We start from the raw sequence: 115,343 nt of genomic DNA on the forward strand, positions 1-115,343 counted from the left end.
AGTTATTGTGGTGTAATACCTACTTGTCACACAACCGGGGACAAAGAGGTCATCGGTGGGCTGACAAAACGTGGAAATGCTGTGATCAAAAACATTCTGATAGAAGCAGCATGGATTGCAGTCAAGAGAGATCCCGCACTGCTACTTTATTACAAAGAACAAATCGTTAGAATAAAAGGCCAGAAAGTAATTATTAAAGTAGCTAGAAAGCTCCTAAGCCGGATTCGATATGTATTACAAAATCAAGTAAAATATGAAATGGGCGTAATTAAATAACCTGATCTTACTAAAACATGTAAAACAAAACATTGGTATATAGCGCAACGAGGTCCTTGTAGCTGTCTCAGACTACTCATTTCAGTTTGCGCTATACCTTAATGAAAAATAATAGAAAATTGCGGCAAGGCGTCCGCTTAGAGAAGATTGTTTTATTGTTTGAAGAAGATCATTACAAATAAGATATGGAAATCAATGATGTTGTTAGGAGAGAAAAATCTCCTAACAACATCATTGATTGATAAAATATGGATAAATAAATTTGGATTTCAACATAGAAGGACCTCGCAATAGCAAGGCTTTCTTTCTCTTGAGGGATGCTGAAATAAATTCAGCATAGCGAAGGGACGCTGTCATTGGTAATTTATTTTGCTTCGCAGTTTCTTCGAGGTCAGCATCCCTCAAGAGAAAGAAAGCCTTGCTCTCACCTGCAAATATTGTAACAAAATAATATACAATCCGCGTAAAACTATTTTTTTAGTTTTATATTGTATTGAATATTAACGCCCTCATGAGATTTAAAATTGTAACACTTATAATTTGTTGCTGCTGTACTTTTACTGCCTTAGCGCAGACTAACTATGCTGTAAAAGGCATCGTTTCTGATACCACAACCAATGTGAAAATGGATCAGGCAACCATCAGCGTACTCGATGCCCGAGACTCCATACTTCAAAAGTTTACTTATGCAGATAAAGGAGCATTCAACATCAGCAACCTTAAGCCGGGCAAGTTCCTAATTATGGTTAACTATCCTGACTACGCCGATTTTGTAGAGAGTTTTACGCTCGATGCCTCCAAGCCAGTGTACAACTTTGGTAATATCAAAATGATCCTGCAATCTAAACTACTCAACGAAGTGATCATTAAAGCTAAAGTAGTGGCTATAAAAATAAAAGGAGATACTACAGAATTTAATGCTGCGGCCTATGCCACACAAAAGAACGCAAAGGTAGAAGACCTCCTAAAACAATTACAAGGAATGAAGATCAACCAAAGTGGAGTGATCATTTTTCAGGGAGAACCGGTAACCAAAATCCTCGTCGACGGAGAAGAGTTTTTTAGTGATGATCCAGGATTGGTATCCAAAACCGTCCGCGCAGATATGGTAAGCAAGGTGCAAGTTTACGACCAAAAAAGTGATCAAGCTAAGTTAACAGGTATAGAGGACGGAGTAAAAGTAAAAACCATCAATATTGTACTCAGAGAAGATAAAAGGAAAGGAGTGTTTGGGAAAGTTGATGGTGGGTACGGCACCGACGATTATTACACGGGGCAGATGATGTTCAATAAATTCGACCCAAAGAAAAAGATAGCAGCCTACGGTAATATTGGTAATACGGGCAATGTAGGCCTTAGTGGTGATAATAATTCCAAGTACGGGGCTGGCTACAGTAGGGGGAATTATGGTGGCAATGGCCTGCCATTCGCACGTGACGGTGGGGCTCATTATGATAACAAATGGAACAATGACAAACAATCTATCAATGCAAACTATAAGATCGGCGCATTAACTACTGAAGGCTCCAGTAATACTATGACTCAGAATAATCTACCCGATAATTTTAATAAAACAACATCGAACAAGTCATTCCGTCGTTATAGTTTTAACCAAAATTTAGATGCGGATTTTACATCTAAGCTAGACTCAACATCCGATCTTAGTGCTTCAGTTTATGGAAGTATTGATCCAGGAACATCTGACAATAAGACCCAGTCTTTTACGCTAAGGGGTAATGGTGTATTACTAAACGACAATGATGTAAGTTCTATTGGTAGTAACAATTATAAATATATGATTGCATCTGCTAATTATACCAAACGATTTAAAAAGAAAGGACGAAGCATTTCATTAAATACCAGAGGATCATCTTCACAATTTAGGTCGGATAATTACATGAAATCTGACTTAAAGTATTACAACGGTATGGGAGAATTGGATAGTGTTAATAGTATTGATCAATATAAACCTACTGCTTCGAACAGTAACTCGGTGTCTGCCGGATTTTCCTATAATGAAACATTATTCAAATCAATTTCATTATCAGCTAGCTATAACTTTTCTCAAAGCATTGGCACCAACAGCCAGCTATCTTTTGATAAATCAACGGACCGCTACGATAAGCTTGATTCCGTCTTTAGCAATAATTTTAAAGTTAAAACAATAACAAATTTTTACAATCTACGTATAGGCTATACTACAACTAAAGTCAATCTTAACATTGGTACAGGTATATCTGATGCCGATTCGGAACAAAAGGATCAACTAGCATCTGCCGATCTTAATCGTAGATTTACAAACTGGCGGCCTAATGCAAGGTTTACCTATCAGTTAAGTAAAGCAGCAGCCATAACTCTTAACTACAATGGCAATACTACCCAGCCAAACGATTATCAGTTGCAGCCATTAAGGCAAAATACCGACCCTTTAAACATTACTTTAGGCAACCCAATGCTTAAACCATCGTTTAATAATAGTTTTAGCTTTAATTACAGGCTTTATCAGCCAACCCTAGATAGAGGAATTAACTTTAATGCAAACTATGGCAGGAATATAAACACAATAGTATATAATCGGGTAACAGATTCAAGCGGTGTAAGTACCAGCCAATGGTCGAACCTTACGAGTAAACAGCCTACGGATTGGAAAGTAAATACGGAATTCTACGGACATGCTACAAAACTCAATTTTATTTTAAGTCTTAATTTTGAAGTTGATGGAAGAAACAGCTTTAATTATGTTAATGGTCAATTAAATGAATCGAAATCAATTGATTACTCTCCGTATGTTAGCATCTGGGCAAACACCGCTACCTACTCTTACAATTTTAATATCGGGCCAAAGTATTATCTCAATTCATCATCTCTACAGCAAATAAATAACAATAGACATGGGTTTTTCACTGATTTAGGTTTTAGTACCAAACTGCCATACAACTTCTTTATTAGTGCAGAGATGAACTATCAGTACACCGCTAAAAACAAAGTGTTTAATCAGGATTTTAGCCGTGTACTATTAAAATCATCAATTGGCAAAACTTTCTTAAAGGAAGAAAATTTAAAAATTACTATTTCGGGTAACGATTTGCTGAATCAAAATACAGGCTTTAGCAGATACGGAAGTATTGATAGTTTCACCGAAACAAGAAACACCACTATAAGAAGATACTTTATGTTTTCCGTAACCTGGGATTTTGCCAAGTTTGGTAAATCACTTCAACCACAACAATAATTATGAAATACGTATCTCAATTTTTCATTTGCCTATTAATACTTGGAGCGAACACACTTTTCGCACAGAACAAACATTTCATAACTAGTGGGGTTATTGAGTTCGAACGAACAGCCAATATGTTTGCTTTGGTTAAAAAGAAAGTAACCAAACATACAATGGAGAACAAGCCATTTTACGAGCAGTATTTAAGAACCGAACCCCAGTTCAGGACCCTTAAAAGCAAATTAACATTCGATAATAATACCACTCTTTTTACACCCACTGCTCCCGAAAAAGGTGTGCACTGGTGGTACGATACCCCAATGGCCAACCAGCTCAATCATGTTTTTTCTGATTTAAATACTCGTACAAGCATCATTCAAAAAGAGTTTTATGAACGAACCTATCTGGTTAAAGATAGCTTGCGTAACATAAAGTGGAAAATGACCGATGAAACCAGAGAAATAGCCGGTTATAAATGTCGCAGAGCCAACGCCCTCGTATTAGATTCCATATATATAGTCGCTTTTTATACTGATGAAATCCATGTATCCGGAGGGCCGGAATCATTTAATGGCCTGCCAGGTATGATACTGGGTGTAGCCGTACCACACGAAAACGTAACCTGGTTTGCCACTAAAGTAACCGATACTAGTGTAGATAAGAAAACCCTTGTTCCACCAAAAAAAGGAAAAGAGATAAACAATAAACAACTAAAAGAAGAAATTTTAAAAGCAACAAGCACCCATGGCGACTACTCTATTGTTGAATTAAAAGGACTTGTATTATAGGGCTTGTGCTTTAATAAGCTCTAACACCAGATTTAGCCTGTAAACTACAGGGTCGGTTACTCTCGGATAATTACTTGTTTTCAAAATCGTTATTTCTTTTTCTAAAAACAATGGTACATCCCTTATTACCGCTCCCGGTGCCAATTCAATTTCCGAAGGTAATTCTATTCCGTGAAACGCTGCCTCAAAATCTTCTGCTGTCATGACCGCAAAGTTAGCCGATTTTTAGTTTTATGAAGTGCTTTTCTTGAAAACTTCTCCCGGTAATTGACCAAATTGTTTTTTATAAATGGCAGCAAAGTACCCTGGTTTTACATGGCCAAGTTCATTAGCAACCTCACTAATTGAGTTGAAATTGCCACTTTTTAAAAGCACCTGTGCAAGATTTAACTTTTCTCTAAGAAAAAAACTATTAGGACTTTCTTTAAAGATCCTCTTAAACAGCTTTTTATATTTAGAGATAGACATACCTGCCTTTGCCGCCAGAAAATCAATTCCTGGGAATGGCCCTAAAAGTTGCTCCATCATATAGGTTTGAGTTTTGATAACCTGTGTAGTGTCTAATTCAGAAAGCTTCCCCAATATTGGTCCGATTTCATTGATGCGTTCTACCAGATACCCTAACACCTGTAATGTAGTGCCTCGTACAGATAACTCAAATGACGGATCATCATAGTTTTTCATTTTAAGCTTAAGCAGACATAAGCGCGTACGACTATCAATATGGCTCGAAAAAACAATACTATTTTTCTTATTATTTGTACTGTCTATATTTCCAAACAAGTACTTTTGAAGCAGAGGCTTAGATATGATTAACCAGAAAGAATACATTTTAAGAGAAGGAATGTAGCTGCTTTTTAAACTAGCATCAACAACAACCATCCCCAGTTTCGATTGATAATTTATTTTCCCCTGTTCCTTAATCTGATGGATATCAATTTCATCGCTTAAGTCGAAATAAGCAATATAATAATCCTCGGCATTAACAGTTTTGATCAATTCAATACTTCTTTGTAAACTGAAATCTACAATAAGCGACATCAACCCGGGCAATACCTCCATAAAGTACGCGCAACCTTTGGCAATATCATTAGGTAAAACCAATTGACATTTGTCATCAACCACGGAAATCTTTTTTCCTTTCTCCATTACAATGAGGCTGCGTATTCTTTAGGCGACATTTTAAAATAGTTTTTAAATTGCTCCGATAAATGAGAAGCACTTGTAAAGCTCAATTTTTCGGCCAATTCTCCAATTGTATATTGCCCCCTTGCAAGTAAATCTCTTGCCAGTTCGAGCTTGTTATTCAAGAAAAAGGCATTAGGTGTATATCCTGTAATTTTTTTATACAGGTTTTTGTACTTGGTTTCCGACATGTTAGCCTCTGCTGCAAGTGCAGCTATACCCGGAAAAACGCCCTCCTGGTTTTTAATTAAATTCGATTGAGAGATCAATATCATAGTAAGGTCTGAAGGCAGTACTTTACTAATCATAATTTCCCGTTTCATTATGCCATCAAGGCAGTTAGCTAAAAGATTGTAAACCAGTCCACCGAGTAGCAAATTAAAAGATATACTGCCCGGTATATTTTTTCTAAATTCATTAATGAGGTGCCAGCTGGCACTGCTCATATGAGCATAATGTATCAATGTATTTTGTTTCTCATCAAAAACACGATTAACCACTTCGTTAAGTACACCCGTTTTGGAGAGATATTCTCTTAATATACTCTTTTTCACAAAAAGGGAAATGCTGTAGCATTTACTTCCTGATTTTATCAGGTAATCGGTATTGAATTCGCCATCCACAATTGCCAGATTATAATTCCATCGCCCTACAGATCTCGAAACGTCGTCCATAATATGAACAGATTCACCTTCTGTAAGGTTAAAATATATGCCGGCAAAATCAGCTGTAGAGTTTTGCGGTTTGTATAATACATCTTGGTGATAAGTGGCGTCTATCAACATAACAGTAGTATTCTCACTCACCTGGAATACATAATGTGTGCCTGTAAATACATCTTCCGGGGCAATGGTGAAATTGTCACGCATATACCCTCCATGACTATGCGCCAGTTCTTCTACCCAGTCAGTTTCTACGGCAAAACGATATATTACCTCTTTCATATTCTATTAAATATCGGGAATTATCTCATAAATGATGCCATAGCACATTTTTAAATGTTATGAAAAATGTCCTGATTCGGTATTTTTAAACCTTATCTTGGCTCTCATTTACTGATACTTACGGTAATTTTGCGAAATAAGTTTGATAATAATATCGAACTTATTCAAGTCATGGGAATCGTTATTCAGAATAAAAAAGCACCTTCTTGCAGCCATCAGGCTACTAAGCAAATAAGATTGCATTCTGAACAATTGGTAATCGATGTAATAGAAGTGATGCTTAATTTGGAACTCTATACCATGCCCGTTTTTTATAATGAAAAACGCATTGGAATTATCCATTTTAAAGATCTGATCAGATTTCTTACGCACAGGGAACAAGGAGAGAGCCTTATTTATCACAAATTGAACTATAACGTAGAGAGTGTTATGGCTAAAATGGCTCAAATGAGTGAATTAGAGTATTTTAACGAAATTCAAAGTTAGAACGGTAATTAATCAGGCAATAGCTAATTTCCAAACCGCACATGATTTATTTAAAAACAGCGGATGGCATCAGTAGGTCGTATTTATAGGGTTTTCGATATGAAAAAGATTACTGTACTCTCCTAATGAGTCTGTATTGCTTCTGTATTGAGTCTATATTGCGTGAGCATTAACTGCGATATGAGTTCTTACTAATTTCGTTCTAGCTTCGATTTGGATTGAAAGTGAATAGAAGTCGGAACGAAGTAGAATAGAAGTCGAAACGAAGTTGAAGCTCACGCATTTTAATCGGATTACAGTCGCAATCCTTAACCATAGCTAAAGATCATATCGGTTACTACGCGTTCGTCATCCTGAGAGCCTAGCATTAGAAAGAATGCAAAAAAGTGATAATGACAATTGTTTAAGCGATCGTTATCCTGAATTTATTTTGCTTCGCAGCTTCTTCGAGGTCATGACCCCACACTAGCAAAGCTTTCTTTCTCTTGAGTGACGCTAAAATAAATTCAGCATGGCGAGTGTTTCATTGCTGCGCATGACAACCGCTTTAGCAAAATGAGAATCTAACATTTTCATGGCAAAACCTTTTTTAAAAGGTTTTAATTTTGCGTTAACCTCTCGCAAATTTTGTAGAAAACTATTGTAGTATGTTTAAAAAGAGCCTTTCTCATCTAGGGACGTTTTTTTTAGCTGTATTATCCCTACTGCCTTTGTCTATTCTGTATATCATGGCAGACACAGCTTACTTATTGATCTATTATGTTTTTGGTTACCGTAGAAAAGTAGTTAGAGAAAACCTGACAAATGCTTTTCCCGAGAAAACTATAGAGGAGGTCAGATCAATAGAGAAAAAATATTACAGATATCTTGCGGGATTAATCTTTGAGGTGATCAAGATGAGTAATATCTCAGTAAAAGAGATAAATAAACGCTTTGTTTTTAAAAACAAGGAGCAAGTAAATGAATATCTAAAAAACGGAGAAAGTGTACTGGTTTGTTCTGCCCATTATGGCAATTGGGAGTGGGGTACCATGGGAATAGGATTAAACTTCGTGACCGCTGATCATTATCCGATTTATAAACCATTAAGTAATCAGATTTTTGATAAGTGGTTTAGAAGAATCCGTAGCAAGTTTGGTAATAAACTGATTCCGATGCGTCAAACATTAAGGGCCATACAAGCTAGTAAAGACACCCCAAGTATTTTTAGTTTTGGGAATGATCAGTCGCCATCTAAGAATGAATTGCACTATTGGCAAACCTTTTTAAACCAACCCGCATATATTCAGTTGGGTATTGAAAAAATCGCAAAAAGAACCAATCGGCCTATTTTCTATTTTAGAATTAGTGTGATCAAAAGGGGGTATTATGAAGTAGATTGTGTACCACTTTGTTTAAATCCTAAAGATACTCAGGATTATGAAATCACCAGATTACATACTGAATTTCTTGAAGAGATCATTAAAAGCGAACCTGCATATTGGCTATGGAGTCATCGGAGATGGAAACATAAGCCCGCAGAAGCAATTTCAAATAACAATATTATAAAAGAGGAACAAATGCAGCAGTTTGCTTAAAACAAGCATCTTTTGTTTCTGTCTTTAACATTTGGAACCCCATTTTTTAGCATTAAGGAATATTCAGCGCAATACTTTTACTAATTCATAGTAAACTAACCAATGTAAACATGAATTTGAATGTGCTGCAAAAAGCATTTGGCACTTGCATTTTTTGCTTTTTAATATTCGCTTGTAAAAAGGCCGGAAGTGTTGAAGATAAATCACAGCCACCTGTGACGGTTGAACGGTTTAATATCAATGCTAAACTTGTTACACCCAATCCAAGCCCTGAAGCCAATAAACTTTACCAGTTTCTTCGCGAGAACTATGGCAAGAAAATCCTTTCAGGAGTGATGACGCTTAATAGCTTTGACGAAACCAATTGGCTTAAAGCAAATACGGGAAAAGAACCCGCCATTATAGGGCTCGATTTTATGCATTGCAATCGTGGCTACACCTGGTACGATGATAAAACACCAATTAAAGATGCCAAATCTTACTGGCTTAGGAATGGCATCCCCGTAATGGTTTGGCATTGGAGAGACCCCTTAAGAACAACTGAAGAGTTTTATTCTAACAAAACAACCTTTGATATTTCGAAGATTAATGACCCCCAATCAGCAGAATATAAAGCCATGTTAAACGACATAGATTACGTTGCCGGTTTGCTAAAGGAGCTACAAAAGGACAATGTACCTGTGATATGGAGGCCTTTACATGAAGCTGCAGGAACCTGGTTTTGGTGGGGTGCAAAAGGAGCTGCACCATGTAAAAAACTTTATCAGTTAATGTATGATCGGATGGTGAATTACCATAAACTAAATAACCTGATTTGGGTTTGGACCAGAGAACCCAATGATGATGCCTGGTATCCTGGAGATGAGTATGTGGATATTGTTGGCAGAGATATTTATAAGCAAGGTGACCACACTTCGCAATTGGCAGAATTTAATGCATTAACTAGTCTTTATGGTAATAAAAAGATGGTTACCATAAGCGAATGTGGTTCTATGCCAGATGTAGATAACCTAACTAAAGATGCTGCTGCGTGGTCGTGGTTTATGCCTTGGTATGGGGACTTTGTAAGATCCGGGACAAACAATTCTTTAGATTTATGGAAAAAAATGTTTGCCAGCAATTATGTAATCACATTAGACGAAATGCCTTCTTTAAAAAATCAGTAAATTACAATTTCATGAACCTGAAGTATTTGTTAATTACCCTTACGGGGCTGTTTGTAAATGCAGCAACAGCTCAACAACGTAACCTTATAGATCCTTTGGCAACAAAGGAAACCAAATCGCTTTTTAAAAACCTGTATAAATTATCTGAAAAACATACTTTGTTTGGGCATCAGCACGCTACAGAGTATGGTCATGGTTGGTCTGGCGAGGCCAATCGATCGGATGTTAAGTCTGTTGTAGGTTCGCATCCGGCAGTAATTGGTATTGATTTGTCGGAAATGTCGGGCCAACCACAAGAGCAGATTGAGAAAACAAAAGAACATTTGCGCAAAAATGTAATCGATACTTATAACAGGGGTGGGGTTACTACTGTGGCTTGGCATTTTTCTAATCCTGTTTCGCCAGGTGGTTTTTACTGGGTAGATTCGGTTTCATTGCCTGCTGTAAAATATATTATTCCGGGAGGTAAGGAACACGCTAAGTATGTTAAAATACTTAACGATGTGGCTGATTGGGCAAAGAGCCTGAAAGGGGCCGATGGTAAGCTTGTTCCTGTAATTTTTAGACCTTATCATGAGTTTGATGGCGACTGGTTTTGGTGGGGTAAATCGCATTGCACAGTTGATGAGTTTAAAGCTTTATGGAAGTTTACTGTTTCTTATTTGCGTGATACGGCAGGGGTACACAACTTTATTTATGCATTTTCTCCGGATAATCAATTCAATTCTGAACAAGAGTATTTGGCACGTTTCCCTGGAAATGAATGGGTAGATATGCTCGGAATGGATAATTATGGTGATATGGGGCGTTATGGTAAATACAATCTGGATGCTGCTATTAATAAACTTCGTATAGTTTCAGCTTATGCTCAAAAGAATGGCAAGCTGGCTGCTTTTACAGAAACCGGATTAGAATCGTTAAGCAATCCAAACTGGTGGAATGACGTGTTGCTTAAGGTGATGAAAAGCGATAAGATAAGAATGAGCTATGTGCTGGTTTGGCGTAATGATACCAAGAGTGCCACACATTTTTACGCACCTTATCCTGGGCATCCTAATATTCCTGATTTTCAGAAGTTTTATGATGATCCATACACCCTTTTTGAAAAGGATCTTAAAGCGATTTATAAATAATGTATATTGACAATCGGCACGAATGGGGAAAAAACTGAAAATACTGATATTGTTAGGGCTATGCTTATTTACAAGCATGTCTACTTTTGCGCAGTACAATCAGTATCAGTTTTCTCATCTGGATATTAATAATGGACTTCCGCATAACGATGTCAATTGCTTTTATAAAGATGATAAAGGGTTTTTGTGGTTAGGTACACTTTCTGGCCTTGCCAGATTTGATGGGTATAGTTTTAAGGTATACAAGAACAGGATAAAAAACAAGTCGACCATAAGCGACAGTGATGTACGATCTATAGTTCAAGGTCCAGATAGTAAGTTTTTTATAGAAACAAGGGCAGGCATGGATGTATATGATCCTGTAACCGAATTGTTTGATCACAATATACAACCCGAACTTTCAAAATATGGTGTTCCGGGAATAACAATAAGAGCACTGAAAAAAGGTAATTCAGGAAGATTTTGGTTTATCTCTCCCTCGTCTGGATTGTATAAGTATGATACGGTATCAAAGAAAACGACATACGTTGCTCATAAAGTTAGAAGAGAAAGCAGCTTGTCGGCCAGCCCGATTATAGACTTAGCAGAGGATAAAGAAGGAAATGCATGGCTTATCCATTCTGACGGAAAGTTGGAGATGCTTAAAAAGAACTCGGATGTTGTTGTTCAAAGAATAGATTTATCGAGTAAATTCTCTAATAAGGAAAGTGATACCTACAAGATTTTTATAGACAAACAGGGGTTAATATGGATTTACGATATATCAACCTCTACAGGGGTTTATTACTTTGATCCAGTAAAAAATGAGCTGAATAAGATCAGTAAAAACTCGCCTGTAGTTAAGCTAAACTCTGATATTGTAACAGGCATTATTCAGGACAATAGTGATAACATTTGGATAGGTACAGATCATGGGGGGATTAATCTAATTGATAAGAAGAACTTCAGTGTCAGGTATATCCTTAATAACGAGAATGATAGTAAGAGCTTAAGTCAGAACAGTATTTCGAGTATTTATTACGATAACCTGGGTATGGTTTGGATAGGTACCTTCAGAAAGGGAATTAATTTTTACCACCCCAATATCATTAAGTTTAACCTCATTAAGCACTCTTCCGATCCGAATAGCTTAATACACAGTGATGTAAACCGAATGGTTGAGGATAAGGCAGGTAATATCTGGATTGGTACCAATGGAAAGGGACTGGTTTATTACAACCGAAGTACCCATAAATTCACTTCTTACAGGCATGATCCTGCAAATAATAATAGCTTATCGCATGATGCGATTGTTGCTATTTATATAGATCGGTTTGAAAAACTATGGATAGGAACTTACACCGGGGGCTTTGATTATCTGGATAATGGCAAGTTTACCCATTATAAATACGATGCTTCTGATCCCGAAAGTTTAAGCGACAATAAAGTAGCTGATTTTCTTGAAGATTCTTCGCACAGGTTTTGGATAGGAACCATGGGTGGTGGACTTAACTTATTCGATAGAACTACAAAGAAGTTTAAAAGGTACACGCAGAATCTGAATCTTATTAGTTCGGATTATGTGTTTAAGGTTTTAGAAGATTCTCATCAAAACATATGGACGGGGACTTCTTATGGGATGAATGTATTGCCTAAAGGTGGTACAAAGTTTATCCGCATTATAAACGACCCGAAGGATGATAATAGTTTGATCAATAATAATATCAATAGCTTTATTGAGGATAGCAAGGGGTATTTGTGGATAGGAACCAGAGATGGATTGAGTATCTACAACCTAAAAACCAAAACCTTTTACAATTACACCATTGAAAATGGATTGCCTGATAATAATATCATGGATATTCAGGAAGATAATCAAGGCGATTTTTGGGTTAGTACTTCTAATGGCTTATCAAAAATATCGGTTAAATATGGGAATAAGCTTAATCTTGTTTTTAAGAACTTTGACGAGAATGATGGTTTACAGGGTAAAGAATTTAACAGAATAGCTTCGGTAAAACTAAAAACCGGAGAGCTGGCTTTTGGTGGGCCTGATGGGATTAACATCTTCCAGCCATCATTAATTAAATCTTATAATCAAACCTTTAAGCTCTTTATTACCGACTTTCAACTGTTCAATAAAAGTGTAACAGCTAACACTGCTTTTGATGGCAGGGTAATACTTAAGAAATCTATTTTTGATACCAAAGAGATTACTTTAGATCACGATCAGAATGTATTTACCATTGAGTTTGCATCCTTAAACTACATTGGTCCGCATAAGGTGAAGCACCAGTATATGTTGGAGGGTTTTGATAAAACATGGATTTCGGCAGATAATACTTTACGCAAGGCTACCTACACAAATCTCGACCCCGGAGACTATGTTTTTAAGGTACGTGCATCAAGTACGGAAAACATAGCTGATGCTGTACCGGTAACTTTAAAAATAAGAATCCTGAACCCCTGGTATACTTCTACAGTGGCTTATATTCTTTATTTTTTAGCCATAGGGGGTGCCTTGTATTACTTAAGATATCGTGGTATCCAAAAGCTAAAACAACAATTTGCTGCGGAACAGGAAAAACTAGAGGTTCAAAGGGTGATTGAACAAGAGAAAATAGAATCTCAGCGTTTACTGGATAATGAGCGCTTGGAAGCCATGAGGTACAGAGATCTTGATGCTATGAAAATCAAGTTCTTAACCAATGTGAGTCATGAATTTAGAACACCTTTATCGCTAATTTTGGCGCCTATAGATAAAATATTGAAAGGCACATCAGATAATCTGATTAAAGAACAGGTAGCGCTGATACAGAAAAACGCTAAACGCCTACTGAATCTGGTAAATCAGTTGCTCGATTTCAGAAAGATGGAGCTTAAAGAAATTAAGCTACAAAAAAGACCGGGTGATATCATTTCGTTTATTAGAGACATTACTTATTCTTTTAAAGACCTTGCAGAACAAAAAAACATCCTGCTCACCTTTAATGCTACTTACGAAAAGCTGGATGTAAACTTTGATCATGATAAAATAGAACGTATTCTGTTTAACCTGCTGTCTAACAGTTTTAAATTTACATTGGATAACGGAAAGGTTAATGTTTCTGTAGACTGTATTATGGTTGATCAGTATATGGTTGAGATTAAAGTACGGGACACAGGAATAGGCATCCCTAAGGAAAAACAGGATAAGATATTTGAAAGTTTCTTCCAGAATGACATTCCTGAATCTATCATCAATCAGGGTAGTGGGATAGGTTTAGCCATCACAAAAGAGTTTGTGAAACTGCATGGTGGTGAGATATTTCTGGAAAGCGATGAAAACGTAGGCAGTTGCTTTACCATTTTACTGCCTTTTGAAGAACTTAGAAACCAAAGTAATCCAACAGATAGTTTTGTAGACAATGTAATTGTTGATGAGGATGCGCTTAATGGTCAGCAGGCAAATGTTACTATTTCTTCCAAAAAGGCCACCGTATTGCTTGTAGAAGATGATGCTGATCTGCGCTTTTACCTTAAAGACAATTTAAAGGAAGATTTTAATGTAATAGAAGCAGGAAACGGTAAGGATGGTTGGCAAAAGGCGCTGTTTTATCATCCAAGTATTATTGTCAGCGATATCTCTATGCCCGAAATGACTGGTATTGAGCTTTGCAAAAAGATCAAAGGCGATTCTAGAACAACACAAATACCTGTGGTGCTGCTAACTGCACTAACAGGAGAGGAACAAGAGCTAATGGGTTTAGAAACAGGGGCTAATGATTATATGACCAAGCCGTTCAGCTTTGAAATCCTGAACTCTAAAATCCGTAATATACTTGTTCAGCAGGAATCCTTCAGAAAGCTTTACCAGAAACAGGTAGAGGTGCAGCCTGTAACGGTAGAAATGGAAAGTCCTGATGAACAGTTCTTACAGCAGGTATTGCAGGAAATAGAAAAGAATATAGATAACAGTAATTTCTCTGTAGACATTCTGAGCAGCCTGATGTTGGTAAGCCGGGTAACCTTATACAAAAGAATTGTGGCACTTACAGGTAAAACTCCGTTGGAGTTTATCAAATCATATCGTTTAAAACGCGCAGCTCAGTTACTGGAACAGGGTAAATTAACTGTTTCGCAGATCTGCTATAAGGTTGGTTTTAAAACCACAAAGAACTTCGTTAAATCTTTTAAAGAAGAATTTGATGTACTGCCATCAAAATATGCTGAAAACAAGGATATTAATGCATAATAGCCTTTTTTGTTAAAGATTAACATTTGAGTCCCCCTTTTTTAGCAATAGAGGATTCAGTTGTCTCTAGTTTTAACAAATGGAAACCCATCCAATGGGTGGATCAACTAAACCAAATATGACGACCAAAAATGAAAACGACAAGAACGAGTTGTAATGAATGGATTTATATTCTGTTCATAGTCTTTACACTAACTGGTATCACTAAGTCCAGTTACTCCCAAAGTAACACAGGGAAATTAATTACAGGTGTTGTTTCTGATGATAGCGGAACAACTTTGCCCGGCGCATCAATAATGGTAAAGGGAACCAAAGTTACCGCGTTAACCAATAATGAGGGTAAGTACTCTATTATGGTTACATCCAATTCCAGTGTGCTTGTTTTTTCTTATGTGGGTATGACCACGCAAGAACTTACAGTAGGTTCAAATTCGACCTTAAACGCTAATTTGAAATCTTCTACATCAACCTTATCAGATGTGGTTGTAATTGGTTACGGTACATTACGTAAATCAGAAGTAACCTCAGCAATTTCATCTGTATCACAGAAAGATATTAAAAACTTACCTGTAGCCGGTGTAGATCAGGCATTACAAGGTAAAGTTGCCGGTGTTACCATCAACAACAATGGAGGACAACCAGGTGGAGGTGTTTCTGTGAGGATCAGAGGGCTTACTTCGACAGGCGATAACAACGAACCTTTATATGTAATAGATGGAGTTGCGATGGATGGTAAAAGTAGTTCGCTGGAACAAAATGTATTGGGTGGTGGCTCAGGACAGGTTGGTCAGAGTGTTATGGCTACCTTAAATCCTGCCGATATAGAAACTATAGACATTTTAAAGGATGCCTCCGCTCAGGCTATTTATGGAGCCAGAGGTGCCAACGGGGTTGTATTAATTAATACTAAAAGGGGTAAAGCTAACCAAGGCAAAATTACTTACGATTCTTATGTGGGTATGGCCGAGATTCCTAAAAAGCTTTCGGTAATGAACTTGCGTCAAAATGCAGAATACATGAATTCTTTGGTACAGGAAGTAAGAGCTGTTCCGGGAAGTGGAATGGATAGTATTGGCGAGTTTAGGAATCCATCCCTATTGGGTAAAGGAACTGATTGGCAGGATGAGATTTATATAAGAGGTTTTACGCAAAGTCATCAGCTTGCTTTTTCAGGCGGATCAGAGAAAACCCAATTCTATTTTTCAAGTGGATTTCTTGATCAGGAAGGTACACTGATTAAAACAGGATTTAACAGGGTAACCTTAAGAGCAAATATTGATCATCAGGCTACCAAATGGTTAAAAACAGGTATTACAGCAAATTTATCCAGAACAAAACAGCAAATTGGATTGTCGGATGGTTTTGATGCGGTAACCAGTACAGTGCTTTACAATAGCCCTGCAACACCTGTTAAGGATATTAATGGTAACTACATCTCTACCAATGTAATTGGAGGAAGCACATTTGGAAATCCTAATAACCCTGTGGCATTAGCTAATTTGCGTGATGTAACCAATAAAACTTCGAGAGCTTTTGGTGCACTATATGCAGACTTGAACATTATAGATGGCCTTGTGATCAGATCAGAAGGTAACTTTGATTTTAGCCTTTCAGCTGATAAAGCCTTTCAGCCATATGTTTACAATGAGGCTACTAAAAGTGTGATTATTTCTCCTGCCAGATTAAGGGATCAAAGACAAAACACGCTTTATTGGGCTTTAAAAAACTATGCTAACTACAACAAAACTTTTGGTAAACATAATTTGGGAGCAACGTTAGGTCATGAGGCTCAGCGTTCAACTTATGATATGATTAGCGGTAAAAGAGATAACCTGAAGTTGAATATTCCGAACCTAAATGCAGGTGATGGAGGGGATACTCAGGATATACAGGCCAATGCGTCAACATGGAGTATGGAATCTGTATTTGCAAGGTTAAATTATACTTATGATAACCGCTATTCCATCAGCGGAACGATTAGAAGAGATGGTTCATCAAATTTTGGTGCAGGTCATAAATGGGGAACATTTCCTGCGGTTTCTGCTTCATGGACTGCAAGTAATGAATCTTTCTTAAAAGAAAATAAATACATAAACTACTTGAAATTTAGATTTGGCTATGGTGAGGTAGGGGGGCAGGATGCCGGAGGAGGGAATTTGTACTCATCAAATATTACTCTTTTTGGTACCGCCCCTTTTGGCCCGGGTGGATTACCTGCCAATGTAGCCAATCCGCTAATTACATGGCAGTCGGTTAATACTTACAATGGAGGTATAGACCTTAGCACATGGAATAAAAAATTGGAGGTGAGTGTAGATGTGTATAAGAAGATAACGTCTGATATGATTTTGCCTACTCAGCTGGGCGCTTATTCTGGCTTGGGTACTGCATGGAATGATATAAAAACTCCAATTACAAATGCGGGTAGAATGACAAATACAGGTTTTGATATCGGATTAACTTCTTACAATATTCAAAACGACAATTTCTCATGGAAAACCAATATCATATTTAGCAGGTATAAAAATATCTTAAACAAAATGAATCAGCCCGATGCTACCATACCGGGTATGTTTGATGAGTACGGAACAAAATCTTTGGTAACGTTGTCTCAGCAAGGCCGTCCGCTTGGTGCGTTTTATGGCTATGTTACAGATGGGTTATTTAGGTCGCAAGAAGAACTGAATAACGGAATCGATTATGGTTTAGCCAGAGCACCGGGTAGCTTATGGTTAGGTGATGTAAGATTTAAAGATCTTAATGGCGATAAGGTGGTTGATGATAAGGATGTTACCGTAATTGGGAATCCTAACCCTGATTTTACTTACGGTTTTACCAATACCTTTAGCTATAAGGGAATAGACCTATCTATATTTATTTATGGTAGCCAGGGTGGCGATATTTTTAACTACAGCCGTCGCCAAACAGAGGCATTAAGTTCGCCATATGCAAATCAGCTTACTTCGGTTTTAAACAGATATACTACGAGCAATCCAAATGGTGATTTGCCAAGGTACAACCAATGGCATAACAACAACTCCAGAATATCTGACAGATATATTGAGGATGGATCTTACCTGAGGATACAAAATGTAGCATTGGGTTATAACCTACCTAAATCTTTAATTAACAAGATAAAAGTGAACAATGCAAGGTTTTATGTGTCGGTACAGAACCTATACACATTTACCAATTACTCTGGTTACGACCCGGAGCTGGGTGCACTTAACAACAACATCAGGTTCATGAATATTGACAATGGTCATTATCCGGTTCCAAGAACATTTACAATTGGAACTAACATCGAATTCTAACCTCTAAAAATTAAAGTAATGAAAACTAATATTATCATCATACTTTTTGCAGCCGCTTTAGTTGGGGTTTCCTGTAAAAAGAGCTTTCTGGATAATCCCTCAGAAACGGGGCCAACAACAGAAAATTATTATACCACAGCATCTGAAGTAAACGGGGCTACTGGGCTGTTATACAACTCGGTATGGAACGACTGGTCGGACAAGGCGTTTATATCAGTAGGCGATGTTCTTGGGGGTACTGTAACAGGTGTTCAGGGCAATGCGCAATACAATTCATTTTACAATTTTAACATCCAAAGTACTGATGGTTTGGTGATGGACACCTGGAAGTCGTGCTATAAGGCAGCTGGACAAGCATCGGTATTGATTCATGCTTTTATGGAGAAAAAAGCACAGGTTTCTGATCCTGCATATCTTGATGTGGGTATTGCTGAAGCTAAGTTTATACGCGGATTCGCTTATTTTTATATCGGTCGTGCTTTTGGTGACGCACCAATTGTAGAAAACCCTGTTGAATTAACTAAAGAAGGTGCTCCGCTTACTCCAAGGTATCTTCAAAAAGATGTATTAAAGTTTGCGCTTGAAGACTTAAAGTTCGCAGAAGAGAACCTGCCGGAGATAGCTACACAAGATGGTCGTGTTAACAAATACTCGGCAAAGGGTATGATGGCCAAAATTTATCTTTACTTAAAGGACTATGAAAATGCCAGAATAAAGGCTAAAGAGGTTATGGATTATGCTTTGTCGACCCAAAGGATTGGCTTAAATCCTGACTTTCAGGGGATGTTTACTTCATCAGATATAGCCAATAAAAACAACAAAGAAATGTTGTTTTCATTAAGGTGGTTGGCCTCTATGGGATGGAACGGCGGAAACAGGTATATGCTTTATGTAGGGCCTCAACCGTTGCTAAAACCAAAGCCAACCGGTGGAAATGGTTATTCGGCAGTGGTTCCATCATTTGATATGTTAAATGCATCAACAGGTTATGCAACTGGGGATTTAAGAAAAGGCTGGTCGGTAATGCAGCAAGGTTTTCATAATCCAAATTGGATTAATGACAACTTCCCTACTGGGTTTACTTATGATACAACCGGTATAACCAGCGATTTTAAAATCCAGACAGGTACGCGTTCTAACATTCAGAAATACGTAGTAGGACCTAACAGAAGCACGGAAGTTGTAACTTCTGATAGTCACAATAGCATTTCGACTTATATTTTGCGTTATGCCGATGTATTATTGATTTATGCCGAGGCTGTACTTGCAGGTGGAACATCGACTAGTGATGCTATTGCTTTAGAGGCATTTAATCAGGTACATAACCGTGCTGGCTTGGTAAGTTTAACGAGCATCACGCTCGATGATATTTTGCATGAGCGTAAAGTAGAATTTGCATTTGAAGGCGATTATTGGTTTGACATACAAAGACAAGGATTTGCTAAAGCACAACAGATGATAGCCGTACAGGAGCGTGGTACAGTAGGTGGTAACGGGCAGTTAACCAGCTTTAAAGCCACGCTTTCTTCGGCAAAACAGTTGTACCTTCCGGTACCACAACCAGAAACAGTTATTAATCCATTGCTGCTTCAACCGGCAGTAGCTTATTATAAATAGACATGAAGACTATTAAAAATCTAAAAATATTCCTGCTGGCAGGTGTATTAATCTTAGCCGGCTGTACAAAAGAAGAACAGTCGGAAAGTAAAGCCTCAAAGAACCCTGTTGCTGACAAGCTTGATCCGGAGAAAGCAAGTGGAAACACTGTGCTTACTTTAACGGGTAGCGGCCTCGGTGGTATAACCAGCGTTGTGTTTGAAAAGGGTAATGTTCCTGCTCCTTTTAATCCTACGCTGAATACCGACAGGGCGTTGATATTTAGGGTGCCAGATACGGCTAATGGTGGCGCTCAGAACATAATATTAACCAACAGACTTGGGGCTCAGCTAAAAGTGCCTTTCAATGTGGTTGCCTTGCCATTGGTAAATACGGCTTCGAACTACAATTTTATTGAGGGTACTGAGATTACTTTGGTGGGTAATAACTTGCAAGATGTAACCAGTATAACCATTGATGGAACTGCTGCTGCGGCGAGCATTGTAACTCAATCTAAAAAAGAACTGGTTATAAAAATGCCTGCAACTACGGTAAATAGTGCAAAACTTGTGCTTACCAATTCTACAGGGCCAATTACTACTAATCAGGTCTTTGTAAATTTGGATAAAGCTTACAAAATCTTTACTGATGATTATGGTAATGGTTTCGAAAACGGATCGTGGGGCCCTGCATCAATATCTTCAGCTTTTGCTAAAAGCGGAACTAAATCATTTAAAGCCGGGTATAACAAAGGTAATTGGAGTGCAGATGGCTTTGCCAACTGGAACGGTGTAGCAAGTATGCCGGAGTACAATTACCTGTCGTTCTGGGTAAAAGGTGCTTCGGCCGATTATACACTTTATGTAACGGGTGATGCAAGGGCAGGAGGATATGGAAATTCGGACAGAAGTGTGCCTATTGCTGTGCCGGCAAATGTGTGGACTTATTTTAAAATTCCAATGACCACACTTGAGCTTTGGAAAAAAGGCCCAATGAAACAACTAGGCTTCTGGATAGAAGGACCGGAGAAACAAGATGAAGCGTTTTACTTTGATGATGTTATTTTAGTAAAGTAGGGTTGTTTTAGTGAAGTATCGTTGTTTTAGTGAAGTATCGTTGTTTTAGTGAAGTATGGTTGTTTTTCTAAGCGATTGTCATCGCGAGAAAAGTTAACACGATCGTCATCCTGAATTTATTTCAGGACCTCGTTTAAGCAGGTTTTAAATGCAATTTGCGAGGTCCTGAAATAAATTCAGGATGACGATTTGGTTATTCCATGATGACGATTTGGTTATATCTTGAGACTGGGTGAGATGTTTAATGATGACTATGTGTTAATAACAATGGCTGTGTTAATAACAATGATCACGTTATCAGTAATTTTACCTACGAAATAACTATTGTATTATGCCGAAACTGTTATCTTAGCCGAAGTAAGTAAACTTTCACATGAATCATCCTTATAAGTCAGAACTTTTAGTAAATCTTAAAGCGCATTATCATGATCGCGGTTGGCGTTCAATTACCTATTTCGATGCTAAAAGAGATGAAATTCTATTCGTTTTACCTGAAACTGATGATGTAACCAAAGTACTTAATAATCTATATGCCGTTTTAGGTACCTTACCAGAGATAGATCACCCTAAAGAACGTGTAGTTATAAGCTTTTGCTACGAAAGCGGAGATTCTTATTGCTCGCGCTTAATAAACCCTAATAAACAGGATGAAATCAACCTTGCGCTGATCGGTTACCGACCAGAACGCAGGATCCGACCTGAAGAACTTCAGGAGCTTCAATAGTAAATATTTCTCGCTCAAAATGTTACGATGAGTAACCAATTAAATTTCATAAATTAGAGTACACACAAATAAAACTCGCTATGAAATCTAAATTATGTTTTTTCATACTGCTCTTCTATGGGCTGTATGTTCAGGCTCAAGAACACCCTGATTTTGAAAAAAAGGTAAGGTTCGGAATCAAAACCGGCATTAACGCCTCTATCTTTACACGCAAAGTAATGCCCACATCCACAGCAGAACGAAGCGATTTCAGTAATTTCAATTCCTTTGTAAGAAATTCCCTAAATGCCGGACTAACTGCCGACGGACGACTAACGGAACGCATTAGTCTCACTGCCGAATTGCTCTTTAATTCAAGAGGGATGGTTTACAAGGAAAAAAACAACAGCGTAACTATTATTGATGAAGAAGGCGAGGAGCAACCAGCCTATAACAATTTTAATTTCAATATTGATTACGTAGAATTACCAATTGTAATTAACTATAATTTTAAGCCAAGTTCGTTTAGGATCTTTTTGGCCGCCTATGCAGGTTTAGCTCCTGGTATAGCAGTTAATTCTAAAACAAAATTACACTACGATGAAGGTGTTGATGGTAATGGAAGAGAGGCTAAGAATGAAATATTGCCATTAAAAAATGTAAAACATTTTAACAATAGTTTACTTGCCGGAGTTAAGCTTGGTGATAACAGTCCTCGAAAGATTAATTTTTATGCGGATTTTAGGCTAAGCTACACCTTGCTTCCTGTTTTTAGTCGTACGGTGTCGGATAATGGGAGTAATTTAGATACCCGAATGCTTACTGGCTCTGTAGGTGTTGGTGTAAAATTTTAATTTTCAAAACAATTGTATAATGCGCAAAACATTAAGTTTTTTTCTAATCCTTCTGTTTTCTGTTTCAGGTTTGTTGGCAGGAGCCAACAAACCTTATCAGGCTGATCTGATCATATATGGCGGTACATCAGCTGCCATCACTGCTGCTGTTGCCGCCAAAAAACTGGGTAAAACTGTAATTGTGATTTCTCCTGATATTCATTTGGGTGGACTGTCATCAAGTGGTTTAGGTTTTACTGATACAGGGAATAAGGAGGTTATAGGAGGCTTATCGCGTGATTTTTACCATAGGGTTTATCTTCATTACCAACAGGATACTGCATGGAAGTGGCAAAAAAAGGAAGAATATGGTAATAAAGGGCAAGGAACACCTGCAATTGATGGTAAAGATAGGACTATGTGGATATTTGAACCTCATGTTGCCGAAAAGATCATGGAAGATTATATCAAAGAAAACAACATTGAGATTTACCGAAATGAATGGTTAAATCGCAAAGATGGGGTAAAAATGAAAAATGGTAAAATTACATCTATCAATACATTAAGTGGTAAACAGTTTACAGGTAAAATGTTTATAGATGCTACTTACGAGGGCGATTTGATGGCTAGTGCAAAGGTAAGTTATCATGTTGGCCGAGAAGCAAATAGTGTGTATGGTGAAACCTGGAATGGCGTTCAGACAGAGGTGTTTCAACACGGACATCATTTTAAAACAGATATAGATCCCTACAAAACTCCTGGTGATAAAAACAGTGGCCTGCTTGCGGGTATTTCCGGAGAAAATCCGGGAGTAAAAGGAGAGGGTGATAATAAACTACAGGCCTATTGTTTTAGAATGTGCCTCACCAATAAGGAAGAAAACAGGATAACGTTTCCAAAACCCGACAATTATAATCCTGCTAATTATGAGTTGCTGGCAAGGGTATTTCAAAGTGGTTGGAAAGAGTTGTTTGATAAATTTGACGACATACCTAATCGTAAAACAGACACAAATAATCACGGTCCATTTAGTACAGATTTTATTGGTATGAACTACGATTATCCTGAAGCTAGTTATCAGAAACGCAAAGAGATTATCAAACAACATGAAGATTATCAAAAGGGACTGATGTATTTCATGATTACGGATTCGCGTGTTCCTGCTGATCTGCAAAAAAGATTGCAAACATGGGGCTTGTCTAAAGATGAATTTAAAGATAATGGAAACTGGCCTCACCAAATTTATGTAAGAGAAGCCCGAAGGATGGTTAGTGATTGTGTATTAACAGAAAATGAGACATTGGGACGAAAAGAAGTGCCAAAACCAATAGGTATGGGTTCTTATGCTTTGGATTCGCACAATACACAACGCTATGTGAATAGCCGAGGGTTTGTGCAGAATGAAGGAGACATAGGTGTGCATGCACCCAAACCTTACAGCATATCATACGGATCTATAGTCCCTAAAAATGGAGAGTGCAGTAATTTATTGGTGCCGGTTTGTGTTTCCAGCTCTCATATTGCCTATGGTTCGGTAAGGATGGAGCCTGTTTTTATGATTCTTGGCGAATCTGCAGCAACAGCAGCAGCCATTGCTATTGATGATCAGGTAAATGTTCAGCAGGTATCTTACGAAAAATTGGAAACGCAATTGCTAAATCAAAAACAGAGGTTAAGGCTCAATTAATAGAAAGGAAGTGTTTTTAAAGGCTACACAAAAATAATTGCCAGGTTTTGGTGATATTTGGTTTAAAATGCCCACATACTATTAAACGTAGTAACTATGGATGCAAAATTAAATACCGATGTGAGATACAATGATCGTGAAGCATGGCTTACTGCTTTGTATAAAAAAGCCTTTCCTCTTGTGGCAAGTCATGTTTCTAAAATGGGTGGTTCATTTGATGATGCCAGGGATATTTTTCAGGATGCTCTAGTTATTTATTACGAGAAATCGACCCAGCAGGAATTAACCTTAAAACACAGCGATAAAGCCTATCTGTTTGGTATTGCCCGCTACCTCTGGAATAAGCGATACAAAGAAAGCACAAAACAATTGTCTATTGATCAGTTAAATGCTGACTTTGATGAAGAGGCTGGCCTGATTGATGTTGCTGAGCAGGAAGAAGTATCTTCTTCTCGCTTGTTTAAGTTGCTGCAAACTGCAGGTCAGAAATGTATGGAGTTGCTTAGTGCTTTTTATTATGAAAAGCTGAATATGGAAAAAGTTGCAGAACGATTTGGCTTTTCAGGGCCACGATCCGCAACTGTTCAGAAGTTCAAATGCCTGGAAAAAATAAAGGAAACTGTAAAAGAAAAATCATTAAGCTATGAAGACATCCTTGAATGAGCTGTTGCTGATTGAAGATTTTCTTTTGACTAGTCCTGGTGGGGAAGAAAAGGTTTTAATGCAGGCGCGGCTATTACTCCAGCCAGAGTTGCAAGAAAGTATTCATTGGCAGCAAAAAACGTATCAGCTGGTAGAAACCTACGGCAGGGAACAGTTACGTAAAGAAATCAGTCAGGTACACCAAAAGTTGTTTGCCTCGCCTGAGCACCTTTCATTCAGGCAAAGGATTATGCGTCTTTTTAGTAAGTAAACCAACTTAATTTAATTAAATGCTAATGTGCCCCAATGCGGGTAGGGGTATTGCTATGTCTTTTTTTTACCAAAAATAACTCAACATGAAAAACAATGAATTTCGCAGCTATGCGGTAAAGCATCACCGTATTAACAGTATTTATGTAGATAAATATATCTCAAGAACGTCTGCTATGGCCGGTCCGGTTGCCATGACACCCTATATCACAGAAGAGCGGCAATTAAACGTTGCTCAGATGGATGTATTTTCACGTCTGATGATGGATCGCATTATTTTTCTGGGAGAAGCTGTTGACGAAAGGAATGCCAATGTAATTCAGGCCCAATTGCTCTTTCTGCAATCGGCCGATGCTAAAAAGGACATCCAGTTGTATGTCAATTCACCTGGCGGATCGGTTTATGCTGGTTTAGGTATTTACGATACCATGCAATTCATCGCACCGGATGTGGCAACTATTTGTACTGGTATTGCCCTTTCTATGGGCTCAGTATTGCTTTGTGCGGGTGCTGCCGGAAAGCGATCTGCTTTACAGCATTCTCGTGTAATGATTCATCAAACTTCAGGAGGTACGCAAGGTACTGCTACTGATATGGATATCTCCATTAAACAAGTGCTTCAGGTGCAAAAGGAACTTTACCAGATTATAGCCAAACATAGTGGGCAAGCCTATGATCGGATCAATGAAGCTGCCAGTCGCGATTATTGGATGACAGCGGTTGAGGCCAAAGAATTTGGTATGGTTGATGAGGTTTTGTCGAGGTGATAAACATTTTTCGTTATTACTTATCCTAGGTCAATACTTATATTTATCGGGCATGGTAACTTTGCTTTATAAAAATATAAGATTATGGAATTAGGTATAGGTATGTTCGGCGATTTGTCGGTTGATCAGAAAACAGGGAAACCAAGATCTGCGCAATTAAAACTGCACGAGATTCTGGAACAGATTAAACTGGCCGATGAGGTAGGTTTGGATGTTTTTGGTTTGGGCGAGCACCATCGTCCGGATTATGCTGTTTCATCTCCGGAAATTGTACTGGCAGCTGCAGCAAGCATCACCAAAAATATTAAACTGACCAGTACAGTGACAGTATTGAGTTCTGCTGAGCCGGTAAAAGTATATCAGGATTTTTCAACAATTGATCTGATTTCCAATGGTCGTGCTGAAATAGGTGTAGGCAGGGGGAGTTTTATAGAATCTTTTCCTTTGTTTGGCTACGACCTTAAAAATTATGATAAGCTGTTTGAAGAAAAACTGGATCTGTTGCTCAACATCAATAACAATGAGGTTGTAAACTGGAAAGGTGATCTTCGTGCACCGCTCATCAACCAAATGGTATTGCCAAGGGCAAGTAATGATGGGAAATTACCAATCTGGATTGCAGTTGGCGGAACGCCACAGTCTGTATTGCGTGCTGCAGTATTAGGTTTGCCATTGGTGGTTGCTATCATAGGTGGTATGCCTAAGCAATTTCAGCCCTTAATTGAATACTATAAAGAACAATATGTAAAACATGGCCATGATGTGAGTAAAATGCAGATTGGTATCCATTCACATGCATTTTTGAGCGACAATGAAGCAAATGCAGATGGTTATTATGAGAATTATGCAGCGCAGATGGATAGGATAGGTGCTACAAGAGGCTGGGCACCATATACCAAGCAGCAGTATAATGGAGGACGTTCTAAAGAAGGTGCTTTATTTATTGGAGAGGCCAATGCAGTAGTAGATAAGATTCTGTATATGCATGAATTATTTGGCATTACCAGATTTATTGGCCACATGGATGTAGGTGATCCTTCGCATGAGGAAATGATGAAATCAATTGAAATATTTGGCACTAAGGTAGCGCCAATAGTAAGGAAAGCAATGAGTACAAAATAGTATAATAAAAAAGGCTTTAAACCATCCGGTTTAAAGCCTTTGAACTAAAAAATGGAACTCTAATCCCTGTCGTGTCCTCTACCACGACCATTTCCTCTTCCATGTCCGCGATCATCATCACGGTCACGTCCACGGCCCCATCCATTGCCATGTTCTTTATATCTCTTGTAATCGTGTTTGTCGCCTCTATAATAATCTCTCTCTACATAACGTACCGGGCGACTGTAACGGATAACCGGTTGTGAACGATATGATCTGTATCTCGCATATTCTACTCTGTGTTCTCTGTAATGATCGTATGGTCTAGGTGAATTAATTACTACCTTATATCCGTTGTACAAATCGTAGTCTCTATATCTTGGAGGTAAGCCTGCCGAGAAAGTCCAGTTTCCATTGCTTAAGTAAATAAACTGTCTGGTGGGTACATAATAGTAACTTTCAATATCGGGCATGTAATAATAATCTGCACGGTCATAACCTGAAGGACCCCATGCAGGCTGAGACCCGATGTTTACACTAAGGCTAACCTGAGCGCTTGACTTGGTAGGGATAAAACCAATTGCTGCGAGTAACGTTAAGAATATTAGCTTTTTCATGACTGTACGTTTTAATTGTTTGTTCTTAATAGTTTCATTTGTGTGTTTCAATGATTCAAATCTCTAAACCGAACATGAAAACAACATGAAATTCTAAAATTATTTTACTTTTTAAATTTCATCTTAATTTCATGTTGGGTAATCACCTTTGTTATAGATATTGAGTGGCGCAGATGAACATGCATATGTTTTAGGAGGGATAGATCGTTTGCCTCGAAAGAGGCAAACTTTCTTTATATTTACATGATGATGATCTATTTAAACGCATATACATTAGTTAAACGCTTTTTAATTGTATCAATAACGCTTTGTTTATTAGTACTATCCGCAGTATCGAATCCAGTAAAAGCATCAACTTTTGAGACTCAACAGAGAGACAAATCCAGAGGTAAGAAGGATGATGACAGGCAGAAAAAAGAAAAACAGGAAGTGAAAGAAGTGCCTAAATCCAGAAGACAATCTAAACCTGAGCCTGTAAGAAAAGAGAGAGAAGAGAAAGAAAGACCTTCCCGTTCTAAAGGTAGAAGAGGCTAGCCGATACAAATATGAAAGTGCTTATAGTTGAAGATGAAAAAACGCTTGCTTACGAAATGGAAACCTTTTTAAAAAAGGCATTCTACCTGTGCGATCTGGCACATACTGTAGCACAAGGTTTAGAGAAAATTGAAATAAACAGTTACGATTTTATTCTGCTTGATCTCGGTTTACCCGATGGTGATGGATTGACGCTATTGCCAAAAGCCAAAAAATACAACCCGGAAGCTGCATACATTATTTTAACTGCACGTGGTAACCTGGAAGATAGAATAACGGGACTAGATCTTGGAGCTGATGATTATCTGGCCAAACCTTTTTCGTTGTTAGAGCTTCAATCAAGAATGCAGGCCATTGCCCGTCGTAAATTTAACGTTAAGGAAGAGGCACTTCCACTTGGAGAGTTTAGCATCGACCTTCAAAAAAGGTTTATAAATTTCAAAGAGCAGCAAATAGAATTGTCGCGTAAGGAGTTTGATGTGCTGAGCTATCTTTTTTTACACAAAAACCGTGTTTTAACAAGGATGCAATTAAGCGAACACATTTGGGGTACCTTTGCCGATGATGACTATGATTCGAATTACATTGATGCACACATAAAAAACATCAGGAAGAAATTAAATGTATGGGCACCCACTGAGTGGCTCGAAACAGTTCGTGGTGTGGGCTATAGAATAAAGAAATAAACGTGAAATTATCTGCCAAGCTCATATACTTCATCACCGGGTCTAAACTGGCAGTAGTGCTTTTGTTTATCCTTTCTATGCCTTTTTTGGTAGCTCGTATTGCCTCAGAATACACTAATTATTCCTTAAGAGATCAGCAAGCAAAGGTAATCAGAGATGTACATAGAAATGGAATTGATTATTACTTGCAAGGCGATGATAGTTTTGGTAGTTACACCATGCTTAAGGAAGAGTATATTTCTCTTCAGCCTGCTACTCCTAAGCTGCAATTGGATACCATAAAAACAGCCAGACGTAAAGTAGAGCAGGATACCTTGAATTACAGGGTGCTTAGCCATACTTTTAAAATTAAAGATAAAAACTACCTGCTGGAGATTGGGAAAACCGTAGGCAGCATCAATCAATACAATAAACCTTTACAGCGCATTGCCTTATACGTGTTAATGGGGTTAATTGCTTTAACTATTGTTATCGACCTTATTTTTACCCGAATACTGATAAGACCGCTTGGTAAGATTATACAAAGTAAACTGATAAACAGAAAGTTCCCTTTTAAGGATGAAAGTGTACCTGTTAAAACCAGTACTCAAGATTTTAAATACCTTGATGAGTCGTTGATTAGTTTAATGGATCAGATCAATATAGACTTTGAGAAGGAGCGTGAGTTTACTGCAAATGCTTCGCATGAGTTGATGACTCCGATAAGTATCCTCCAAAACAAAATGGAAAACCTACTTGCCGATGATCAGATTACTGAAGATGTAGCTATGCGCATTGTAGGGATGATGAAAACGCTAGATCGGTTAAAGAAAATCTCGTCCTCACTACTGTTTATTTCGAGGATAGAGAACGATCAGTTCGTAAAACTGGCTTCTGTTAAGCCTGCTGATTTACTGGAGGATATAAAAGAAGAGATTAGTCATAGGTTAGAGGATAAGGGGCTTACACTTACCATTGATGTTACGGATAAGGTTACACTGAAAAATGTGAACCATGATTTGCTTTTTCAATTGTTTTACAACCTGATAAACAATGCAATTAAATACAACGTTGAGCAGGGGAGTGTGGTAATTACGGATGCTTTTAACAAGCAGGGCGATTATATGGTTATTATAAAAGATACCGGAATTGGTATTGCCCCAGAAGATATCGACTTTATTTTTGATCGTTTCAGAAAAGCCAATTTAACAGAGAATGTTGGTTATGGGCTTGGGCTATCTATTGTGAAAAGTATTGCCGTATATCATAATATCGATATTAAAGTTGCTTCGGTAGTTAAACAGGGATCAACTTTTACAATTACTTTTCCGAAGGGGATGTTGGTGTAGGCTTTAAATACTCCTTAATTGTTTTTGCTTAACGATAGTAATTTTGTTTTTACCAGTTCAGTGTTGCTGTTCCAGTTAAACTTTTCATTTACAATTTTCCCGGACTTATCTGCAATCATATAATGTGGAATTCCTTGGATGCCAAATTTGGTTGATATTACACTGTATTCATCAGCAGTAATCCTGTAATGCTCTCCTTTTATTCCAGGTGCCATGGTGTTGTAAGTACTAATGGGTGAGGTATTGTTAGTTATGTACAAGAAAACTATATCCTCATTCTTAAGCTCTTCTTTTAGTGGAGCCATCAGTTTTATTCCTTCCAGGCATGGACCGCACCATGTAGCCCAAAAATCAATAAATATAGTTTTGCCTTTGTATTTCTTAAGGATGTTTTCAAAAACACTATCCTCTGCTACTTTAGGCGTCTCATTTTTAACATAGCCAGTTTGAGTTTTATTATTGATTATAGTTTGTTTAACCTTATTGTTTAGATCCAGTACCTCAGAGAATAATGAAGGATTTTTAAGTTCTTTTTTTATCCTTGTAAGGGTAGAGTCAGGTAATGGTGTTTGTAGATCCTGAATTTTCTGGCATACCTCTTGGATTTGGATAAGATCGAGCTCTAAAGATATATCTGAATTGGTTATCTCTTTTAGAACCTGCGGTCGCACTTTATTAAATACTTCAGTAGGTACAGAGCGTCCATTTCCCGCTTTCATAGATGCCAACCATGCTTTCTCCTCTTTAGTTGGCGTATCTCGCTGTTCCAAAACGTTAATTTGAGCAGTAAAATCATATCTTCCCGTTTTATCATAAATTAGTTCCAATGATAGCAGACCGCTTAGGAAGATTTTATAGTTTCCGGATGCCAAATTTAAACGGTCATTGTATTTCATATTCCGCAAGAAATCATAATAGTCTTCTTTGAGAGCTACTGTTTTTAATATAGGTGTTCTATCTGCAAATGAAGCCTTGCTGTTGTATCTGTATGCCGATTCTATATTGTAGTTGTAGTTTATTAAGTCGACAGCTATGGAGTTTTTAATGTCGTTTATTGCGAGAGAATAAGCTTTTTTACTAAGGGGATTGATTTTATTTACACTATCTATCGCTTTTATTTTCCCTGTCTGCATGGCCAGGAAATAAGCTTTATAGGCTTTGGGTTCCATTTGATAAATGTCGCTTTGAATCTTTTCCCATTTGTGACCCACTAAAATCGGGGTTACCCTTTGTAAATCAGTATTAATTAGTGCTCCATCACCTTTATACACCGAAATAACTTTTGATACATCCGTTAAATCGATGTTTTGAATTACCTTTCCACCATGTTTGAAATATACATTTTGGTGGAAAAATGGGAAGCTGATCCAGCATTGTTTATCGTAATTTAATGGGAAGCTTACGGAAAAAGTCCCGGCAGAATCAATATTAATCAAATGACTTTCGTCGATACCTGTTACCGCATTCAAAACAATTAAAGTTCCTGTTTTAAAGCCCCATGATGTTTTAAATCCTTTTATAGTGCCGGAATAGGTGCTGGTTTTAGGAATAGCTATGGTATTAAGGGCCAGTAAAAGCAAACCTATAAAAAATGAGAGACGTTTCATTATCAGGAAATGTTAAGTAATGGATTGTTAAATTACTAATTTTTATTTTACATAGGGGGAGTCTGTAATTTCTTTAATTGTAATAAACTATATATATTCGTCGTAATTAAAACGCTTATCTTCAAATTACTCTCAAATGAAAAAAATTATCTTGTTATGCCTTGGTATTGTCCTAGGTACAGTTGCGCATGCACAAAAAGGTCCTAGAGAACACAAAGGCTTCTATCTTTCGATGGGGCTTGGTCCCGTATTTGGCCCAATTAACGTAAACACTACAGTAGCCAAATACGACATGAGTGGTACCGGCGCTTTATTTGATCTGAAAATAGGTGGTGCTATTCAAGAGAATCTGATTCTTCATGCTACTTTACTGACTAGCGGATTAAACGGCCCTAAAATTACTGGGATTACGGGAGAAAGTGCTAAAGCTTCCGATAAAGTAAATGTTAGTGAGTTTTTGCTTGGTGGTGGGGTAACCTATTATTTTATGCCAGTTAACGTTTTTGTTTCCGGATCGGCAGGATTGGGTAAGTTTTCTATTGATAACCGCGACATGGATTACACAGCTTCTACCGAAAACGGATTTGGTTTCCAAATCAAGGTGGGGAAAGAGTGGTGGGTATCTAAGAAGTGGGGCTTAGGGGTTGCTGCTACTTATGGAAAAACTAGTGTTGATAGTCAACCCAGTCCTGATCTGCGAGAAAAATTAAACAGTAATCGCTTTGGTATTATGTTTAGTGCAACTCTTAATTAAGAGTTGTACGATCCATTGAGGAAATAATCTCTCCAGAAGTTTCATAACAATTACCAAACGGATAAAAGCGTTATAGATTTTTATATATTCACAATTTTAAAAAATTATGAAACTATCATCCATTATACAGCCTGAGGCACTGTTATTACTCAATAAAAACGATTTCATCTTATTTGATGTAAGTGCCGGATCTAAACCCAGGTATGATGAGCAACATTTAGATGGAGCCTTTTATCTTGATTTAAATACTGATCTGGCCGATATTAAAGATTTCGCTGTTGGTGGGAGACATCCTTTACCAACTTTTGAACATTTTGCACAGCTTTTAGGTAGATACGGAATTACTAAAGATACTCATGTAATTGTTTACGACGATAAAAATGGGTCTAATGCTGCAGCAAGATTATGGTGGATGTTAAAATCAATAGGACACGATAAGGTTCAGGTTTTAAATGGCGGTTATACTGCTGCAATTAATGCGGGTTTTGCTGTAAATTCTGAGGTTCCCGTTGTTGAAGCAACAACTCCATATCAAATCACTGAATGGCAGTTGCCGCTTGCAGAAATGGATGAAGTAGAGATTGCTGGTAACAGTGATGATCATGCCGTTATTGATGTTCGTGATGCCAATCGCTATGCAGGATTAACCGAACCTATCGATTTAATTGCAGGGCATATCCCAGGCGCTATAAATATCCCTTTTACAGAAAATCTTGATAGTAATGGCGCTTTCTTAGCTCCTGAAGTACTAAAGGAGAAATATTCTAAAGCGTTGGCAGATTATAAAACAGAAAATGTGATTGTACATTGTGGCTCTGGTGTAACTGCTTGTCATACGTTGTTGGCTCTTGATTATGCAGGTTTAGATATTCCCAAATTGTACGTGGGCAGCTGGAGCGAGTGGAGTAGGAATAACAAGAAAATGATTTTGGCTTAAAATTGCTATTACTAGTCTTTTATAAGAAAAATAAAGCTGAAGTAGCACATGAAAGTAACACGAAGGAAATTCATAAGAACAGGGTTGCTTGTTACTTTAGGTGCTGTTTTGGTAGACATGTTTTGGTTTGAGAAATTCTTTATTGAAACTAATGAGTTTTACATTGGTAAAGCAACCAAAGAAACAACGAATATCAAAGTTGTTCAAATCTCTGATTTACACCTTCAGTCTATAAATAGTCAATTATCGCGGCTCGCAAGTAAGCTTAATAAATTAAAACCTGAACTGATTTTAATTACCGGTGACGCCATCGATAAGGCGCAAAATGTTTCGCTACTCAATGACTTTTTAAAACTAATAGACAAACAAATAAAAAAGGTAGCCATTTTAGGGAATTGGGAATACTGGGGGAATATTGATTTAAACGAATTGAATAAGGTTTATTTAGAGAATAATTGCACTTTACTAGTTAACCAAACTACACAGTATTTGTTTGGCGACACATCTATATCGATAACCGGCGTGGATGATTTTGTGGGGGGAAATGCTAATTATAATGCTGCAATAAAGGACTATAAAAAAAGCGACTACCATATAGTTCTGAATCATTGTCCTCAATACAATGACTATATTTCAACGCAAATTGATACACATGTTGATTTTATCCTTTCCGGACATACACACGGTGGACAGATAAATTTACTTGGTTTTGCTCCATTTCTTCCACCAGGAAGTGGTAAATATGTTAAAGGTTGGTATACCCAAAACAACTCCAAATTTTATGTTTCTAAAGGTATCGGAACAAGCATGCTACCCGCACGATTTGGAGCAAGAGCAGAAATAGCAATATTTAACTTATCATGAAAATGATTAAATACTTTCTATGTTGTTAGGAACAAGAAGGAGGTATTTAACTCAATTACTGGATTACATACCATTATTACTGATTAGGGTACGCATACTGTATAAACAATTACGGATGTACTATCTTTGATGTAGATAAAGGCAAATGAGATGGAAAATGTACTAATGATTGATTCAGTAGGGCAATACAGTACTTTAAATAATAATGATACCTTGCATCCATTGGTAAATATTGTAGACCTTTCGAAGGCTGAGGCAAGATTTAATGGAAAGGCCAATTATGGTTTTTATGCTGTGTTTTTGAAAGAAATTAAATGTGGCGATTTACATTACGGTTGCAACTACTATGATTACGAAGAAGGTACTTTGGTATTTGTTGGGCCTGGACAGGTGATGGGCATAGAAAACAATGGTGAATTATACCAACCAAAAGGACAGGCTTTAGTTTTTCATCCGGATCTGCTTAGAGGTACTTCACTTGGTAGACAAATAGCTGAATATAATTTCTTTTCTTATGAGGTACATGAAGCACTTCACTTATCCGAAAGCGAGCGGAAGCTCATTTACGACAGTTATGCGAAGATCCAGTATGAACTGGAACGCGGTATCGATAAACACAGTAAAACTTTGATCGTTAGTAATATTGAATTGTTGCTTAATTATTGCGTACGTTTTTACGACCGCCAGTTCATTACCCGAGAGAATGTAAACAAAGGCATACTGCAGAAATTTGAGGAATTGCTGAATGAATATTTCAGTTCAGATAAACCTAAAGAGATTGGATTACCAACTGTTAGCTATTGTGCTGACAGACTAAATTTATCAGCAAATTATTTCGGTGATCTAATCAAAAAGGAAACCGGCAAATCTGCACAGGAGTATATCCAATTAAAAACAATGGATCTTGCAAAGGAAAAGATTTTTGATGTAACTAAGTCTGTAAGCCAAATTGCTTATGAGTTGGGCTTCAAGTATCCTCAGCATTTTAGTCGTGCATTTAAGCAACAGGTGGGGCATTCACCAAATGAATATCGAAATCTGAATTGACAATGTGTCAATTACTTTCTTAAAATCTTATCCATAGTTTTTCCTTTTGCTAATTCATCAACTAGTTTATCCAGATATCGTATCTTTTGCATTAGAGGGTCTTCAATTTCTTCAATACGGTAACCACAGATTACACCAGTAATTTTTGAAGCATTTGGATTTATTTGGGGCGCTTGAGCAAAAAAGGTTTCAAAATCAGTCTTGTTGTCAATGATCTTTTGTAATGATTGTTTATCATATCCTGTAAGCCAAAATATGATTTCATCTAACTCATCTTTTGTCCGTCCCTTTTTCTCCGCTTTTAAAATGTAATGCGGATAAACACCTGCAAAAGACATCTTATATACTCTAGTGTTATTCATATTGCTATTTACTAATTTTTAAAGCTAATTGTTTTGAACGAGATATAAAAACGGCATGTTTTGAATAACCTGTCGCAAATTGGCAGCAAAATTGTCGTATATGCCCCTGTTATATAGCAGCTTTTACTTGCATATTTGATAAAGCAAATTAATATTAAACTATCTTAAAAATTATTGTTATGTCAGAAAATAAAGTTTCATTGCACAGAGTTGTTAAGGCATCACCAGAAAAGATATTTCGTGCCTTTACCGAAGCTACAGCAATTGCTTCATGGTTGCCGCCTTATGGTTTTCTTTGTACCGTACACAATATGGATGTAAAGGTAGGAGGTACATTTAAAATGTCGTTTCACAATTTTACTACAGGAAATGGTCATTCATTTGGTGGTGAATATCTAGAGGTAAAACCTGGTGAGTTTTTAAAGTATACCGATAAATTTGACGATCCAAACCTCCCTGGTGTAATGACCACATCTGTTTGGTTGCAAAAAACATTAGTGGGTACAGAACTAAAAGTATTACAAGAGGGGATACCTGAGGTTATACCTGTAGAAATGTGTTACCTAGGTTGGCAGGAATCGCTTGATAAGTTGATTAAACTTGTAGAGCCAGAAATAAGAGATTAAGTTTTAATGTAATGGCTTGTTAAAGTGCTGGTTTTTTGTTTTTTAACAAGCCATTGCGCCTTTGTATTTATTTATTCTTATTTTTAAGTTTTCGTAGCAATAAGGTCCGCGAATGGAGTATTTAATTAAATTGGAACTGTTATCCACTTAAAATTTTATTGCTATAGTATTAAGCCGAAATGGGGCGCAAATTTCGTCCAATAATATAGTCGTCTTTAACACCACCTTTAAACGCACCTCGTTCGGCCCTTGTTCGACGGGTATCGAACAAAGGGCGAACAATACCCGATCAAGATCCGAGGTAGTTTTAGAAGCCAAAAAAAATCTTAGTATTACCACTTTTTGTATTTTTTCTATTCCCAGGATCGTCTTTTTAACTCTTCCTTACTGCCTTAAAAGTCCCATTCGGCTGAATAAACAAAACGCTTTCGGCCTTTCCATTGCCTTTCACTTCAAATCTCAGATTATAACCTTCTAATGCCTTTAACTTAAAGTTGTGATCACCTAAGGCAATTGTTTCGTAATCTTGCTGACCTGGTACGAATACATATAGAACCTTATTTCTAACAGATACCTTAACCTCCATAGTTCCGAGCATATAGACCCCTTCATACTGTTCAAGTGTTTTTAGATCCAGATTAACAATTTTAGGTTTTAATGTGAAAATCGGTGATTTTAGCTCAAAAGAGGCAGATAAGCTTTCTATTTTACCATCATTATTAGTAAGGAAATTAAACTTAAGATTACTTTCAGAAGTATCCGGTTTACCATCTTTATTAATCTCTCTCCACTCAAACACATCATAATGATAATGCTTAAGCCAAACGCGATACTTCCCTACCTTTACAAAAAGAGAATCATTTTTAACAGAAATATCCATTAGTCCATATGCAGGATTTTCAAACACCCCTGTGTATTCTTTTAACGGATGAGATGGTTTCGTATTTAGAATATGCTTTAAATCAGCCTCTTTTTTAAGATTAGCCTTTTTTTCTTTGGCTATCCTATTCGCTTCAACTGATTTACTGTTCCAGTCAATAGGTTTTAATTTAAACAACCTATCAGTAATGCTATTCAAAACGATTGATGGAACCGAAGAAACATTCTGATTTGTTAATACAACAACGCCAAGCTTATCTGTCGGGAAAAAGGAAACACTGGCACTAAAACCATCTATATTTCCTCCATGTTCTACCTTATAATGACCTCGGTAAGAGTTAATCATCCAGCCTAAACCATAGCTAGACATGTAAACATCCGGTTCTGCTCCAGGCAATCCACCACCCATAACCATCTGAGGACTTGCAGCTTCAGCAATATAGTCAGACGATAAAATTTCTTTTCCATTGTAGTATCCGCCTGATATCCATGTTTTTATCCAATTGGCCATATCATTCACACTACTGTTTATACTCCCTGCCGGCCCCATGCCATCAATATCATAATAGTCCGTTTTTTTAATTACATCGCCATCCAGTTCATAGGGTAATGAAGCATCGGCATCCTTTTTAAATTCAGCCATCGAAGTATTAGAACGTTTCATTTCTAATGGTAAAAAGAACCGCTCTTTTATATTTTGTTCCCAGGTTTTGCCTGTTAACTTTTCTGCAATCATACCCTGCGCCAAAAACATGTAATTGTTGTATTGCCACTTTTCGCGGAGCCCTGCATTTGGCTCCATATACCTTACTCTGCTAATAATGCTATCGCGATTACTTGTGTTAAATACATACCATGATAAATCGTAACGAGATAAACCTGTTCGATGAGTCATCATATCACGTACTATAATCTGGTTATTCATATTATCATTAAAAAATCGCAATTGCGGCAGATAAGATACCGCGTTACCATCAAGGGAAAGCTTTCCTTCCTTTTGCAATATCCCCAATAAGGCAGATGTAAATGCTTTGGTGCTCGAGCCAATTGCAAATAATGTATTAGGTGTCACCGGTTTCTTATTTTCCACATCTCGATATCCAAAACCTTTACTGTAAATAACTTTATCGCCCTCAACTACTGCTACAGAAAAACCTGCAATGTGTTGATCTTTTAAAACTCTATTTAATAAGCTATCAATTCCCTCCAAACGAGCGTCTGTCGGTTTATTGTTTTCCTGAGAAATAGCTGAAAAATTAATACTTGATAGTAGGAGTAGGACGAAGAGATATTTCATAATTAGACATTAAAAAGGTCAGAGTAAGATAGGATAATTTATTTTCATGACCATAAATGATGCAGACTAATTTTGAGTTATCTTCGGGATTTAGCGGAGTATAAAACATGGAAGATAAACCAAATGAAAACCACCCGGCGGATAAAGATTGGAAGGTGATAAATCAGAAAAAAGGACGCATTAAACCTACCACGAAATCGAAGAATATTGGCGTAAAAGCCAATGATGAATTGGAAAGGGAAGCGGATGAACTTGGAAAAGCAGCTAATCAGAAAAAAGCTCCTTGATTAATTATAAATTCCTTCCCATGGATAACCCTTCTTAATTAATTACAAAAACTGCATATTAGTTATCTTATTTTAGAGGTTATTCTAAAACACCTCAAAGAACCTGAGAAAATGAGTGCAGAATTAAATTATTTAGAAATAAACAGACAGTCCTGGAACAATAGAACCGATACGCATTTGAAATCGGAGTTTTACGATTTAGATGGTTTTATGAAGGGTAAAACTTCCTTAAATAGCATTGAGTTAAACTTACTTGGCGATGTAAAAGGAAAATCAATTTTACATTTACAATGCCATTTCGGACAAGATACCATTTCCCTGAGCAGACTTGGAGCTGAAGTTACAGGTGTAGATTTATCAGATAAGGCAATTGAGAGGGCCAAACAAATTGCAAAAGAAATAAATTCAGACACAAAATTTATTTGCTGTAATATTTACGATTTACCAGATCATTTAGACGAACAATTTGATCTCGTTTTTACCAGCTATGGAACAATTGGCTGGTTGCCCGACTTAGATAAATGGGCCAGTATAGTTTCTAAATACCTAAAGCCAAATGGCCAATTTGTGTTTGTAGAGTTTCATCCCGTAGTTTGGATGTTTGATGATAATTTCGAAAAAATCGGATATAACTATTTTAATTCAGGTGCAATTGTGGAATCCGAAACCGGAACATATGCAGATAAAACTGCAGATATATCACAAGATTATGTGATGTGGAATCATGATTTAAGTGAAGTAATAACCAGTTTGATAAACAACAAACTAGAAATCGCATCCTTTAACGAGTTCGACTATTCACCTTATAACTGTTTCAGCAGAACAATCGAATTTGAACCGAAAAAGTACAGAATAGAGCATTTGGAAAACAAAATCCCAATGGTTTATTCCATAGTTGCAAAAAAGAAAAGCCACTAATTATAAGGCCTTTCTGAATTCCAATTGGTATCACTCTTTAAAAAAAAAATGTTATATTGCCACTTAAAATCGCTCACAATGAAAAATTATCTCTCTCTATTTATTGCCATTTCAATTACATTCTTGTGCTGTAAAAAAGAAAAGCAAGTTGAAATTATAACTATTCCTAGTGTAAAAACTGCCACCGCAACTAAAGTTGAACTCTATACAGCAGATGTTGAAGTCGAAGTTACAACTGACGGGAATTTAGAAGTCACCGAAGGGGGTGTTTATTATGCTACTCATCCCAATCCAAAAGCAGAAGATCTAGTTGCTAGATCATTATCTCCTGAACGGAAGTTTGTACAGCATTTGCGTGACTTAGAGCCCAATACCAAATATTATGCGAGAGCTTTTGCTAAAAATAGTGAGGGCACAGGCTATGGCAATGAAATCAGCTTTACAACAGGCAAAGGTGAAATGGCAAAAGTGACGACCTCAGCTTTTAATAATACGATCAGTCAAAGTGCAGTTGGTGGTGGAAATGTAATCAATGATGGTGGAGCAGGAATATTTGAAAAGGGTATTGTTTATAGCACATCACCAAACCCGACAATCGAGGATCAAAAAGTGGATTCTGAATCGCAGTCGGGAGGTGTTTACGAAACTACCTTATTCGGACTTGCATCAAATACCAAGTATTATTTAAGAGCTTATGCTATTAACTATTATGGCGTAGCTTATGGGAATGAAGTTAGTTTTACCTCTTTGCCTTTTGATAGTGTAACCGATGTGGATGGAAATGTATATGCCTACATTACAATTGGAAAACAAAAATGGATGACTTCCAATTTGAGGGTTACTCACTTTAGAAATGGTGATCCGATTAAAAAATACTCAGACAGATCTAGTTGGGACAAAGGGTTTTACTCGTTATACGCATATTCAGGGTTTCGCACAAAAGAAATGGGTTTAATGTATACGCAAAAAATCATCACAGATTCTCGCAATATCGCGCCTGTTGGATGGCATATTCCGACAGACGAAGAGTGGAAGGAGCTTGAAATAAATCAAGGAATGTCCAAACTGGAGGCAGATGATGCCGATAAAAAAATAGAAAGAGGAACGATTGGGAAGAAATTGTTGGTAGGGGGCTCTTCAGGACTTAATATTCAGTTATGTGGCGCATTGATTCATGATACACCGAACGATATTTCTATCTCAGATTACTATGGATTCTACTGGTCTTCCAGTACAGCCGCAGACAATTATCTAATTATTCGCAGATTTTTTTCAGATTTTATAGCAAGACATAGCACTAGTGATGCAGCTATTTCAGTTCGCTGTGTAAAAGATTAGGCAACTTAAGTTTCTTTGTATAGCTTTTTAAGGACTATCATTATTGGACTAACTGTTGCATACACTACTTATATTTGTTAATAACAACTATAAGTAGTGTAAATACAACTACAAGTGTTTGTATTTTTTTGATTCTGGAAATGGGCCCAGATACCTTTGTCGTATCAAAAAAATAAATAATGTATCTATGCTAAATACTAAAATGATCGGCAATAAGATTGCCCAAGCACGAAAGAAAGCAAACATTTCGCAAGCCCAGCTTGCTCAATTTCTATTTATCAGTCCGCAAGCAGTAGGGAAATGGGAGCGGGGAGAATCAAGCCCTGATATCGTTACCTTTAACCGCCTCTCTGAAATTCTTGGGGTCGACCTAAACTATTTTTCAGAGAACTATCAATCCACCAACGATGGAATCGAACAGGAGGCTGCCAAGCAATCCACCACCACCGAACGCCAGGTACAGATAAACCTCACTGCAGTCAATCTGGAAGAAAGCGACTTTGCAGGAGTTACTTTGCACAAAGGAAAATTCAAAGCGAGCCCGTTAAGCGGAGCCGACTTTTCTAATGCAGATTTAACTGGTAGTTTGTTTGAGGTTAGTGATGCACATCAAGCCAATTTTGATGGTGCAAATCTCACAGACTGTACCTTTTCCATCACCGACCTTGCAGATGCGAGCTTCCATAAATCCATCCTTGAACGAACCGACTTTAACAAATCCACACTAGTCGGAACAAAATTTACAGATGTAAAATTAACCGACGTGAAACTTACCATGGTCGACCTTAGAAAAACAATCTTTGAGAACTGTGTTTTTAATGGTGTAGATTTCAAATATTCCGACCTGCGGGGAATGCATTTTAATGGGCAAAGCTTCATAGGAGTTCAATTTGATAAATCTGCACTTAACGATGTTTCATTTACAGGGGCAACGCTTAAAAACGTGTCATTCCGCTTGTCTTTTTCCGTGACAAACAGATCTCACCGTGCCTTTAAAACGGTCTGTTTTGATGGCGCTATAATGGATAAGCTAACCTATGCCGGACTTAAAGGTCTATGGGTTGTCGATTTGTCGAAGGTTATAGTTATTTAAGGAGGTAATGATATTTTTACCCCCTTATATAATGCCAATTTAATTGAATTAAAATCGATTTATAAAACAGTTTTTAATTCAATTAAATTGAACTTTTCATCATTTTTTATAAAATCTTTAAACATTGCAGCGTGCCCGGTACCAACTAAAATAACAATGTTTTTAGTATTTGAAATTAACTGATTTTGAACGTTCGAATACATTATTAAATTTCTTTTGTACCAATCCGAAACTAAATTTGCCCCAAAATAGTTTTCATTTATACCTAAACTATTAGCAAAGGAAATATAAAAACCTTTATTCTCATTTAAATCTTTGTCGGTATTTAGATCTTTAAAAACCTCCTTTAAGTCTTTTTTTGCCAAAGTATAATTAGCTTTTTTGCTTAAGTTAGCTACTTTATCTTTAAAGATTTGGCTAAGTTTTGCATCTGATTTTATTAATTTTTGCAGTAAGTCAAATCGCAACTCAATTAAAGTATCAATAGGATAGATTACTTCATTTTTTGCTTTTTTAGCTAAACGGAAAGCGAGTTGAAAAGTCTCTCCTTCGGTATAAAGTTTTCTCATACGAGCATTTTTTATCGTGTCTGTAAATGCAGAAAACTTATCTTTAAGATATAGTTGGTAATTGTCATTGAGCTCTCTCTTTTTATTGTAATTACTCTCTACAAAAATCTGGTCAGGCTTATATTTTTTTACTATTAAGTCTGTTATTTGTTCTAAACCAAGCTGGTTTTCTTTCGATAACATATCTCTGTTATTTGTTTTTGCTGCATCGTTTCCAGGATTATTAAAGTGAAATGTACCAATCAGGATGACATTTATTTTATCCTGAGAAAAGGAATTTAGAAAGAATAGTAGAAGAATTGATGAAGTGAATAATTTTTGAAACATACTTTGTGTTTTTTTTAGGGGTGCAAATTTAGTAATATCTTCTCAAAAAATATGTCGCGCACTACCTGTTTAAATGTCGTTTCTACACCCCAAGTGTTTCGCCATTTATCGGTAACTTTAGTAAAGAGTTTATAACAAAGGATATAGATATGAATCCAAAAATGATCTGGTCAAATTTAACAGTAAGTGATTTAGACCGAACAACGAAATTTTATACAGAACTTGGATTTAAATCCAATGGTAGGTCAAATGACCTCACAAGCTTTTTTGTAGGTGAGAAAAACTTTGTAATGCATTTCTTTTTAGCAGATAGCATGAAAGCAAATGTGGAGATTGAAATTTCCGATGCTCACATTGCTAACGAAGTCATGTTTACCCTTTCTGCCGAAACCAAAGATGAGGTAGATAAATGGGCGAATGAAGTGCAAAGCGCTGGCGGAAAAATCGTTTCAAAGCCTAAGGAGTTTGGCGAGGGGTATTATGGTTTTGTATTTGCTGACCCAGATGGGCATAAGTTTAACGTGTTTTATATGTAAACTACCAATTTATTACACTCATAATTAATAAAAAAATGGAACAGCAAACTAACCAGCCATCGCCAGAAAATATCATGAAAATTGGCACGGGCTTTTGGGCTTCAAAAATTCTTTTAACGGCAGTGAGTTTCGAATTATTCACTGCGCTTGCTGAAAAGAAAACCATGAAAGCAAAAGACGTTAAAGATGCTTTAAACCTCAAATGCACAGATAGAAATGTGTATGATTTTTTAGATGCCCTAACTGTATTCGGTTTCTTAAATCGCGAAGGTATCTTGGATACCGCTACTTATTCGAACACATTAGATACAGAAATATTTTTAGATAAAAAGAAGCCATCATATATTGGAGGGATCCTCGAAATGATGAATAATCGCTTATATACATTTTGGGGTAACTTGGGCGAGGGGTTACTTACCGGACTTCCACAAAACGAAGCAAAAAAGAGTGAGGATTTTTTCGGTTTGCTATATCAAGACCCTGAAAAATTAAAAGAATTTACCAGTGCAATGAGCGGTATCCAAATGGGTAATTTTATAGCCTTCGCTCAAAAGTTCGATTTCACTAAATACAAAACCCTAATAGATGTAGGCGGTTCAGCAGGTCTGCTTTCACTTATGGTTGCAAAACATAATCCTCATCTGCGCTGTACAAGTTTCGACTTGCCTCCGGTTCAACCCATTGCGAATGCTACCATACAGCAATACGGGCTATCAGAGCGTGTAACAACCGCAAGTGGCGACTTCTTTACAATGCCAGTACCCAATGCAGATATTGTTGTAATGGGTAATATTCTGCACGATTGGGACGAAGAGAATAAAATATCCTTAATGAGAAAAGCCTATGATGCACTCCCTGCCAATGGGGCATTTGTAGCAATTGAGGGCATAATAGATGACGAAAGAAAGCAAAACGTTTTTGGGATGATGATGAGTTTAAATATGCTTATAGAAACAGGAACAGGCTTTGATTACACCTTTGCCGATTTTAACAGATGGGCAAATATTGTCGGCTTTAAATCAACTGCGTTGCTTCCCTTAGCAGGACCATCAAGCGCAGCAATTGCCTACAAAACCTAAAAACCCATAACAGTATCTCATTGATATAATTTACTCAGAACTCCAACCTTTTTAAAGTTCAATTCAGACACCAACATTCCAATAAATATCAAGCAACCTCCCAGTAATAAACGCCAGGAAAGCTCTTCATTTAATAAATAGGCTGCGGCAATGGCTCCAAATACTGGCTCGAAGAGATAGATAATAGATACACGTTCGGCAGAGAGGTATCGTTGAGCGATATTCGAAACACTATACATGTAAGCAGTGGAGAACAGGGCGCAGAAACCAACCGCTATCCAAAACGAATTATTGTCGGGTAACCACGCATTGCTGCTACCCATCAGCGCCATGATAAAGGTCAGCAAGGTACAAGTCCCAAACATAGGCACTATAGTGGTCACAATATCAACGTTGCGCGAGTACTTTTCAACTCGGATTAGGTAATAGGCAAATGCAAAAGCTCCGGCTACTGTATACAAATCCCCGGCATTTACTGAAAAATCATTTTTGATTGATATGATGGCTAACCCCGTAAGAGCAAAAAAACAGGCCACCCAAATCTTGGCCGGAGCTAGGTGCCTATACATGGCTATTTTGAGTAGGGGAATGAGAATTACGCTCATACCTGCAAGAAAAGCAGTTTGAGAAGCAGAAGTGTATTTTATTCCCATTGTTTGCAGGTAAATCCCAAGCATCAGCGGAATGGCCAGTTCTCCACCTATTCTGGCCGTAGCCCAGTTGATCTGTTTGAGTTTTTTTGAAAATACAAGCGACAGAAAAAATGTGGCAGCCAAAAACCTATAAAATAAGAAGATAAAAGGCGAACTATAGCCAATGGCCATCTTGGTTACAGGAAATGATACACCCCAAAAGGCAGTGCCCAAAATCAACAGCAAAATCAATATGTTATTTTTACTCATGTTCCATCGATTAACTCTTTTAGTTTCGCTACAAAGTTACATTTCATTTCAATGCCAAAATATGCCATAAACTATAAATCTGTACCCATTGAAAAATCAAAAACTATGTTGGTTTTTATCGAAATTTAGTTCAGAGCTTTGCGGTTCAACTGAAACCAAAATAGAAAATGACCACTGTCAATTTAACTCCAAAGCACTTGCTTTTAGCACTACTCGTTGTTCTTGTATGGGGTCTTAACTTTATTGCAATATACGTTGGGCTAAAAGAATTTCCGCCCTTTTTACTATGTGCTGTCCGGTTTGGACTCTCAGCAATTCCTTGGATTTTCATTCTACCAAAACCTAAAGCTCCACTAAAGTATATTATTGGTTATGGTCTGTTTACATTTGCTATGCAGTTTGGCTTTTTGTTTAGCGCTATTCATTTTGGTTTATCTCCGGGTTTAGCTTCACTTGTACTACAGGTTCAGGTCTTCTTTTCCATTGGTCTTGCATTTTTATTCTTTCAAGATCGCCCAAGCCTATTGAAAATTTTTGGCTCCTTAATTTCTTTTGTTGGAATTGGAATTGTTGCTGCTCACGTTAGCGGGGGGACAACATTTATAGGGCTCATATTAACCTTACTTGCTGCTTTTTCATGGGCAACGGGGAATATGTTTACAAAAAAAGTCGATGCCAATTCGCCACTGTCTCTTGTAGTTTGGGGTAATCTAATTGCCTTTCCTTTTATGGTTGCAGTTTCACTACTGGTCGAGGGGCCTGTTTTGATTATGAGTTCATTGCAAAATGTATCTTGGATAACCATTGTGGCAATTATTTACACCGTTTATATCTCTACTCACGTTGGCTACGGCGCCTGGGGATTTCTTGTTAACTCATATCCAACATCAGTAATTGTTCCATTTACATTACTAATTCCTGTGGTAGGTTTTATTGGGTCGGCATTATTTTTAGGAGAAGATTTGCCCTTATGGAAACTCTGGGCTTCTCTTTTTATAATGGGTGGACTCATCTTCAATTTGCTCGAGAAACAGGTTCTGAAGCTATTAAAAATCATTAAAATTGAAAAGCCTGATGATTTTCGTTGATACCATTAATAAAACCCAATAATTGTTGTGAATAAATCAATTTGATAAACATTGCTGATTTATTCATTACTTTCATCACATGATTTTAGAAGTAGCAATATTAAATATTATAGAGGGAAGACAATTAGATTTCGAAAACGCTTTCAAGCAAGCGCAAGTTATTATCTCTAGTATGCAGGGGTACATCAGTCATGAATTGCAGAAGTGCATTGAGAATGACCAGCAATACATTTTACTGGTAAAGTGGGAAACGCTGGAAGCCCATACGGTTGGTTTTAGAGGTTCTTCCGAATACCAGGAGTGGAGAGCACTGCTACATCATTTTTATGATCCATTTCCGGTTGTAGAACATTACAATATTGTTTAAAATAGTTCAGAGAATCTTTATTAAATCTTTAGCCACGGTATAGCCAGTACTTGTATTGTTCGTTAGCACAACTACTGCTATTTGCTTACTCAAATCTATACAAACACTGCTGTAATAGCCAGCTGTTCCACCAGCGTGGGTTATAACATTTTTATTTTCCGGTAAGTACTGCCAGCCTAATCCAAATATATCAGCTTCTTTGTTAAAGGTGATCTGATGCGTTAGTTTTATCGCTTTATCAAGTGTAGGAGTGGGAGGTGATATTTGAGCTTTCGCATAACTTATAAGGTCAAATGTTGAACTTTTAATGGCACCTGCAGCCTCAAATGCCTGCAAGCGATAAAAAGAAGCTGGTTTATAGAATCCATTATATCCCTGAGCAAGGTTGCTGAATTTGGTAGTGTCTATGGCGCATATGGTTTCATCCATATTCAATGGCAGGGTAATATACTGTCGTAGAAGCTCTTTGTAGGGTTTGTGATAAACTCTTTCTAGCAATAAGCCCATCAACCCTACGGCTAAATTGCTGTAATTATATTTTGTGCCTGGCTCCGTTGTTTGTTTATAACGCTTTAAAAACGAAAACATCTCTTTAATACCGTAGTTCTCATAGCGCTGATTGTCATCAATGACTGTAGCTTGCAGATTGTCAGGATTTCGGGGTAAACCAGAAGTGTGATTGGCAAGTTCTTTAAATATTATCTTTTGCAACGCGGGATTTTTAGCTACAGAATCTGGAAGAAACTTGATAATTGGTGTTTCCAGAGTTAGTTTTTGCTGATTAATAGCTATTGCAAGCAGTGTAGAGGTAAAAGTCTTTGTTATTGAGCCGATGTCGTACAATGTATGATTATCGGGCAGACTTTTCGTGCCGACTTTACGCTCCCCATAGTTATAAAAGTAGCTATTCCCTTTGTAAACAACAGCTGCACTGATCCCTACATTTCCTTTGGTTTGGATATAGGCAGACAGCACCTGATCAACAGTGCTATCCAGATGATTAATTAGTTTATTGTCGGTGGATACTTTGAAGGTTTTCTTTTCAGTTTCTGTAAATGGCAATGGGAAAAAGATATTCAATTTGCCGTGTTTATCTAAGTTCCCAAACATAATCTGCAAGGGTTGTTTTCCATCTACTTTGTATATACTGACCGAATCGTTCCTGCTTATTAAGGTTAGATTTTTTAGGGGTAACAAATAAGAGAGCTGCTCATTGTAAATACTAGTCCATTTGGTTGCTGTAAGTTGTTTCCTAAAAGTTTCACCAAGCAGAAAATAAACGCTGTCGGGTTTATTATCATTCATATAACGAATAGTCAATTTAGCAATAGCATCTATTTTTTGTTCCGAACCTGTCTGCTTACAGCCAGCCAAACCAAATAGTAAAACAAAAGCGGTTTTAATAATGAGATAGACACGATTTATAGTAGGCATTTGATGATCATGTTAAGGCGTTAATATTTTGTCAGCCTATAACTGTGTCAAAAAGCTGAGATAATTAAAGATAAGAAATAGATTGAATAATCAATTTGCCTCAATTATTGGGGTATAGGACAAGACAAACCAAATGATAAATTACTACCTTTAGCTAGTTTCAAACCAGTTTAAACATGACGCAACTCACAATACAATACATTTTATACGCTATATTTATTGTTGGATTTATCATTTGGCTTTTTAGAGCTAGTAAGAATAAATCAAAATTTGGGATAAATTTAAAAAGGGTATACTGCCCGGTTTGCAAAACTAAGCAGCCTATAATCAGAATGCCTAGAAGTTTAGAAGAAGGGCTATATGGGGGAACCACTTGTCCCAAATGTCAAACAAGGTTGGACAAGTATGGAGATATTATTTCATAAGTTCCACAAATCGAAGCTATAAGTAAACCTATGCGGATTATAGTTTTTACAACACTTTTCTTAATCAGTGCATTTGCCTTACATGCTCAACGCAAGGTTAGTGTTATTTACTGCGGTATTGGTAGTGATATTTATACTGTTTTTGGACATACAGGTATTAGAATTTCAAATGGAACAAGCGATGTAGTTTATAATTTTGGAACCTTTGATCCATCCACACCACATTTTATTTCTAAATACATCAAAGGAAATTTAGACTATTCACTGTCCGTACAAGATTACAATCAATTTATAAGCTCCTATATTGAAGAAGGTAGAGAAATTACTGAACATCAATTGTCTTTAACTAACCAGGAAATTATAAATATTGAAGCAGAACTCGCTACTATCTATAATTCGAAATCAAAATATTACCGTTATCAGTTTTTAAAAAATAACTGTTCTACAAAGATATTCGAAGTAATACAGCAAACTTTAAGCAAAAGGTTGATACAGCATAAAGTCAATTTAAAGTCCACTTACAGACAGTCACTAAATGAGATATTGAAATATAATTCCTTCCTCAGACTTCCTGTAAACTGTTTGTTGGGTAGGATGGGCGAAAACCACCTTAACTCAGTAAGTAAAGTTTACTTACCCGATTCGTTAATTAGCGAATTGGAATCTTCAAGAGTTTTGAGTGAAAGTTCACAAAACACAGCACTTGTAATTTCTAAGGAAGTAAAGTTTCAATCAACCAATAATTTAAAAGTGACATATACTGATTTTATAATTACCGCACTTTTTTTACTGGTTATTATTGTTTTCAGAAGCAAATATATACTGCTTTTTACAGCTTCTTTGGGAATGGTAATTATCTTCCTTATGGTATTTTCGCTAAGGCAGGAGTTTGCCTCCAATTACAATGTTTTTTTATTCAATCCAATTGATTTTTTAGTTGTCTTTTCACCTGAAAAGTACAGAAAGCAGATTTTAATATTTTCTCTGTTCTTCAATGTCCTGTACGTTATTGTATTTTGTTTTATTGGCATTAACTATCTCCCTTTAATGATTATTAATTTAGGGATAATATATCTAAAATCAAGAATGTTGGTGAACGTAAACTATGGAAGCCAATACATAAAACAGTAAAGAACTCCTTAGCGGGCTTCTTACCTACTTAAAAATGTTGGCCAGGGTTGAGTGTAAGGCCTCTCTTTTCAAATCCTTTGCAATCACAACACCATCGGGTGAAATCAGTAGGTTAGCCGGAATAGTGGTGATACCGTAAATCTTATAAGGCAGGTTGTCATTTCCTTTAAGGTCAGAAAGTTGTGTCCAAATCATACCGTCTTCTTTAATGGCCTTTAACCATTTTTCCTTATCTTTTTTCTCATCAATAGAAACGCTCAGTACTGTAAAGCCTTTGCTTTTGTACTTGTTATAGGCCGAAAGTACATTCGGATTTTCTGCACGGCATGGTCCGCACCATGAGGCCCAAAAATCCAGCAAAACATATTTGCCGCGGTAATCAGAGAGGCGTATGGTTTTTCCGTTAACATCAGGTTGGGCAAAGTCTTTTGCCAGCGTGCCAACACTTATCCTTTTCCCGAGTTGGATTTTTTGCTTAATGCTTTCACCCAAAACAGAAGACTTCAGCTCCGGAGAAAGCTTGCTAAAACTCCCCTCAACTTTATCAATCCAACGGCTGTCGCGAATCAGCTCACTTAATGTAACTAAGCTAACATAGGACGATGGATGTTTATCTACAAATGAAAACTGGACAGGCACCATCAGGTCAACTTGATTATGATATATGCTTTTCAGACGGGCAACTAAGGCCTTATCCTTTTGTTCCTGGTCACTTAATTCATAAGGATCGCGCAAGGTTGTCAATTTATCAAAGTAAGGTCTAAGAGCTGCCCTTAATTCGTCATAATCGGTATTTAGAGGTGTACCGGCATTTGCGGAATGGCGAAGGGTATCTGATGAGTGAAGTGTAATATTGCCTTTTTCCAGATATACTGTTGCTGCATCGAATATTACGTTTGCATATTTGGGATTCTGGTTGCGGTAAAGGCTTGCCCTTACAGGCCCTGAAACAGATCCCGAAAATCGGAACGACTTATTGTGTACAGTTACTGAATCCTCGATAAAACCCTTGACTGAGCGATAGGAAAGGAAGATCTTATCACCTTCCTGAAAGCCATCGCCATCGCCTGTTATAGTAAAATTATCCTGTGCAAAGCCTGATAAGGCAGCAAGTAGGAAAGCGAATAGGAGCGTGGTTCTCATTTTCTAAATTTATTTATTTCTTTAGAGAATTCCTGCTAACTTGTTAACTTACTTAAAATTAGTTGATGAAATATTTGTAGGTATTATCAATTATTTTTGTCTTTCAAACAATAAATGAGGTATGAGAAAATTTACTAGATTAATTTGCTTACTATTAATAGTTAGTGCCGTTTCCTGTAAGAAAAAGGCAGCAGTTGATGAAAATAAAGATTTGACTGTATGTGGGGTTAAAAACCCTATTCAAAACCTTTCCTGGCTAAATGCTAAATTCAAATCATTAGCAGGGGGGGCTAATATGAATGGTATTGTACTGTATCGACTCAATGGTAGTGAAGTTATTGAAATACAAGGTTCAGTATTTAGCTCTACAAACCAGCACCAGTATTATTGCGATGGAACTAAACTCAATTTAGATGAGCCATCGGCTTTTAATGAATTTAAAAAAGAGCGTAAGTTAATTGGCGTTTTGTACGGTACAAATATTTGGAAGGATTGGAAATAGTGATAAGTCATTTTAAAACGACAGGGTAAGAATGAGCTTCAAAGTTTGTTTGGTTGGACAATGAACGGTAAAGGTGTGCAGGTTATTCAAACTCCTTACGGACAGGACGTTTTGCAAATGGCGGGCACTGCAAATTTAATAGATTGTAAAGTCTAGTCATACGGCTGAATTTATTATATTTAAGATGATCTATGATCATCCTAAAACGCCTCACGTATGAAAAAAAGTTATCAGTTTCTACTTTTTCTAATTACCGTATCCATATTTATAGTACTGCCGTATTTTGCTGAAGCACAAAAAATATATGAAGGCCAGGTGTTAGACAAAACAACCAATTTGCCCTTACCTGCAACAACAGTAACTTTACAAAAAGAGAATATTAGTGTGAAGACTAATGATCGAGGATATTTTAAGTTACTTGCAAAGGACGCAATTAAAGATGATGTACTCCTTTTTACTTTTATAGGTTATAAAACCTATCAGTTATCGGTAAAAGATGTTAAGGATTACCTATTTATAGAGCTAGAATCTACCTCTGCTAGTCTTAATGAGGTAAACATTAAAGCAGTAAAAATCAAAAATATAACACTTGAAAAGTTTTGGTTTGCCGATATCCGAGAAGAGAGTAAGGTGACAGGAGGCATAATGATCGGAAATTCCAAATTCTCGGCCAAACTTTTTGAGGCGCCAGTTGAGAATGCCATACTATTAAGCGTGCAATTAGGGCGAAAAGATTTTGGGAATTACCTTGTAAAACCAAATAAATTTGCACGCTTCATTTTACATATAAAGAGGCTTAGTAATAGTACTGGTGGTCCCGGTGAAACCATTATTACCAAAGATGTTACGGTTCAGGATAATTCTCACCTAATCACTATCGACTTCAGTAAAGATAGTGTTCTATTGCCCTCTAAATTTTTCATCGTTATTGAGTATTTATTTATCCCGTTTAATGAAATGATAAGCGTAGTGACAGAAAAGAAAGCCAAAGGTTTAAACAAAAAGGGCAGACAAGTAACCGAAGATGCAGCTGCTTATTCTATAGCTTATCAACCTGTCATATCAGTATATATGCCTCACAAACTTAGTTTATTATGGTCTGTAGATGAAAAAGGGAACTGGAAATCCCGTCAATCCAACAAAACAATGGCTATATCGGCGACAATACGTTATTAACAAGGGTATGAAAATCTTTCTAACTTTTATAAGTTGTATAATGTGGTTGGCGTCAAGCGCACAACAGGAACAGCGTAATACATTTCACTTAGTCGACGCGGTAACTAACAAGCCATTAACGGTCTCAGTGTCTATAGTGCGTGCAAAATTAGCTATCACCACAGAAAACGACGGGGTTTTTATGATACCTGGCGATCTAAAACTAATGACCGACACCATTATTTTTAGCGTACAAAATTATGATCAATTAAAGATGTCACTAAAAGCACTTGAGGGCTTGGATACTTTACGTTTAAGCAAAGCAATTCTTAAGAACAATCATATTAAATCAACTTTCTTAAAAGATACTTTGTTAAATGATTTTGAAGATAGCGATGTTGTTTATTTTGCAGGCTTGCATCAAAATGGTGAGGGCTTTAATTATCTTCAACTGGCGCAACGATTTGATATAGATAAAACAAATTCTCGGTTAGATGCTATTCAGTTAAACCGCTTGTCATTTAATATAAATACAAACCATGATATCGTAAATAATGATAAAATGTATGATTATCTTGATATTGAATATACTAAGTTTAAGGTACGTATTTATGATATTGATCCGTCGACAGGAAAGCCAGGCAAAGATCTATGTACAGACATTATTGAAATAAAAATAGCTGACTCAAAAAAAGCCCGGATAGATTTAAAAAAATACAATATTATCATACCTAACAAGACTTTTTTTGTTGCAGTAGAATGGATGCGCGATTACTACAATGCACATTATACTTATGTATTTAATTACAAGCGCGATGCGGAAAAAATAATAAGTTATAAACCTGCAATTGGTATACTGCCCATTTTCAATAAAAATCTAAACATATGGGCAATGGATACAAGCCGTAATTGGATACCTTATGATACATTCAGTCCTTTCGGAACTGATTTAGCTATAAAGGCTAAAGTAGCTTACAACTAACACATTTGTAGTTAATCTTTGAAAATTTAGAATAAGAAAGTGAAGCCAGGGCCCTTCTTAGGATGTTGCATTTCTTCAAATTTGTTAATTTCAGCAGACAAATGCCTAATGTACTCCTCATCCATAAATTTCCTGAAAATGTTAATGTCCTCATGTTTACGAGTATCAATGAGTGCTTGATAATAGTCGGATTTTGTTTCATTGTGTACAATTGCAAGTGGTAGTTTATGTACAGCTTGAATATAGTTCATCAACAATCTGGAAGTTCTGCCATTTCCATCATAAAAAGGATGGATACTGACTAGGTTGAAATGTGCATCATAGGAGAGATTTAACTTTTCCCGAACGTTTAGATCCTGTTGCATTCGTCCGGCAAGATCCAAAGCCAAATTCTTGGTTAACATCTCCACCTTATCGAAATTAGGAAAATACGTATCCCCAGCCACTACATTGCCTTTACGAAAAGCTCCGGTAGCAGCATCAATTGTTCCAAACACTGTATTGTAGGTACTTGCGGTATTCTTTACAATCAGTGAATTTAGCTTTTGAATAAACTGGCTGGTTATAGTACTTCTTGTTGTGGCTTGTTCTAAAGCATATTTAAGTGCAGCATAGTGATCAGTTACCATCAGACTTTCATGCAGAGGCTTTCCTTTTGGCGTCAAACCTTCACTAAGTAAAACCTGTGTTTCCACTTCAGTAAGGGTTGAGCCTTCAATCCTGGTAGAATGATGAACGATAGAAATCAGATTAAATTTTTCATGATCTATCACCTGATCTATCCCCAGTTTCTGATACTGCTTTATGAGTTTGATGATGTCCATTGTCTTCAATGCAAATGTAGTTAATTTGGTGTTGTGTTAGACCTGCAATTTTTATGCAGTCCTTTTTGGAGATATGTTCAAATGGCTATATTACTGTTTGTGTAATCGCTACCAATAAGGGGTGCCCCTTATATACAATAGAGATTATTCTCCTGCCGATGGTTTTAAGGTCGCTAATGGCGGAATGGTATCTTGGCCGAAACTTATGGTGGCCCTAAGCATTATAGTGGCAATAATAAAAATAGCTCTTATCTTAAACATCTGAGTGCGTTAATTACAATACAATAGTAGTAATTTAACGGGGGCGTTTCAACTGTCTGTTAATAATTCAGTACTTATGCGCCTTACTCACTGTTAAATGAGTTATATTGAATTATAATTGATATTGTTCAATCGTATAACTGAGCTTAAACCTTCCAATGAAAAAATGTTGTTTACTTGTTTTATTACTTATCAATTTTTGCGGAGCAAAATCTCAAATAAGGAAGTCCATTGAAATTGGAAAAGTTGATAGTCTGTACAGCAAAATTTTAAAGGAAGAAAGAATAATAACAGTTTATCTACCCGACAACTTTAACCCTGCATTTAAGTATCCGGTTGCATATATATTAGATGGCGAATCATTTTTCCATTTTTATACGGGAGTTTCGTCCTTTCTTGCTAACAATAGCATAATTCCTGATATGATTATTGTTGGAATAACCAACACAGATAGAAGTAGGGATTTCACTTTACCACCCGATTCATCAAGTAGTTATAAGCCGAATGGTGGTGGTGAAAAATTTATATCTTTTCTCGGCAAGGAACTTATACCTTTCATAGAAGAAAAATACAATGTAGCACCATATAGATTAGTTTTAGGTCATTCAGTAGCTGGGCTTCTTGTGGCAAATATACTTGTAAAATACCCTGCTCTTTTCAATTCTTACATTGCTTTAGATCCCGCTATATGGTGGAAAAACTCTGATATTAGCAAAAATGCACTAAACTTATTAAAGCCAAATTCTTTAAAAAATAAAGCCTTTTTTCTTGCTATGGCAAATAGTAATCCTGTAGGTATCTTAAACTCCAGCAAAGTAGCTAATGATACCACGGGTTATACTAATGCTATGAAATCAGTTGTGCACTTTGATGAGCTTTTGAATAAGCATAAGGAAACTGGTCTTCAGAACACATTTAAATATTACCCTAATGAAAATCATAATTCAGTTCCCTTAATAGCTACATACGATGCACTGAAGACTTTGTTTAGTTTTTATAAAAGACCGGGCTTTCAGATACTGACAGACAGCTCAGCAACAGTTTTAGAGAATCATTATAAAATGTTGTCTGAGAAAATGGGTTATACAATACTTCCCTCAACGACTGATATTAGTGGGTTGGCCTGGCGAAGTAAGGTTTTGGATAAAAACTTCAAACGAGCTAAAATGTTTCTGGAAATGTACATTCGGCTATATCCTAACGATGCAAACGGGTATATCGAAATGGCAAGATATTATGATGAGTTAAATGATCAGAAAAGTGCGGCAGAGTTCTTAGAGCAGGCAAAACAGAAAAATAAGTAGTGGCTTAATTGGAACATTACCATATTGTTTAATTTAGCTTGTACAAGCATGACCATAAGAATTGAAATATCAAAAAATCTAACAGAGGATCAAACCAATCAAATTGATCACTTATGGAATCAATTATATCCAATCAAACTAAAGAACAGGTTTAAACTACTGTTGAAAGATATAAAGGAGTATAATCACCACATTTTATTTAATGAATCAGACGAAGTAATTGGTTGGGCTGTTGCCTTCCTGAGGGATGAGGAGATATGGTTCTCTATTCTTGTACATGCCTCAAATCAAAACAAAGGGTATGGGAAAATGTTAATCGACAGTTTAAAGCAGAATAGTGAAAAACTATGTGGTTGGGTTATCGATCACAATAACGACTTAAGACAAGACGGTTCAACCTATTATACACCAATGCAATTCTATCAAAAAAATGGTTTTATAGTAACGGAAGAGAGAATTGAAACTGATATTATCTCAGCGGTTAAAATTAGATTTCAGGCATAACTTATCAATACTCCAATCAATTAATCAATATCCAAAATAACCGTATATTAAAGTCGATAAAATCGCCTCAATGTTTAGATTAATCCTTTTTCTTTTTATATCAGTACTCTTGTTTTCCTGTAATTATCCAGGCGAAGGAAGTTTAGGTGGCTGGGCGCTTATTACATTTCCAATAAAGAAGGATGAGTTTAAGTTAGCCGTTGACAGCCTTAGAAATTCAGATTTTGAAAATGAAATTCCAGAACGATTGCAGTACGATTCCGAATATTGGAAAGGAGATACTGCTGGTGCAATGGAAGGAGAAGTATTATACATTAAAAAGGATCACGAAGAGATGTACTTCTTCTCTTATATACCGATGGAAGAGGACCAGAGTAAAATGTCAACTATGATTGCGCTAAGGTCTGTTTTTAGAGATGGAACTTGGTACAGAAAAGCAAATCTGGATACCACTGTACAGAAAAGAGTTTCAAAACGGTTTTACGAAGAGATTATAGCAAAGCTAGAATTAATTACAAATACAAAGTCTAAATCCGAAAATGAGACATACGAACAAAATGATCATGAAGATTTGAGAAATAAATCAGATTTTGATTTGATTGTTAATTTGGGTGAAAATACTGAAGGGAAAAAAAAATTAAGTATTAAGGGAAAGGTGGATAGTATTGCGGCGATACTTATGCACGGCAAGTTTGATGTTTCCAGCGTGCATGAATTAGAAAAAATATGTGCCCATTCGGATGATTTAACGATGCAGTCCTTTACTGCAATTGTTGAAGAACTGTTTTATAGTCACATGGCTAGCTTCACCGATTATTATCTATCAAATCCGAAATCCTGTCTGAATGGGAAATTAAAGCAAAGTATGGAAGAGTATATGTCTGTCTATACACCAGTAGAGAGGATAAAAAAACGTGCTGAAAAAGAGAAAAGAATTCTAAAAAAAGCTGAACAACAACACCTCACGCCAAAGCAACTTGCTTACCTTCACACGCTACTTAACAGCATTAAATAGTGAAAAAATGAAAAAAGAAATATCTACCCTAATAGCAATTTTTTATTCACTTATTATTATGAAAAATTCATTTCATACATTTAAGAGTTATGCGCAAGCCTAATATGCCTAATAACCATAGTATTTCCAGTCCTTCGGCATATAGGTCTTTAACAAGATAGGGAAAATATTTCAGCCCTTATTTTCCTTTATTAATTATCAGAACTTTAGTTTCCAGCTTATCTCTTGTTAAGGTTACAGAATTTACCTTTCCATTGCTGAAATCGAATTTTAACAAGTTAGGGTAATCTACAAGCTTAAAGGATCCATTTTTCAGGTACACCAACTCTTGATCATTTTTCCCTTTAAAGTGTTCCAAAAGTTCAGATTCTACATAAAGACGGTTATTTTTTTCTACAATTTTGGTTTTCATACCCTGTCCATAAAGGAAATCATCATACGTTCCTATTAGTTTTTCCTTTACACTTGCAGGAATTTCCTGAATTTCTTCACTAGGTTTTTCTTTATTCCAGTCCATTACTGTCAAAATCTTCCGTTGGGTTTGGGTCATTACAGGAATCCGATTTGGTTTTTCGCCATTGGCAAGAAACACAAAGCCATTCCCGTCTACCATAGTAGCAAAAACACTACCACCAACCCCTGTGTTTGAACCATTGCACGAAAACCAATCATAGTTGTTGTACCCAAAAGATTTTTGCCATCCATATCCCCAGCCAGCCACAGCATCTTTTAAAGCAGTTACTGCTGTTACTTTTTTGGCAATACTATGAGAAATCACTTTGTTGTTTTTATTACGTAAGGCATTTTGTATCTCAATAGACAGCTTAGCTAAATCCGAAGGTGTAGACCACATTCCTGATGGGCCAACTTGTGGTGTAATAGGTAAGCCTGTTTTAATAACTTTTGCATCTTTATCATGAACAAGAGCAACATTCGTTAAAAAACCTTTTTCATTAGGCTGTATCATTGTTGTGTTTTTCAAGCCAAGAGGAGCAAAAATATATTCTTGTGCAAGTTCAGCAATAGACTTATTTAAAGTATCCTCCAAAGCCATTTGGATAATTACATAACCACCTCCACTGTATTCAAAACTAGTTCCAGGAGTAAACAGGAATTCAATTTCCTTATCATATCTAGGTATCTGTCCTAAAAGACTTTGTTTTATTGTCGGAATGGTATCTCCTTCATAATAGTCTGCAAATCCACCTTGATTTGTGCCAGAGGTATGATTAAAAAAATGTTTCCAGGTAGGGCTATTGTTTTCAGTAAACTTACTTTTTGGCAAATGCCAACGTTTTAAGTACTTATCTATTGGATCATCTAAATTAATTAAACCTTTCTCCTCAAGTATATGGCAAAGCAGCGCAGTTATTGGTTTTGAAATTGATGCTGTAGAAAAAGCAGTGTTCTCATCTAGTTTTTCCTTTGAATTCATTGATTTCACCCCAACTTGGTTCGAATATATAATCTTATAATTTTCAAAAACAACAAGGCTAAATCCTGGGAGCTTGTATTTCTCCAATTGTTGTTCAATGTGTAAGCTGTCTGTTATAAAGCTATAATCTCTTTTTTTCGACAAAGCTTTATTGCGTGTCTGGCAACTCGAAACTGTTAGTAGAAGAATTAGTAAGTAAAAAGTACTTTTCATGGTCTAGTTTTTTATGTTATAAATTATTTAAATACCGTGTCATAAATCTCATTCAATAGGTTCTGTCTCATTTTTGAGTTCCTTTGGTTTAGAAGTATAATGATGCCCCAATTTTTAGCCCTATTGTAGCATATGATTGAAGATTGACCCATAGAATCTCCTGTTTTCATATAAATCGTATTTTTATCGTCCGTTACAATGTTTGTACCTAATCCCATTTCTCTTTTTTGATCTTTATAGAAGATTTTTTCAGTAATGATGGCCGCTTTACCAACTGCGGTTTCTTTATTTAAAACTGCTTTTAAATACGTAACCATATCAGCAGCATTAGATTTTATCAATCCGGCAGGAGCCGTAACATTCCAATTAAAGAACTCCTGAATATCACCATTTGGACTGTGCCCAACTGTTCTGTTCTTTACATCGAATTCCTTGGTTAGCGTATTTTTCATCTTTAATGGCTGTATTATTTTGTTTCTGATAATTTCATCGTAACTCTTGTTATACAATCCTTCTAAAATTTGACCTAGCAAAGTATATCCAATTGTAGAATAACGATACTTACCATAGTCTGTTAGTTCAGTACAATTATTAATCAAACTAGTCAATGTTTCTTCGGTTACACTGCTTACAGGCTGCTGCGGATTTAGTGCTATTAACTTAGCAAAGTCTATATCGGGCAAACCAGATTGATGAGAGGCCAGGTCAGAAATCTTTATTTTGTTTTTAAGATTTTCATGCAACACATACGCTTTAGGAAGAAAGCGGTCGATATAATCATCAGTTTTTATTTTGTTATCAATAACCGCTTGTGCAATTAAATTTGAAGTTAAAATTTTGGTGATGGATGCGATTTCGAATATGGATTTTTTATTGATTTCAACCTGATTTTCTGCACTCAAATTACCATATGCTGTAAAGTGTTCTTCATTGTTTTTGATAAAACCAACGCTAATACCTACCTCAGGATTTTTTTTATAACTATCCTTTATTATTGAATCAATCTTTTTTGAGATGTCTTGTCCAAAACAAAAGTTGCTTAGTAATAATAGTGCTGCTAAAAGTTTTAATGAAGTTTTCATTGTACCGAATTTTATGTTAAAAATTATTTCGATACAAACATGAGGAAGAAAGCGGCGCTACGCGACCGAGTAAAAGTAGTCGTACTCATTTGTTTCAAAAAAAGAGTACGGGTAATTAAAACGAGAAGTACGAGTAATTACAAATTACTGTTTTACAGTCCTTTGCGATAGGAGGTAGGGGTGTTGCCAGTATGCTTTTTAAAAGCCGTATTAAATGAAGATTTTGAATTAAAACCTACCTCGTATAGAATTTCTAAAACAGTAACCTTACTTTTTGTAACATCTTTTAAAATATCCATAGCGCTCTCTACACGATAGGCATTAACGAAATCATAAAAATGCTGTTCTAATTTATGATTAATTAAAAGAGATAAGTCGCGAACAGGAACTTTAATACCCTTGGCAACATCTTGAATTGTTAAAGAAGGATTAAGAAATGGTTTTTCTTCGACCATATACTGCTGCAGTTTCAATAATTCTTGATTGTATTCTTTTTCGTCTACAGTTACTTGGTCATTATTTTTTTCTTCTAAAATAAGGTCCGAAACAAGTTTTAATTTCGAATCAATATTTCTGAATAAACCGGGATTATTTAGTGCTTTATATAAATACCAACAAATAATAAACGGTTGAAGTACCAGGATTCCAATTCTTATCCATTCAGAGATGTACGGATAATCAGAAAATTTAAAGACATTTTTTAGAATGACAATTAAATATAAAGCAGTTAGTACGCTGGTAAATTGAAACAACCAATTATAAGCGTTAATACTGGTACCTGCATAATTTTCAAGATATAGTTTTTTTGCTTTTCTCAATAGCATAAAAACGGCAGTAAAATAGATAACTATTTGAAGATGAATAAGGATATGAAAGAACTGTAGTTCAAACATATCTTTCCGGTTCATAATAAAATTAATTTTAGCAGCAGTATCTACGCTATAAAAACGGGGTAATAAAAGTAAATTAGCTATTAAAAATGGAAGCAGATGAAGTAGATATTTCGGCTTAAGCTTGAAATCAGTATAACAAACAGATAAAACATAGAGGTGAAAAACAGGTATTTGAAAGAAAGAAAGTGTATTTCTTAGCATTCCCAGATTTGAAGGACCATCAGCTACCAAATTAAATAAAGGGTGACTAGTATCTATTGCAGTTAATAATAGAAAAAGAGCAAATAGCACATTACTTGTTTTCTGTTTTGTTTTAACCGTTAGCAGAAAAAATGCAAGAAATACTGAAATGAATAAAGAGATTGTGGTAACAATAACTAATAAATTGATTTTGTCCATTCCTTATTCTTTTTTGGCCAGTTTTTTAGATTTTCAGTTAGTGCGGCGAATTTAAATAAATTTTTCACAAAATAGACGCAAACAATATTCAATAGATTTAAGCTAAAACACTATAAATAGATACCATATGGCTTATAATGAGCAATTGGCCAATCGGGTAAGAGAACTACTGATTGACAGAGAGGATGTAATAGAAAAAGAAATGTTTAGTGGAATCTGCTTCATGGTAGATCATAAAATGTGCGTCTGCGTTTCGGGAGAGGAGCTGCTCTGTCGTATAGGCAAAGAAAAAGTAACAGAGGAATTGGAAAATGGCAATTGTCGGAACATGATGAACAACGGCCGCCTAATGAAAGACTATGTTTACGTGGAGGATATCGCCATTAACAACCAAAAGAAACTAAAATATTGGGTAGACCTCTGCCTTGCATTCAATCCACTAGCCAAATCAGCTAAGAAAAAAAACACTTAGTAGTATGTAATATATTGATGAAATATATGTCTGATGTATAGTGGTTTATGTATTTTGGTTGTTAATCTTGTTGATGGAATTTGGTTATGAGAATAAAAAAAAACCGATTGAGGGTGATCTGTTCAATGCTCTTATTGCTCGTTGTTGGGTTTTCGGTTAATGCTCAGGATAAACAGAAGGAGATTGAACGCCTCATTGCCACTTATCATAAACTGGGTAAGTTTAACGGGACTATTCTTGTTGCCCAACAGGGAAAGGTACTATTAGAGCGGGGTTATGGCTTTAAGAATATTCGTAAAGGAACGAGGAATGACCAAAATACGATTTACCAGGTTGCTTCGGTTACTAAGCCCTTTACTTCGGCGGTGGTGCTAAAGCTGGTAGAATTGGGAAAGTTGCGCTTGTCTGATTCCCTGAGTAAGTTTTATCCTGATTTTTCTAATGGTGACAGTGTAACGATCAGTCATTTGCTGTCGCATACCTCGGGGATTTCGGATACAAGCCAGAATATTACTGGGGGGACTGAGGAGAAAATATTTGTTGAAGCCTTAAAGGGGCAAAACCTTGATTTTAAGCCAGGAACAGACTGGAGGTATAGTAATGCTGGATATATACTGCTTGGATATATTATAGAAAAGGTAACGGGCTTGAGCTATTACGATGCGGTACGCAAATATGTATTTAAACCGCTGAGAATGCGCCAAAGTGATTTTGATTTTATCAAACTGAAGGATAGGAATAAAGCTACTGGATACTGGGCATTTCCTTTAGACGGGAACGCGAATACGGCAGAAGTGATGGGGTTTGAAAGGCCCAGGGCAGCTGGAGCAATCTATTCGACAGTGGGTGATCTGTATAAATTCCATGTAGGCTTACAGCAGGGTAAAGTAGTAGCGGATAGTTTACTGGCTAAAGCTTACACGTCTATTCGTGCAAATTATGGGTATGGCTGGTTCATTGATTCAGTTTTCAGGCAGAAGACGGTACACCACAGCGGAGACATATGGGGCTTTAGATCAGAATTTGCACGCGTTCCAACAGATGACATATGTATTGTAATGCTAAATAATATTCAGGACGTGTACTTACATGTGATCTCGTTGAAAATTCTGGCAATCTTGTATGAGGAGCCATACCAATTTCCGGCGGAGAACAAGGTTCATTTGGATAGTGCAACTTTAGCAGTTTATGAGGGGGACTATCAGCTGAGACAGGGGCAATTGATCGGATTGAAAGTAGATCATGGCAGATTAATGTCCACGACTAACATCACGCAGGAGATGTATGCGCAGCAGAAAGATGTATTTGTGCTTGATAATGGTAAAGAACAGCTAACAATTAGCTTTGAAAGGGATACTGATGGCAAGGTGGTTTCGTTGTCTTTTTTGAATACCGATAAGAAAATGGTTTGCAAAAAGGTAAAGTAGCAATGGCTTAACCAATTTTTATATGAAGGATGATTCATAACCTAAAAAAATATGTTAGGTAAAATTGGTAATGCTATTTAAAAAGCTGAGCTTGGTAGAAGAGTATCACAAGGTAATTATGCTAGAAAATGTAGAATTTATTATTGCAATTAAGAATAACGATTTCATTAAATCGATTATTGCGAATAATAGCTTTTCAAAAGTCAATGTGTCGCAATTTGATTATATCAAAGAGTGGGATGATTGCTATTTTTTTAGAAATTTTCAGATCGGAAGTTGGGTGTTTGATTCGGTGAGGATTTCAATTTCAACTGGAGATCTTTTCATGACATTTAATACGTCTGACCCAACAATTTCTAGCAAACTTCCTCTCATTGTCGGTACTGGACCAACCTATCAAAAAGCCATACTCCCAAAAGAACCAAGTATGATGCGAACTAAGGTTGGAAAAGTCAATGTTGAGGGAAAAGTATTGCGTGTCTCGTACGTGATTTCCGAGCCTTATGGTGCTCAGATTAAAATTTTTATAACTGGTAGTTAAATTAATGCATCCGATTCCGTTCTTCTCTACTACTTAATGAGTAGGCCGTTATCGAACAAAACGACCGTTATCGGACAAAAAAAAAATCTAATTAAATTTTTGGGAGGCATTTTTTTTTATACTAAGTGTTATAGTATTTTATCATGCAACTACAGCAGTGATGAGGAAAAGGTTTTTAGATCTCTTTATTCTTTATTAGCTCAAAAACACTAACTTGATATTCATGAAAAAACCTTTACTCTCATTAATACTCTTACTGTTAGCATTTAATACCTACTCACAAATATATCTAAATCCAGGTGTCGATACCACTTTAACTGAGGTTAAAACAGCACTTCGTTTTTATACAAATTATCTCGATGGTTTTAATGGGAAACAAATACCCGATTTATCATCTTACTGGTCTGCCGCTGAGCTCAAACAAAGAAAGATACCAGATCAATTAATTTATGCAATCAATGACAATCCATTGTACGCTCAGGGTTATCGTCCAACTATTTTATACATCAGATCAAAGTCTAAATATGTACATATCAAGACTCAGTTTTCCTATGCAGATTCCTCAGGGAATATAATGACTATGGCTGTTACCAATCATTACATTGGAACTGACGACCATAAAAAGCCTTATTTTATTAATCCAATGACAGAAAATCTTGCCGACTGGCGGATTAAAACGGTAAGAAATGTTGATTTCTATTATCCTTCAAATCACAAATTTAACCACAGAAGGGCAGATAGCCTAATCAAGAACATTGTCAAACTTGAAAAGGAGTGGAACCTCAAGCCCATTCATATCAAATACTACCTCTCAGATGATAATGATGAATTGTATAAACTGAGAGGTTTTGACTACACCGTAATGATGGGAAACAAGCTAAAACCTTCTGGAATATCTGATGATCGTGACAACCAGGTTTTCTGTGGAGGATACGGCGAAAATTACTTTCATGAAGTTGTGCATGTTTACCTCAATCGCTTACATATCGGTTCTCCTATTAGGGAGGGGTTGGCTGTACTTTATGGAGGCAGCATGGGCCATCCTATTAAATGGCATCTCAAAAGGGTTAACCAATATTTACGAGAGCATCAGGAAGCCGACCTAAGCAAAATAGAAGACTTCTGGTATACAGACCCATATACAAATCCTGGTAGTGCAATCCAAGGCATGATTTGCAAACTTGTTTATGAAAAAGATGGAATTAACGGTTTAAAAAGATTGATGACCTACAAAAGCTACCAAGAACTATTTGAAAAAGAATTTAATGTTTCTACAGAACAATTGAATGCTTTTTTAAGACAAAAAATTAATGAAGAAGCAACTTAATCTAAAAGTATCATTATATTCAAAAATATGGCGGTAATAGATAGAATCGAATTAAGTGCAAAATCCAAGAGCTTGAAAATCCTTAATATATGTGGAGCTATATATTTGGCGGTCTGGCTGTTCATGGTATTGTCGGCCGAAACTTTCAAAAGCGAATACATCAAAACTTTACTGATGGGGGGCACATTCTGGTCTTTGCTAAGTAGGTTATGGTCAAAAGATGCGGGTTTATTTATAGAATGGCGGCCGGATCAGGTTGAATTTAAAACTCATAATGGATCTGGTCTTATTGATATCAAGATGTTAAAGCATATTGATGTTGGGTTGGATGAGATTAAGGCATATTTAGAAAAAGATGAGGTTCAGGTGATCAATATCGCACGTTTTTCAGATTATGATACCAGATTGAAAATTAAAGAGCATTTCTCCCAACTCCAAAAAGAATTGAAAATTGTTTAAATCTATCGATAGGACAAAGATTTCTTATCTGTTGGGTAAATATGCAGCTACTTTTTTTTAAGCGTTAATTTCAAGCTTATATCCTTTTCCACGTATAACAGCAATTTTAATATTCGGATCAACTTCTAGTTTTTTTCTAAGTTTTGATATGAACATATCCAGACTGCGCCCTACAATAACACCTTCATCTTCCCATATCTCTTTTTGCAGTCGGCTTCGCTCTATGGTTTCGTTGGGCGACAATGCAAAAATGAGCAATACGCGGGTTTCCGTTCCGGTTAAGTCTATTGCCTTTCCATTTATGGTGAGCTTTCTGTTCTTCGCATCGAACAACACTGAGCCCAAAGTGTACATGCCGGTATTTTCACCGTGAGTTAAAGCTCTTCGCGGCTTAACGGATCTCAGAAAAATAAAACCAACAAATGCTAAAAATGGCAAGCTGCCCAATAGATATTTGTTCTTTGTTGTATTTATGCCTGTCGATTTAAATTTTATGTTAATCATGTAACGTGCTCTGGGCTGCACTCTGCCTAGACAAGCTATAATATCATCTTTTTTATTTTTTGATATAGCGTATCCATAAGCTACACTAGAGTTGCCAGAGTTTAGAACGTTAACAATATAATCACGTGCTAGGGGGTCTTGAGCCAACAAACGTCTGGTAGTATTTACCAGAGATTCGGGTTGAAAAGTTAGATCATTCTCAAACCTGATTTGGTACTCATTATCAGCGATCTTTTTTATAGGAAGAACCCTAGATGTACTGTCGCCCGACTGTAAGAGTATTTCATGTCCGATCCGACGGAGCAAAACTTCCTTTCTGGCAATATTAAAGTCGTTACCATCAGTTACACTAGAAGCTGCGCAAATTACAGTAATAAACAAAAGCAGCATGAATCCAAAGAGGTACTTACCTTTTCCGGACAGAAGATTTCGGCTATTAAGCATAGTGTCAAGTTTTTATTTACAAAGTTTACATTTTTATTTACAATCCAAATTCTCTGCGATGAAAAATATCAAAGTAGTTTCGTTGAACCAATTAGAAAAGATATGAAAAATAAAAGAAATGTTTTGTATAGCCTGATTATCATGCTGACTGGAGTAATCTATTTTCCGGTACAGGCTCAGCAAAAAAATGATGCTCAGGATGCAGTTGAAACCAAAGACGTGTCCACTTCTCAGGGGCCTAATAGAATGGTTCGTACCATCAAGCAAGATAGAAGGGGGAATATTTGGCTTGCTTCTACTGAAGGTATTATTAGATACGATGGAAAATTGTTTACTAATATTACAAGTAAAGCAATGCAGGCTCGCTTTTTTTCTGTTTTAGAAGATAAAAAGGGGAATTTTTGGTTCGCTTCTGTTGGTTCAGGGGTTTATTACTACAATGAGAAATCCTTTAAAAATTACACAACAAAGGATGGGCTTGCCGGTGATCAGGTCACTAATATTTATGAAGATAAAACCGGCAATGTTTGGTTCGGCACTGGAGTAGGAGCAAGCCGTTACGATGGGAAATCCTTTCAGAATTTTAAAATGAAAGAAGGGCCAGTTCCCACTGGTGCTGATTCTATCCATGTGTCAGTTTACCAACATCCGATTCCAGATGGTAGTTGGATGCATAATGATGTTAATTCTATCATTGAGGACAAAACAGGAAAATTTTGGTTTGGTACTAGGGGATATGTTTCCATTTATGATGGAAAGACATTTACCACCGTAACCAATAAAGAGGGTAAACCTTTTGCTAATGTTCGTTCGATAATTAAAGATAAAAAAGGCAATATTTGGCTGGGAGGTTATGATGGCCTTTGGCGCTATGACGGTATTACATTTACCAATTTTGCCCAGAAGTTTGTTGGGAATATCTACGAAGATAGAAAAGGTAATATTTGGACTAGTTCAGAAAGCGCTTCGGGCAAGGGTTGGTCACTTTTACGGTATGACGGCAAGACATTGTCTGATAATAAGCCTGTTGTAACTGAAGTAAAGTCTGGAGAACCAATGATTTTCGGTATAATTGAAGCAAAAGATGGAAGTATTTGGTTTGGTACGGTGAACGGAGTTTGTCGTTATGATGGGGTTACTTTTAATGACTTTAAAGCTAAATAGGGGTAGGTGTTCGGCAGCGTACGGCCGATGTTCAATAATGAACGGTTTCTGCCGTAGATTTGGAAAGAAAGCGGGGTGTAGTAGTGATTTAAAGCATTTGTTGATCTTGGCACTAACTTGGTTAATTGCAGTTCAATCTTATCTTTAACCAATAAACCTTTGCCGCCATGTTCAGACTCAATTTAAAAATCGCTTTGAGAAACCTCTGGAGAAACACGACTTCTTCAGTGATTAATATTGTTGGTTTGGCAATTGGTCTGGCATCCTGCCTTTTACTGCTCTTGTACGTGAACTACGAATGGAATTATAATAAGGGATTTAAAGATGCCGACAAGGTTTATCAGGTAATGATCAATTTCCAGGACGCATCAGGAAAGGTTACCAGTACCTATAGTGCTCCAGGGAATGGCATCCACAGCGCGATCAAAAATCGTGTGCCGGAAGTTGATGCGGTAGCACGCCTGGCCGGAGGCGGGGAAACGCTTATTGCCAATGGCAGAACAAGCTTCAAAAAAGTGGTATTATTTGGAGATCCTGAGCTATTGAAGATCTTTAATTTCGAGTTTATAGCCGGTAATCCAGCTACAGCGCTTGATGTACCCAATTCTGTTGTGGTAACAGAACGGACTGCAAGGCTGTTGTTTGGTGGTGTCAATGTGCTGAACAAAAGCATCAAATATGAAAACGAAAGGGATCTGATAATCACTGGGGTGATCAAAGACGTTCCGAGTAATACTGCCCTTAAGTTCGATTATGTTTTACCCTGGTCTTTTTTAGAATTGTTTAATGAAAATGCTAGAAATGGGGGGTGGGAAAACTTTAGCTGGCCAGTAATGGTAAAGGTAAACGACCCCTCAAAAGTGGATTTGATAAACAGCAAGATCAAAGGTCTGTTTAATGAGCGAAGCAAGGATACCAAAGGGGAGAATTTCATATTTCCATTCGCTAAAACACATCTCTATAGTAACTTCGTTAACGGAAAAAGTGTTGGTGGTGATATAGAAAAAATTTATCTGTTTATTGGTTTGGCCTTTGGTATCTTATTGATCGCCTGCATCAATTTTATGAATATGGCTACTGCCAAATCCGAGCGCAGGGCAAAGGAAGTGGGCATAAAGAAAACAATTGGCGCCACAAGGTCTTCGCTGGTAATGCAGTTCCTTACCGAAGCGATGGTACTGACCTTTGGCAGTGTATTACTGGCTGTAACCGTTGTAGAGCTGGCTTTGCCCATGTTTAATAATTTGCTGGGTATAGAACTTGTAATAGACTATGGCAATGCCTGGTATTGGCTGGTTATTTCTGGCGTGGTAGTACTAACCGGATTACTATCAGGCTTATATCCTGCGCTGTTCCTCTCTGCTTTTAACCCTGTTCAAACTTTAAAAAGAAAGGCCGCAAGGGAAAAGGCAATCCCTGTGAATTTGAGACAGGTATTGGTTGTGGGGCAGTTTTGCTTCGCCATTATGCTAATCATAGCTACCCTAGTGATCTACAAACAGATCGATTTCATTAAGAACAGGCCGATTGGCTACAGCGCAAATCTACTGGCAGAAATGCCGCAGGAGGGCGAGCTCTCCGGCAAATTTGAGGTATTCAAATCGGAAGTTCTGAAAACAGGTGCCGTCACCGCCGTTAACCAGGCGGCTGGCAGTCTCTCTGGCGTGAGTAACTGGTTTACGGGTTTCGAATGGCCCAACAGGCCTCCAGGAGCCGAGGATATTCGTTTTAACCGTTTGGAAACCAATTATGATTTTGTGAAGACCAGCGGCGTTGAGCTGATCGCAGGGCGTGATTTTTCTAAAGACTTTGCGTCTGATACAGCAGGTGTTCTGCTGAGCAGCTCTGCGGTGAAGGTGATGAACCTTCAAAATCCGGTGGGCACAAGGGTGAAATTGAATGGTAATGATTTGCATGTAATTGGGGTATTTAAAGATATCATTTGGGATTCGCCATATGAGGCTGAGAAACCGATGGTTATCAATTTTAATAGGTATAAAGGCTATAGGATCAACATGCGCCTGAACCCAGCCAACAGTTTGAACCGTAATGTGGAATTGATCTCAGCCGTTGCAAAAAGGCTCAATCCGGCCTATCCGGTCGAAATCAAGTTTGTAAACAATCTGTACGCCCAAAAAATGCAGTCTGAAAAGATCCTGGGCATACTGGCCAACCTGTTTGGCGGCATCGCTATATTTATTTCCTGTATGGGGCTTTATGGCTTGGTGGCTTACAGTGCGGAACAGCGCACGAAGGAATTTGGTGTGCGCCGTGTACTGGGTGCCTCAGTGAGCAATATTATGAGATTGCTGTCGGTTTCATTCTTGAAAATGGTATTTTTTGCTGCTTGCATTGGCGTACCATTGGCTTATTACCTGATGAACAAATGGCTTACTAATTTTGAATTCCGGACAAGCATACCTTTATCCATTGTACTGATATCAATAGTGGGCACTGCTGTGATTGCTTTTCTAACGGTCAGTTTTCAGGCGTACAAGGCTGCTAAGGCCAATCCTGCGGAGGCGCTTAAGTATGAACAATAAGAGAAATATAATTTATATATTTAGGATAACCGAGTAACCGATCCTTGTATGAAGAATAAAATCCTAAGTCTTACGCTATCAGGCGTACTTATATGTGCTGTTGGCTTCGCTCAAACGCAAAAGAATAAAAAGAGCAATGCAGCAATTAAACGTGTTACCCCGTCAAAGAATACCGAACATATTGGAACCTGGAAGCTTATAAGCCAGAAAATTACTTATGAAAACGGTCAGATTTTAATATCAGACAGTGGATCTGTTTTTTTGCGAAAAATATTAACTCCTACAAATTTTGTTGTAATTGTAGAGAAGAAAATGCCGGAGTTAAACAATAAAAAACTTGCCGCTTCAGTTTCCGGCGGAACCTATTCTTTAGTAAACGGAAATTATCAGGAATTTACTAAGTATGCGGCTTTCAATGGTTTTGAAGATATGAAAATTAACTACAAACTAACGATGGAGAATGGCAAACTGCATACAATAGGCACCATCGGGGGACCGACTATATACGAAGAATTCTATGAAAGGGTGGAGTGGTAGCAATGATGAAAATATTTAAATATATCTGTTTTATAGCTTGTTCGTTTGAGTGAAACTTATATATATTAGTCGAAACAAAATATGTATGTAATGAACTAATATTATATTTTTGCAGAATAATCCAAGAAATTGGAGCATTTAGCACTTTAGAATCTCGATACAGAAACCTGAGAATTTTCAATACAAACGAGAGAATAAGTGAGGAATGCTCACGCCGTTAAAAGCGTGGGCTTCGCTTATTTCGTTTGTGGGTCTCTCAGGACCTCTGTAGCGGTAGGTGGGGTTCCACGCTTTTTGCGTTAAATGGTGCCCTTACCAGATTCCATATAATATCAGCTCGTGATAACTAAATATGGAGGTACTCACATGAAAAAATCAAGGAAACCAACTAATCATGTTATGATTAAAGCCTATACAAGAAGTAAATTCAATAATGTGCAATTTGCTATCCTGCATATTTCAGAAAACTGGGCGGAACTTATAAATGAACATTTAGAAGCAATTAGAGACTTTAAACAGGATTTCTACGTACGTAGCCATGTTTTTTGGTGTACACCTTTAAAGTTCTGTGAAAATCCTGTGGGTGAGAGGCTTCCTGAGAAAATCTTACCTAGACTTGAAGACTGGGCATTCATCACTCTGGGGCCTGAAGAAGAAAAGACCTTGCCAGAGCTTGAAAGTGATGTTGGGTATCATGAGTTAATCATCACAAAGCATGGTATAGCGCATTATAAAGCTCATGGCGGACATTTGGGCGAGGTGTTCTTGACAGAAGAATTTAATCTATATAAACTATTAGCTAAATTGTAAAGAATTCATTCTGAGCATGAATTGCTAACAAGCCTGGCTGAGTTTATAGGCGACAACTATTTCCTATTCGTTTTAAATGGATTAACTTTTCTTTATCTTTATTAAAAGAAAATTAATAATATGAAGATATTAATTCTAAGCTTTTTGATAGGAGCGTGTTACCTCTCTGCTTTTAGTCAATACAAATTTACTCTTGTAATTAATACTAAAACCTTATCTGACGCAAAAGGTTACCTTAATGTTTTCAATAATAAAGATTTCATTCCCTTAGGAAAAGATTCTTTTCAGATTGTAAATGGTAGCGCTACCATTACCGGGCAGGTAAAACAGCCTAGCAATTTTGCGGATTTAATAGTTTCATACAAAGGAAAAGATATACAAAACAATTTTGTGCTTGATTCTGGCAAAAATAACATAAGTCTGGAAGTACCAGATGGAGAGTTTAAGTTTTTAACATTAAATTCTGATGCAAAAGGAGGTATTATTTATAAAGAATTAGGTGATGTTTTTGTTGAGGCTACCGCTCGTTATCGCAAATCTATTGGGGGAAGTGGCTATATACAAATACCAATGGAACTTCATGACCAAATAAAGGGAGATCAAATAAAACGATTGGAAGCTTATCCAAATGATTATGGTAGTCTGCTCTTTTTATATTTTCTCAGTCGAACAGATGCTTTGCCTAGTTCCGCCAAAGTTAATCTGGCAACTTTAGCAAAGTTTAGTGATGACCTTAGAAATTCTCCATTGGGAAAACAACTCTATGACGAAGAAACAAGTCTTATAAATAATAAAATTGCGGCTGGCGCAGGGATGGATGTCCGGACATTTAAAGTGCCAGACATAAACAATAAGCTGTTTAGTAACAGTTCTTTAAAAGGCCAGCCCTATGTAATTGTTTTTTCTGCTACTTGGTGCGGACCTTGTCAGAAGCAATTGCCGAAACTGAAGAAACTATACCAAACCTATAAAGGGAAGGGTTTAAAGGTTGTTTATTTTAATGACGACGACAACGTAGTTCGATGGAAAGAGCATGTTTCAAAAAATAAACTCACTTGGATAAATGTATCTGAAAAGTTGAAGCCTAGTTTAAGTAAAATCTCAAAATCTTTTGGTGTGTATGCGATTCCAACATGCTTGGTGGTTGACAAAAAAGGAATGATCGTTTACAATTCCGACGAATCTGATACGGGTATCAGTCGTATTGAAAGCTACATTAAGAAAGTGGTTAATGATTAGTGTAGTTTTTGCTCATCGCCATCCTGCATTCACTGTCCTTAATTCGTAAACATTTCATTATGAAGCCATAGCATTGGAAATAATGCGAAAAAGTGATAATGACAATTGTTTAAGCGATCGTCATCCTGAATTTATTTCAGGACCTCGCAAGAGAAAGAAAACCTTACTAGTGTGAGATACCGCCCTTCGGCGGCATTACGAACGCATTAGCAGAGTGTTTAAAAACAATCTGTAATTGGTAGTTTACTGTTCATCTAATAAGATCGATGTCATTTGCTCAGGATTATCTAGAAATCCCTTGTACAATTGATAAGTATCGGTCTCTTTATATTTCACTTTATTGATTCCTTCAGGTGTCATCTGATAAATTATAGCGTCAGGATAGGCTAATATAATCGGTGAGTGTGTGGTAATAATGAATTGAGAACGCTTGTTAACTAATTTGTCCATTTGTGCTAACATCGCCATCTGGCGAGTGATTGATAATGCAGACTCAGGTTCATCTAAAATATATAGCCCTGAGCCTCCAAACCGATTCATGAATAGTGCCCAGAACGACTCTCCATGAGATTGCTCATGTAAAGACTTGCCCCCATAAGAATTGATGATTCGTCCTCCTAGCCCTGGTTCTGAATCTCTCGAATCTATCTCAGATGCCAGGTTATAAAAGCTCTCACTCCTTAAAAAGAAACCGTCTCGCATCCTCTGTACACCCTTAGAGATTTTTAAATAGTTATGTAAGTTAGAGTGTGTAGCCTGTGTGTCGAAGTTAAAATTTCTACTACCACCTTCGGCATTAAATCCTAAATTAACCGCTATTGCTTCTAGTAAGGTCGACTTACCCATCCCATTTTCGCCAATTAAATAGGTCACCTTTGGATGAAAGGTTATTTTTTTTAAATTCTGTATGGTTGGAATATTAAAAGGGTAATCTGTAGTGATATCCTCAGGAAGATCTAATTGAACCGTGTTAATATATCCGTTAAAATCCATAGTTCTTTAATAGTTTCTGCAATTATAAGATTTTTACGCTCATCCTTATTAAAATGCCATTGTATTTCCAGAAGATGATTGTGTCATTAAAGGATGCTAGTAGGGTGGTAGGTGTTTATTTACCGACCCGTTGGTAGCCAATAATAGACTACTATCTAGGCTCAAAAATTGGATCAATAGCTGTCCATCTATCTCTGAGGTAGATGCATTTACAAATTTCCGCATCAGAAATTTGCAACATTGACATAGTATCTCTGAAATGGCGCATGCATTGACTATCGATGGTCTCTTCTCTTTTGATGAAGTATTGCCATACGGTACGTATCACATGACTATTGGTAAATACCAAAATAAAGTCTTGCTCGCATTGTTGTAATTGCTTAATTCCTTCAATAATTCGAGCCTTAAAATCAAAAAATGTTTCTGCGCCCTCTCCATGGTGATAATGGATGTCGCATCTGTTCCAAAAATCTGTAACCAATGGTTTTCGCTGTTCAGCAGTGGTGCCGGCACAGTACTTTGGAGAAAGCAGATTAAAATCATGAAAAGGCCAGGTTGCAACAGTTAATTCAGGAAACTTATCTAATAAAGGTTTTGCAGTTTGTTGGGTACGTAGGTAAGATGAGGTGATAATTAGTTCAGGTTTGTAACTAAGGGAATCGGCCAATTCAAGGGCTTGTTCATGTCCCCTTGCCGTTAAAGGAATTGTACTAGGTTCAGTTGCGATGAAGCCAGCATTTGCTTCGCTTTCTCCATGTCTGATAAACCATACTTCTTTCATTATTAACTTTATTATTTGGTCTTTTTATCACCTTGAAAATATCAAGGAAGATTAAGATTGTGGATGTTGTCAGACATTATGCTGATAAACATCGAACAGCTAAATGAAAATACTAAATTATATAAATGAATTCGCTTAGTTTTTTTTTGAATCGCTGTGTAATCGGCTAATGTGTTGGTATAGTGTTAAATAAATTTATGTCTTTAGGCTATTATTGTTGTTTCAACAGGACAAATTGTTGTGGTAGAAGCTGCTGACGTAAAGTAAAAACAAATTGTTATCTTACATATGCTGAAGCTCTCGTACAAACCGGAACTTATAGCCTTATACTTATCTAAAATATGAAAGTAAAAGCTTGTGTCATTTTAATTTTGATTTCTTTTTTCTTAAGCAATGCTTACTCGCAGAAAGTGCCTTCACAAAAGGAAATGGGAGAGGTTTATCGACAGTATTTTCTGGCTAGATGCATCTATTTTGCATTTGGTGAGGAAAAGGTCTTTTCTCAAGACATTAGTCTCGCTGTATATTATGCTGCTGGTAATGAGTTTGACTCAACCAACCACTCCCGTAAACTTGATTCATTAGCAATGAAAATGCTGAATTCAATTACTCCAACTCAGGTTGCTGACTATGAAGGACGCAAGCCTATTTTAATGAGTTGTATTGAATATTATGAGAGTAAGGAATTGAAAAGAGAGATTACTAAGATTTTGAAAATTCCCAGAAAATCGGAGTTATTTGCGCCAATAAATGAGTAATGTATATGAAGAGATTATTTTTAAGTTTTTTAATAGGGATGTGTTACCTCACAACCTATGCCCAGCCAACCATTACCAAATGGGCTTTACCTGATAATTTAAATTTGATTTCTTTTAAGGGGTTGGATACCTCTCTTTCTGTCCCTGATCTCAATAATTCAAAAGCTGATATTGAGATTAGGCTATATGCTAGTGGAAAGCATTCGAATTTGAGATCGATGACAAGTCTGATTTATAAAGACAACCAATTGACGGCTACTTATTATTCCCGAAAATATAGGGCCATTAATGACCCTGTTGATGCCACATTCCCTGTGAACATTAGCCAGATAAAGCACAAAAAGCTGGATTCCGTATTTTTTGGGTTAGTAAAGCACAATGTTTTTATCTTGCCAGACCAGTCTCAAACCCATAGGCCGCATATTTTAATCCCTTATGTTATTTTGGTTAAATCGAATGACCAGATCAGGGGCTATCGTTTTCAGAGTACCAGTTTGATTGAAGAGCGCGACAGTCAGGAGTTCAGGGAATATAAAGCGATCGTTGGATTGTTTTATTACTTGAATGATGGTTTTCCTGAGAAATTATAATTGTCGCTTCCAGTTGAAAGAGTTGCCATCTTTGGTCATAATCATATTGGTTACTTTCCCTGCTTTATCTTTTTCAAAATTCAACCCAATCGTGATAAAAACGCTGCTCAAGAAAAATGTATTATTGCTTAATGGTAATATACGGGTAACAGGAAGTTGGTTGGAATCGGCCTTGATGAACAGTTTTCCGTTGGTTAAAAATACTTGTGCTTGATGTTTCTTGTCGAATTGGTAGTTCCCGGCAAAGGTTTCCAATGCCTTCTGTGGTAAATTGAAGTTTTTGGGTATTATAGCTAAACCACCAGGTATTGGTTTTTTCAGCACCATTGAGGCAAGTGCTTTACTGATGGGGGTTACATAGGTGTTATCAGAAACGTTGCTGAGAACGATAACTTGTAGGTCGTCTTCTGGAAAGATCAGCAGATGTGCAGAGAATCCGGGAAAGCCGCCATTGTGGCCTACAAATCTGACCCCAGAAAGTGAATCCACATCCCACCCATTACCATATTTGCCTATCTGTACAGTAAATGCCTTTCTCCAGCCCACTTTACTTAGTAATTTTTGTTCTGTAACTGCTTTTGCCCATGCTAGCATGTCTGCGCTGGTGGTATATAAGCCACCGGCAGCATAGGTGACAGTTGAATCCCATACCACGTCGGGCATTTGTTCAATTTCATTGAAAATCTGGTATCCTATAGGTTTGTCTTTACTCTTTAAGGCACGGAAATCAAATCCGCTATGTGTCATTTGTAGCGGATTTAAAATATTTTCTCGTATGGCTTGTTCCCAAGGTTTACCTGTAACTTTTTCTGTAATTAAGCCTAGTAAATAATATCCGGAATTGGTATAATGGTATTTGCTCCCGGGTGTAAATGCCAGCGGCTGATCTATAAATTGGGCTAGAATTTTATCTTTAGCTACCGGATGATCGGTTATCGCCGAGTCAGCCCTATCCATATTACTGGCGTAATCATACAAACCGGAAGAGTGGTTCAGTAGGTGTTGTATGGTTAGCTTTTCACCTGAAGGAAAATCCGGAAAATATTTAGAAAGTTTGTCCTGTAGGGATAGTTTTCCTTGTTCTTCCAGCATCAGAATTAGGGTTGCAGTAAAAGTCTTGGTTATTGAACCGATACGAAAAATGGTATACTGATCGTTCATTGAGTTGGTAGCGAAATCTTTAAAGCCGTAACCCTTATTTAGGATGATTTTTCCTTTATAGCTGACAAGGACACTGCCATTAAACTGTGAAAAACGATTTGCATTATTTAAGAAGCTATCAAGCTTGGCTGATAGTTCAGGAGTGTTTGCAGGTTGTGCTATAGCAGGAAATAAGGTATAGGTCAGGAAAAGTAGCGTTAAAAAGTAGCGTTTCATCTAAAAGGTTTAGGTTCATATGGTAAGTTAAATATAATGTTTAACTCATTGATAGTTATCTAATTTACAATAGAAGGAATTGAATTCTCCAGTGATTTTATGTACTTATATGGTGCATGTACGAAAATACGATCGTTATCTTCCAGACTTCTAACAATGCTATTCAACAGCTCATTAGCCTTCAGGAGCTCTAGATCGTTGTTTATAGATATTAAGTTCGGGCTTTTTAATGCTGTCCTCAACTTATCAAAATCTATGTTTATTTCATGAGGTTTTGTTCCCGAAATTATTCCGTAGCCTGCAGCGTATTCACTAAAACGACCTATGGATGCTTCATAATACGTAAACATTGTATTTGAGCATAGAAGTCTGGCACTCATTATATTCCAAAAGTCATTATAGTTTGCAAAGTTCTTGAACATCTGTTCATATTTTAACACATAGTGAAATGTTATCGCTGAGCAGACATCTTCTCTTTTATATTTCGGCAACAGCGAATAAAGGCTATTACTTGTCTGCGTAGCCCAGTTATATACAGGTAGATCATTCTTAGCCCCTAGATATCTAATCAGGCCGGGTTCGCCAGCTAATTTTATATTTCCCTGTTTTGTAGCATAATGCTCAGGAAAGTCTTCAATAAGGATAATGGATGGCTTGAAAGCTAGTAAGTCTTTAGATAATTGGTCATTCTCAGAGATCTCTGCGGTTGAAGATGACCATAGTAATAGTTCTTTATTTCCAACCTTTATCTTGCGATAGTAGGGGTGGTCCAAAGAATCCTCTTTAAGGGATTCAATTTGTGTAATTTGTTTTTTCGGTTTAAACTCATTGAAGGATTCCATGTACAGCGGAAGAACTTGTTTCATCACCTCCTTATGCATGGCTCCTGCTTGTATGAAAATTCTATCATTTTTTTTAGCAAAATTCCCAATGGTCCTTAGCAAACGTTGATCTCTAAGCTGGAAAAATTTCAACTTAAGTTTTGCCAGTGTACCATTTTCGAAGTCCTTATCCACCGGGGCCCAGTCTTGCTGGCTAAGATTAGTACTATACTCCAAATTAAAGCGCCTTTTAAAGATTGATTTGAAGTGTTCCGGATTCCATTCCTCCTGAGACAAAGGTATTCCCATGACCGACAACTCCCTTGATTTACTACTTATTAAAATATCTAAGGGAGAATCAAGCGAAGACACCAAATCACGCAGCTTCACACAATGGAAAAATAGATAAAGATCTTCTCTGGAAAATTCCCTGCGTAAGAGATTATACATTTCTCCCCAATCCAAGTCCCATACATAAGCTTCAACTCCATTTTTATATGCTAGATAACGTAGAAAGCCACTATCAGCCCCCATCGCAATGTTCTCTTCACTTGTCGGGTGCAAATAAGATGTTATAGCCTCCACAAAAACAACTTGTGGTGAAATTCTGTCGAATTCCAGTTCTATCTTAGTAAACATCGTATCCGCTGGATTCCTGATTCCATGATTTGTACCAAATACACTAATCTTTTTACCATAACCATCAAATTTGTAAGCATCTAGTGCAAATTTTGCCGGCGTAGGACGATCGTATATATTCTTCAATACTTTATTAATTTTCGCGGATGGCTGGACCTGGGATTTTGAGTCCACTACATTTAGGCTAAACAATATAGCCACCATGATTGTAATGCGAAAAAATATGATCCTAGTTTGCCCGTTTATTATCATAATGGACAGGATAAGTTAATACAGTTTGGTTTCATGCTTATATTCGGTTAACTAAGATAGTATAAAATTTTGCGTTCAATGAATCGTCTTTCGTCACATTTTTTGCCCACTCCGTCACATTTATCTGAATCAGAGCTTTAGCTAGGGTACTATTGTTTAATTTTTAAATAACTAAAGAATAATACTCTAAATTAACAATAATGAAACCCTATTTATTTCTTCTTTTCTGCTGCCTTAGTGTTAGCTTGTTTGGACAAACTGCACCTGATTCTACTTATCGATCTGATTTCACAATGGAGGATGTTAGCTTCAAAAGTGTCGGAGTTACTCTGGCAGGCACAATCTTTAAACCTAAGGTCACCTATGCGGCGCTAGTCTTGGTACATGGCTCTGGTCAGGAAAAAAGGATGGTGGGTGTAGCTTCGCTTTTGGCGAGAAACGGCATAGCGGTATTAACATATGACAAACGTGGAGTGGGTAAATCGGGTGGGGTTTATGCTGGACCGGAAGTTGGAACCAATAATATTGATTCTTTAAATCTAAACTTATTGGGCTTAGATGCAAGTGCTGCGGTTAATGCACTGTTAGCTCATATGCCGGCTAATCATGGGCCGTTGGGCTTAATGGGGTTTAGTCAGGCAGGCTGGGTAATTCCTTTGGCTGCGAAGAATAATAGTAATGTGAACTTTATGGTGCTGTTTAGTGGACCGGTTGTTACAACTCTAGAACAGTTGCGATTTCAGTTTTATACAGAAGGAAAATCCAACTTTTGGGAAACGCATACTGAGGCTGAGGCACGTGAACACACGCGCAACGACCCTGATCGGTATCAATTTACCGATACTGATCCTCGCGATGCCCTCATTGCACTCTCTGTTCGTGGACTGTGGCTTTTTGGTGGTAAAGATGTGCAAATTCCAGTCCTCTTATCGATAGAGAATCTCAATGTGCTTAAAGCACAGGGTAAGGCCTACGAGTACAGATTGTTTCCAGAATTGGCACATAATACTGCGATCCCGAAATCACAAGAACCTATTAGCATTGCTATTAAATGGATTAAGACTATTATTTGGGTAGAATTAATTGAAAAATAACGTGGCTATGGGGACGCTTTTGAAATAATACATTAATTTAGGCTTATAAAACTAATATAACACAATCTAATTAAACCAAATATTAAATGAAGCAAACATTAAAACCAGGCTTAGCTGCAATGCTTTTACTTGCAATTACGGCATGTAATGAACCAAAAAAAGTTAATTTATCGGCAACGGTAACTGATAGTGTTACCACTGCTGCTGTTCATTTGGATAGTACTAAATTTCAGAAAGAAATTGATGGTAAAAAGACTAATCTATATGTGCTAAAAAACAAAAACAACATGCAGGCTGCCTTTACCAATTACGGTGGCAGATTGGTGAGCCTACTAGTGCCGGATAAAGATGGCAAGCTGGTAGATGTAGTAGTGGGTTTTGATAGTGTTGATGGTTTTGTGAATTCTACGGAGCCTTATTTTGGTGCTACAATTGGCCGTTATGGTAACAGGATTGCAAAAGGTAAATTCAGCCTTGATGGCAAACCGTATACTTTGGCTACTAACAATGGTCAGAATACGTTACATGGTGGTAAAAAAGGGTTTCAGGCAGTAGTTTGGGATGCAGCAATGCCTGATTCGCAAACGTTGGTGCTTACTTATTTGTCGAAAGATATGGAAGAGGGTTATCCTGGAAATTTGAAAGTAAAGGTAACTTACAGTTTGAATGATGAGAATGAGTTGAAAATGGATTATGAAGCTACTACTGATAAAAAAACTGTGGTTAACTTAACTAATCATGCTTTCTTTAATTTGAATGGTGAGGGTAGTGGTAATATTTTAAATCATGATCTTCAGGTGTTTGCAGATCTTTATACTCCTGTTGATACTACGTTGATCCCTTTGGGTAAAAACGTAACTGTAAAAGGTACTCCATTTGATTTTACTACTGCAACTACTATTGGTAAACGTATTGAAGAGGCAAATGATCAGTTAAAAGCGGGTAAAGGTTACGATCATAACTTTGTATTGAATGGTACTAAAGCTTTAGGCATGACTCATGCTGCTACTGTAAAAGGTGATAAATCGGGTATTGTAATGGATATTTATACTCAGGAGCCAGGTTTGCAGTTTTACAGCGGTAATTTTATGCAAAGTAAAAATGTATTTAAAGGCGGTGCAAAGGATGATTTCAGAACGGCAATTGCTTTGGAAACTCAGCATTTCCCTGATTCTCCGAATCAGCCGGCATTTCCTAGCACGGTTTTGAACCCGGGACAGGTTTATAAGACTACTTCTATTTACAAGTTTAGTAAGTAGTTTGTTGGTTAACACACTAGTCATTAGCACTAGTCATTAACACTAGTCATTAACACTCGTCATCCTGAATTTATTTCAGGACCTCGCACTAGCTTGTTTTTAATAGCAGGTGAGGGATCCTGAAATAAATTCAGGATGACGAGTGTTATAAGCTGAGTGTTATAAGCCGAGTGTTATAAACTATGTGTTATAAAACTACTAAGCGTTCTTAATCAGTATACTCTCCAATACATTCGCTACATCATCACATTTATCAGAAGCGATCTCCATAGTTTGCAGTACCTCTTTCTGTTTAATCAACTCAATTGCATCAAATTCATCATCAAATAGCGTAGCTAACGCTGTGTTACATATATGATCTGCGGTACTTTCACCTTTGTTTATTTTAAGACAGATCTCTGCAATTAATTTCGTGTTTTTAAAGTTTCTAAGTTCTAGAATTGCAGTGTTCAAGTCCTTGCACATATCTACTAGTAAAGCCGCCAGTTCTTTCATTGGCTTTGTGATGATCTTGATGTTGAACAAATCCATGTTCATGGCCGAGGCATAGATGTAATCGGCAATATCATCTAAAGCACTTACCAGTGCATGTATGTCTTCACGATCAAAAGGAGTAATAAATGTTTTGCTCAGACCCAGAAATATGATATGTGTAATATCATCACCTACTTGTTCCAGTCGTTCAACTTCCTTAATATGTTGCTTTCTTTTTTCCTGATCGGGAGTGTTTACGGCAACCAATAGCGTTTCGGCGATTAGTACTAGGTTGGTGCTTGCCTGCTCAAACAAGGGTTGAAATGTTTTGTCTTTAGGGCTAAAAAAATTGAATACTGAATTCATGGCATTTTTGCTTTTAACAAAAATATCATTGCAATGTTAAGCTACTATAAAGTTTAGTGCCTATTTAACAGTGTTTTACTTTTAAAAATTACCATTTATAACAAATTCTTACATATTTTAGTAGAAATAGATTAGCGCAATTAACTCATGAGTAAGCAGAAGAAAAAAAGGGGGAGCAGTACTGCAAATCCTGATGCGGTTAAACAGGCATTAATGCATCAAAAAAGATTTGTGGAGCGTATTGAAACACTTTGTAATGCCCTTGTTGGACAAGGATATTTTGAAAAGATACCTGAGCGAATACTTGCCCAAATGTATACTTCCAGATATCCGGCATTGAAAATAAAGGCAAATCCAGGTTCTGATATCTCGAAATCTACCGTTGTAAAGGCAAATAAATTGCTTAATGCATTTCTGGAAGATCAATACATTACTATAACCAATGGTGAGCGGATACTGCTTAGTTTGCTACTTTCGGAAGGATTGGTGTTAATTAACTTTCTTCATGTAGTTCCTGCTAATTATTTCCCTAATGCCGCGCTACTTAAAGAGGAGTTTAAAGATTATCTTCCTGATTCAGAGGGTTATTTAAGTCTACAGGAAATGTTGGGGATTATGGTGCAGGATGTGAACGTGTTTTTAAGTGATTTAAACAAGAGTGTACTTACTGCAGATATTAGTGAGACTGCTTGCTTTAATATCAGTAGTAAACACAATGATATTTATTTGGATGAGTTTAAAACGGATAAAACATCGATAGTTATTAACGATAATAGTCGCTCAATGTTCCGTTTGGGTTGGCTTGTGCCAGATTGGGAGTATCCTAAAGTTAAGCCCTCGGCACTTGGGTTTGATGTTGCTGGTTTGGATGTTCCCCTGGATATTTATATACAAAAACATGCTTTAGATAGGATGCAGGAAAGGTTAGATATGGTGCCCGGTTTAATGCATTATAAAACATTTTTGATATTTACAGAGCCTGAGATTAAGCATTATAAAGATAAGAATAGAAGTTTGGTTGAGTTTTGTTTGCCTGATAAAAAGCTGGGTTACTTACAGGTTGAATTGCATGGAAACAGATTGATTATTCATACTTTTTTATTCCTGACTAATAATGGCACTCCCGAAGGTATGAAGCTTGAAAAGCTTGCCGGACTGCAAAAAGCAGATAAGATGTATTTAGAGATTGATAAGCTGTCGACCTTTAATTCGTATCATGTTGATAAGAATGAGCAGTTAAAGGACTTGTTTATTAAAGCAGGTTGTGGTTCTTTATTGGACTTGGCTCATTTACAGGAGTTTTCGGTAAATGAAGTAAAAGATAAAGACCCGGAATCTATATTGAAATACCTTGCTGATTCAAAGTACTTTAGATCTAAAGAAACATTAGAGGTTTGAAAACAATGAGATTTATTAAAGTATTGATTGTTTGTCAGCTGGTTGTTTTTGCTGCTTATTCGCAAAAGAAGTCACTTATTCCTCAAGAGGATCTCTCTTTTCTGGAAGGCATGACCAAGGATGTTCTTGAGGCTTCGCGTATTTATCCGGAACAGTTTATCTCGAAAGAGTTTGGTGCCAATAACACAGGTGGGATGTTGATTAGACCCGGTGGCAGAGATGCTTATCCGTCTTTTTGGATTAGGGACTATGCGATGTCACTTGAAACTGGGTTCATCTCCAAAAAGGAACAGGAGCATATGCTGCGGTTGACTGCATCAACACAATGCGACCAGTCGTGGATTACCAAAGGAGGTAGTTTTGTGCCTTTTGGTGCTATTGCCGACCATATCAGGATTGATGATAGCAAGCCTATTTATTTTCCAGGTACATATAGCTATGAAGATCAGGGTGCAGCGGAGTGGGGAACGCTTCCGCCTTATTGTGATCAGTTCTTTTTTGTTCATATGGCTTATTACTATGTTAAAAGCACGGGCGATAAGAAAATATTGCAAAAGGAAATAAACGGAACTCGGCTGATTGATAGGTTAAAAGCTGCATTTAATGTACCTCCAGAGGATAAAGATAGTCGTATGGTGTATGCAACTCAGGCCATTAGAGGAGTTGATTTTGGCTTTAGGGATGCAATTAAGATTACCGGTAAGCTGAGTTTTGCTTCTATTTTGAAGTATCGTGCTGCAAATGAACTGGCAGAATTGCTACAGCTAATCGGGGCTAAGGATGCTGGTCAGTATACGGAAGTTGCCGCTGTAATAAAGAAAGGCTTGCCAGGTATTTTTATGGACAGTAGGGGGATGTTGCTTGCCTCGACAGGTAAAAGCAATCAACCTGATGTGTGGGCAACTGCTTTGGCCGTTTATTTTGGGGTGTTGGAAGGGAAGGATTTGGAAAAGGCCTGTGGTTTTCTGACTGCTGCTTATAAAGCAGGGACTCTGAGTTATAAAGGCAATATCCGCCATATCCTTACAACTGATGACTTTAATGAGCGCACTGCCTGGGAAATATCTATGGCTCAAATATATGTTTATCAGAATGGAGCCTATTGGGGTACGCCCACTGGTTGGGTTTGTTATGCGATTAGCCAAGTTGATAAGCAATCGGCATTGAATCTGGCCAATGATTTTATTGCAGATTTGAAAGCGAATGATTACAGGAAACAGGGCTTGTTTTCGGCACCTTATGAGTGTTTTGATAAGTTAGATTACAGACAAAATCCGCTGTATCTTACCACTGTGTCCTGTCCGTTGATTGCATTTAGGAAGATGTTTTAAGTTGTTCTACTAGTTTTGGCTGTTCTGCATGTTTTGCTTGTGATAAATATTATTATCTTGCTTTCCTATTTTAACAATCGATGATAATAATAATACAGTGTAAGGATCAGATTGGGCTGGTTGCCGATATTTCGCAGATATTATCTGAAGCAAAACTCAATATCGTTTCCATGAGGGAACACGTAGATAAGGCCGAAAGTATGTTTTTTATGCGCCTGGATGTTGATGGTTATTCTGATGAAGGTGTACTTACTGAAAGTATGCGTCGGATTTTACCTGAAGGCGCACTTATTCATGTTAATCCTGTTTCTGAAAAGAGGATAGTGGTGTTGGTTACCAAAGAGTATCACTGCCTTGCCGATATTTTAGTGCGCAATAACTTTGGTACTTTGGGCGCCACCGTTGTGGGTGTTATAGGTAATCATGATATCCTGCAAAAGATTTGCGATCGTTTTGATATTCCTTTTTCTTTGATTTCATATACTGATGTTAGTGGTGATCCGGAGCAGGAAATGATTGATAAAATCAATAGTTATAGTCCTGATTATGTGATTCTGGCTAAGTTTATGAGGATTCTTTCGCCTCGCTTTGTCGCTAGTTTTGCAGATAGGATCATTAATATTCATCATTCGTTTTTACCTGCATTTGCAGGTGCAAATCCGTATAGGCAAGCTTTTGAAAGAGGGGTGAAGCTGATTGGTGCTACAGCACACTTTGTTACCAATGATTTGGACGAGGGGCCGATAATAGCGCAGCAGATTATTCCGGTGAACCATTCGTTTACCGCCGCTGATATGGTAAAATCTGGCAAGGAGATTGAAACCGCTGTTTTGGCAAAAGCAATGAGGCTTGTGTTAAGCGATAGGGTGTTTGTTTATAAGAACAAAACCGTGGTTTTTGATAATTAACGTTATATGTTGATTTCCTAAGTAAGTGAATTTGGAGATCGTCATGCAGATTTGGCATTCGTCGCGCAGATTAGGCGTTCGTCGCGTAGATTGGGCATTCGTCATCCTGAATTTATTTCAGGACCTCGCAAGAGAAAATCGGCCAGACAGGTGAGGGGGCCTGAAATAAATTCAGGATGACGTGGAGATTTAAAATGATGGAGTTCATTACTGATGCAGATGTAATTGGCTCTTAAGTTCCTGGATTTCATGTTGCATATGATCTACTTTTTGGAGCAGGTGCCTTATCGCATCTATACCTTCTATATTGATTTGTAAATCGTAATGCAGATGGATATACCTATCCAGTTCACCAAACTGTTGGATATGAATGTATTTCTCTGAATTAACAATTGTTAATGAAATGATTCCGGAGTCTTCAAGTGATATAATAAATGAAGGTTCGATATCATATTTGAAGCAATATTCTGTTATGGTTATTAATTCTGTTTCCATAGTTAATTAGTTTTAGGGAATTGCTTTGGCAATTTTAGAGATTAGCTTTAGCCTATGTTTTTTAGTTCATTAAAAAGTTCCTTCTGTTTCTCGGTAAGATCTGTAGGTATTTTAACAGTATACGTTACAAAGAGGTTTCCAAATTCACCGTCTTTTTTATAAACGGGGAAACCTTTGCCTTTTAGTCTTACTTTAGTGCCATTTTGAGTTCCGGGAGCTACTTTTAGTTTCACTTTGCTATCTAATGTTGTAATTGTTGCTTCGCCACCAAGTACGGCTGTATACAAATCTATTTCAGTATGGGTATACAGATCGTCATTGAGTCTTTTAAAATGAGGGTCATCGCTAATGTTGAAGGTGATGTATAAATCGCCATTAGGTCCGCCGTTGGTACCCGGTGCACCCTGACCTGGTAGTTTGATGATTTGTCCATTGGCAATACCTGCAGGAATGGTTATTCTTATGTTTTTGCCATTTACTGATAGTGTTTGCTTGTGTGTATTATAGGCATCGCGAAGCGATATGTTAATTTCGGCCTGATAGTCGTGCCCTTTAAATTTGCGACTTCCTCGTCTTGATTGTCCTCCGGTATTTCCAAATAGGGATTCAAAGAAATCGGAATAGTCGCTACCACCGGTAAAACCACCGCCAGAGCCAAAATCATCGCTGTTAAAATCGGCACCATTGAAACCTCCACCTTGTTGACCAGCTCCTGAATACGCGTTTCGGCTTTGTTGTTGCGATTGTTTTGCCTGTTCAAACTGATCTGCATTTTTCCAGTGCTCCCCATATTCATCGTATTTCTTACGCTTTTCAGGATCGCTTAATGCTTCGTTAGCCTCATTAATTTGCTGAAATAGCTTATTGGCATCTTTATCATTGGGGTTTAAATCAGGATGGTATTTTCTGGCCAGTTTTCTGTAGGCCTTTTTAATCTCATCCTGAGTAGCACTTTTGTCGAGTCCAAGGGTTTTGTAGTAATCTATAAATGCCATAATTAAACTAGTTTGTCATTTATCCTAAGATACTAATTGTTGATTTTGTTTTAGTTATTTAGTTTTTTTTGATAGTTATTTAATGTGCTATGTGTGTACTTATAGGGAAGTTAAGGGTGGGGATGAGGTAGCATATCTGTTGGGTGACCTCGTACGGTATTGAACACCAAATGTTCAATACCGTACATCGGCAAATCAATAATTTGCTTTATTCTTCTTTAAATGAGCTTGCTTAAGTTTGGCATTGGCTTAGTATATTGGTTGGAATGGAAAAGCTTAGTTTCAAAATTGCCTGGAGGAACCTTTGGAAAAATAAAGGATTTACATTAATTAACCTTGGTGGATTGGCTGTTGGTTTAGCTTCATCTCTGATATTACTGCTTTATGTAGCAAATGAGTGGAAGTTTAACACTCAATATAAAGATGCAGAGAACATATTTGAGGTAAAGATCAATAATCTGGATTATGCGCATAAGGTGGTAAGTACTAGTGATGTTACTCCTAATGTGCTTGCTGAGGCTATGAAAGCTGAAGTTCCGGGTGTTAAGGCTGTTTCAATGATTACCTGGCCAACTCCAACTTTGTTGGTTAATGGCAATACAAGTGTAAAAGTTGATAACAGGTTGGCCCAGCCGGATATCCTTAAGTTATTGAGCTACAATTTTATAAAGGGTAGTGCTGAAACAGCTTTTGAGCAACCTAATTCTATTATCCTTACTAAGCGTACTGCAGAAAGGTTATTTCCGGAGGGTTCTGCTTTTCGGAAATCGGTTAAGTTTATGAATTTCGCCAATTTAACGGTAACAGGGATAGTAGATGATTTACCGGAAAACATGGACTATCGATTTGAAAGTCTGGTTTCCTTAAATGAGAACCAGGGGATTTTTCCTAAAGACCCGCAGTGGAATAATTTTGCTTTCTTGACTTTGCTTAGTTTAAAACCGGGTATAAAGATTGATGATTTTAACAACAGCATTGAGGGGTTTTTAAACAAGCATAATGATAAGGCTATTACCGGGCTTTTTATTTATCCATTGCTTAAAAGTAATTTATACGGTGATTTTGTGAATGGGAAACCTGTAGGCGGTAAGATTGAGCAAGTGCGAATATTTATAGGTCTTGCGGTGGCGATTTTATTGATTGCCTGTATTAATTTTATGAATCTTGCTACTGCAAGGGCCGGTAAAAGAGCTAAAGAAGTGGGAATTAAGAAAACTATTGGTGCCAGTAGGGTTTCATTGATACAGCAATTTCTGCTTGAAGCGGTGTTAATGGTATTGGTTAGTTTTGTGATTTCGATAGTGATTATTGAGCTAAGTTTGCCTTTGTTTAATAATCTCTTGCATACTAAGCTGACTTTATCGACTCTTGGTACGTTGAACTGGTGTTATGTTGCTGTTGTAGTATTTATTACAGCGATTTTATCGGGTAGTTATCCTGCATTTTTTCTGTCGTCATTTGATCCTGTTAGCACATTAAAAGGTCTTGTAAAGCAAGATTTTTCTTCTGTTATATTAAGAAGGGTTTTAGTTGTGGTTCAGTTTACTTTTGCTGTTCTTTTAATTACGGGTACGGTAATAATTTATAAGCAGCTTCAGTTTATAAAAGATAGGCCTGTAGGTTATAATAGCGCTTCGTTGGTTGAAATGCCTATAGAAGGAATGATTTTTCAGAAATATGAAGTGCTTAAAAGTCGTTTGTTACAATCGGGGGCAATAAGTGCGATGTGTAAAACGACTGCCAGCATCTCTACACAAAATTCTTATACAAGTGGGCTGGAGTGGGATGGCATGTTGCCGACGGGTAAAGCGGTTGAGTTTAATCAGATTATTACTACGTATGACTTTAGCAATACTACTGGGATAAAGATGGTAATGGGGCGTGATTTTAGTAAAGATATTGCATCGGATAGTACGGCGGTTCTATTAAATAAGAGTGCCGTAAAGGAGATGAATCTAGAGAATCCGATAGGGAAGAAGGTGCTTTATATGGGGATGAAAAGGTCTGTAATTGGTGTGTTTGATGATATTATATGGGCTGATCCAAGTAAAAAGGAAATGCCGATGGTTATTGGATGGGTTTCTTCGATTCCAAGCGTAATAACCATGAGATTGAATACGGAAAAGACAACGAATGAGGCTTTAGCTATTATTAGTAAGATTACGAAAGAGATGAATCCTGTTTATCCTGTAGAGTTGAAGTTTGTGGATAGTTTATATCAGGAGAAGTTTGAACGGGAGAGGGTGTTGTCTATTCTTTCTAACTTGTTTGGTGGGCTGTCTATTTTTATTTCATGTTTGGGACTGCTTGGGTTATCGGCCTATAGTGCAGAGTTGCGAACTAAGGAGATTGGTATAAGGAAGGTGCTTGGCGCAAGTCATATAAATATAGTGGCATTGTTAAGTTGGGATTTTATTAAAATGGTACTGATTGCTATTGGTATTGGTCTTCCGATTAGTTATATATTGATGAGTACCTGGCTTTCTAAATTTGATTTTCATGTTGAAATCAGTGGGTTTATGATGCTTTGCTCATCGGCTGTGATTTTAACTATTGCTTATATAACGGTAAGCTATCAGGCCATAAGGGCTGCATCAGCGAATCCAATTAATGCAATTAAATATGAGTAACAGATAGGCTCGTCATTAAATATGGATAGCAGATAGGCTCGTCATCCTGAATTTATTTCAGGACCTCGCACTTGCTGGTCAGACTTTCTCTTGAGGGGTCCTGAAATAAATTCAGGATGACGATGAGTTTATATCATCATTACTAAAAGTGAGTCCTTGAACTAAACGTGAACCCTTGATTTTGACCTTCCTGCTTTCTTAAGGCTGGCATCTAAAAAATGATCAATACCTGTTGTAGCGTAGCCCAGCAGCCTAGAGTTTTCGCCAAGCTCAGAAGATACAATCATTGTTTTCTCTCTGATTTGTGTCATACAATAGGTATTGATAGCCTGTTGCATCGGTAAGGTGATGTATTGCTTTGCTTCGGCTACTTTTCCGCTTAAAATAATGAGTTCGGGATTAAAGAGCTGAATTAACACAGCGATCCCTTTTCCCATATAGGTGCCAATGTTAGATAACAACTGGATGGCATATTGATCGCCTTTATTTGCGGCATCAATAATAACCGGAGGTTCAATTCTTTGCAGTTCCTCATTAGAGAGTTTGTTGAGCATAGAGTTTTTGCCTGATAGGATACCTTCCTTTGCCATTTCTGATAAAGCATTGCCCGAGGCAACAGTTTCCAAACAACCATGTTTGCCACAATAACACAATGCGCCATTTTCTACAAAGGGTATATGGCCTAGTTCTCCTGAAAAACCACAGGCACCTTTTCGTAATTTGCCATCCATTATAATGCCTAGTCCAACACCCCAGTCCATTAGCAATATCAAAGCATTTTGTTTGCCTTTTGCCATTCCATGGGTAAACTCTGCCATTGATGATCCATTTACATCATTCTGTATCACGACAGGTAGTTTCAGCATTTTTTCAAATGCTTCGGTTAAAGAGGTGTTTTCAAGATCGCTTAAGAAATAACTATAGCTTTTGCCCTTTTCGGAATCAATTAGGCCTGGCATACCCACACTACAGCCGATTAACTGGTTGGTGCTAATTTGATTAGCCTGAAGGATATCCTGCACATGTGTGTTTAAGATACTAAAGAAATCTGATCTGCTGCTTTTTGAGATTGGCAGAGCGATTGTTTTGGCATCAACTATATAGTTATAGTTGTTATCCATAACCGCTATTTTGGTATGGAACAATTGTATATCAATACAGATGATCAGAATCTTTTTATCCCTTAAACCATATAAATCCGGTTTTCGGCCACCCATTGATATTCCATAACCCTTCTTTTCTATCCACTCTTCGTCAATTAAGTTAGTGATGAGTTTTAAAACACTGGGTGAACTCATGTTCATGGTATGACATAAGCTAGAAACTGAACATGGACCTAGATTAAAAAGATGTTTAACTAGTTGGTATTTAGAAACCAGTTGTTTGTCGCGTGTTGATTTGGTTATGTTATTTAATAGATGAAGATCCATGGCTTTAATTACTCTATTTCGTTAAATATAGAGAACTTATGTTAAAAAATCATAAAAGTATTTTTAATACGTAAATAATTAAACAATGTTTTGCGTTTTTAACAATTTCTCCCTAATATTATCATTGCAAGTATTCAATTTAGTGATGCCATTACAGGTATTGTTGGATGAATCTTAATACAACCACTTATATGAAACCTAAAGAACCACAAGAACAAAACACCAGAAGAGATTTTATTAAAAAATCTGCGGTAGGACTGGCCGCATTCACCATCGTTCCAAGATACGTACTTGGAGGAACAGGATTTATAGCACCAAGTGACAAGCTGACCAAGGCTGTAATAGGCGTTGGATCGATGGGACGTGGCCATTTTGCTTATGACGGCACTCAGGTAGTTGCTGTTTGTGATGTTGATAAAAGACATCTTGATCTTGCAACATCTATGTTGGATAAAGGAGTTAAAACATTTAACGATTATCGTGAACTGATTAAACTTCCTGAAGTTGATATTGTGCATATTGCAACACCTCCTCACTGGCATGGTATTATGTCGGTTGATGCTGCAAATGCAGGTAAAGATGTTTGGTGTGAAAAACCGATGACTCACACTATTGGCGAAGGTAAACGCGTAATGGAGGCTGTACAAAAGCATGGCCGTATGTTCCGTTTAAACACCTGGTTCCGATTTAAAGATACTTTTTATGGAATGGGAACTACAGTTAAACCGATTAAGAAATTGGTTGACAGTGGTTTGTTAGGCTGGCCTTTAAAGGTTACTGTAGGTAAACATACTGGTTATGATTGGAAGTTTTACTGGGTAGGTAAAGACAATTTGGAGCCTCAACCGGTACCTCCTGAATTGGATTATGACAGATGGTTAGGCCCTGCACCTTATAAACCATATAACGCACATAGAGTTCACCAAACTTTCCGTGGATACTGGGATTATGATGGTGGTGGTTTAAGTGATATGGGACAACATTATATTGACCCGATCCAATACTTTTTAGGTAAAGATGATACCAGTCCGGTTTCTGTTGAAATTGATGCTCCACAACAGCACACTGATGCAGTTGGAACTTGGAGAAGGATTACTTATACATATGCTGATGGTTGTCAGATCATTTTAGATGGTGAAGGAAAGGATACTAACGTACCTTATATCGAAGGACCAAAAGGTAAATTATACCCTGGCTTTAAATCGGATATTCCTGATTTGGAAAGAAAGCTTGCTGCTTTCCCTGATCCAACTCCTCAAATGACTGACTTTGTTGAGTCTGTTAAGACCAGACAGAAGTTTGCATTAAATGAAGAAAACGGACATCGTTCATGTAATATCGTTAACATCGGATTAATTGCTTTGAGACTTGGCCGTTCATTAAAATTTGATCCGGTAAAACAAGAGTTTATTGATGATGAAGGAGCTAACAGATTAATTAATCCTGTAATGCGTGCACCTTTCACTATTTAATTAAACAAAGCTTTTAAATAATTCAGATTAACCTTTACATATATCATAATGATAAAAAAGATATTCTTTATCCTGTTGGCGGTTGTAATGCTGCAAGACGCGGCAAACGCACAGGCAAAAAAAGACGAACGCACCATAACCACTCGCATTGCCGATTTATTGGCGCAGATGCCTGCAAATGATGCCGGACTATTAACAAATAACGTAAATGACATTGCTAATCTTGGAGAAGAAGGCTATGTGACTTTGATCAGCGGGCTTGTGGCTCCTGGTAAAGGCAATAATTCATTAATTGAATACACTGTTGGTGGATTCTCTGCTTATATTACCCAGAACGGAAAAGAGGAGTGGAGAAAAATGAGCGTTAGTGCTTATTGCAAAGCTTTACAGAAATTGACTGACAAGCAAAACAAATCATTCATCATTAGCCAGTTTGATCTGGTAGGTAAAGATGATGCAGTTTCTTGTCTGCAAGGTTATTTAACTGATGATCAATTGGCTGATCCAGCTGCGAGAGCATTGGTTAAAATCAATACTCCAGCTTCAAAAGCTGCTTTATTAAGCGGTTTGGCTCAGGCAAAAGGTGCTGCTCAACTTTCAATTATTGAGTCGTTAGGCGATGCTCGTTTAAAAGAAGCAGCTCAGCCTATTAATGCTTTAGCTGCTAGTGGTGATGTTAATGTTGCTAAAGTAGCATTATATGCACTTGCTTACATTGCAGATCCTTCGTCGGAAAACGTATTTGCTGCTGCTGCTGATAAAAGCGGTTTTAAATATGAAAATACTAACGCTGCTGCGGTTTACTTAATCTACGCAGAGCAATTGGTTAAAAATGGCAATAAAGAACTTGCTGAAAAGATTGCTAAAAATATTATAGCTAAAACAAGCACTAACGAATTGGTTGGTGTACGTACAGGTGCTTTAAAAGTATTGGTTGATGCTAATAAAGACAATAACCAACAAATTCTTTTAGATGCTGCTGGTGATAAAAATGCTGAATATCGTGCTGCTGCACTGAAATTTGCTGTTCCTTATGTAACCTCTGCTTCAACAGGATTATGGGTTAAAAAATTAGGTGCCGTTAATGATGATGCTAAAGCTGGTATTTTAGGTATGCTTGGTCAGACTGGCGCTAAAGAAGCTTTACCTGCTGTACTTAAATTGCTTAGCAATAAAGATAAGAATGTTAAGTTGGCGGCTATAAATGCTGCGGTTAATATTGGTCAGGAGCAGGTTCTTGGTGATTTATTGAAGTTAACTGCTAAAGGTGATACTGCTAATGTTACTGCTGTTTCGGATGCAATTCATAGAATGAAAGGAACTGGAATAACTGAACAGCTTGCTGCAGCTATTCCTTCTGCAAAACCTAATGTGCAGGTTGCTTTAATTAAACTTCTTGCTTCTCGTGCTGCAAACGGACAGTTAAGTGCTGTTTATACTCAATTGAAAAGTAAAAACCCTGAAGTACAACAAGCTGCTTATGCTGCTTTAAGCCATGTTGTTGTTAAAGACAACTTGCCTCAGTTGTTTACTTTACTTAATGAAAGCTCTGGTGCTCAGGAAACTGCTGTACAGGAAGCTATTATTGCCGCTGTAAGTGGTTCTGGTGATAACACTCAGCAGGTTGAGGCAGTATTACAAGAAATGGCTTCGGCAGCTGAAGGTAAGAAATTGCTTTACTACAAAGTACTTGCAAGTTTAGGCGGTGACAAAGCTTTAAAAGCTGTTACTGACGCCTATGCTACCGGTAATGAGCAAACTCAAAAAGCTGCATTAGATGCTTTGTCTTCATGGACTGATGCTGATGCTGCTCCTGAATTAATTGCTATTGCTCGTGAAACTAAAAATGCAGCGTTTTTAAATACTGCTATTAATGGTTACTTGCGCTCGGTTAGAGAGGGTGCTTATCCTGCAGAGCAGAAGTTGTTATTATTGCGCAATGCAATGGTTGTAGCTCAAACTAATGAGCAAAAACAACAAATCTTAAAAGATGTTGAACAAGCTAAATGTTTTAATGCAATTGTTTTTGCTGGTAAATATTTAGATGATAGTGCTTTACAACAAGCTGCTGCAAATGCAGTAATGAATATTACACTTGCCGGTACATACAATGGCGACATTGTTAAAGGCTTATTAAACAAAACAATTCAAGTAATTACCGGTGGTGATAGTGGCTATCAGAAAGAAGGAATGCGTAAGTACATTTCTGAAATGAAAGCAGGTGAAGGTTTTGTATCTATGTACAATGGTACTGATTTAACTGGTTGGAAAGGTTTAGTTGCTGATCCAATTAAGCGTTCTAAAATGGATGCTAAAACGCTTGCTGCTGAGCAGGAAAAAGCTGATGCTGAAGCAAAAGAGAGCTGGAAACCGGTTAATGGCGAGCTTCAGTTTATGAGTCATGGAAATAACCTGGCTACTGTTAAGAAGTATGGTGATTTTGAAATGCTTGTTGACTGGAAAATCATTGATGATAAAAAAGGTGAAGGTGATGCCGGTATTTATTTACGCGGTACTCCTCAAGTTCAAATCTGGGATAATGCCCGTACAAATGTAGGTGCTCAGGTTGGTTCTGGTGGTTTGTATAACAACCAGTCGAATGAAAGTAAGCCTCTTAAAGTTGCTGATAATAAGCTTGATGAGTGGAACACTTTCCGTATTATCATGAAAGGTGACCGTGTTACTGTTTATTTAAATGGTGAGTTGGTAACTGACAACGTGATCCTTGAAAACTACTGGGATAGAAATCTTCCGATTTTTGCTGAGGAGCAAATTGAATTACAAGCTCATGGTTCGCCTGTTGCTTACCGTGATCTTTACATTAAAGAGCTTCCTCGCACAAAACCATTTGAGTTAAGTGCACAAGAGAAAAAAGACGGTTATAAAGTATTGTTTGATGGTACAAACATGCATAGCTGGACTGGTAACACTGTTGATTATACAATTGAGGATGGTAACATCGCTATTCGTCCTAAACCAGGTAAAGGTTCAGGTGGTAACTTGTTTACTAAAGAAGAGTTCAGTGATTTTATCTACCGTTTTGAATTTAAGTTAACTCCAGGTGCTAACAACGGATTAGGTATCAGAGCACCTTTAGAAGGTGATGCTGCTTATGAAGGTATGGAACTTCAGATTTTAGATAATGAGGCTCCTATTTACAAAGATCTTCATGTATATCAATATCATGGTTCAGTATATGGTACTATTCCTGCAAAAAGAGGTTTCCTTAAACCAGTTGGCGAATGGAACTATGAAGAAGTTGTAGTAAACGGTCCTAAAATTAAAGTAATCCTTAATGGTACTGTAATTCTTGATGGTGACATCACTGAGGCTAGAAAAAATGGCGCTCCTGATGGACAGAAACACCCAGGTTTATTACGTGACAGTGGTCATATTGGTTTCTTAGGACATGGTTCTCCTGTAGAATTCAGAAACATTAGAATTAAAGATTTAAGTAAAAAAGCTGCGGTTAAAACGCCTGCAGATAAAAAAGCTCCGGCTAAGAAATAGTAGGATTACTATTTCTAGCTTCAACGGATCGTCATCCTGAATTTCCTCGTCATCCTGAATTTATTTCAGGACCTCGCAAGAGAAAATCGGACTAGCGAGTGCGAGGTCCTGAAATAAATTCAGGATGACGATCGATTAAAACTAGAAATAGAAAAAAATATATAACAATAAAAACATGACTGAAGATAAGTTAAACTCATCAACAGATAATTCTAGACGAAACTTTATTAAAACCAGCGCGCTTGCAGCCGCTGGTTTTATGATTGTACCCCGACACGTGTTGGGTGGAAAAGGATTTTTAGCACCTAGCGACAGACTAATGGTTGCGGGTGTAGGTGTTGGTGGAAAAGGTGAAAGTGATTTAGAGAATATTTATAAAGGTGGCAAATCAGAAATCGCATTCTTATGCGATGTTGATGATAGGAGAGCTGCCGGATCTGTTAAAAGATTCCCAAAGGCGAAGTATTACAAAGACTATCGCCAGATGCTTGATAAGGAAGCTAAAAATATTGATGGTGTAGTGGTATCAACCCCAGATCATAATCATGCTATGATTGCTATGGCTGCAATGCAGCTTGGTAAGCATGTGTATGTTCAAAAGCCATTGAGTCATGATATTTATGAGGCGCGTCAATTAACCGAAGCTGCAAAGCGCTATAAGGTTGTTACTCAAATGGGAAATCAGGGTGCTTCTGGTGATGGTGTAAGACAATTGAAAGATTGGTGTGATGCCGGTTTAATAGGTAAGGTACATACGGTATATTGCTGGACTGACCGTCCGGTTTGGCCTCAGGGTATTTCGTGGCCTTCAACTAACGGGGTTGTGCCTAAAGAACTGGATTGGGATTTATGGTTAGGCAGTGCCCCATATAAACCTTATATCGAGAAAATGGTTCCGTTTAACTGGAGAGGTTGGTGGGACTATGGTACAGGTGCAATTGGCGATATGGGTTGTCACCTTGTGGAACCACCTTTTACAATTTTAGGATTAGATACTCCTATGGATGTTCAGTGCAGCGTAGGTAGTGTTTATGTTGATGAATTTCAAAGAGGTTATTTCCCTGAAAGTTGTCCTCCGTCAAGTCATGTTATCATGACCTTTAAAGAAACTAAAAAGACTAAAGGCGATTTACAACTTCACTGGATGGATGGTGGTATTAAGCCTGTACGTCCTGTTGAGTTAGGTCCAAATGAAGCATTTGGAGACAATGGGGTTCTATTTGAAGGTACTAAAGGAAAAATGATCTGTGATGTTTACGGCTCTAATCCTAGGTTATTACCTTTATCTAGAAACGCTGAAGATCACACTAAAAAGAAAACTCCTCGTGTTCCGGGTGGTGAAGATGGTCATTATACACAGTGGGCTGAGGCGGCAATTGCAGGTTACGGAAAAATGGAATTAAGTTCTCCATTTGAAATAGCTGGTCCGCTTACAGAAACTTTGTTAATAGGAAATTTGGCCATCAGAGGAACTGATGTTCAGAGAAAAAATGCTGATGGCGGTATCAGTTATCCTGGCAGAGATATTAAGTTGATCTGGGATAAGGCAAACCTTAAGGTTACTAACTTTGATGAAGTGAATCAATTTATTAAACGTAATTATCGTTCAGGATGGAGTCTGGGAGTGTAAATCTTCGTGTTTTAGTAGTTGGCTGTGGCAACATGGGAAAGTCTCATGCTACCGCCTATCATAATCTAGATGGCTTTGAGATTTGTGGAATTGTTTCTACAGGTGAGAGCAAATATGTATTGAATGAAAAGTTGGGTGGTGGTTATCCCTTGTTCAGCGATTATTACGAAGCGCTAGAGGCTACAAAGCCTGATGCTGTGTGCATTTCTACTTATCCGGATACTCACGAAGCTTTTGCGATTAAAGCCTTTGAGAGCGGCTGTCATGTGTTTATAGAGAAACCCCTGGCTGATTCGGTAGAAGGAGCAGAGCGCGTTGCAGAAGCGGCTAGAAAAGCAGGTAAGAAATTGGTTGTTGGTTATATCTTGCGTTATCACCCTTCGTGGGAGAAATTCATTGAGCTTTCGCAGCAAATGGGTAAGCCACTTGTAATGCGAATGAACCTGAATCAACAAAGTCATGGCCCTAAATGGACCGTACATCGTAATTTAATGAAAAGCTTGAGTCCGATAGTGGATTGTGCTGTACATTATATTGATGTAATGTGTCAGATGACAAGGTCTAAGCCGGTTCAGGTAAGCGCTATTGGTGCCAGACTAACTGATGAAATACCGGATTGGAATTATAACTACGGACAGCTTCAAATTCGTTTTGAGGATGGCTCTGTAGGTTGGTATGAAGCAGGGTGGGGACCAATGGTTAGTGATAATGCCTTTTTTATTAAGGATGTTTTTGGGCCAAAAGGTGCTGTATCTATAGTTGCTAAAGAGGCATCAAAGTCGGGTAATTCTGATTCGATAGATTCTCATACCAAAACAGAAGCTATAAAAGTTCATTATGCTGATCTGGATAAGGATGATGAATTTGCCAGGGCTAATGAGTGGGTTGATCTTACAGATGAGCCCGATCATCAGGAATTGTGCAACCGTGAGCAGCGTTTTTTCTTGAAAGCGATTAGGGAAAATCTTGACCTTACTGATGCTACTGAGGATGCTGTAAACAGCCTGAGAATCGCGTTTGCATGCGATGAATCGGTAAAAACAGGACAAATGGTAGTGCTATAGTCATTTTTATTAACAATCATGCTAGAATGTGGAAAAAATGATGGCAGATTCTTAAACATTGATTTGGTGCAAATCCAATAATTATTACCTTTAGAGCGTTATATCAAATATTTTAAAATCTTAACTTAAGAAAAACATGGAAAAATTTTCAAAACTAAAAGAACTAATTGCTGGAATCGAAGCTGATGCAGACAAATTTTATAATTCAGGTAACGGCGCAGCTGGTACTAGAGTTCGTAAAGCAATGCAAGATCTAAAAGGACTTGCTCAGGATATCCGTACTGAGGTTACTGAGAAGAAAAATGCTAAATAGTATTATTTGAATTATATGAAAGGCCTGCAAGAAATTGCAGGCCTTTTTTGTTTTAAGAGGGTATCCAAAATAAGAGGGTATCCAAAAAAGGCAAGATCGTTATCCTGAATTCATTTCAGGACCTCACACTAGTTGAGCTTTCTTTCTCTTTAGAGGTCCTGAAATGAATTCAGGATAACGATCTTGCCTCTTTATTTATTTACAACCTCAGGCAACCAAGTTGCTTTGCACTTCGTATTTAGGAGATATAAGTTCATTAGAACTTAAACCAGGCAGTAGCTCCTTTAATCATGAACAGCAAAACAAAAATACTCCGACTCTTGGTGGCGTTCCTGCTACTAAACTTTAGTGCCAATGCACAGAATTTTTTAAGTAAGAATTTAAGGATAGGCTTGTTCTCATCAACACCTCTTGAAGACATTAGGGCGGTAAGTGATAACGGTAGCGCTGTACTTGTTGCCAAAAGCAGAGAAATTGCTGTTCAACTTAATGTTAAGACTCTAGAGTTTGATCGTAAGCTGATGCAGGAACACTTTAACGAGAATTACATTGAAAGTGATAAATATCCTTATGCAAAGTTTAAAGGGGTAATAGATCAGCCGGTAGATTTTAGTAAAGATGGTGATTATGCGGTAACAGTAACAGGTGTACTATCTGTACACGGGGTGGATAAAAAACGTACAATTCCAGGGAAAGTAACAATAAGTAATGGGGTTGTACAAATCAGTACTGAGTTTAAAGTTGCTTGTGTAGATCATGATATTAAAATACCAAAACTGGTGTTTACCAAGATTGCAGAGTTCATCACCATAAAAGCAGAAGGCAAATTGAATCCATTAAAATAACCAAACTCATGAATAAGATTAAATATTTACTCATTTCCTTTTCGCTTTTTACACTGCATGCCCAGGCTCAAGAAGCGGACTCATTATTGAAAGCTTTGGATAGTGGAGCTGTGGCTACCACAGTAGATGCAGCCTTTAAATCAACTCACGTTGTGTTGTCTCACTCGAGCGAAACACAGAAGAAGCACGACCTTGATCTTAGGATTCGTCACCATTTTGGCGATATCGGTGGTCGTTTCGGAAGCGCCCACACGCTATATGGCTTGGATGTAGCTTCCGATTTATTTATAGGACTGGACTATGGTGTATCAGATAGGTTTACCGTTGCAGTTGGAAGAAGTAAACAAGATGAACTCTATAATTTTTCGGGTAAGTACAGGCTTTTGAGACAGAAAACCAATGAGTCTATGCCTATTAATATGACCCTTTTTGCACAGATGGGCTGGGTTGCAAGAGAACCGCTGAGTGATAGTGAGTTTGCAAAATATAGTGACAGGTTCTCGTATTTCTTTCAATCTATTATATCCCGTAAGCTGTCGTCAAGACTTTCATTACAGGTAATGCCCGCTCTTTTAATAAGAAGGGCTCCTGAGGATACTAGAGACCCTGAGAACCTCTTTTCTGTGGGCTTTGCTGGAAGGATGAAAATAACAAAACGACTTTCTTTTATTGCAGATTATACCGTGGTAAATGGATTATCGAGACCTAAGGATTTAACGCAGGCTTACTACAATCCATTTGGTGTTGGTCTTGAAATAGAAACAGGTGGTCATATTTTCTCTTTAAACTTTATGAATTCTGAATATATAGTTGAAAATAATTTTATTCCAAATACTAAGAAATCATGGAGTAAAGGTGGGGTGCGTTTTGGCTTTACCATATCAAGAAATTTTACCCTGTTTAAGTCTAAAAACGAGGATCCAGATAAGAAATCAAAAATTTACTAAACTAAAATCAAAAAATTATGGAACGTGAGGAATTTATCAAATCATTAGGGTTGGGTCTTGCACTGGTTTGCACAGGATCATGTTTTTCGGGTTGTGGGAAAAGTGGGGGTGGACCTGAAAACAAACCAGACCCAGGAGCAGGTGGCGGAGATAATAACAAAGCTACTGTGGATCTTGCTACTCAATTAAAGGCTATTGGTGACCAGGCAAAAGCTAACGGTGTACTGTTTTTCAGAATTGCTGCCGGTAATACTACAGCTGCTTTTGTAGCTACTGAAGCTATTTGTCCTCACCAAGGTGGCGATTTAGTATGGAAACAAACTGATAATTTCATACAATGTCAATTGCATTTTTCTGAATATTCAACAAGTGGAAGTATACTTCAGGGGCCACAAGGGTCATCTGGGAACACCAGAACATTAAAAATATATAGTACTGCCATTAGCGGAACAAAACTTACAGCTACAATTGCGTAGTTGATGGGAGAGGGAGATAGCGAGGCCACCGAAATGATATTTCATTTTTGTGGCCTTCATTTCTTTTAATGAAAATATTTATTTGAGTTTTTAGTTAATTCTTGGTACGATATGTGTAAATTGTATAGTATTATTCGGCTACTAACAGCAGGGTAATTAAGATTAATCAGCTATTTAAAAAAGTTATGAAAAAACTACTTTCACTAATTGCCATCTTGAGCTTCTGTGTGAGCTTAGGTATGGCTCAAACTGTTGAAACCGCAACTGCTAAAAAGGTGGCAACAGCAAAAGCTAAAAAAGAAACTTCGAAAGCAAAAGAAACCGCGGCTGATGCAAAGAAGGAAGCTGCAAAGGCTAAGGCTGACGCGAAAAAAGAAGCAACTGCTGCAAAAAAAGATGCAACAGTTAAGGTTAAAAAAGAAGCAACTACAGTAAAAACCGAAGCCAAAGTTACAACCACAGCTGCAGGAGTTAAGTTAAAAAAAGATGGTACACCTGATAAAAGATTTGCAAAAACTGCCGCTGCAGCAAGTGATGTGAAGCTTAAAAAAGACGGTACGCCTGACAAACGTTTTTCAGCAACAGCTGCTAAAGAAAAAGTAGAGGCTCCTGTAAAGGAAACTAAAACAACCGTAACAGCTGCTAAGAAACAAACAACAACTGCGGTTACCACTGCAGCTAATAAAGATTATAAACCAACTATTGATAAAGCCTTAAAAGGTCCGAATTCGGAGGTTGTTTATACCGGCCCACGTGGAGGTAAATATTACATCAACAAAAACGGTAATAAAACTTATATTAAAAAAGAAGCTCAATAGTTAATCTATTAAGCTTCTTTCATCTCTTTGATGACACTCATCGTCATTCTGAAACAAATTCAGAATGGCGATTTTGCTTTTTCGACGTATTTTTTTGTATTCCTACATCATCTTTTATACTATTCTTTATCGCCAATTAGTGTTCCTGATACATTCCAGGCGCTAAAGCTTCCGCCTTCAGGCTTTCCTATTGGTATTGCTACCTGTATCGTATGTTTACCGGGCTTTAACTCTGGTAGTGGAATTTCGACAGGCAAGGTGATTGTTCCCGGACACCAGTTGGACCGACTAAGATCAGAAGATGACAATCCGTTTCCAAAATTACCCGAAGCGGGGTTTAAGAATCTGTAAGTTGCGCAATCCTCTCTCCATGGGATAAAATGGTAAACTCTTTTGCCATCAACAAAAATCTCATTTTGTTTTGGGACAAATTCATCACCGCCGCCCCAGCCTCCATGACCGGTTGTAAGATATCTTAGTTTAAGGTTTTTTACGCCCTGAGGGATATCAACGGTTACGGTAAGAGAATCCTGATCGAACATTGTACCGTATTCCTGGCCAGACATCTCCATTAAGTTCGTAGTATTAAAAGCTGGCATCAACCATTTCTTCTCTTCTTTTTGGCTTTCTCCTTCATAACCTGGGTAGTATTTGAAATATAAGCTAGCTTTATGACCGCCTTTATCATAGTTGCCTATAAAAACACCAATCCATACTTCTCCTTGTAAACTTGGCAATAGAGAAGTGATTTCTTGTTTATATACAACAGAATCGGCCCAATTGTATCCTTTTATTTTTGCCTGGGCATTGAAATGGTTTACACCAAAAGAGGTGAAGAATCGCATTAGCTCAAGTGGAGGTAAATAGTTCTCTGTAGCCGTAACTCCCTGGTATTTCTTGCCATTTCTTGCTGAGTATATAGGCAATGCCTGAATGCCATTTTGAAGGGCATTAAGATAAGTGATAGATTTATCGGTAGGAATCATAAAAACTGATCCTGTGCGATCATATGCATCTCCATTAGAATGTTGTGCTAATTCAACAAACAGCTGTTGACCAGCCTTTGCAGCTGGAAGTTTTACCTTCTTTAAAATAATGGTTCCACCAGAGAAATGATAAGTAAGATTGGATTGCTCACCAACAGGGTTTTCAGTTTTATTACCAAAGCTGATTTGCTCATTGTTGAAAATGGTAAGCGTAGTGTAGCGGCTTTCAATCACTTGTCGTTGGTAAGCCGGTTCATCCAACATAGTACCCCATGTTTTTGGCCACGCAAGCTCTTCCGATGTTACTGTACGGTATTCAATATTTTTAGCGATGGTTTCAGAGTTCCCGTTACGAATGGTTTTAAGTACCAAACCTAAGCCTGGAGCAATGGAAATACTTGGAGTACCTTTAATTTTGAGGTCATTAGTGTACCAAACCTCAATAGTGTTTGAACGAACAAATACCTTAGCTTTTTTACAAGGGATGCCAAGTATGGTATCAATTCCCGGTAGAAGCTCTGCCTTTATGTACTCTGAAAAAGGTTTTTTTAGAGTGTAGCTAATACCATTGCTGTTCTGTATTTGATAAGTGACTTTTTGAGCAGTTTGTAGGTATTGCTGTTCAGTTTGACGGCCTTGAGAAACCAAATGTATCTGATTGCCTTTGATGAACATTTTTTGTTCAGCCTTTGAATCTTTTCCATTATTACGGAATCCATAAGTAACTACAGCCTCAGTAGCTTTAGTGTTTATTTGTGAAAACGATGGCGCAGTTATAAAAAGCAGCGCAAACCCTATTAGAAGTACTCTCATAGGGCATAAAGATAATTATTTTACCTCGAGTACCTCTAAAAACAGATCAAACATTTCTTCAGGTTTAAATGGTTTGGATAGGATATATTGTATGCCCATTTCTTTTAGCCTGAATCTCACTTCTTCAAGAACATCTGCTGTGAAAATAATGACTTTGGTTTCAGGATAATTGTCCTGTATATATTTAGCTAACTGATAGCCATCCATACCAGGCATATGAAGATCTACCAGGACAACATCAAACCGCTCTTTTTTTAGGTATTCAATAGCAGTGTACGCATTGTCTGCTTTATCGGCATTAATTCCAAACTGATACAATTGACGGGATGCAACTAGTAGATTGGTGGCGTTGTCATCAACGATTAACAGTTTAAAGTCGGGCAGGGGAGGGAAATCAAATTCTAAAGATTCTATTTTTTGTTCAGGTTGTAAGGGTAAACACTTCTTGAAATCAATTTTAAACTCGAATGTTGAGCCAACGTTAGGCTTACTAGTTAAACGAATTTCACTGTCAAAAAGCCTCACCAATCCTTTGGTGATGTTTAGCCCTAATCCGCTTCCTTCTTGTTGTCTATGAGAATCTTGGTTTACCTGATGGAACTTATCAAAAATCAGGTTATGAAGATGTTCGGGAATTCCAATGCCGGTATCGGATATCTTAAAAAGAATGCTTGCTTGTTGATGCTGATCAACTATTGTTTTTAATATGATGTTTACTTCTCCCTTTTCAGTGAATTTAATGGCATTCCCAATCAGATTATTTAATATTCTGCTTATCCTTAGATCATCTATTAATAGAGACTTAGGTATCTGATGATCATGATGGAAGTTTAAACTAAGGTTTTTGGTTTTAGCAAATGGTACAAACTGCTTGTAAACGTTGTTTACAAGAGACACTAAATTTGTAGGGATTTCATTTAACTCCATCTTTTTGGATTCGATTTTTTCGAGGTCTAAAATGTCATTTATCAGATGTAACAAATGGTTAGACGAGTACCTTAAATGATCAACGTATTCCTTTATATCGTTGTTAGAGAAAGTGGCCTGATCCAACAGATTGCTTATACCAATAATAGCATTTAAAGGCGTTCTGATCTCGTGGCTCATGATTGATAGCGTTTCTGTCCGCTTTCTGGCAACTTGTTCGGCCAGGTTTTTGGCTTCTATGAGCTCCAGTTGGTTGTTTTTAATCTCAGTAATATCTTTTAATATTCCTCTGAATATTCGCACCTTTTGGTTTTTCATTATTGGTACGCCAGATATCCGTACCCATTTTTTGTTTCTTTTGGCGGTTATTAGCTCAAGCTCTAAATCAAAGGCAATATTTTCACTTAGCGTATTTCTTAATGCTTTTAATAATTTTACCTTATTTTCTTTATCAAATGACTCAGTCATATTGTTGCAGTTGATTACAATATCCTCGTCTGACTCATTAATTTCATAAATCTGTTTGGTTAAAAATAGCTCTTTCTCTATAGTGTCGTATTCCCAACCACCCATTTTAGATATTTCGTGCCCTATTTCCAGTAAGTCATTAATTCTTTTTAACTCTAAGCTATTTTTCTCAAGTTGATCATTCAGCTCTTTTTTAGCAGTAATATCCTCGATTATACATATTATTCTAGCCTCTTCTTCTAAAGAATCAATTTTTTGAAATTTTGCACAATACCATAAATGTTTGCTTTTGTCAAAATCAGGATACACACATTGTTGTCTTTCTCCTGTACTCAAAAGGTCATCAATACATTTAATGAAGATGTTCCCAAATTCCCCAAAAACTTCAGGAATACTTTTACCGATAAAGAATTCAGGAGGTAAAAATAGTTTGGTTTTATCCTTAGCCCAAACTTGTTTAATGACAGCTAGTTCAGTTAATTCCAGGATTACATCATCCAGCGCTTCAATTAGAGGTTGTAAATTGCGAGCATTATTATCCATAGTTCATTAGGTTGGGATTTAGGAATTGGAACCAATATTTGTACTGATTAATTCATTGATTATTTTCTGCACATCAGACTGAAATACCAAATGCCATTGATATGTGGTGTTCAGTTCTGGGTTAACCGGAGTGTGATCCTGATACAAATCGTGGCCACCACATTGTACTGTCAGTATATCGTTAGTAAGATTACAAGATTCAATTTTATAGCGTTTAGATGGTTCAGGGAAACGTTGTATAATATGGTTTCCATAAGTATTGCTATAGGTAATCAAAATGCGATTATTGGTTTTAGAGTCCTCTAATCGTAGCAAAAGTTCCCCACTATCTACCTGAAGATAAATTGAATTATTAAAAGAAGGGGCTGGTAATATTGGTTTTTCACTTAGTTGTTTAATGAAAAGCATTAATCCTTCGGCACCAGGGCATTCGGATTTTATAACAAAGTGAATGTTCTTTTCAGAGAATAGTGCATCAAACTGGAGCGTGCCATTATCTATTGTAATGTTCTCAATAGGAGATAGATTTAGGCTCAGGAAGGGGGTTTCGCTAACGCAGAGCTTACCTTTATGAAGGCAAAATGAAACTCCAAGGCCAATTTTTATTTCACCTAATTCCTGATTAAGGTCAAATAATAGCACTTCTGCTGTTTCAGTTCTAACTATTTTTTGGTTGGTCATATCCTTAGTTATAGTGCTTAGGATATGCAACATTTGTGCCTCGTTTTATTGAGGCACAAATTTATGATGATATAGGGTTATCGTTTTTTGAGCTTAATCTCAACTACATATTTGTAATCCACTCCATCTTCTGTTTCTGATTCTTCCTGGTATAACTCAATTTCGGAATTTGTCAAACTTTTAATTTTGTACTCATCAAACTCACCCTCTGTTTTGAATATTAGTTTGCCATCTTTAAGTGTATAAGTGAAATTGCTGCTTTCACCATCTATTTGACTAACTCCGGTACCATCAGATTTAAATTCAACCATCAGGTTATCCTGTGTATCATCATCCCGGTTAATTTCTTTCCCATTTTTATAAGTAATTTCCCAAATGCTGGAAGATATCCATTTACCAACAATGGTATTTGAGTTTTCTTTTCCATTTTCTTTGTCTTTTTTACAGCCCGTAATTGTGAAGAGTGCGACAATTAAGGTAAAAAGCGTAATTTTTTTCATCATGTTGTATTGATTAATTTATAAAATGATACTGCTTTACCTCCTTGATAAAGCAAAACAAAAAGAATCAAATAGGCGTTAGGGAAAAATCCCCAATTCTGGGTATTTCTTAACTATCTGGTAATCTTAGTTATACTTTTTTGAACAGGTTTTTTTAGAAAATTATTAAAATAGATTTGCGCTTATTGGTATGTTTTTATATCTTTGGCGCTCCTTAAGGGGATAAGCCTTGGTAGCTCAGTTGGATAGAGCAACGGTTTTCTAAACCGTGGGTCAGGGGTTCGAATCCCTTCCAGGGTACGAGAAATTTATTTCTTAATTAAAGGCGACGTTGCTCCAGACGTCGTCTTTTTTTTTGCCCTAAAAAAATGCTGAACTACATTGTCTAAGTGGGATCAATCCCAAAACTAATTGGCTTATCTTTAAAATGTTTGGAATTTAATATTATGTTTTTTATATTGTTGATACAATTATAGCGAAGTAATCAATCCGTTAATTGTGTTGTAACCAAATATAACTGTTCAATATTAACTCCCTATTATGAAACGAGCAATCTTCCCTATTTTGCCTGACATGAGTTTGTGCATACATATTAAGCCACGAAGAAAGAACTTCTCAGGAAAATCAATTATTTATAATAGCAATCCTACAATTCCCTCAAAGGCGATGGAATTCTTAAAGCGCTCTATGCCTTTAAGTGAATAACTGACGATCGTCAATACGGTAAAACATTTCTCGAGTAAGTATTATCTGGCCTTCTAGCCGGGTAAATGATTTTATACACCTAAATCTTTGTACTATGCGTGTGCTGTGCTGTTATTTAAATCATTTTGAGCCTAAGTTAATCTTTGTAGATTTCAATTTTTTGCCCCCATAACTAAATTGTTTTAGCTAATCTACTATTCCAGGTTTCCTGGCTATTCTACAAACTAAACACTTTAAAACTAATGTTATGATGAAAAGAATATTTTATTCGGTCATATTCTCTTTGCTGTCCTTTCATGCGATGGCTCAGCTCAAAATTATGGGCAAGGTTAGTGACGCAAAAGATAATACTTCCTTACCCGGCGTAAGCATTCAGGTAAAAGGAACCAAAATTGCCACTTCTGCTGATGCAAGCGGAAATTATGCCATTGAGGTAAAGGGAGAAAATGATATTTTGATATTTTCTTATACTGGTTATACTACTCAGGAAATTAAGGTCGGTAGTCGAAAAACCATCAATATCCAATTGGTAGAATCCTCAAGTGGTTTAGAGGAAGTTGTGGTAATTGGTTATGGTACTGCAAAAAAATCTGACCTTACAGGTGCTGTGGTTACGGTTAAAGGCGAGCAGCTAATGGATAAGCCCGTTGCAAATGTATCCCAAGCTTTGCAAGGTAAGGTTGCCGGTGTGGAGGTTAGTATTAATAGTACTGCTCCTGGTGCTGCAGCAAAAGTAAGGATAAGGGGTATTGGTTCAATTAACTCAAATATAGATCCTCTGTACGTAATTGATGGAGTGGTTGGGGTAGATCCAAACACCATTAACCCTCTGGATGTGGCCTCATTGGAAGTGTTAAAAGATGCCTCATCTACTGCTATTTATGGATCAAGAGGTGCAAATGGTGTAATTATGATCACCACAAAACGTGGAAAAAAAGGGGAAGCTACGGTATCATACGAAAACAATATGAACGTAAGCGAGCTTTATAGGCATTTACGCACATTAAATTCGGCTGAATTTGTGAAAGTGTACAATGAGTCATTCGCAAATGGTCAAAAATTTGATCAGGCCGGTGGAGTTTGGGCTCCACCTAAAGCTTTAAATCATGCTAATTTTCCACTGCTTTTTGATACTAATGATAAGCCTATCTATGATACAAACTGGGAAAAAGAAACTTACAAACCCGCTTTTTCACAGAATCATCAGCTAAATATACAAGGAGGTGGTGAAAAATCTGTGTACAGTTTGTCCTTAGGCTATTTGGATCAGAACGGTTTGGCACCTACCTCAGCTTTTAAACGTTACTCAGTAAAAATGACAATGGATAATGATGTTAAAGACTGGCTTAAAGTAGGTGGAAACATAAACCTGATCAGAAGCGCACAACGTTTGGTAACTGACGGAAATGGTAGTTTAAATGTTCCCCGTGCGGTAACAGAAGAGGTGCCAATTGTTCCGGTTAAATATCCGGATGGAACATGGGCAGGAAATTTTGATATTGATGGATTAGAAGGTGCTCCAAATCCAGTTCATATTGCTAATGAGCGTTATACAATTAACAATACGCTACAAGCGCTTGGAAACGTATATGCTGTATTGCATCTTACTAAAGATTTAGATTTTAAAACTGATTTTGGTTATAATTTGGCTGGATTAAAGAATAACTTTTATTCGTCATTAAATTTACCGCATTTATCGCAAGATCAGGGAGGTGTAGCCAATATCAATGCTTACATGAATTATTACTGGCAAACTGAAAATTATTTAACCTGGAACAAGCAGATAAACGACAGACAAAAATTAACTGCATTGCTTGGGGTTTCATTTCAAAGAACAGGTTATGAGAGAGTTCGTTCCGAAACACAATCGTTTATTGATGATATATTTCAATGGCATTACCAACAGGCAGGTTCGGTTAGAACAGCCAACGAATCTCAAGACGACAAGTCATCCCTTGCTTCGTTCTACGGGCGTTTAACTTATAATATCGACGAAAAGTATTTGTTCACTGCAACAGGCCGTTATGATGGGTCATCGAGATTTGGAAAGAATAATAAATATGCTTTCTTCCCATCTGTAGGTGCTGCATGGCGCGTTTCGCAGGAAGATTTTTTAAAGGATAGTAAAACGATTTCTAATTTAAAAATAAGGGCCAGTTATGGAACTGCAGGTAATCAGGAAATAGGGCAGGGACGTTCTCTTCCTCAAATTCAAACCAATACCGTTGTTTTAAATGGTGCAGCTCAGTCAACTTTGTTGCCTAGTTATATTGGTAACTCCGATTTAAAATGGGAAAGATCTGTGCAAGTAGATGGTGGATTGGAAATGGGTATGTTTAATGATCGTATTAACCTGACTTTTGATTATTACAACAGGGTAACGAAAGATCTTTTGCTTCAAACTCCAATCCCATGGTCGGCTGGTGAGGTAACTGCTAACGTTTATAAAAACGTGGGTTCGGTACGAAATTCAGGAGTTGAGTTAAGTCTGAATACCGTGAATGTTAAGAATGAAGATTTTGAGTGGTCAACAACATTCTTGTTTTCAGCCAATAAAAATAAAGTGTTGAAGCTGAATAATGGTAATGCTGATATTTTTCCAGGACCAAACTTTCTTGGTGATAATTTTGTGATTAGAGTTGGTGAACCTATCGGATCATTTTATGGAATGACACGCCTGGGAACTTATAGTGATTCTGAAAGCGCTGAAGCAGCCAAACACAATTTAAAACCAGGCGATAGAAAATACATCTACAATCCGGATGGTAGTAACTATTACAGTGTTATTGGGCAGGCCTATCCAAAATGGACTGGGAATTTTAGTAGTAATTTTAGGTATAAGAGCTGGGATTTTGCATTTGATATCCGTTTTGTTCAGGGCGTAAATACTGCTGCTAACTTTAAGCATTCGGTTGAGGACAGGCAAACACTTTCAAATAGTCTTGCAACAGTGTTAAATGCATGGACTCCAACAAATCAAAACACGCACATTTCTCAGGTTCGTAATTACAGATTTGCACAAGATTCTCATTTTGACACATGGTGGGTAGAGGATGGTTCATTTATTCGTGGTCAGAACTTTATGTTAGGTTACAGTTTACCGCAAACTGCAATAAGTAAATTACATCTAAGCCGCCTACGGATTTATGCAAGTGTTCAGAATCTGTTTATCATAACTAAGTATACAGGTTATGATCCTGAGGTTGATACGTTTAATTCTGGTTATGGTGCTAATACAGCATTCTCTCAAAATTTGGACTTCTTTTCTAATCCTCGTCCACGTGTATGGAATTTTGGCTTACAGGCATCATTTTAAAATTTACTCATATGAAAACGATAAAAAATATAATATTGGTAGCTTGTATATTGCTTACATGCTCATGCAAAAAGTTTTTGGAAGAAAAGCCGACCTATTTTCTAACACCAGAATCTGACCTTTCTAGTGAAAAAGTAGCCAGAGCATTTGCAAACGCCGGTTACCAAAACTTGCAAGGACTTTTGTCAGGACAGCCCTCATCTTATGGTGGTAATACATGGAATCTGATGGAATTTGTGACTGGTAAAGCAAATAGCGATTTGGGACAAACTGGTTTCGTTAATTTTTCTAATCTGTCCTATAATTCTACATCATTCTATTTTGATACCTGGTGGAGACAGCTTTATCTTGGTGTTGGGGCATGTAACCTGGGTTTGGAAAAGATACCTGCCATTAATGCTGCTGGTCTTACTGATGCAGAAAAAACCAATATGCTGGCCGAAGTACATACCTTAAGGGCGTTGTATTACTTCTATTTGGTGCGTATGTACGGTGCTGTTCCAAAAGTAACAGAAACTCCTAAGGATCTTAACTTGAATGTTCCGCGTACATCGGCAAAGGAAATATATGATAGTATCATTATTCCTGACCTATTAGAAGCTGAAAAATCGACACTTGACTGGAAAAACACTAACGGACAGGTGTCTATGGGGGCTGTAAAATCAATTTTAGCCGATGTGTATTTAACTTATGCCGGTGCAGCCATAAACGGTGGAAATCAATATTATGCGGAATCGGCTAAGCGATCTCTTGATGTAGTAGAAAAAGGTGGCTATAACTTGTTTCCGGAATATACAGATATGAATAAGCCTGCTAATAAAAATTTAGGAGAATTTATTTTTCAGGTACAATATGCTGCAACTGTTCCTTCAATAAATCCACTTACGCCATTAACTATTCCTAACTTTTCGGGTATCTCTAAATATTCTGATGAATATGGATCTGTTTATCCTACACCTCAGTTTGTTGCTTCATTTGCTGCGGGGGATAAAAGAGCTGCAGAGAGACAGTTTTTTTATACGAGTTATCCTAGTATAAAAACCGGAGCTAAGGTTACTTTTAGACAGGCCTACATTTATAAGTGGTTTGACTCGGTAGCCGTAGTGAATACAGTAAAATCAGATCTGAATTTTACGCTATATCGCTTGCCGGATGTACAACTGATGTATGCTGAAGCTTCTAATAGAGCCGAAGGAGCCCCAAATTCTAAAGCCGTTGGGTATGTAAACGCCATTAGAGGCAGAGCAAAACTTGGCCCTATAGGTGCTTTAGGTCAAACTGCATTTGAGGAAGAGGTATGGCTACAGCGGTATTACGAACTTTGTTTTGAAAACAAAATGTGGTTTGACATGATTAGAACTAGAAAAGTACATAACGATGTAACTGGGAACTGGGATAATTTTGTTGGTCATAAAACTGTTTTTGGAGCTACATTCGCTGAGAAACAATTGCTTTTCCCTGTACCTCTGCAAGAAATTAATGTTAATCCTAATTTGTTGCCAAATAATACAGGTTATTAATTTAACAGGTTGCTAAATTAATAAATAAGGCGAATGGTGTTTTCCATTCGCCTTATTTATTAATATACCTATTTATGGGTATTGATTGCGGGTGGGGGCTAATCTATCTTTGGTTTAGTCAAATCTTAACTCGCTCTGTAATGAAAAATCTTATCATTAATACTTTTAGTATTAAACGTACTCTAGTTCTTGTGTTTTTTTTGCTCTTAATAGGTGGATGTGAAAAGGATGATGCTGCTAACTCTGAAGAGGACAAGGTATTAACTTGCGGCGAATCCTTAGAGATGCCTTACCAGTGCATATCTGCTGCAGGAAAATCAACAGTTACAACTACCAAAATACCTGAACTCATTGGATGTTGGGATTCTAAAGATTTTGACTTTTGCGTACAGTATAACTCTGATGGAAAAGGTTTGATTACTTACAAGCCTAGCGGACTTTCACCTGGTTCTACTCAACGAATCAAATGGGGGGCTATGGTTAAAAGTAACGGAGATCTCCTGCTTTCAAACGTAGGAACTATTTACATTGCCCATGAAAGTCTGGAGGGGTCAATTGATCCTCAAATTGCACTACTAAGCTTTAAGCAATCCACTAAACAATGGTACGGATTTGATTTAAAATCTGTTGGTAAATGCGCTACTGTATCTGGAGGTGGTGGTGGCAGCACCGGAGGTAAAGGAAACATAATTTTCTGGACAAAGACGGATCTTGGGTGTGGAAGTATAACTGTAACTATTAATAACCAGTCGGGAGTGATCAATAAGTATTTTAATGCTTCACCAGCTTGTGGTACCAGTGGTGCTGCAAACTTTAGTCTGCCTGCAGGAAATTATACGTTTACTGCATCATGTAGTAAGTACAAGTGGGAGTCAACTCCTATAACTATTACTGAAGGGCAATGTTTTAAGATGGAGCTTCAGTAATAAGATGGGCTAGCCCTCATCTTATTAAGAATCATAGTATTGGGTACCTATCATTTATTTAGATTAATTTTAAATAGTGTTGTTTAGAATTGATATAAATAGTAGGTTTGTCGAAATTTAAATCAACAAACTATGATAAAAAGCATTACTACTTGTGTTATTTTATTCTTATTCGCTATAAATTCATTTGCGCAAACAGGAAACATTAACGGTTCGGTACATACATCTGACGGAAAACCTGCCGATTTTGTAACAATTAACATTAAGGGAACCGGAAAAACAGCCTTAACGGATAAAAAAGGAAGTTATGAACTCAAAAACATAAAAATCGGGCAATATACTTTGGTAGCAACCTTCATTGGCCTCGAAAAGCAGGAGCAGACTGTTGAAGTGAAATCAGGCGAAACCACATCAGCTGATTTCGTTTTAAAGGAAAACTCAGATCAGTTGCAAGAAGTAATCATATCCTCACGAAATTCAAATAAGGTAACTTCTGCAGTGGCTAAAATGCCTTTAAAGAATCTGGAAAATTCACAGGTATACAGCTCTGTTCCTTTAGAGATCTTAAAACAACAAGGTATTACCAATTACGACGATGCTTTAAGAAATGTACCAGGAATATCCAGAACATGGGAATCTACAGGTAGGGCTGGTGATGGTGCCTCTTACTTTGCCTTGCGGGGTTTTGAAGCACAACCTAGTTTAATTAATGGATTACCCGGCCTAACTAGTGGCAACCTGGATCCGGCAGGTGTAGAAGAAATTCAGGTAATGAAAGGTCCTTCAGGAACTTTGTTTGGCAGTAGCTTTTATGGCTACGGTGGTATCATTAACACCATTACAAAAAAGCCTTATGATACTTTTGGTGGTGAAATAGTTTATAATCTGGGAAGTTTTGGCTTGAACAGGATAACTGCCGATATCAATACACCGTTAAGCAAAACGGAAAAGATTGCAATGCGTGTTAACACTGCCTATCATTCTGAAAATAGCTTTCAGGATGCAGGGTTTAAAAAGTCATTTTACATAGCTCCTTCCTTATCTTATGAGGTAAATGACCGTTTATCTTTTCATGTGATGACTGAAATACTTGAAGAAGAAAGGGCT

101 protein-coding genes and 1 tRNA gene (1 of these 102 running past the window's edge) are annotated in these 115,343 nt (G+C 37.2%); 74 read left to right on the plus strand and 28 right to left on the minus strand.

What is annotated here, in order from left to right; all coding sequences use genetic code 11:
• The 3 genes from HQN83_RS18075 to HQN83_RS18085 form a co-directional block, all read left to right on the plus strand.
• On the plus strand, window positions 1–276 hold a 276-nt coding region (locus HQN83_RS18075), incomplete at its 5' end, for a transposase (RefSeq protein ID WP_173091969.1).
• 511 nt (window positions 277–787) lie between these two features.
• Window positions 788–3,508 (plus strand): TonB-dependent receptor, encoded by a 2,721-nt coding sequence (locus HQN83_RS18080; RefSeq protein ID WP_173091971.1) that lies wholly within the window; start codon window positions 788–790, stop codon window positions 3,506–3,508.
• A gap of 2 nt (window positions 3,509–3,510) precedes the next feature.
• On the plus strand, window positions 3,511–4,281 hold the full coding sequence (locus HQN83_RS18085) for a GLPGLI family protein (RefSeq protein ID WP_173091973.1): 771 nt from the start codon (window positions 3,511–3,513) through the stop codon (window positions 4,279–4,281).
• Here HQN83_RS18085 and HQN83_RS18090 read toward each other — a convergent pair.
• The 3 genes from HQN83_RS18090 to HQN83_RS18100 are packed head-to-tail and all read right to left on the minus strand — an operon-like array spanning window position 4,276 to window position 6,410.
• Window positions 4,276–4,485 (minus strand): DUF6965 family protein, encoded by a 210-nt coding sequence (locus HQN83_RS18090; protein ID WP_173091975.1) that lies wholly within the window; start codon window positions 4,483–4,485, stop codon window positions 4,276–4,278. The two genes, HQN83_RS18085 and HQN83_RS18090, sit on opposite strands and share 6 nt — an antisense overlap.
• Window positions 4,486–4,512: 27 nt before the next feature.
• Window positions 4,513–5,430: a helix-turn-helix transcriptional regulator gene (locus HQN83_RS18095; protein WP_173091977.1), complete on the minus strand. Its 918-nt coding sequence runs from the start codon at window positions 5,428–5,430 to the stop codon at window positions 4,513–4,515.
• Window positions 5,430–6,410: a helix-turn-helix domain-containing protein gene (locus HQN83_RS18100; RefSeq protein ID WP_173091979.1), complete on the minus strand. Its 981-nt coding sequence runs from the start codon at window positions 6,408–6,410 to the stop codon at window positions 5,430–5,432. Before HQN83_RS18100 ends, HQN83_RS18095 begins: the two co-directional genes overlap by 1 nt.
• 171 nt (window positions 6,411–6,581) lie before the next feature.
• Here HQN83_RS18100 and HQN83_RS18105 point away from each other — a divergent pair, with 171 nt between their 5' ends.
• The 15 genes from HQN83_RS18105 to HQN83_RS18175 all read left to right on the plus strand — a co-directional run bounded on the left by HQN83_RS18105 (window position 6,582) and on the right by HQN83_RS18175 (window position 26,995).
• Window positions 6,582–6,896, plus strand: coding sequence for a hypothetical protein (locus tag HQN83_RS18105; protein ID WP_173091981.1), 315 nt, complete (start codon window positions 6,582–6,584; stop codon window positions 6,894–6,896).
• Between the two features lie 647 nt (window positions 6,897–7,543).
• Window positions 7,544–8,473 carry a lysophospholipid acyltransferase family protein gene (locus HQN83_RS18110; RefSeq protein WP_173091983.1) on the plus strand — a complete coding sequence of 310 codons (930 nt, stop codon included), beginning with the start codon at window positions 7,544–7,546 and terminating at the stop codon, window positions 8,471–8,473.
• Between the two features lie 110 nt (window positions 8,474–8,583).
• Window positions 8,584–9,639: a glycosyl hydrolase gene (locus HQN83_RS18115; RefSeq protein ID WP_173091985.1), complete on the plus strand. Its 1,056-nt coding sequence runs from the start codon at window positions 8,584–8,586 to the stop codon at window positions 9,637–9,639.
• Window positions 9,640–9,650: 11 nt separating this feature from the next.
• Window positions 9,651–10,772 (plus strand): glycoside hydrolase family 26 protein, encoded by a 1,122-nt coding sequence (locus HQN83_RS18120; protein ID WP_173091987.1) that lies wholly within the window; start codon window positions 9,651–9,653, stop codon window positions 10,770–10,772.
• Between the two features lie 76 nt (window positions 10,773–10,848).
• Window positions 10,849–14,985: a hybrid sensor histidine kinase/response regulator transcription factor gene (locus HQN83_RS18125; protein ID WP_246254543.1), complete on the plus strand. Its 4,137-nt coding sequence runs from the start codon at window positions 10,849–10,851 to the stop codon at window positions 14,983–14,985.
• Between the two features lie 131 nt (window positions 14,986–15,116).
• On the plus strand, window positions 15,117–18,299 hold the full coding sequence (locus tag HQN83_RS18130; RefSeq protein WP_173091991.1) for a SusC/RagA family TonB-linked outer membrane protein: 3,183 nt from the start codon (window positions 15,117–15,119) through the stop codon (window positions 18,297–18,299).
• Window positions 18,300–18,317: 18 nt separating this feature from the next.
• On the plus strand, window positions 18,318–19,916 hold the full coding sequence (locus HQN83_RS18135; RefSeq protein ID WP_173091993.1) for a RagB/SusD family nutrient uptake outer membrane protein: 1,599 nt from the start codon (window positions 18,318–18,320) through the stop codon (window positions 19,914–19,916).
• A gap of 2 nt (window positions 19,917–19,918) precedes the next feature.
• Window positions 19,919–20,971, plus strand: a complete 1,053-nt coding sequence (locus tag HQN83_RS18140; protein ID WP_173091995.1) for an IPT/TIG domain-containing protein — start codon at window positions 19,919–19,921, stop codon at window positions 20,969–20,971.
• 373 nt (window positions 20,972–21,344) lie between these two features.
• On the plus strand, window positions 21,345–21,695 hold the full coding sequence (locus tag HQN83_RS18145; RefSeq protein WP_173091997.1) for a hypothetical protein: 351 nt from the start codon (window positions 21,345–21,347) through the stop codon (window positions 21,693–21,695).
• 80 nt (window positions 21,696–21,775) lie between these two features.
• Entirely contained in the window at window positions 21,776–22,528 is a 753-nt protein-coding gene (locus tag HQN83_RS18150) for a porin family protein (RefSeq protein WP_173091999.1), read from the plus strand.
• Window positions 22,529–22,547: 19 nt separating this feature from the next.
• The gene (locus tag HQN83_RS18155) at window positions 22,548–24,194 is read left to right on the plus strand and encodes an FAD-dependent oxidoreductase (RefSeq protein WP_173092001.1); all 1,647 of its coding nucleotides are present in this window, start codon (window positions 22,548–22,550) and stop codon (window positions 24,192–24,194) included.
• 96 nt (window positions 24,195–24,290) lie between these two features.
• Window positions 24,291–24,857, plus strand: coding sequence for an RNA polymerase sigma factor (locus HQN83_RS18160; RefSeq protein WP_173092003.1), 567 nt, complete (start codon window positions 24,291–24,293; stop codon window positions 24,855–24,857).
• Entirely contained in the window at window positions 24,838–25,107 is a 270-nt protein-coding gene (locus HQN83_RS18165) for a hypothetical protein (protein WP_173092005.1), read from the plus strand. The genes HQN83_RS18160 and HQN83_RS18165 overlap by 20 nt, the downstream gene beginning before the upstream one ends.
• An 85-nt stretch (window positions 25,108–25,192) precedes the next feature.
• Entirely contained in the window at window positions 25,193–25,873 is a 681-nt protein-coding gene (locus HQN83_RS18170) for an ATP-dependent Clp protease proteolytic subunit (RefSeq protein WP_173092007.1), read from the plus strand.
• Between the two features lie 84 nt (window positions 25,874–25,957).
• A complete protein-coding gene (locus HQN83_RS18175; RefSeq protein WP_173092009.1) occupies window positions 25,958–26,995 on the plus strand; it encodes an Atu2307/SP_0267 family LLM class monooxygenase in 1,038 nt (345 codons plus the stop codon).
• A 59-nt stretch (window positions 26,996–27,054) separates the two neighbouring features.
• Here the strand turns inward: HQN83_RS18175 and HQN83_RS18180 are convergent, their stop codons facing one another.
• Window positions 27,055–27,591 (minus strand): hypothetical protein, encoded by a 537-nt coding sequence (locus HQN83_RS18180; protein WP_173092012.1) that lies wholly within the window; start codon window positions 27,589–27,591, stop codon window positions 27,055–27,057.
• A gap of 243 nt (window positions 27,592–27,834) precedes the next feature.
• Between HQN83_RS18180 and HQN83_RS18185 the strand changes: the two genes are divergently transcribed.
• Genes HQN83_RS18185 through HQN83_RS18195 form a run of 3 tightly spaced genes read left to right on the plus strand, consistent with a single transcriptional unit; the run spans window position 27,835 to window position 30,139 of the window.
• The gene (locus HQN83_RS18185; protein WP_173092014.1) at window positions 27,835–28,125 is read left to right on the plus strand and encodes a hypothetical protein; all 291 of its coding nucleotides are present in this window, start codon (window positions 27,835–27,837) and stop codon (window positions 28,123–28,125) included.
• Between the two features lie 11 nt (window positions 28,126–28,136).
• Window positions 28,137–28,811 carry a response regulator transcription factor gene (locus tag HQN83_RS18190; protein WP_173092016.1) on the plus strand — a complete coding sequence of 225 codons (675 nt, stop codon included), beginning with the start codon at window positions 28,137–28,139 and terminating at the stop codon, window positions 28,809–28,811.
• Between the two features lie 2 nt (window positions 28,812–28,813).
• Window positions 28,814–30,139 (plus strand): sensor histidine kinase, encoded by a 1,326-nt coding sequence (locus HQN83_RS18195; RefSeq protein WP_173092018.1) that lies wholly within the window; start codon window positions 28,814–28,816, stop codon window positions 30,137–30,139.
• A gap of 14 nt (window positions 30,140–30,153) precedes the next feature.
• On the opposite strand, the gene HQN83_RS18200 is transcribed toward HQN83_RS18195, so the two are convergent.
• Complete coding sequence (locus tag HQN83_RS18200; RefSeq protein WP_173092020.1) at window positions 30,154–31,746, minus strand: TlpA family protein disulfide reductase; 1,593 nt, start codon at window positions 31,744–31,746, stop codon at window positions 30,154–30,156.
• A gap of 136 nt (window positions 31,747–31,882) precedes the next feature.
• Here HQN83_RS18200 and HQN83_RS18205 point away from each other — a divergent pair, with 136 nt between their 5' ends.
• The 4 genes from HQN83_RS18205 (at window position 31,883) to HQN83_RS18220 (ending at window position 35,348) form a co-directional block, all read left to right on the plus strand.
• Complete coding sequence (locus HQN83_RS18205; protein ID WP_173092022.1) at window positions 31,883–32,500, plus strand: outer membrane beta-barrel protein; 618 nt, start codon at window positions 31,883–31,885, stop codon at window positions 32,498–32,500.
• Window positions 32,501–32,606: 106 nt separating this feature from the next.
• Window positions 32,607–33,437 (plus strand): sulfurtransferase, encoded by an 831-nt coding sequence (locus HQN83_RS18210; RefSeq protein WP_173092024.1) that lies wholly within the window; start codon window positions 32,607–32,609, stop codon window positions 33,435–33,437.
• A gap of 48 nt (window positions 33,438–33,485) precedes the next feature.
• Window positions 33,486–34,301: a metallophosphoesterase gene (locus tag HQN83_RS18215; protein WP_173092026.1), complete on the plus strand. Its 816-nt coding sequence runs from the start codon at window positions 33,486–33,488 to the stop codon at window positions 34,299–34,301.
• Between the two features lie 150 nt (window positions 34,302–34,451).
• Complete coding sequence (locus HQN83_RS18220) at window positions 34,452–35,348, plus strand: helix-turn-helix domain-containing protein (protein WP_173092028.1); 897 nt, start codon at window positions 34,452–34,454, stop codon at window positions 35,346–35,348.
• Window positions 35,349–35,359: 11 nt separating this feature from the next.
• Here the strand turns inward: HQN83_RS18220 and HQN83_RS18225 are convergent, their stop codons facing one another.
• Window positions 35,360–35,710, minus strand: coding sequence for a DUF2200 domain-containing protein (locus HQN83_RS18225; protein WP_173092030.1), 351 nt, complete (start codon window positions 35,708–35,710; stop codon window positions 35,360–35,362).
• A gap of 179 nt (window positions 35,711–35,889) precedes the next feature.
• Between HQN83_RS18225 and HQN83_RS18230 the strand changes: the two genes are divergently transcribed.
• Window positions 35,890–36,336 carry an SRPBCC family protein gene (locus HQN83_RS18230; protein WP_173092032.1) on the plus strand — a complete coding sequence of 149 codons (447 nt, stop codon included), beginning with the start codon at window positions 35,890–35,892 and terminating at the stop codon, window positions 36,334–36,336.
• 373 nt (window positions 36,337–36,709) lie between these two features.
• Here HQN83_RS18230 and HQN83_RS18235 read toward each other — a convergent pair whose 3' ends face one another.
• A complete protein-coding gene (locus HQN83_RS18235; RefSeq protein WP_173092035.1) occupies window positions 36,710–38,512 on the minus strand; it encodes a serine hydrolase in 1,803 nt (600 codons plus the stop codon).
• A gap of 107 nt (window positions 38,513–38,619) precedes the next feature.
• On the opposite strand from HQN83_RS18235, the gene HQN83_RS18240 reads away from it, so the two are divergent.
• The 4 genes from HQN83_RS18240 (at window position 38,620) to HQN83_RS18255 (ending at window position 42,148) form a co-directional block, all read left to right on the plus strand.
• The gene (locus HQN83_RS18240; protein ID WP_173092037.1) at window positions 38,620–38,799 is read left to right on the plus strand and encodes a hypothetical protein; all 180 of its coding nucleotides are present in this window, start codon (window positions 38,620–38,622) and stop codon (window positions 38,797–38,799) included.
• A gap of 111 nt (window positions 38,800–38,910) precedes the next feature.
• The gene (locus tag HQN83_RS18245; RefSeq protein ID WP_173092039.1) at window positions 38,911–39,717 is read left to right on the plus strand and encodes a class I SAM-dependent methyltransferase; all 807 of its coding nucleotides are present in this window, start codon (window positions 38,911–38,913) and stop codon (window positions 39,715–39,717) included.
• Window positions 39,718–39,795: 78 nt separating this feature from the next.
• Window positions 39,796–41,055 (plus strand): fibrobacter succinogenes major paralogous domain-containing protein, encoded by a 1,260-nt coding sequence (locus HQN83_RS18250; protein ID WP_173092041.1) that lies wholly within the window; start codon window positions 39,796–39,798, stop codon window positions 41,053–41,055.
• A 187-nt stretch (window positions 41,056–41,242) separates the two neighbouring features.
• Window positions 41,243–42,148, plus strand: a complete 906-nt coding sequence (locus tag HQN83_RS18255) for a pentapeptide repeat-containing protein (protein WP_217277425.1) — start codon at window positions 41,243–41,245, stop codon at window positions 42,146–42,148.
• A gap of 59 nt (window positions 42,149–42,207) precedes the next feature.
• Here HQN83_RS18255 and HQN83_RS18260 read toward each other — a convergent pair whose 3' ends face one another.
• Window positions 42,208–43,044, minus strand: coding sequence for a DUF5694 domain-containing protein (locus HQN83_RS18260; RefSeq protein WP_173092043.1), 837 nt, complete (start codon window positions 43,042–43,044; stop codon window positions 42,208–42,210).
• A gap of 149 nt (window positions 43,045–43,193) precedes the next feature.
• On the opposite strand from HQN83_RS18260, the gene HQN83_RS18265 reads away from it, so the two are divergent.
• Both HQN83_RS18265 and HQN83_RS18270 read left to right on the plus strand, forming a co-directional pair.
• Window positions 43,194–43,580 carry a VOC family protein gene (locus tag HQN83_RS18265; protein WP_173092045.1) on the plus strand — a complete coding sequence of 129 codons (387 nt, stop codon included), beginning with the start codon at window positions 43,194–43,196 and terminating at the stop codon, window positions 43,578–43,580.
• Window positions 43,581–43,615: 35 nt separating this feature from the next.
• Window positions 43,616–44,659, plus strand: a complete 1,044-nt coding sequence (locus HQN83_RS18270; protein WP_173092047.1) for a methyltransferase — start codon at window positions 43,616–43,618, stop codon at window positions 44,657–44,659.
• A 17-nt stretch (window positions 44,660–44,676) separates the two neighbouring features.
• On the opposite strand, the gene HQN83_RS18275 is transcribed toward HQN83_RS18270, so the two are convergent.
• On the minus strand, window positions 44,677–45,561 hold the full coding sequence (locus tag HQN83_RS18275) for a DMT family transporter (RefSeq protein ID WP_173092049.1): 885 nt from the start codon (window positions 45,559–45,561) through the stop codon (window positions 44,677–44,679).
• A 167-nt stretch (window positions 45,562–45,728) separates the two neighbouring features.
• On the opposite strand from HQN83_RS18275, the gene HQN83_RS18280 reads away from it, so the two are divergent.
• Window positions 45,729–46,649, plus strand: a complete 921-nt coding sequence (locus HQN83_RS18280; RefSeq protein WP_173092051.1) for an EamA family transporter — start codon at window positions 45,729–45,731, stop codon at window positions 46,647–46,649.
• 79 nt (window positions 46,650–46,728) lie between these two features.
• Entirely contained in the window at window positions 46,729–47,016 is a 288-nt protein-coding gene (locus HQN83_RS18285) for an antibiotic biosynthesis monooxygenase family protein (RefSeq protein ID WP_173092053.1), read from the plus strand.
• Window positions 47,017–47,022: 6 nt separating this feature from the next.
• On the opposite strand, the gene HQN83_RS18290 is transcribed toward HQN83_RS18285, so the two are convergent.
• Window positions 47,023–48,450 carry a serine hydrolase domain-containing protein gene (locus tag HQN83_RS18290; RefSeq protein ID WP_173092055.1) on the minus strand — a complete coding sequence of 476 codons (1,428 nt, stop codon included), beginning with the start codon at window positions 48,448–48,450 and terminating at the stop codon, window positions 47,023–47,025.
• A gap of 455 nt (window positions 48,451–48,905) precedes the next feature.
• On the opposite strand from HQN83_RS18290, the gene HQN83_RS18295 reads away from it, so the two are divergent.
• Window positions 48,906–50,006, plus strand: coding sequence for a lipoprotein N-acyltransferase Lnb domain-containing protein (locus tag HQN83_RS18295; RefSeq protein WP_173092057.1), 1,101 nt, complete (start codon window positions 48,906–48,908; stop codon window positions 50,004–50,006).
• 24 nt (window positions 50,007–50,030) lie between these two features.
• Here the strand turns inward: HQN83_RS18295 and HQN83_RS18300 are convergent, their stop codons facing one another.
• Window positions 50,031–51,149, minus strand: coding sequence for an AhpC/TSA family protein (locus HQN83_RS18300; RefSeq protein ID WP_173092059.1), 1,119 nt, complete (start codon window positions 51,147–51,149; stop codon window positions 50,031–50,033).
• Window positions 51,150–51,270: 121 nt separating this feature from the next.
• Between HQN83_RS18300 and HQN83_RS18305 the strand changes: the two genes are divergently transcribed.
• The 3 genes from HQN83_RS18305 (at window position 51,271) to HQN83_RS18315 (ending at window position 53,788) form a co-directional block, all read left to right on the plus strand.
• Complete coding sequence (locus HQN83_RS18305) at window positions 51,271–51,651, plus strand: hypothetical protein (RefSeq protein ID WP_173092061.1); 381 nt, start codon at window positions 51,271–51,273, stop codon at window positions 51,649–51,651.
• Window positions 51,652–51,867: 216 nt separating this feature from the next.
• Complete coding sequence (locus tag HQN83_RS18310; RefSeq protein ID WP_173092063.1) at window positions 51,868–52,827, plus strand: carboxypeptidase-like regulatory domain-containing protein; 960 nt, start codon at window positions 51,868–51,870, stop codon at window positions 52,825–52,827.
• A 7-nt stretch (window positions 52,828–52,834) separates the two neighbouring features.
• On the plus strand, window positions 52,835–53,788 hold the full coding sequence (locus HQN83_RS18315; protein ID WP_173092065.1) for a hypothetical protein: 954 nt from the start codon (window positions 52,835–52,837) through the stop codon (window positions 53,786–53,788).
• Window positions 53,789–53,814: 26 nt separating this feature from the next.
• Here HQN83_RS18315 and HQN83_RS18320 read toward each other — a convergent pair whose 3' ends face one another.
• On the minus strand, window positions 53,815–54,612 hold the full coding sequence (locus HQN83_RS18320; protein ID WP_173092067.1) for a Fic family protein: 798 nt from the start codon (window positions 54,610–54,612) through the stop codon (window positions 53,815–53,817).
• 419 nt (window positions 54,613–55,031) lie between these two features.
• Here HQN83_RS18320 and HQN83_RS18325 point away from each other — a divergent pair, with 419 nt between their 5' ends.
• The 3 genes from HQN83_RS18325 (at window position 55,032) to HQN83_RS18335 (ending at window position 57,696) form a co-directional block, all read left to right on the plus strand.
• Complete coding sequence (locus HQN83_RS18325; protein WP_173092068.1) at window positions 55,032–56,177, plus strand: alpha/beta hydrolase-fold protein; 1,146 nt, start codon at window positions 55,032–55,034, stop codon at window positions 56,175–56,177.
• Window positions 56,178–56,225: 48 nt separating this feature from the next.
• Window positions 56,226–56,681: a GNAT family N-acetyltransferase gene (locus HQN83_RS18330; protein WP_173092069.1), complete on the plus strand. Its 456-nt coding sequence runs from the start codon at window positions 56,226–56,228 to the stop codon at window positions 56,679–56,681.
• A gap of 70 nt (window positions 56,682–56,751) precedes the next feature.
• Complete coding sequence (locus HQN83_RS18335) at window positions 56,752–57,696, plus strand: hypothetical protein (RefSeq protein WP_173092070.1); 945 nt, start codon at window positions 56,752–56,754, stop codon at window positions 57,694–57,696.
• A 178-nt stretch (window positions 57,697–57,874) separates the two neighbouring features.
• On the opposite strand, the gene HQN83_RS18340 is transcribed toward HQN83_RS18335, so the two are convergent.
• The 3 genes from HQN83_RS18340 to HQN83_RS18350 form a co-directional block, all read right to left on the minus strand.
• Window positions 57,875–59,344, minus strand: coding sequence for a serine hydrolase domain-containing protein (locus HQN83_RS18340; RefSeq protein ID WP_173092071.1), 1,470 nt, complete (start codon window positions 59,342–59,344; stop codon window positions 57,875–57,877).
• Between the two features lie 23 nt (window positions 59,345–59,367).
• Window positions 59,368–60,426 (minus strand): serine hydrolase domain-containing protein, encoded by a 1,059-nt coding sequence (locus tag HQN83_RS18345; RefSeq protein WP_173092072.1) that lies wholly within the window; start codon window positions 60,424–60,426, stop codon window positions 59,368–59,370.
• Window positions 60,427–60,578: 152 nt separating this feature from the next.
• A complete protein-coding gene (locus HQN83_RS18350; protein WP_173092074.1) occupies window positions 60,579–61,718 on the minus strand; it encodes a helix-turn-helix domain-containing protein in 1,140 nt (379 codons plus the stop codon).
• A 127-nt stretch (window positions 61,719–61,845) separates the two neighbouring features.
• Between HQN83_RS18350 and HQN83_RS18355 the strand changes: the two genes are divergently transcribed.
• From HQN83_RS18355 to HQN83_RS18375, 5 genes are all read left to right on the plus strand, one after another.
• A complete protein-coding gene (locus tag HQN83_RS18355; protein WP_173092076.1) occupies window positions 61,846–62,190 on the plus strand; it encodes a TfoX/Sxy family protein in 345 nt (114 codons plus the stop codon).
• Window positions 62,191–62,276: 86 nt separating this feature from the next.
• Window positions 62,277–63,617 carry a serine hydrolase domain-containing protein gene (locus HQN83_RS18360; protein WP_173092078.1) on the plus strand — a complete coding sequence of 447 codons (1,341 nt, stop codon included), beginning with the start codon at window positions 62,277–62,279 and terminating at the stop codon, window positions 63,615–63,617.
• Window positions 63,618–63,687: 70 nt separating this feature from the next.
• Complete coding sequence (locus HQN83_RS18365) at window positions 63,688–64,158, plus strand: hypothetical protein (RefSeq protein WP_173092080.1); 471 nt, start codon at window positions 63,688–63,690, stop codon at window positions 64,156–64,158.
• A gap of 223 nt (window positions 64,159–64,381) precedes the next feature.
• Window positions 64,382–65,485: a hypothetical protein gene (locus HQN83_RS18370; RefSeq protein ID WP_173092082.1), complete on the plus strand. Its 1,104-nt coding sequence runs from the start codon at window positions 64,382–64,384 to the stop codon at window positions 65,483–65,485.
• 27 nt (window positions 65,486–65,512) lie between these two features.
• Window positions 65,513–65,944, plus strand: a complete 432-nt coding sequence (locus HQN83_RS18375; RefSeq protein ID WP_173092084.1) for a hypothetical protein — start codon at window positions 65,513–65,515, stop codon at window positions 65,942–65,944.
• Window positions 65,945–66,001: 57 nt separating this feature from the next.
• On the opposite strand, the gene HQN83_RS18380 is transcribed toward HQN83_RS18375, so the two are convergent.
• A complete protein-coding gene (locus tag HQN83_RS18380; protein WP_173092086.1) occupies window positions 66,002–66,892 on the minus strand; it encodes a winged helix-turn-helix domain-containing protein in 891 nt (296 codons plus the stop codon).
• Between the two features lie 102 nt (window positions 66,893–66,994).
• Here HQN83_RS18380 and HQN83_RS18385 point away from each other — a divergent pair, with 102 nt between their 5' ends.
• The 5 genes from HQN83_RS18385 to HQN83_RS18405 all read left to right on the plus strand — a co-directional run bounded on the left by HQN83_RS18385 (window position 66,995) and on the right by HQN83_RS18405 (window position 73,185).
• Window positions 66,995–68,056: a ligand-binding sensor domain-containing protein gene (locus tag HQN83_RS18385; protein ID WP_217277426.1), complete on the plus strand. Its 1,062-nt coding sequence runs from the start codon at window positions 66,995–66,997 to the stop codon at window positions 68,054–68,056.
• A gap of 167 nt (window positions 68,057–68,223) precedes the next feature.
• The gene (locus HQN83_RS18390) at window positions 68,224–70,599 is read left to right on the plus strand and encodes an ABC transporter permease (RefSeq protein ID WP_173092088.1); all 2,376 of its coding nucleotides are present in this window, start codon (window positions 68,224–68,226) and stop codon (window positions 70,597–70,599) included.
• 48 nt (window positions 70,600–70,647) lie between these two features.
• Window positions 70,648–71,136, plus strand: coding sequence for a hypothetical protein (locus tag HQN83_RS18395; RefSeq protein WP_173092090.1), 489 nt, complete (start codon window positions 70,648–70,650; stop codon window positions 71,134–71,136).
• A gap of 366 nt (window positions 71,137–71,502) precedes the next feature.
• Window positions 71,503–71,946 carry a hypothetical protein gene (locus tag HQN83_RS18400; protein WP_173092092.1) on the plus strand — a complete coding sequence of 148 codons (444 nt, stop codon included), beginning with the start codon at window positions 71,503–71,505 and terminating at the stop codon, window positions 71,944–71,946.
• 120 nt (window positions 71,947–72,066) lie between these two features.
• A complete protein-coding gene (locus HQN83_RS18405) occupies window positions 72,067–73,185 on the plus strand; it encodes a TlpA disulfide reductase family protein (RefSeq protein WP_173092094.1) in 1,119 nt (372 codons plus the stop codon).
• A 243-nt stretch (window positions 73,186–73,428) separates the two neighbouring features.
• On the opposite strand, the gene HQN83_RS18410 is transcribed toward HQN83_RS18405, so the two are convergent.
• Window positions 73,429–74,178 (minus strand): AAA family ATPase, encoded by a 750-nt coding sequence (locus tag HQN83_RS18410; protein WP_173092097.1) that lies wholly within the window; start codon window positions 74,176–74,178, stop codon window positions 73,429–73,431.
• A gap of 151 nt (window positions 74,179–74,329) precedes the next feature.
• Window positions 74,330–74,959: a histidine phosphatase family protein gene (locus tag HQN83_RS18415; protein WP_173092099.1), complete on the minus strand. Its 630-nt coding sequence runs from the start codon at window positions 74,957–74,959 to the stop codon at window positions 74,330–74,332.
• A gap of 341 nt (window positions 74,960–75,300) precedes the next feature.
• On the opposite strand from HQN83_RS18415, the gene HQN83_RS18420 reads away from it, so the two are divergent.
• Together HQN83_RS18420 and HQN83_RS18425 are read left to right on the plus strand one after the other, a co-directional pair.
• Window positions 75,301–75,717 carry a T6SS amidase immunity protein Tai4 family protein gene (locus HQN83_RS18420; RefSeq protein ID WP_173092101.1) on the plus strand — a complete coding sequence of 139 codons (417 nt, stop codon included), beginning with the start codon at window positions 75,301–75,303 and terminating at the stop codon, window positions 75,715–75,717.
• Window positions 75,718–75,722: 5 nt separating this feature from the next.
• On the plus strand, window positions 75,723–76,307 hold the full coding sequence (locus tag HQN83_RS18425) for a hypothetical protein (protein ID WP_173092103.1): 585 nt from the start codon (window positions 75,723–75,725) through the stop codon (window positions 76,305–76,307).
• Here the strand turns inward: HQN83_RS18425 and HQN83_RS18430 are convergent.
• Window positions 76,302–77,684: a serine hydrolase gene (locus HQN83_RS18430; RefSeq protein WP_173092105.1), complete on the minus strand. Its 1,383-nt coding sequence runs from the start codon at window positions 77,682–77,684 to the stop codon at window positions 76,302–76,304. The two genes, HQN83_RS18425 and HQN83_RS18430, sit on opposite strands and share 6 nt — an antisense overlap.
• Window positions 77,685–77,743: 59 nt before the next feature.
• Window positions 77,744–79,270 (minus strand): hypothetical protein, encoded by a 1,527-nt coding sequence (locus HQN83_RS18435; protein ID WP_173092107.1) that lies wholly within the window; start codon window positions 79,268–79,270, stop codon window positions 77,744–77,746.
• 326 nt (window positions 79,271–79,596) lie between these two features.
• Here HQN83_RS18435 and HQN83_RS18440 point away from each other — a divergent pair, with 326 nt between their 5' ends.
• Entirely contained in the window at window positions 79,597–80,490 is an 894-nt protein-coding gene (locus tag HQN83_RS18440) for an alpha/beta hydrolase family protein (protein ID WP_173092109.1), read from the plus strand.
• A gap of 86 nt (window positions 80,491–80,576) precedes the next feature.
• Window positions 80,577–81,749, plus strand: coding sequence for an aldose epimerase family protein (locus HQN83_RS18445; protein WP_173092111.1), 1,173 nt, complete (start codon window positions 80,577–80,579; stop codon window positions 81,747–81,749).
• 198 nt (window positions 81,750–81,947) lie between these two features.
• Here HQN83_RS18445 and HQN83_RS18450 read toward each other — a convergent pair whose 3' ends face one another.
• Window positions 81,948–82,589: a DUF47 domain-containing protein gene (locus HQN83_RS18450; protein WP_173092113.1), complete on the minus strand. Its 642-nt coding sequence runs from the start codon at window positions 82,587–82,589 to the stop codon at window positions 81,948–81,950.
• A gap of 147 nt (window positions 82,590–82,736) precedes the next feature.
• Between HQN83_RS18450 and HQN83_RS18455 the strand changes: the two genes are divergently transcribed.
• The 3 genes from HQN83_RS18455 to purU all read left to right on the plus strand — a co-directional run bounded on the left by HQN83_RS18455 (window position 82,737) and on the right by purU (window position 86,226).
• Window positions 82,737–83,987, plus strand: coding sequence for a hypothetical protein (locus HQN83_RS18455; protein WP_173092115.1), 1,251 nt, complete (start codon window positions 82,737–82,739; stop codon window positions 83,985–83,987).
• Window positions 83,988–83,992: 5 nt separating this feature from the next.
• Complete coding sequence (locus HQN83_RS18460) at window positions 83,993–85,318, plus strand: hypothetical protein (RefSeq protein WP_173092117.1); 1,326 nt, start codon at window positions 83,993–83,995, stop codon at window positions 85,316–85,318.
• A gap of 80 nt (window positions 85,319–85,398) precedes the next feature.
• Window positions 85,399–86,226, plus strand: coding sequence for a formyltetrahydrofolate deformylase (gene purU, locus HQN83_RS18465; protein WP_173092119.1), 828 nt, complete (start codon window positions 85,399–85,401; stop codon window positions 86,224–86,226).
• A gap of 207 nt (window positions 86,227–86,433) precedes the next feature.
• Here purU and HQN83_RS18470 read toward each other — a convergent pair whose 3' ends face one another.
• Together HQN83_RS18470 and HQN83_RS18475 are read right to left on the minus strand one after the other, a co-directional pair.
• Window positions 86,434–86,721, minus strand: coding sequence for a chaperone modulator CbpM (locus HQN83_RS18470; protein WP_173092121.1), 288 nt, complete (start codon window positions 86,719–86,721; stop codon window positions 86,434–86,436).
• A gap of 47 nt (window positions 86,722–86,768) precedes the next feature.
• Window positions 86,769–87,716 carry a DnaJ C-terminal domain-containing protein gene (locus HQN83_RS18475; protein ID WP_173092123.1) on the minus strand — a complete coding sequence of 316 codons (948 nt, stop codon included), beginning with the start codon at window positions 87,714–87,716 and terminating at the stop codon, window positions 86,769–86,771.
• 266 nt (window positions 87,717–87,982) lie between these two features.
• On the opposite strand from HQN83_RS18475, the gene HQN83_RS18480 reads away from it, so the two are divergent.
• Window positions 87,983–90,346, plus strand: a complete 2,364-nt coding sequence (locus HQN83_RS18480) for an ABC transporter permease (RefSeq protein ID WP_173092126.1) — start codon at window positions 87,983–87,985, stop codon at window positions 90,344–90,346.
• Between the two features lie 161 nt (window positions 90,347–90,507).
• Here HQN83_RS18480 and HQN83_RS18485 read toward each other — a convergent pair whose 3' ends face one another.
• On the minus strand, window positions 90,508–91,644 hold the full coding sequence (locus tag HQN83_RS18485; protein ID WP_217277427.1) for an ROK family protein: 1,137 nt from the start codon (window positions 91,642–91,644) through the stop codon (window positions 90,508–90,510).
• Window positions 91,645–91,967: 323 nt separating this feature from the next.
• On the opposite strand from HQN83_RS18485, the gene HQN83_RS18490 reads away from it, so the two are divergent.
• From HQN83_RS18490 to HQN83_RS18530, 9 genes are all read left to right on the plus strand, one after another.
• Entirely contained in the window at window positions 91,968–93,248 is a 1,281-nt protein-coding gene (locus HQN83_RS18490) for a Gfo/Idh/MocA family oxidoreductase (RefSeq protein WP_173092130.1), read from the plus strand.
• 48 nt (window positions 93,249–93,296) lie between these two features.
• Entirely contained in the window at window positions 93,297–96,758 is a 3,462-nt protein-coding gene (locus HQN83_RS18495; protein WP_173092132.1) for a family 16 glycoside hydrolase, read from the plus strand.
• Window positions 96,759–96,933: 175 nt separating this feature from the next.
• Complete coding sequence (locus tag HQN83_RS18500) at window positions 96,934–98,388, plus strand: Gfo/Idh/MocA family protein (RefSeq protein ID WP_173092134.1); 1,455 nt, start codon at window positions 96,934–96,936, stop codon at window positions 98,386–98,388.
• Entirely contained in the window at window positions 98,370–99,452 is a 1,083-nt protein-coding gene (locus tag HQN83_RS18505; protein ID WP_173092136.1) for a Gfo/Idh/MocA family protein, read from the plus strand. The genes HQN83_RS18500 and HQN83_RS18505 overlap by 19 nt, the downstream gene beginning before the upstream one ends.
• A gap of 136 nt (window positions 99,453–99,588) precedes the next feature.
• A complete protein-coding gene (locus HQN83_RS18510) occupies window positions 99,589–99,765 on the plus strand; it encodes a histone H1 (protein WP_108205690.1) in 177 nt (58 codons plus the stop codon).
• A gap of 290 nt (window positions 99,766–100,055) precedes the next feature.
• On the plus strand, window positions 100,056–100,610 hold the full coding sequence (locus tag HQN83_RS18515; protein WP_173092138.1) for a YceI family protein: 555 nt from the start codon (window positions 100,056–100,058) through the stop codon (window positions 100,608–100,610).
• Window positions 100,611–100,618: 8 nt separating this feature from the next.
• Window positions 100,619–101,557, plus strand: a complete 939-nt coding sequence (locus HQN83_RS18520) for a DUF5777 family beta-barrel protein (RefSeq protein ID WP_173092140.1) — start codon at window positions 100,619–100,621, stop codon at window positions 101,555–101,557.
• A 17-nt stretch (window positions 101,558–101,574) separates the two neighbouring features.
• A complete protein-coding gene (locus HQN83_RS18525; protein ID WP_173092142.1) occupies window positions 101,575–102,033 on the plus strand; it encodes a QcrA and Rieske domain-containing protein in 459 nt (152 codons plus the stop codon).
• A gap of 185 nt (window positions 102,034–102,218) precedes the next feature.
• The gene (locus tag HQN83_RS18530; protein ID WP_173092144.1) at window positions 102,219–102,851 is read left to right on the plus strand and encodes a hypothetical protein; all 633 of its coding nucleotides are present in this window, start codon (window positions 102,219–102,221) and stop codon (window positions 102,849–102,851) included.
• 119 nt (window positions 102,852–102,970) lie between these two features.
• On the opposite strand, the gene HQN83_RS18535 is transcribed toward HQN83_RS18530, so the two are convergent.
• The 4 genes from HQN83_RS18535 to HQN83_RS18550 are packed head-to-tail and all read right to left on the minus strand — an operon-like array spanning window position 102,971 to window position 107,772.
• Window positions 102,971–104,650 carry a PNGase F N-terminal domain-containing protein gene (locus HQN83_RS18535; RefSeq protein ID WP_173092146.1) on the minus strand — a complete coding sequence of 560 codons (1,680 nt, stop codon included), beginning with the start codon at window positions 104,648–104,650 and terminating at the stop codon, window positions 102,971–102,973.
• 15 nt (window positions 104,651–104,665) lie between these two features.
• Window positions 104,666–106,588 carry a PAS domain-containing hybrid sensor histidine kinase/response regulator gene (locus HQN83_RS18540; protein WP_173092148.1) on the minus strand — a complete coding sequence of 641 codons (1,923 nt, stop codon included), beginning with the start codon at window positions 106,586–106,588 and terminating at the stop codon, window positions 104,666–104,668.
• 18 nt (window positions 106,589–106,606) lie between these two features.
• The gene (locus tag HQN83_RS18545) at window positions 106,607–107,302 is read right to left on the minus strand and encodes a hypothetical protein (RefSeq protein WP_173092150.1); all 696 of its coding nucleotides are present in this window, start codon (window positions 107,300–107,302) and stop codon (window positions 106,607–106,609) included.
• 44 nt (window positions 107,303–107,346) lie between these two features.
• Window positions 107,347–107,772, minus strand: coding sequence for a hypothetical protein (locus HQN83_RS18550; protein ID WP_173092152.1), 426 nt, complete (start codon window positions 107,770–107,772; stop codon window positions 107,347–107,349).
• 223 nt (window positions 107,773–107,995) lie between these two features.
• On the opposite strand from HQN83_RS18550, the gene HQN83_RS18555 reads away from it, so the two are divergent.
• The 6 genes from HQN83_RS18555 to HQN83_RS18580 all read left to right on the plus strand — a co-directional run.
• Window positions 107,996–108,069 (plus strand) — tRNA-Arg (locus HQN83_RS18555).
• 240 nt (window positions 108,070–108,309) lie between these two features.
• Window positions 108,310–108,474: a hypothetical protein gene (locus tag HQN83_RS18560; protein WP_173092154.1), complete on the plus strand. Its 165-nt coding sequence runs from the start codon at window positions 108,310–108,312 to the stop codon at window positions 108,472–108,474.
• A gap of 247 nt (window positions 108,475–108,721) precedes the next feature.
• Window positions 108,722–111,790, plus strand: coding sequence for a SusC/RagA family TonB-linked outer membrane protein (locus tag HQN83_RS18565; protein WP_173092156.1), 3,069 nt, complete (start codon window positions 108,722–108,724; stop codon window positions 111,788–111,790).
• An 11-nt stretch (window positions 111,791–111,801) separates the two neighbouring features.
• Complete coding sequence (locus HQN83_RS18570; RefSeq protein WP_173092158.1) at window positions 111,802–113,310, plus strand: RagB/SusD family nutrient uptake outer membrane protein; 1,509 nt, start codon at window positions 111,802–111,804, stop codon at window positions 113,308–113,310.
• 140 nt (window positions 113,311–113,450) lie between these two features.
• Window positions 113,451–114,236 (plus strand): hypothetical protein, encoded by a 786-nt coding sequence (locus HQN83_RS18575; protein ID WP_173092160.1) that lies wholly within the window; start codon window positions 113,451–113,453, stop codon window positions 114,234–114,236.
• 132 nt (window positions 114,237–114,368) lie between these two features.
• Window positions 114,369–115,343, plus strand: partial view of a TonB-dependent receptor gene (locus HQN83_RS18580; protein WP_173092162.1) — the 5' end (the start) only. 1,452 nt of this gene lie beyond the right edge of the window; 975 of the gene's 2,427 nt are visible here — the first part of the coding sequence; the start codon lies at window positions 114,369–114,371; the stop codon falls past the right edge of the window.

This window comes from Pedobacter foliorum (genome assembly GCF_013266735.1).
In the GTDB taxonomy this organism is placed as follows: domain Bacteria; phylum Bacteroidota; class Bacteroidia; order Sphingobacteriales; family Sphingobacteriaceae; genus Pedobacter; species Pedobacter foliorum.

What these genes read in the sequence shown, in the direction of transcription:
- HQN83_RS18080 (WP_173091971.1), top strand. Translation starts at nt 788, where the DNA reads ATGAGATTTAAAATTGTAACACTTATAATTTGTTGCTGCTGTACTTTT.
- HQN83_RS18085 (WP_173091973.1), top strand. Translation starts at nt 3,511, where the DNA reads ATGAAATACGTATCTCAATTTTTCATTTGCCTATTAATACTTGGAGCG.
- HQN83_RS18090 (WP_173091975.1), bottom strand. Translation starts at nt 4,485, where the DNA reads ATGACAGCAGAAGATTTTGAGGCAGCGTTTCACGGAATAGAATTACCT.
- HQN83_RS18095 (WP_173091977.1), bottom strand. Translation starts at nt 5,430, where the DNA reads ATGGAGAAAGGAAAAAAGATTTCCGTGGTTGATGACAAATGTCAATTG.
- HQN83_RS18100 (WP_173091979.1), bottom strand. Translation starts at nt 6,410, where the DNA reads ATGAAAGAGGTAATATATCGTTTTGCCGTAGAAACTGACTGGGTAGAA.
- HQN83_RS18105 (WP_173091981.1), top strand. Translation starts at nt 6,582, where the DNA reads ATGGGAATCGTTATTCAGAATAAAAAAGCACCTTCTTGCAGCCATCAG.
- HQN83_RS18110 (WP_173091983.1), top strand. Translation starts at nt 7,544, where the DNA reads ATGTTTAAAAAGAGCCTTTCTCATCTAGGGACGTTTTTTTTAGCTGTA.
- HQN83_RS18115 (WP_173091985.1), top strand. Translation starts at nt 8,584, where the DNA reads ATGAATTTGAATGTGCTGCAAAAAGCATTTGGCACTTGCATTTTTTGC.
- HQN83_RS18120 (WP_173091987.1), top strand. Translation starts at nt 9,651, where the DNA reads ATGAACCTGAAGTATTTGTTAATTACCCTTACGGGGCTGTTTGTAAAT.
- HQN83_RS18125 (WP_246254543.1), top strand. Translation starts at nt 10,849, where the DNA reads ATGTCTACTTTTGCGCAGTACAATCAGTATCAGTTTTCTCATCTGGAT.
- HQN83_RS18130 (WP_173091991.1), top strand. Translation starts at nt 15,117, where the DNA reads ATGAAAACGACAAGAACGAGTTGTAATGAATGGATTTATATTCTGTTC.
- HQN83_RS18135 (WP_173091993.1), top strand. Translation starts at nt 18,318, where the DNA reads ATGAAAACTAATATTATCATCATACTTTTTGCAGCCGCTTTAGTTGGG.
- HQN83_RS18140 (WP_173091995.1), top strand. Translation starts at nt 19,919, where the DNA reads ATGAAGACTATTAAAAATCTAAAAATATTCCTGCTGGCAGGTGTATTA.
- HQN83_RS18145 (WP_173091997.1), top strand. Translation starts at nt 21,345, where the DNA reads ATGAATCATCCTTATAAGTCAGAACTTTTAGTAAATCTTAAAGCGCAT.
- HQN83_RS18150 (WP_173091999.1), top strand. Translation starts at nt 21,776, where the DNA reads ATGAAATCTAAATTATGTTTTTTCATACTGCTCTTCTATGGGCTGTAT.
- HQN83_RS18155 (WP_173092001.1), top strand. Translation starts at nt 22,548, where the DNA reads ATGCGCAAAACATTAAGTTTTTTTCTAATCCTTCTGTTTTCTGTTTCA.
- HQN83_RS18160 (WP_173092003.1), top strand. Translation starts at nt 24,291, where the DNA reads ATGGATGCAAAATTAAATACCGATGTGAGATACAATGATCGTGAAGCA.
- HQN83_RS18165 (WP_173092005.1), top strand. Translation starts at nt 24,838, where the DNA reads ATGAAGACATCCTTGAATGAGCTGTTGCTGATTGAAGATTTTCTTTTG.
- HQN83_RS18170 (WP_173092007.1), top strand. Translation starts at nt 25,193, where the DNA reads ATGAAAAACAATGAATTTCGCAGCTATGCGGTAAAGCATCACCGTATT.
- HQN83_RS18175 (WP_173092009.1), top strand. Translation starts at nt 25,958, where the DNA reads ATGGAATTAGGTATAGGTATGTTCGGCGATTTGTCGGTTGATCAGAAA.
- HQN83_RS18180 (WP_173092012.1), bottom strand. Translation starts at nt 27,591, where the DNA reads ATGAAAAAGCTAATATTCTTAACGTTACTCGCAGCAATTGGTTTTATC.
- HQN83_RS18185 (WP_173092014.1), top strand. Translation starts at nt 27,835, where the DNA reads ATGATGATGATCTATTTAAACGCATATACATTAGTTAAACGCTTTTTA.
- HQN83_RS18190 (WP_173092016.1), top strand. Translation starts at nt 28,137, where the DNA reads ATGAAAGTGCTTATAGTTGAAGATGAAAAAACGCTTGCTTACGAAATG.
- HQN83_RS18200 (WP_173092020.1), bottom strand. Translation starts at nt 31,746, where the DNA reads ATGAAACGTCTCTCATTTTTTATAGGTTTGCTTTTACTGGCCCTTAAT.
- HQN83_RS18205 (WP_173092022.1), top strand. Translation starts at nt 31,883, where the DNA reads ATGAAAAAAATTATCTTGTTATGCCTTGGTATTGTCCTAGGTACAGTT.
- HQN83_RS18210 (WP_173092024.1), top strand. Translation starts at nt 32,607, where the DNA reads ATGAAACTATCATCCATTATACAGCCTGAGGCACTGTTATTACTCAAT.
- HQN83_RS18215 (WP_173092026.1), top strand. Translation starts at nt 33,486, where the DNA reads ATGAAAGTAACACGAAGGAAATTCATAAGAACAGGGTTGCTTGTTACT.
- HQN83_RS18220 (WP_173092028.1), top strand. Translation starts at nt 34,452, where the DNA reads ATGGAAAATGTACTAATGATTGATTCAGTAGGGCAATACAGTACTTTA.
- HQN83_RS18225 (WP_173092030.1), bottom strand. Translation starts at nt 35,710, where the DNA reads ATGAATAACACTAGAGTATATAAGATGTCTTTTGCAGGTGTTTATCCG.
- HQN83_RS18230 (WP_173092032.1), top strand. Translation starts at nt 35,890, where the DNA reads ATGTCAGAAAATAAAGTTTCATTGCACAGAGTTGTTAAGGCATCACCA.
- HQN83_RS18235 (WP_173092035.1), bottom strand. Translation starts at nt 38,512, where the DNA reads ATGAAATATCTCTTCGTCCTACTCCTACTATCAAGTATTAATTTTTCA.
- HQN83_RS18240 (WP_173092037.1), top strand. Translation starts at nt 38,620, where the DNA reads ATGGAAGATAAACCAAATGAAAACCACCCGGCGGATAAAGATTGGAAG.
- HQN83_RS18245 (WP_173092039.1), top strand. Translation starts at nt 38,911, where the DNA reads ATGAGTGCAGAATTAAATTATTTAGAAATAAACAGACAGTCCTGGAAC.
- HQN83_RS18250 (WP_173092041.1), top strand. Translation starts at nt 39,796, where the DNA reads ATGAAAAATTATCTCTCTCTATTTATTGCCATTTCAATTACATTCTTG.
- HQN83_RS18255 (WP_217277425.1), top strand. Translation starts at nt 41,243, where the DNA reads ATGCTAAATACTAAAATGATCGGCAATAAGATTGCCCAAGCACGAAAG.
- HQN83_RS18260 (WP_173092043.1), bottom strand. Translation starts at nt 43,044, where the DNA reads ATGTTTCAAAAATTATTCACTTCATCAATTCTTCTACTATTCTTTCTA.
- HQN83_RS18265 (WP_173092045.1), top strand. Translation starts at nt 43,194, where the DNA reads ATGAATCCAAAAATGATCTGGTCAAATTTAACAGTAAGTGATTTAGAC.
- HQN83_RS18270 (WP_173092047.1), top strand. Translation starts at nt 43,616, where the DNA reads ATGGAACAGCAAACTAACCAGCCATCGCCAGAAAATATCATGAAAATT.
- HQN83_RS18275 (WP_173092049.1), bottom strand. Translation starts at nt 45,561, where the DNA reads ATGAGTAAAAATAACATATTGATTTTGCTGTTGATTTTGGGCACTGCC.
- HQN83_RS18280 (WP_173092051.1), top strand. Translation starts at nt 45,729, where the DNA reads ATGACCACTGTCAATTTAACTCCAAAGCACTTGCTTTTAGCACTACTC.
- HQN83_RS18285 (WP_173092053.1), top strand. Translation starts at nt 46,729, where the DNA reads ATGATTTTAGAAGTAGCAATATTAAATATTATAGAGGGAAGACAATTA.
- HQN83_RS18290 (WP_173092055.1), bottom strand. Translation starts at nt 48,450, where the DNA reads ATGCCTACTATAAATCGTGTCTATCTCATTATTAAAACCGCTTTTGTT.
- HQN83_RS18295 (WP_173092057.1), top strand. Translation starts at nt 48,906, where the DNA reads ATGCGGATTATAGTTTTTACAACACTTTTCTTAATCAGTGCATTTGCC.
- HQN83_RS18300 (WP_173092059.1), bottom strand. Translation starts at nt 51,149, where the DNA reads ATGAGAACCACGCTCCTATTCGCTTTCCTACTTGCTGCCTTATCAGGC.
- HQN83_RS18305 (WP_173092061.1), top strand. Translation starts at nt 51,271, where the DNA reads ATGAGAAAATTTACTAGATTAATTTGCTTACTATTAATAGTTAGTGCC.
- HQN83_RS18310 (WP_173092063.1), top strand. Translation starts at nt 51,868, where the DNA reads ATGAAAAAAAGTTATCAGTTTCTACTTTTTCTAATTACCGTATCCATA.
- HQN83_RS18315 (WP_173092065.1), top strand. Translation starts at nt 52,835, where the DNA reads ATGAAAATCTTTCTAACTTTTATAAGTTGTATAATGTGGTTGGCGTCA.
- HQN83_RS18320 (WP_173092067.1), bottom strand. Translation starts at nt 54,612, where the DNA reads ATGGACATCATCAAACTCATAAAGCAGTATCAGAAACTGGGGATAGAT.
- HQN83_RS18325 (WP_173092068.1), top strand. Translation starts at nt 55,032, where the DNA reads ATGAAAAAATGTTGTTTACTTGTTTTATTACTTATCAATTTTTGCGGA.
- HQN83_RS18330 (WP_173092069.1), top strand. Translation starts at nt 56,226, where the DNA reads ATGACCATAAGAATTGAAATATCAAAAAATCTAACAGAGGATCAAACC.
- HQN83_RS18335 (WP_173092070.1), top strand. Translation starts at nt 56,752, where the DNA reads ATGTTTAGATTAATCCTTTTTCTTTTTATATCAGTACTCTTGTTTTCC.
- HQN83_RS18340 (WP_173092071.1), bottom strand. Translation starts at nt 59,344, where the DNA reads ATGAAAAGTACTTTTTACTTACTAATTCTTCTACTAACAGTTTCGAGT.
- HQN83_RS18345 (WP_173092072.1), bottom strand. Translation starts at nt 60,426, where the DNA reads ATGAAAACTTCATTAAAACTTTTAGCAGCACTATTATTACTAAGCAAC.
- HQN83_RS18350 (WP_173092074.1), bottom strand. Translation starts at nt 61,718, where the DNA reads ATGGACAAAATCAATTTATTAGTTATTGTTACCACAATCTCTTTATTC.
- HQN83_RS18355 (WP_173092076.1), top strand. Translation starts at nt 61,846, where the DNA reads ATGGCTTATAATGAGCAATTGGCCAATCGGGTAAGAGAACTACTGATT.
- HQN83_RS18360 (WP_173092078.1), top strand. Translation starts at nt 62,277, where the DNA reads ATGAGAATAAAAAAAAACCGATTGAGGGTGATCTGTTCAATGCTCTTA.
- HQN83_RS18365 (WP_173092080.1), top strand. Translation starts at nt 63,688, where the DNA reads ATGCTATTTAAAAAGCTGAGCTTGGTAGAAGAGTATCACAAGGTAATT.
- HQN83_RS18370 (WP_173092082.1), top strand. Translation starts at nt 64,382, where the DNA reads ATGAAAAAACCTTTACTCTCATTAATACTCTTACTGTTAGCATTTAAT.
- HQN83_RS18375 (WP_173092084.1), top strand. Translation starts at nt 65,513, where the DNA reads ATGGCGGTAATAGATAGAATCGAATTAAGTGCAAAATCCAAGAGCTTG.
- HQN83_RS18380 (WP_173092086.1), bottom strand. Translation starts at nt 66,892, where the DNA reads ATGCTTAATAGCCGAAATCTTCTGTCCGGAAAAGGTAAGTACCTCTTT.
- HQN83_RS18385 (WP_217277426.1), top strand. Translation starts at nt 66,995, where the DNA reads ATGAAAAATAAAAGAAATGTTTTGTATAGCCTGATTATCATGCTGACT.
- HQN83_RS18390 (WP_173092088.1), top strand. Translation starts at nt 68,224, where the DNA reads ATGTTCAGACTCAATTTAAAAATCGCTTTGAGAAACCTCTGGAGAAAC.
- HQN83_RS18395 (WP_173092090.1), top strand. Translation starts at nt 70,648, where the DNA reads ATGAAGAATAAAATCCTAAGTCTTACGCTATCAGGCGTACTTATATGT.
- HQN83_RS18400 (WP_173092092.1), top strand. Translation starts at nt 71,503, where the DNA reads ATGAAAAAATCAAGGAAACCAACTAATCATGTTATGATTAAAGCCTAT.
- HQN83_RS18405 (WP_173092094.1), top strand. Translation starts at nt 72,067, where the DNA reads ATGAAGATATTAATTCTAAGCTTTTTGATAGGAGCGTGTTACCTCTCT.
- HQN83_RS18410 (WP_173092097.1), bottom strand. Translation starts at nt 74,178, where the DNA reads ATGGATTTTAACGGATATATTAACACGGTTCAATTAGATCTTCCTGAG.
- HQN83_RS18415 (WP_173092099.1), bottom strand. Translation starts at nt 74,959, where the DNA reads ATGAAAGAAGTATGGTTTATCAGACATGGAGAAAGCGAAGCAAATGCT.
- HQN83_RS18420 (WP_173092101.1), top strand. Translation starts at nt 75,301, where the DNA reads ATGAAAGTAAAAGCTTGTGTCATTTTAATTTTGATTTCTTTTTTCTTA.
- HQN83_RS18425 (WP_173092103.1), top strand. Translation starts at nt 75,723, where the DNA reads ATGAAGAGATTATTTTTAAGTTTTTTAATAGGGATGTGTTACCTCACA.
- HQN83_RS18430 (WP_173092105.1), bottom strand. Translation starts at nt 77,684, where the DNA reads ATGAAACGCTACTTTTTAACGCTACTTTTCCTGACCTATACCTTATTT.
- HQN83_RS18440 (WP_173092109.1), top strand. Translation starts at nt 79,597, where the DNA reads ATGAAACCCTATTTATTTCTTCTTTTCTGCTGCCTTAGTGTTAGCTTG.
- HQN83_RS18445 (WP_173092111.1), top strand. Translation starts at nt 80,577, where the DNA reads ATGAAGCAAACATTAAAACCAGGCTTAGCTGCAATGCTTTTACTTGCA.
- HQN83_RS18450 (WP_173092113.1), bottom strand. Translation starts at nt 82,589, where the DNA reads ATGAATTCAGTATTCAATTTTTTTAGCCCTAAAGACAAAACATTTCAA.
- HQN83_RS18455 (WP_173092115.1), top strand. Translation starts at nt 82,737, where the DNA reads ATGAGTAAGCAGAAGAAAAAAAGGGGGAGCAGTACTGCAAATCCTGAT.
- HQN83_RS18460 (WP_173092117.1), top strand. Translation starts at nt 83,993, where the DNA reads ATGAGATTTATTAAAGTATTGATTGTTTGTCAGCTGGTTGTTTTTGCT.
- purU (WP_173092119.1), top strand. Translation starts at nt 85,399, where the DNA reads ATGATAATAATAATACAGTGTAAGGATCAGATTGGGCTGGTTGCCGAT.
- HQN83_RS18470 (WP_173092121.1), bottom strand. Translation starts at nt 86,721, where the DNA reads ATGGAAACAGAATTAATAACCATAACAGAATATTGCTTCAAATATGAT.
- HQN83_RS18475 (WP_173092123.1), bottom strand. Translation starts at nt 87,716, where the DNA reads ATGGCATTTATAGATTACTACAAAACCCTTGGACTCGACAAAAGTGCT.
- HQN83_RS18480 (WP_173092126.1), top strand. Translation starts at nt 87,983, where the DNA reads ATGGAAAAGCTTAGTTTCAAAATTGCCTGGAGGAACCTTTGGAAAAAT.
- HQN83_RS18485 (WP_217277427.1), bottom strand. Translation starts at nt 91,644, where the DNA reads ATGAGTTCACCCAGTGTTTTAAAACTCATCACTAACTTAATTGACGAA.
- HQN83_RS18490 (WP_173092130.1), top strand. Translation starts at nt 91,968, where the DNA reads ATGAAACCTAAAGAACCACAAGAACAAAACACCAGAAGAGATTTTATT.
- HQN83_RS18495 (WP_173092132.1), top strand. Translation starts at nt 93,297, where the DNA reads ATGATAAAAAAGATATTCTTTATCCTGTTGGCGGTTGTAATGCTGCAA.
- HQN83_RS18500 (WP_173092134.1), top strand. Translation starts at nt 96,934, where the DNA reads ATGACTGAAGATAAGTTAAACTCATCAACAGATAATTCTAGACGAAAC.
- HQN83_RS18505 (WP_173092136.1), top strand. Translation starts at nt 98,370, where the DNA reads ATGGAGTCTGGGAGTGTAAATCTTCGTGTTTTAGTAGTTGGCTGTGGC.
- HQN83_RS18510 (WP_108205690.1), top strand. Translation starts at nt 99,589, where the DNA reads ATGGAAAAATTTTCAAAACTAAAAGAACTAATTGCTGGAATCGAAGCT.
- HQN83_RS18515 (WP_173092138.1), top strand. Translation starts at nt 100,056, where the DNA reads ATGAACAGCAAAACAAAAATACTCCGACTCTTGGTGGCGTTCCTGCTA.
- HQN83_RS18520 (WP_173092140.1), top strand. Translation starts at nt 100,619, where the DNA reads ATGAATAAGATTAAATATTTACTCATTTCCTTTTCGCTTTTTACACTG.
- HQN83_RS18525 (WP_173092142.1), top strand. Translation starts at nt 101,575, where the DNA reads ATGGAACGTGAGGAATTTATCAAATCATTAGGGTTGGGTCTTGCACTG.
- HQN83_RS18530 (WP_173092144.1), top strand. Translation starts at nt 102,219, where the DNA reads ATGAAAAAACTACTTTCACTAATTGCCATCTTGAGCTTCTGTGTGAGC.
- HQN83_RS18535 (WP_173092146.1), bottom strand. Translation starts at nt 104,650, where the DNA reads ATGAGAGTACTTCTAATAGGGTTTGCGCTGCTTTTTATAACTGCGCCA.
- HQN83_RS18540 (WP_173092148.1), bottom strand. Translation starts at nt 106,588, where the DNA reads ATGGATAATAATGCTCGCAATTTACAACCTCTAATTGAAGCGCTGGAT.
- HQN83_RS18545 (WP_173092150.1), bottom strand. Translation starts at nt 107,302, where the DNA reads ATGTTGCATATCCTAAGCACTATAACTAAGGATATGACCAACCAAAAA.
- HQN83_RS18550 (WP_173092152.1), bottom strand. Translation starts at nt 107,772, where the DNA reads ATGATGAAAAAAATTACGCTTTTTACCTTAATTGTCGCACTCTTCACA.
- HQN83_RS18560 (WP_173092154.1), top strand. Translation starts at nt 108,310, where the DNA reads ATGAAACGAGCAATCTTCCCTATTTTGCCTGACATGAGTTTGTGCATA.
- HQN83_RS18565 (WP_173092156.1), top strand. Translation starts at nt 108,722, where the DNA reads ATGATGAAAAGAATATTTTATTCGGTCATATTCTCTTTGCTGTCCTTT.
- HQN83_RS18570 (WP_173092158.1), top strand. Translation starts at nt 111,802, where the DNA reads ATGAAAACGATAAAAAATATAATATTGGTAGCTTGTATATTGCTTACA.
- HQN83_RS18575 (WP_173092160.1), top strand. Translation starts at nt 113,451, where the DNA reads ATGAAAAATCTTATCATTAATACTTTTAGTATTAAACGTACTCTAGTT.